Origin of the sequence: Paraburkholderia tropica (genome assembly GCF_914484835.1) — a bacterium.
GTDB classification, from domain to species: domain Bacteria; phylum Pseudomonadota; class Gammaproteobacteria; order Burkholderiales; family Burkholderiaceae; genus Paraburkholderia; species Paraburkholderia tropica_A.
In genome coordinates, this window is record NZ_CAJZAR010000037.1 from 1 (window position 1) to 115343 (window position 115343).

98 protein-coding genes, 1 pseudogene and 1 riboswitch (1 of these 100 running past the window's edge) are annotated in these 115343 nt (G+C 64.9%); of the genes and pseudogenes, 48 read left to right on the forward strand and 51 right to left on the reverse strand.

The window, feature by feature from the left end; all coding sequences use genetic code 11:
• The first annotated feature begins 95 nt into the window (after positions 1-95).
• A complete protein-coding gene (locus LDO54_RS08260) occupies positions 96-1079 on the forward strand; it encodes a DUF2950 domain-containing protein (RefSeq protein ID WP_224009076.1) in 984 nt (327 codons plus the stop codon).
• A gap of 91 nt (positions 1080-1170) precedes the next feature.
• On the opposite strand, the gene LDO54_RS08265 is transcribed toward LDO54_RS08260, so the two are convergent.
• The gene (locus LDO54_RS08265; RefSeq protein WP_224009079.1) at positions 1171-2940 is read right to left on the reverse strand and encodes a SulP family inorganic anion transporter; all 1770 of its coding nucleotides are present in this window, start codon (positions 2938-2940) and stop codon (positions 1171-1173) included.
• A 249-nt stretch (positions 2941-3189) separates the two neighbouring features.
• Between LDO54_RS08265 and LDO54_RS08270 the strand changes: the two genes are divergently transcribed.
• A complete protein-coding gene (locus tag LDO54_RS08270) occupies positions 3190-4110 on the forward strand; it encodes a transporter (RefSeq protein WP_224009081.1) in 921 nt (306 codons plus the stop codon).
• Positions 4111-4144: 34 nt separating this feature from the next.
• Here the strand turns inward: LDO54_RS08270 and LDO54_RS08275 are convergent, their stop codons facing one another.
• The 7 genes from LDO54_RS08275 to LDO54_RS08305 form a co-directional block, all read right to left on the reverse strand.
• Complete coding sequence (locus LDO54_RS08275; protein WP_224009083.1) at positions 4145-4741, reverse strand: PqiC family protein; 597 nt, start codon at positions 4739-4741, stop codon at positions 4145-4147.
• Positions 4738-6360 carry an intermembrane transport protein PqiB gene (locus LDO54_RS08280; protein WP_224009085.1) on the reverse strand — a complete coding sequence of 541 codons (1623 nt, stop codon included), beginning with the start codon at positions 6358-6360 and terminating at the stop codon, positions 4738-4740. The genes LDO54_RS08275 and LDO54_RS08280 overlap by 4 nt, the downstream gene beginning before the upstream one ends.
• Positions 6353-7660, reverse strand: coding sequence for a paraquat-inducible protein A (locus LDO54_RS08285; RefSeq protein ID WP_224009087.1), 1308 nt, complete (start codon positions 7658-7660; stop codon positions 6353-6355). The genes LDO54_RS08280 and LDO54_RS08285 overlap by 8 nt, the downstream gene beginning before the upstream one ends.
• A 108-nt stretch (positions 7661-7768) precedes the next feature.
• A complete protein-coding gene (locus tag LDO54_RS08290) occupies positions 7769-8155 on the reverse strand; it encodes a response regulator transcription factor (protein WP_224009089.1) in 387 nt (128 codons plus the stop codon).
• A 130-nt stretch (positions 8156-8285) separates the two neighbouring features.
• Complete coding sequence (locus LDO54_RS08295) at positions 8286-8876, reverse strand: hypothetical protein (protein WP_224009090.1); 591 nt, start codon at positions 8874-8876, stop codon at positions 8286-8288.
• A gap of 114 nt (positions 8877-8990) precedes the next feature.
• Positions 8991-9578 carry a BPSL1445 family SYLF domain-containing lipoprotein gene (locus LDO54_RS08300; protein WP_224009091.1) on the reverse strand — a complete coding sequence of 196 codons (588 nt, stop codon included), beginning with the start codon at positions 9576-9578 and terminating at the stop codon, positions 8991-8993.
• A gap of 293 nt (positions 9579-9871) precedes the next feature.
• On the reverse strand, positions 9872-10330 hold the full coding sequence (locus LDO54_RS08305; protein ID WP_436975540.1) for a glycine zipper domain-containing protein: 459 nt from the start codon (positions 10328-10330) through the stop codon (positions 9872-9874).
• A gap of 622 nt (positions 10331-10952) precedes the next feature.
• On the opposite strand from LDO54_RS08305, the gene LDO54_RS08310 reads away from it, so the two are divergent.
• The 4 genes from LDO54_RS08310 to LDO54_RS08325 all read left to right on the forward strand — a co-directional run bounded on the left by LDO54_RS08310 (position 10953) and on the right by LDO54_RS08325 (position 14431).
• Positions 10953-11657: a cation transporter gene (locus tag LDO54_RS08310; RefSeq protein ID WP_224009093.1), complete on the forward strand. Its 705-nt coding sequence runs from the start codon at positions 10953-10955 to the stop codon at positions 11655-11657.
• A gap of 265 nt (positions 11658-11922) precedes the next feature.
• Positions 11923-12357 (forward strand): DUF2753 family protein, encoded by a 435-nt coding sequence (locus tag LDO54_RS08315; protein WP_224009095.1) that lies wholly within the window; start codon positions 11923-11925, stop codon positions 12355-12357.
• A 70-nt stretch (positions 12358-12427) separates the two neighbouring features.
• Positions 12428-13063: a superoxide dismutase gene (locus LDO54_RS08320; protein ID WP_224009097.1), complete on the forward strand. Its 636-nt coding sequence runs from the start codon at positions 12428-12430 to the stop codon at positions 13061-13063.
• 57 nt (positions 13064-13120) lie between these two features.
• Complete coding sequence (locus tag LDO54_RS08325) at positions 13121-14431, forward strand: Nramp family divalent metal transporter (protein WP_224009099.1); 1311 nt, start codon at positions 13121-13123, stop codon at positions 14429-14431.
• A gap of 114 nt (positions 14432-14545) precedes the next feature.
• On the opposite strand, the gene LDO54_RS08330 is transcribed toward LDO54_RS08325, so the two are convergent.
• The 8 genes and pseudogenes from LDO54_RS08330 to LDO54_RS08365 form a co-directional block, all read right to left on the reverse strand.
• Positions 14546-15604, reverse strand: coding sequence for a fatty acid desaturase (locus LDO54_RS08330; protein WP_224009101.1), 1059 nt, complete (start codon positions 15602-15604; stop codon positions 14546-14548).
• Between the two features lie 188 nt (positions 15605-15792).
• Entirely contained in the window at positions 15793-16518 is a 726-nt protein-coding gene (locus LDO54_RS08335) for a DUF2325 domain-containing protein (RefSeq protein ID WP_224009103.1), read from the reverse strand.
• 122 nt (positions 16519-16640) lie between these two features.
• Positions 16641-19103 carry a penicillin acylase family protein gene (locus LDO54_RS08340; RefSeq protein ID WP_436975541.1) on the reverse strand — a complete coding sequence of 821 codons (2463 nt, stop codon included), beginning with the start codon at positions 19101-19103 and terminating at the stop codon, positions 16641-16643.
• 92 nt (positions 19104-19195) lie between these two features.
• Entirely contained in the window at positions 19196-20017 is an 822-nt protein-coding gene (locus LDO54_RS08345) for an ATP-binding cassette domain-containing protein (RefSeq protein ID WP_224009106.1), read from the reverse strand.
• Positions 20018-20055: 38 nt separating this feature from the next.
• Positions 20056-21738, reverse strand: a pseudogene (locus tag LDO54_RS08350) (cyclic peptide export ABC transporter); the annotation flags it as partial.
• Between the two features lie 18 nt (positions 21739-21756).
• Positions 21757-23787, reverse strand: coding sequence for a Fe(3+)-hydroxamate ABC transporter permease FhuB (fhuB, locus tag LDO54_RS08355; protein ID WP_224009110.1), 2031 nt, complete (start codon positions 23785-23787; stop codon positions 21757-21759).
• Positions 23784-24704: an ABC transporter substrate-binding protein gene (locus LDO54_RS08360; protein WP_224009112.1), complete on the reverse strand. Its 921-nt coding sequence runs from the start codon at positions 24702-24704 to the stop codon at positions 23784-23786. Before LDO54_RS08360 ends, fhuB begins: the two co-directional genes overlap by 4 nt.
• A gap of 31 nt (positions 24705-24735) precedes the next feature.
• On the reverse strand, positions 24736-27006 hold the full coding sequence (locus LDO54_RS08365) for a TonB-dependent siderophore receptor (protein WP_224009114.1): 2271 nt from the start codon (positions 27004-27006) through the stop codon (positions 24736-24738).
• Positions 27007-27191: 185 nt separating this feature from the next.
• On the opposite strand from LDO54_RS08365, the gene LDO54_RS08370 reads away from it, so the two are divergent.
• The 6 genes from LDO54_RS08370 to LDO54_RS08395 all read left to right on the forward strand — a co-directional run bounded on the left by LDO54_RS08370 (position 27192) and on the right by LDO54_RS08395 (position 34909).
• Complete coding sequence (locus LDO54_RS08370; RefSeq protein WP_224009116.1) at positions 27192-28022, forward strand: AraC family transcriptional regulator; 831 nt, start codon at positions 27192-27194, stop codon at positions 28020-28022.
• Positions 28023-28368: 346 nt separating this feature from the next.
• The gene (locus LDO54_RS08375; protein ID WP_224009118.1) at positions 28369-29358 is read left to right on the forward strand and encodes a beta-propeller fold lactonase family protein; all 990 of its coding nucleotides are present in this window, start codon (positions 28369-28371) and stop codon (positions 29356-29358) included.
• Positions 29359-29378: 20 nt separating this feature from the next.
• On the forward strand, positions 29379-30407 hold the full coding sequence (locus LDO54_RS08380; protein ID WP_436975530.1) for a sterol desaturase family protein: 1029 nt from the start codon (positions 29379-29381) through the stop codon (positions 30405-30407).
• A gap of 96 nt (positions 30408-30503) precedes the next feature.
• Positions 30504-31721 (forward strand): D-alanyl-D-alanine carboxypeptidase family protein, encoded by a 1218-nt coding sequence (locus LDO54_RS08385; RefSeq protein WP_224009121.1) that lies wholly within the window; start codon positions 30504-30506, stop codon positions 31719-31721.
• A 92-nt stretch (positions 31722-31813) separates the two neighbouring features.
• A complete protein-coding gene (locus LDO54_RS08390; RefSeq protein ID WP_224009123.1) occupies positions 31814-33115 on the forward strand; it encodes an N-acetylmuramoyl-L-alanine amidase in 1302 nt (433 codons plus the stop codon).
• Between the two features lie 168 nt (positions 33116-33283).
• Entirely contained in the window at positions 33284-34909 is a 1626-nt protein-coding gene (locus LDO54_RS08395; RefSeq protein WP_224009125.1) for a peptidoglycan D,D-transpeptidase FtsI family protein, read from the forward strand.
• An 11-nt stretch (positions 34910-34920) separates the two neighbouring features.
• Here LDO54_RS08395 and LDO54_RS08400 read toward each other — a convergent pair whose 3' ends face one another.
• Positions 34921-35256 (reverse strand): hypothetical protein, encoded by a 336-nt coding sequence (locus tag LDO54_RS08400; RefSeq protein WP_224009127.1) that lies wholly within the window; start codon positions 35254-35256, stop codon positions 34921-34923.
• A 179-nt stretch (positions 35257-35435) separates the two neighbouring features.
• Between LDO54_RS08400 and LDO54_RS39210 the strand changes: the two genes are divergently transcribed.
• From LDO54_RS39210 to LDO54_RS08425, 6 genes are all read left to right on the forward strand, one after another.
• Entirely contained in the window at positions 35436-35558 is a 123-nt protein-coding gene (locus LDO54_RS39210; protein WP_310630652.1) for a hypothetical protein, read from the forward strand.
• A 103-nt stretch (positions 35559-35661) separates the two neighbouring features.
• The gene (locus LDO54_RS08405) at positions 35662-36351 is read left to right on the forward strand and encodes a response regulator transcription factor (RefSeq protein WP_224009129.1); all 690 of its coding nucleotides are present in this window, start codon (positions 35662-35664) and stop codon (positions 36349-36351) included.
• A complete protein-coding gene (locus LDO54_RS08410; RefSeq protein ID WP_224009131.1) occupies positions 36341-37687 on the forward strand; it encodes a sensor histidine kinase in 1347 nt (448 codons plus the stop codon). Before LDO54_RS08405 ends, LDO54_RS08410 begins: the two co-directional genes overlap by 11 nt.
• A gap of 233 nt (positions 37688-37920) precedes the next feature.
• Positions 37921-38508, forward strand: coding sequence for a c-type cytochrome (locus tag LDO54_RS08415; RefSeq protein ID WP_224009133.1), 588 nt, complete (start codon positions 37921-37923; stop codon positions 38506-38508).
• 94 nt (positions 38509-38602) lie between these two features.
• Positions 38603-38878: a DUF4148 domain-containing protein gene (locus LDO54_RS08420; RefSeq protein ID WP_224009135.1), complete on the forward strand. Its 276-nt coding sequence runs from the start codon at positions 38603-38605 to the stop codon at positions 38876-38878.
• Between the two features lie 244 nt (positions 38879-39122).
• Positions 39123-39884, forward strand: coding sequence for a YoaK family protein (locus LDO54_RS08425; protein WP_224009137.1), 762 nt, complete (start codon positions 39123-39125; stop codon positions 39882-39884).
• 34 nt (positions 39885-39918) lie between these two features.
• Here the strand turns inward: LDO54_RS08425 and LDO54_RS08430 are convergent, their stop codons facing one another.
• On the reverse strand, positions 39919-41064 hold the full coding sequence (locus LDO54_RS08430) for an FAD-dependent oxidoreductase (protein ID WP_224009139.1): 1146 nt from the start codon (positions 41062-41064) through the stop codon (positions 39919-39921).
• A gap of 84 nt (positions 41065-41148) precedes the next feature.
• Between LDO54_RS08430 and LDO54_RS08435 the strand changes: the two genes are divergently transcribed.
• A complete protein-coding gene (locus tag LDO54_RS08435) occupies positions 41149-41826 on the forward strand; it encodes a TetR/AcrR family transcriptional regulator (RefSeq protein ID WP_224009141.1) in 678 nt (225 codons plus the stop codon).
• A gap of 101 nt (positions 41827-41927) precedes the next feature.
• On the opposite strand, the gene LDO54_RS08440 is transcribed toward LDO54_RS08435, so the two are convergent.
• The 3 genes from LDO54_RS08440 to LDO54_RS08450 all read right to left on the reverse strand — a co-directional run bounded on the left by LDO54_RS08440 (position 41928) and on the right by LDO54_RS08450 (position 44659).
• Positions 41928-42818 (reverse strand): LysR substrate-binding domain-containing protein, encoded by an 891-nt coding sequence (locus LDO54_RS08440; protein ID WP_224009142.1) that lies wholly within the window; start codon positions 42816-42818, stop codon positions 41928-41930.
• A 122-nt stretch (positions 42819-42940) separates the two neighbouring features.
• Positions 42941-44050 carry an NAD(P)H-dependent flavin oxidoreductase gene (locus LDO54_RS08445; protein ID WP_224009143.1) on the reverse strand — a complete coding sequence of 370 codons (1110 nt, stop codon included), beginning with the start codon at positions 44048-44050 and terminating at the stop codon, positions 42941-42943.
• A 117-nt stretch (positions 44051-44167) separates the two neighbouring features.
• Positions 44168-44659 (reverse strand): Lrp/AsnC family transcriptional regulator, encoded by a 492-nt coding sequence (locus tag LDO54_RS08450; RefSeq protein WP_224009145.1) that lies wholly within the window; start codon positions 44657-44659, stop codon positions 44168-44170.
• A gap of 169 nt (positions 44660-44828) precedes the next feature.
• Here LDO54_RS08450 and LDO54_RS08455 point away from each other — a divergent pair, with 169 nt between their 5' ends.
• Both LDO54_RS08455 and LDO54_RS08460 read left to right on the forward strand, forming a co-directional pair.
• Positions 44829-46043, forward strand: a complete 1215-nt coding sequence (locus LDO54_RS08455) for a diaminopropionate ammonia-lyase (RefSeq protein WP_224009147.1) — start codon at positions 44829-44831, stop codon at positions 46041-46043.
• 37 nt (positions 46044-46080) lie between these two features.
• Complete coding sequence (locus LDO54_RS08460) at positions 46081-47244, forward strand: M20 aminoacylase family protein (protein ID WP_224009149.1); 1164 nt, start codon at positions 46081-46083, stop codon at positions 47242-47244.
• Positions 47245-47331: 87 nt separating this feature from the next.
• On the opposite strand, the gene LDO54_RS08465 is transcribed toward LDO54_RS08460, so the two are convergent.
• Entirely contained in the window at positions 47332-48210 is an 879-nt protein-coding gene (locus tag LDO54_RS08465; protein WP_224009151.1) for a LysR family transcriptional regulator, read from the reverse strand.
• A 120-nt stretch (positions 48211-48330) separates the two neighbouring features.
• On the opposite strand from LDO54_RS08465, the gene LDO54_RS08470 reads away from it, so the two are divergent.
• The gene (locus LDO54_RS08470; RefSeq protein WP_436975531.1) at positions 48331-49911 is read left to right on the forward strand and encodes an MFS transporter; all 1581 of its coding nucleotides are present in this window, start codon (positions 48331-48333) and stop codon (positions 49909-49911) included.
• Positions 49912-50034: 123 nt separating this feature from the next.
• On the opposite strand, the gene LDO54_RS08475 is transcribed toward LDO54_RS08470, so the two are convergent.
• A complete protein-coding gene (locus tag LDO54_RS08475) occupies positions 50035-51192 on the reverse strand; it encodes a porin (RefSeq protein WP_224009153.1) in 1158 nt (385 codons plus the stop codon).
• A gap of 654 nt (positions 51193-51846) precedes the next feature.
• Between LDO54_RS08475 and LDO54_RS08480 the strand changes: the two genes are divergently transcribed.
• Positions 51847-52896, forward strand: coding sequence for an asparaginase (locus LDO54_RS08480; protein WP_224009155.1), 1050 nt, complete (start codon positions 51847-51849; stop codon positions 52894-52896).
• A 68-nt stretch (positions 52897-52964) separates the two neighbouring features.
• Here LDO54_RS08480 and LDO54_RS08485 read toward each other — a convergent pair whose 3' ends face one another.
• Together LDO54_RS08485 and gltA are read right to left on the reverse strand one after the other, a co-directional pair.
• Positions 52965-55235 (reverse strand): amylo-alpha-1,6-glucosidase, encoded by a 2271-nt coding sequence (locus LDO54_RS08485; protein WP_224009157.1) that lies wholly within the window; start codon positions 55233-55235, stop codon positions 52965-52967.
• 270 nt (positions 55236-55505) lie between these two features.
• Positions 55506-56807, reverse strand: a complete 1302-nt coding sequence (gltA, locus tag LDO54_RS08490) for a citrate synthase (RefSeq protein ID WP_224009159.1) — start codon at positions 56805-56807, stop codon at positions 55506-55508.
• A 364-nt stretch (positions 56808-57171) separates the two neighbouring features.
• Here gltA and LDO54_RS08495 point away from each other — a divergent pair, with 364 nt between their 5' ends.
• Entirely contained in the window at positions 57172-57573 is a 402-nt protein-coding gene (locus LDO54_RS08495) for a hypothetical protein (protein ID WP_205997025.1), read from the forward strand.
• 224 nt (positions 57574-57797) lie between these two features.
• Here the strand turns inward: LDO54_RS08495 and LDO54_RS08500 are convergent, their stop codons facing one another.
• From LDO54_RS08500 to LDO54_RS08510, 3 genes are all read right to left on the reverse strand, one after another.
• Positions 57798-58583: an alpha/beta fold hydrolase gene (locus LDO54_RS08500; RefSeq protein WP_224009161.1), complete on the reverse strand. Its 786-nt coding sequence runs from the start codon at positions 58581-58583 to the stop codon at positions 57798-57800.
• A gap of 213 nt (positions 58584-58796) precedes the next feature.
• Entirely contained in the window at positions 58797-59870 is a 1074-nt protein-coding gene (locus LDO54_RS08505) for a rod shape-determining protein (protein WP_224009163.1), read from the reverse strand.
• A gap of 402 nt (positions 59871-60272) precedes the next feature.
• A complete protein-coding gene (locus LDO54_RS08510; RefSeq protein WP_224009165.1) occupies positions 60273-60929 on the reverse strand; it encodes an alpha/beta hydrolase in 657 nt (218 codons plus the stop codon).
• Positions 60930-61418: 489 nt separating this feature from the next.
• On the opposite strand from LDO54_RS08510, the gene LDO54_RS08515 reads away from it, so the two are divergent.
• The 8 genes from LDO54_RS08515 to LDO54_RS08550 all read left to right on the forward strand — a co-directional run bounded on the left by LDO54_RS08515 (position 61419) and on the right by LDO54_RS08550 (position 68275).
• Positions 61419-62126: a YdcF family protein gene (locus tag LDO54_RS08515; RefSeq protein ID WP_224009167.1), complete on the forward strand. Its 708-nt coding sequence runs from the start codon at positions 61419-61421 to the stop codon at positions 62124-62126.
• 19 nt (positions 62127-62145) lie between these two features.
• Positions 62146-63300, forward strand: a complete 1155-nt coding sequence (locus LDO54_RS08520; RefSeq protein WP_224009168.1) for an MGDG synthase family glycosyltransferase — start codon at positions 62146-62148, stop codon at positions 63298-63300.
• Entirely contained in the window at positions 63297-63812 is a 516-nt protein-coding gene (locus LDO54_RS08525; protein WP_224009170.1) for a hypothetical protein, read from the forward strand. The genes LDO54_RS08520 and LDO54_RS08525 overlap by 4 nt, the downstream gene beginning before the upstream one ends.
• Positions 63799-64272, forward strand: a complete 474-nt coding sequence (locus LDO54_RS08530) for a tyrosine-protein phosphatase (protein WP_224009171.1) — start codon at positions 63799-63801, stop codon at positions 64270-64272. The genes LDO54_RS08525 and LDO54_RS08530 overlap by 14 nt, the downstream gene beginning before the upstream one ends.
• Positions 64273-64401: 129 nt before the next feature.
• Complete coding sequence (locus LDO54_RS08535) at positions 64402-65979, forward strand: DHA2 family efflux MFS transporter permease subunit (RefSeq protein WP_224009173.1); 1578 nt, start codon at positions 64402-64404, stop codon at positions 65977-65979.
• Positions 65980-66571: 592 nt separating this feature from the next.
• Positions 66572-67159 carry a hypothetical protein gene (locus tag LDO54_RS08540; RefSeq protein WP_224009175.1) on the forward strand — a complete coding sequence of 196 codons (588 nt, stop codon included), beginning with the start codon at positions 66572-66574 and terminating at the stop codon, positions 67157-67159.
• Positions 67160-67536: 377 nt separating this feature from the next.
• On the forward strand, positions 67537-67857 hold the full coding sequence (locus tag LDO54_RS08545; protein WP_224009177.1) for a M35 family metallo-endopeptidase: 321 nt from the start codon (positions 67537-67539) through the stop codon (positions 67855-67857).
• 67 nt (positions 67858-67924) lie between these two features.
• On the forward strand, positions 67925-68275 hold the full coding sequence (locus tag LDO54_RS08550) for an OmpA family protein (protein ID WP_224009178.1): 351 nt from the start codon (positions 67925-67927) through the stop codon (positions 68273-68275).
• Positions 68276-68476: 201 nt separating this feature from the next.
• Here the strand turns inward: LDO54_RS08550 and LDO54_RS08555 are convergent, their stop codons facing one another.
• The gene (locus LDO54_RS08555; RefSeq protein ID WP_224009180.1) at positions 68477-69721 is read right to left on the reverse strand and encodes an NAD(P)/FAD-dependent oxidoreductase; all 1245 of its coding nucleotides are present in this window, start codon (positions 69719-69721) and stop codon (positions 68477-68479) included.
• A gap of 41 nt (positions 69722-69762) precedes the next feature.
• Entirely contained in the window at positions 69763-70581 is an 819-nt protein-coding gene (locus LDO54_RS08560) for an ABC transporter substrate-binding protein (protein WP_290371069.1), read from the reverse strand.
• A 183-nt stretch (positions 70582-70764) separates the two neighbouring features.
• Between LDO54_RS08560 and LDO54_RS08565 the strand changes: the two genes are divergently transcribed.
• From LDO54_RS08565 to LDO54_RS08580, 4 genes are all read left to right on the forward strand, one after another.
• On the forward strand, positions 70765-71772 hold the full coding sequence (locus LDO54_RS08565) for an ornithine cyclodeaminase family protein (RefSeq protein ID WP_224009182.1): 1008 nt from the start codon (positions 70765-70767) through the stop codon (positions 71770-71772).
• Between the two features lie 76 nt (positions 71773-71848).
• Entirely contained in the window at positions 71849-72535 is a 687-nt protein-coding gene (locus tag LDO54_RS08570; RefSeq protein WP_224009184.1) for a helix-turn-helix transcriptional regulator, read from the forward strand.
• Positions 72536-72697: 162 nt separating this feature from the next.
• A complete protein-coding gene (locus LDO54_RS08575; protein ID WP_224009186.1) occupies positions 72698-73612 on the forward strand; it encodes a glutaminase in 915 nt (304 codons plus the stop codon).
• Positions 73613-73706: 94 nt separating this feature from the next.
• Complete coding sequence (locus LDO54_RS08580; RefSeq protein ID WP_224009188.1) at positions 73707-74048, forward strand: zinc ribbon domain-containing protein YjdM; 342 nt, start codon at positions 73707-73709, stop codon at positions 74046-74048.
• On the opposite strand, the gene LDO54_RS08585 is transcribed toward LDO54_RS08580, so the two are convergent.
• Complete coding sequence (locus tag LDO54_RS08585) at positions 74035-75288, reverse strand: MFS transporter (RefSeq protein WP_224009190.1); 1254 nt, start codon at positions 75286-75288, stop codon at positions 74035-74037. The two genes, LDO54_RS08580 and LDO54_RS08585, sit on opposite strands and share 14 nt — an antisense overlap.
• Before the next feature lie 97 nt (positions 75289-75385).
• Here LDO54_RS08585 and LDO54_RS08590 point away from each other — a divergent pair, with 97 nt between their 5' ends.
• On the forward strand, positions 75386-75724 hold the full coding sequence (locus LDO54_RS08590; protein WP_224009192.1) for an ArsR/SmtB family transcription factor: 339 nt from the start codon (positions 75386-75388) through the stop codon (positions 75722-75724).
• Between the two features lie 6 nt (positions 75725-75730).
• On the opposite strand, the gene LDO54_RS08595 is transcribed toward LDO54_RS08590, so the two are convergent.
• The 4 genes from LDO54_RS08595 to LDO54_RS08610 form a co-directional block, all read right to left on the reverse strand.
• On the reverse strand, positions 75731-76912 hold the full coding sequence (locus LDO54_RS08595; protein ID WP_224009195.1) for a porin: 1182 nt from the start codon (positions 76910-76912) through the stop codon (positions 75731-75733).
• A 90-nt stretch (positions 76913-77002) separates the two neighbouring features.
• The gene (locus LDO54_RS08600; RefSeq protein ID WP_224009197.1) at positions 77003-78193 is read right to left on the reverse strand and encodes a M20 aminoacylase family protein; all 1191 of its coding nucleotides are present in this window, start codon (positions 78191-78193) and stop codon (positions 77003-77005) included.
• Positions 78194-78240: 47 nt separating this feature from the next.
• On the reverse strand, positions 78241-79566 hold the full coding sequence (locus tag LDO54_RS08605; RefSeq protein ID WP_224009199.1) for an MFS transporter: 1326 nt from the start codon (positions 79564-79566) through the stop codon (positions 78241-78243).
• A 120-nt stretch (positions 79567-79686) separates the two neighbouring features.
• Positions 79687-80610, reverse strand: a complete 924-nt coding sequence (locus LDO54_RS08610; RefSeq protein ID WP_224009200.1) for a LysR family transcriptional regulator — start codon at positions 80608-80610, stop codon at positions 79687-79689.
• Positions 80611-80786: 176 nt separating this feature from the next.
• Positions 80787-80877: riboswitch (glycine riboswitch) on the forward strand.
• 130 nt (positions 80878-81007) lie between these two features.
• Here LDO54_RS08610 and LDO54_RS08615 point away from each other — a divergent pair.
• Complete coding sequence (locus LDO54_RS08615) at positions 81008-82360, forward strand: D-amino acid dehydrogenase (protein WP_224009202.1); 1353 nt, start codon at positions 81008-81010, stop codon at positions 82358-82360.
• Positions 82361-82406: 46 nt separating this feature from the next.
• Here the strand turns inward: LDO54_RS08615 and LDO54_RS08620 are convergent, their stop codons facing one another.
• Genes LDO54_RS08620 through acnA form a run of 3 tightly spaced genes read right to left on the reverse strand, consistent with a single transcriptional unit; the run spans position 82407 to position 86738 of the window.
• On the reverse strand, positions 82407-83141 hold the full coding sequence (locus LDO54_RS08620) for an ABC transporter substrate-binding protein (RefSeq protein ID WP_224009204.1): 735 nt from the start codon (positions 83139-83141) through the stop codon (positions 82407-82409).
• 34 nt (positions 83142-83175) lie between these two features.
• Positions 83176-84069 (reverse strand): GntR family transcriptional regulator, encoded by an 894-nt coding sequence (locus LDO54_RS08625; protein WP_224009206.1) that lies wholly within the window; start codon positions 84067-84069, stop codon positions 83176-83178.
• A 35-nt stretch (positions 84070-84104) separates the two neighbouring features.
• Entirely contained in the window at positions 84105-86738 is a 2634-nt protein-coding gene (gene acnA / locus LDO54_RS08630; RefSeq protein WP_224009208.1) for an aconitate hydratase AcnA, read from the reverse strand.
• 247 nt (positions 86739-86985) lie between these two features.
• Here acnA and LDO54_RS08635 point away from each other — a divergent pair, with 247 nt between their 5' ends.
• From LDO54_RS08635 to LDO54_RS08655, 5 genes are all read left to right on the forward strand, one after another.
• Positions 86986-88047, forward strand: coding sequence for a lactonase family protein (locus tag LDO54_RS08635; RefSeq protein ID WP_224009210.1), 1062 nt, complete (start codon positions 86986-86988; stop codon positions 88045-88047).
• Positions 88048-88114: 67 nt separating this feature from the next.
• Complete coding sequence (locus LDO54_RS08640) at positions 88115-89443, forward strand: MFS transporter (protein ID WP_224009212.1); 1329 nt, start codon at positions 88115-88117, stop codon at positions 89441-89443.
• Positions 89444-89514: 71 nt separating this feature from the next.
• A complete protein-coding gene (locus LDO54_RS08645; RefSeq protein ID WP_224009213.1) occupies positions 89515-90750 on the forward strand; it encodes a porin in 1236 nt (411 codons plus the stop codon).
• Positions 90751-90905: 155 nt separating this feature from the next.
• On the forward strand, positions 90906-91274 hold the full coding sequence (locus tag LDO54_RS08650) for a COG4315 family predicted lipoprotein (protein WP_224009215.1): 369 nt from the start codon (positions 90906-90908) through the stop codon (positions 91272-91274).
• Between the two features lie 204 nt (positions 91275-91478).
• The gene (locus LDO54_RS08655) at positions 91479-92585 is read left to right on the forward strand and encodes a TIGR03118 family protein (RefSeq protein WP_224009217.1); all 1107 of its coding nucleotides are present in this window, start codon (positions 91479-91481) and stop codon (positions 92583-92585) included.
• A 166-nt stretch (positions 92586-92751) separates the two neighbouring features.
• On the opposite strand, the gene LDO54_RS08660 is transcribed toward LDO54_RS08655, so the two are convergent.
• The 3 genes from LDO54_RS08660 to LDO54_RS08670 all read right to left on the reverse strand — a co-directional run bounded on the left by LDO54_RS08660 (position 92752) and on the right by LDO54_RS08670 (position 98564).
• A complete protein-coding gene (locus LDO54_RS08660; protein WP_224009219.1) occupies positions 92752-94089 on the reverse strand; it encodes a glycoside hydrolase family 1 protein in 1338 nt (445 codons plus the stop codon).
• An 84-nt stretch (positions 94090-94173) separates the two neighbouring features.
• On the reverse strand, positions 94174-95265 hold the full coding sequence (locus LDO54_RS08665; RefSeq protein WP_224009221.1) for a porin: 1092 nt from the start codon (positions 95263-95265) through the stop codon (positions 94174-94176).
• A gap of 668 nt (positions 95266-95933) precedes the next feature.
• Complete coding sequence (locus LDO54_RS08670) at positions 95934-98564, reverse strand: alpha-L-rhamnosidase C-terminal domain-containing protein (RefSeq protein WP_224009223.1); 2631 nt, start codon at positions 98562-98564, stop codon at positions 95934-95936.
• 354 nt (positions 98565-98918) lie between these two features.
• On the opposite strand from LDO54_RS08670, the gene LDO54_RS08675 reads away from it, so the two are divergent.
• Genes LDO54_RS08675 through LDO54_RS08685 form a run of 3 tightly spaced genes read left to right on the forward strand, consistent with a single transcriptional unit; the run spans position 98919 to position 102305 of the window.
• Complete coding sequence (locus LDO54_RS08675; protein ID WP_224009225.1) at positions 98919-100091, forward strand: MFS transporter; 1173 nt, start codon at positions 98919-98921, stop codon at positions 100089-100091.
• Positions 100092-100127: 36 nt separating this feature from the next.
• Positions 100128-101384: an amidohydrolase family protein gene (locus LDO54_RS08680; protein WP_224009227.1), complete on the forward strand. Its 1257-nt coding sequence runs from the start codon at positions 100128-100130 to the stop codon at positions 101382-101384.
• An 18-nt stretch (positions 101385-101402) separates the two neighbouring features.
• Positions 101403-102305, forward strand: a complete 903-nt coding sequence (locus LDO54_RS08685) for an alpha/beta hydrolase (protein WP_224009229.1) — start codon at positions 101403-101405, stop codon at positions 102303-102305.
• A gap of 181 nt (positions 102306-102486) precedes the next feature.
• Here LDO54_RS08685 and LDO54_RS08690 read toward each other — a convergent pair whose 3' ends face one another.
• From LDO54_RS08690 to LDO54_RS08720, 7 genes are all read right to left on the reverse strand, one after another.
• Positions 102487-103401 (reverse strand): LysR family transcriptional regulator, encoded by a 915-nt coding sequence (locus LDO54_RS08690; RefSeq protein ID WP_224009231.1) that lies wholly within the window; start codon positions 103399-103401, stop codon positions 102487-102489.
• Between the two features lie 79 nt (positions 103402-103480).
• Positions 103481-104884: an MFS transporter gene (locus tag LDO54_RS08695; protein WP_224009233.1), complete on the reverse strand. Its 1404-nt coding sequence runs from the start codon at positions 104882-104884 to the stop codon at positions 103481-103483.
• A 104-nt stretch (positions 104885-104988) separates the two neighbouring features.
• Entirely contained in the window at positions 104989-106575 is a 1587-nt protein-coding gene (locus tag LDO54_RS08700) for a bifunctional 3-(3-hydroxy-phenyl)propionate/3-hydroxycinnamic acid hydroxylase (protein ID WP_224009235.1), read from the reverse strand.
• The gene (locus LDO54_RS08705) at positions 106572-107447 is read right to left on the reverse strand and encodes a fumarylacetoacetate hydrolase family protein (protein ID WP_224009236.1); all 876 of its coding nucleotides are present in this window, start codon (positions 107445-107447) and stop codon (positions 106572-106574) included. The genes LDO54_RS08700 and LDO54_RS08705 overlap by 4 nt, the downstream gene beginning before the upstream one ends.
• Before the next feature lie 53 nt (positions 107448-107500).
• Positions 107501-108421, reverse strand: a complete 921-nt coding sequence (locus LDO54_RS08710) for a VOC family protein (RefSeq protein ID WP_224009238.1) — start codon at positions 108419-108421, stop codon at positions 107501-107503.
• Between the two features lies 1 nt (position 108422).
• On the reverse strand, positions 108423-109451 hold the full coding sequence (locus tag LDO54_RS08715; protein ID WP_224009240.1) for an amidohydrolase family protein: 1029 nt from the start codon (positions 109449-109451) through the stop codon (positions 108423-108425).
• Between the two features lie 14 nt (positions 109452-109465).
• Positions 109466-109891: a GlcG/HbpS family heme-binding protein gene (locus LDO54_RS08720; protein ID WP_224009242.1), complete on the reverse strand. Its 426-nt coding sequence runs from the start codon at positions 109889-109891 to the stop codon at positions 109466-109468.
• Between the two features lie 159 nt (positions 109892-110050).
• On the opposite strand from LDO54_RS08720, the gene LDO54_RS08725 reads away from it, so the two are divergent.
• Both LDO54_RS08725 and LDO54_RS08730 read left to right on the forward strand, forming a co-directional pair.
• Positions 110051-110788: a GntR family transcriptional regulator gene (locus LDO54_RS08725; protein WP_110330029.1), complete on the forward strand. Its 738-nt coding sequence runs from the start codon at positions 110051-110053 to the stop codon at positions 110786-110788.
• Positions 110789-110975: 187 nt separating this feature from the next.
• A complete protein-coding gene (locus LDO54_RS08730; RefSeq protein WP_224009246.1) occupies positions 110976-112100 on the forward strand; it encodes a porin in 1125 nt (374 codons plus the stop codon).
• A gap of 478 nt (positions 112101-112578) precedes the next feature.
• Here LDO54_RS08730 and LDO54_RS08735 read toward each other — a convergent pair whose 3' ends face one another.
• The 3 genes from LDO54_RS08735 to dctA all read right to left on the reverse strand — a co-directional run.
• On the reverse strand, positions 112579-113229 hold the full coding sequence (locus LDO54_RS08735) for a hypothetical protein (RefSeq protein ID WP_224009248.1): 651 nt from the start codon (positions 113227-113229) through the stop codon (positions 112579-112581).
• A 485-nt stretch (positions 113230-113714) separates the two neighbouring features.
• The gene (locus LDO54_RS08740) at positions 113715-114746 is read right to left on the reverse strand and encodes a porin (protein ID WP_224009250.1); all 1032 of its coding nucleotides are present in this window, start codon (positions 114744-114746) and stop codon (positions 113715-113717) included.
• 170 nt (positions 114747-114916) lie between these two features.
• Positions 114917-115343, reverse strand: partial view of a C4-dicarboxylate transporter DctA gene (gene dctA / locus LDO54_RS08745; RefSeq protein WP_224009252.1) — the final stretch only. The gene runs 932 nt beyond the window's last position; 427 of the gene's 1359 nt are visible here — the last part of the coding sequence; its start codon lies off the right edge, out of view — the gene reads right to left on this strand; the stop codon is at positions 114917-114919.

Below are 115343 nucleotides of genomic sequence, written 5' to 3' on the forward strand. Positions count from 1 at the left end.
GCGGCGGCGGTGGCGGCGGCCGTGGTGGCGGCAGACGCTAGACGCCAGGGAGCGATGCGATGAAAGCAGCGATGAAAGCAGCGATGAAAGCACCCATGAAAGCAACTTTGCAGGCATCTGTGAAAGACCGGTCGCGGCCTCGCGTGCTGCCCGGCCTGATCGCGGCGGCGTCGTTGACGGCGGCACTCGCCCTCGCGCCGACGCAGCCGTTCGCCGCGGCGGCGCAGGCGTCGTTCGCCTCGCCCGAAGCCGCCATGAGTGCATTCGGCGAGGCCGTCTCCGGCAATAACGAAGCAGAACTGAAGAAGTTATTCGGCGCCGATTTCCGTCGCCTCGTGCCGCCCGAGGGCGCACAGATCCGCATGCGCTTCCTCGAGGAATGGCAGGTGAGCCATTCGGTCAAGACCGACGGCGAGCATCGCGCGCATATCGCGGTCGGAAACGACGGCTGGACTTTCCCCTGCCCGCTCGTCAAGAACGGCCAGAGCTGGCATTTCGACATGGCCGCGTGCGCCGAGGAAATGCGCATCCGGCGCATCGGCCGCAACGAACTCGCGGCGATCCAGACCATGCTCGCGATCTACGATGCGCAGCGCGAATACGCCTCGTCGTATCACGACGGCCACGACACCTACGTGTACGCGCGCCGTCTCGCGAGTTCGCCGGGCAAGCAGGACGGACTCTACTGGCCGACTGCCGCCGACGCGGAACCGAGCCCGCTCGGCGAGGACTTCGCCGCCGCGGGTTCGCGCAATTCGCGCAGCGCGGGCTACAACGGCTATCACTACATGCTGCTGACCTCGCAGGGACCGCACGCGCCGGGCGGCGCCTACGACTATCTCGTGCGCGGCCAGTTGTTCGGCGGCTTCGCGGTGGTCGCGTGGCCGGTCAAATACGGCGACACCGGCATCAAGACTTTCCTCGTGAGCCACGACGGCCAGGTCTACGGACGCGACCTCGGACCCAGTACCGCGACCAAGGCCGAAGCGATGACCTCGTTCGATCCGGGCCCCGGCTGGGCGAAAGAGAAAGACACGGAGCAGGATGCGGGCGACGCCGCGCAGACGCCCGAGCAGTAGCGTCGTCGCAGGCTTTGATAACAGCGTTGATAACCGCGTTGGCGATCACGCAATCGATCCGCTCATCGATCACGCCAGGCGCGCGCGCCGGTCACGGCGCGGGCTGCCCCAGACGATCGGCGGCCGGATCGCGGCCCGCATCGCCGAGATAAGCGTCGACTGCACTACCCACGGTCGGATGAAAGCGCGCATCGCCGAGCAGATCGAGCAGTTCGAAGCGACGGAGCTTGTCGCGCACCGGGTCCTTCATCTCGGCGAAATGCAGCGCAATGCCTCGATGATTCAACGACTGGATCAGCTCGCGCAGCATGTCGGCCGACGTCACATCGACGCTGGTCACCGGTTCGGCGGCCACCACGATCCGGCGCACCGGTGTCGGCGATGCGTCGACGGCCTCCAGCAGACGCTCCTGAAACAACTCCGCATTGGCAAAGAACAGCGGCGCGTCCCAGCGAAACAGCAGCAGTCCCGGAATGCGCACGGCATGCGGATAGCGCGTGACGTCGTGATATCCGCGCACATCCTCCACACGACCGAGCACGGCGAAATGCGGCCGCCAGCCATCCCACAGAAATTCGATGATCGCGATCACCACCGCGATGCCGATGCCCGGAATCGCGCCGAACACCGCGACGCCCGCGAAGCACACCATGGACAGCCAGAACTCCCATTGCTGGATCCGGTAAATGCGCTTGAGATCGGTGATTTCGAACAGGCCGATCGCCGCCGCCACGACCACCGCCGCGAGCGCGCTGGTCGGCAGATAGCGCATCAGGTTCGGCGCGACGAGCAGCAGCAGCGCGACGGCCAGCGCGCCCACCACGCCCGTCAATTGCGTCTTGGCGCCAGCGGCTTCGGCGACCGGCGTGCGCGACGAACTGCTGCTGATCGGAAAGCCATGAAAGAAGCCCGCCGCCAGATTCGCGATGCCGAGCCCCACCATCTCCTGACTCGGATCGACGCGGCTGTTGTAGCGCGCCGCGAAAGTGCGCGAGAGCACGCTGGTATCGGCGAAGGAAATCATCGCGACCGCGCAGCCGCCGAGCACGATCTTGACCAGATCGGCGCCGCTCGCCCAGGGCAGCGCGAAGGTCGGCAAGCCCTGCGGAATCTTGCCGAGCACCTTGACGCCGCGTTCGTCGAGATGCAGCACGCTCACGCAGAGCGTCGCGAGCACCACGGCGATCAGGATGCCGGGCACCTTGTCGAAGCGCTTGAGCGCGAGGATCACCACGAGGCTGCACGCGCCCACCGCGAAGCTGATCCAGTTCGCCTGCCCGTCGGCGATGGCCGTGCCGAGGCTCAGCAGGTCGCGCAACGGCCCCGCATCGTCGATGGAGATCGCAAACAGCTTGGGCAACTGGCTGATCAGCACGGCGATGGCGATGCCGTTCATATAGCCGTATCGAATCGGCTTCGAGAGCAGTTCGGTCACGAAGCCCAGACGCAAGAGGCCCATGAGGATGCAGAACGCGCCGGACACGACGGCCATCATGCTCGCGACTGCAATCGCGCGCGCGGGATCGCTGCCGGCGGCTGCCACCACGACGGCCAGAATCGGCGCGGCGAGCGCCGAGTCGGGGCCGAGCACGAGGATGCGGCTCGGACCGAACACCGCGTACGCGAGCAGCGGCACGATCGTCGCGTAGAGCCCGTAGACGCCGGGCACGCCGGACGCCTCGGCGTAGGCGATACCCACGGGCACCAGCATGGTGGTCAGCACGAGCCCGGCGGCCACGTCGCTCGGCAGCCAGCTCAAGCGGTAACTCTTGAGCGTGACGAGGCCGGGCAGCCACTTCGACCATCCGTGCGTCGCGCTCGCGGCATGCGCGTTGTCGAGACCAGAGGTAGGGGTTTGCATGTGTCGAATGGATCGTGCGGCGTGGCGTTCGATTGCGAGTCCGTCAACGCGCGTGGTTCATCGGATTCGTGGATGATTCATGCAGGGATCGCCCACATTCGGCGCTGATACGGCCAGGCAGAACGGATGATGTGTCATGTCAAGAATAGTTCACGTTAGCGCTTTAAGACAGCGGGCGAACCCGCCTCACGCGCGGCGTGGCGAGGCCGATTCGACTCGCCGCGCGCGGATCGCGCGCTGCCTGCGGCCATGAGCCGCCTGACCGTTCGCATCGCACGCGGCCTCTGCCTGGCCGCGCTGTTCGTGCTCTGCGGCGCGCCCCGCGCGCAGGAACTGGAGCCGCGCAGCTATTCGCCCTCGCCGGTCGGCACGAACTTCGTCATCGCGGGCTATGCGCATGTGAGCGGCGACGTGCTCACCGATCCATCGCTGCCGATCAGCGGCGTCAACGCGCGCATCGACACCTTTCTGCTCGGCTACGTGCGCACGTTCGCGCTCGCGGGACGCACGGCTTCGGCGGGCTTCGTGCTGCCGTACGTGGACGCCAATCTCAACGGTCTCGTGATCGGCGCGCCGCGGGAGATCAACCGCACCGGTTACGGCGACCTGCAGATGCGCTTCGCCATCAATCTGTTCGGCAATCCCGCCGCCTCGCCCGAGGTCTTCGCCGCGACGCCTCAAGGCACGTCGGCGGGCCTCAGCCTCACCGTTCAGGCGCCGACCGGGCAGTACGTGCCGACGCGGCTCGTCAACATCGGCAATCACCGTTGGGCCTTCAAACCCGAAGCGGGCATCTCGCAGCCGTGGGGCGACTGGTTTCTCGAAGCCGCGGCCGGCGCGTGGTTCTTCACGCCCAATCACGACTTCTACAACGGCCACGACCGCAGCCAGGCGCCGCTCGTCATCGTGCAGTTGCACGGCGGCTACAGCTTCCGGCCCGGCTTGTGGCTCGCGGTGGACATGGGCTACGCGCAGGGCGGCGAAACCAGCGTGAACGGCGTGGAAAACGGCATCGAGCAGGGCAACCTGCGCGGCGGCGTCACGCTCGCCGTGCCGCTCGGGCGCGGCTGGTCCACGAAATTCGCGTACTCGCGCGGCTTCGTCACGCGCGCTGCGGGCAACTATCAGATCGTCTCGGTGGCGCTTCAGTATCGCTGGTTCGATCGTTGAATCGCGTGAGGTGTCGTGACACCGCGCGCGCCGCTCACTGCGGCACGCCCGCGCGGATCGCCGCCGCGATCTCCTCGCTGATCGCGCCGAGCGCGCGCTCGTGCGCGGCCACCAGCGCGCCATCATCGCGCCCGCCGACCGGCTCGCGGGCCACGCTGCGCCCGAGCAGCGCCGCGCCTTTCGCGGGCGGACGCACGGTCCATTGCGCGGCGATCGTCACCGCGTCGCCCGGCACGCTGTCGATGCTGACGATATCGACGCGCACATACCACTGCGGCAGCCCGCCCGCGCCCGTATCCAGCACGGACACGCGCGCCGTCGCGAGACGCTGCGAGAGATCGGCGGCGATCACGCGGGCGATATCGGTTTTCAGCGGCTCGGCCCAACGCGCGAACTCGTTCAGCTCGATGCGGTTGTCGGCGGTGCGCGTGACCATCTGCGGACGGTCGACGAGATCGGGCACCGTCACGGGACTCACGACGATGCTCATCGTCGCGGGCACGGACGCTTCGCTCATGCGCGCATCGCCGTGCATCGAGTAAAAGACCGGCGTCGGTGAACTGCAGCCCGCGCTGGCGAGCAGCGCGAGGGACGCGATCAGACCGCCAGCACGGGCACGCGCGCGCATCATGGCTTGTCTCCAGGCTTGCCCCTCACGACCGCCTCGGGATGCCGCTCCAGATAGTCCGTGAGGTTGCGCATCGAGGCCGCCGTGCGGGCCAGTTCACGCATGGCGTCGCTCGCGTTCTGCTGGAGCTGCGTGTCGGGCTGCAAGGCGGAATTCGCCGAATCGAGCGCCGAGCGCGCCGACGACAGCGTGCCCTGCGCCTGCGGCACCACGTCGTTGCCGAGCTTCGCGATCACGTCGTTGGTGTTCTCCAGCGTCTGCTTCGCCTGCGAGCCGATCTGCTCGAACGGAATGCCGTTGAGCTTGGCGAGCAGCCGCGTCAGCGAATCCTGCAACGATTGCAGCGTGCGCGGCACCGTGGGCAGTTCGGGCGGCGTGCGGCTCCAGTCGATCGTCGCCTTCGGCGAATCGGGGAACATGTCGAACGCCACATACAGTTGCCCCGTGAGCGGATTGCCCGAGCGCAACTGGAAGCGGAAGCCGTTGGCGATCAGGAAATCGGCGAGTTCGCGCGGCGACGACGTGAGGCGTCCGCCCTGCTGCGCATTGGTCCGGTAGCGCGACGTGAAGCGCTCGGGGTACAAGCTGATCTCGACCGGAATGCTGAACTGCTTCTTCACCGGATCGAAGCGCGTGTAGATATGCGTGACCTCGCCCACCTCGACGCCGCGGAAATCGACGGGCGCGCCCACGGTCAGCCCGCGCACCGAATCGAAGAACGTGACGATATAGGTATCGACGATGCGGTCGTGCTGCTTCATCGCTTCCCCGCGCGTCGCGTAGAGATCGAACGAGGTGTTGTCGGCGACCTCGGGCAGATCGCGGTCGGTGTCCGGCGTCTCGAACGCGATCCCGCCGATCAGCAGCGAGACAAACGACTGCGTGTTGATCTGCACGCCGTCGGGGCTCAGCGACACATCGAGCCCGCTCGCATGCCAGAAGCGCGTTTCGCTGCGCACGAAGCGGTCGTAGGGCGCGTTCACGAACACACGCATCGTCACGCCCTTGCCGTTCGGATCGAGTTCGTACGACGCGATCTGGCCGACTTCGAGGCGGCGGAAGAACACCGGCGAGCCGACGTCGAGCGAGCCCATGTCGGCGCTCTTGAGCACGAACTCGCGGCCCGGCATGTCGCTCGGAAACACCGGCGGCACTTCGAGACCGACGAAGTCGCGCCGCGTCGATTTCGAATTGCCCTCGTCCATGCCCACATACGAGCCCGACAGCAGCGTGCCGAGACCCGAGACCGTGCCGCCGGAAATGCGCGGGCGCACGACCCAGAAGCGCGTGTTCGCCACGAGCATGCTGGTCGCGTCCTTGACGAGTTCGCCGGTGGCGATCACGCGCTTGTGATCGCGCGAGAGCGTCACCGACTTCACGATGCCGATGTCGACGTCCTTGTACTTGATCTTGGTCTTGCCGGCCTCCAGGCCGTCGCCGTTGCGAAAGCTGATGGTGATCGTCGGGCCTTCTTCGAGGATCGCCTTCACGGCGAGCCAGCCGCCGATCAGCAGCGCGACGACGGGCACCAGCCAGACAATCTGCATGCGCCAGCGCGAGCCCGCGACCGGTTTCGCTTCGGGCAGATCGGGCAGGTTATCGCCAGGGCCGGAGTCAGGCATGATCGCGCTCCAAGGGGTCCCAGATCAGGCGCGGATCGAACGCGCTCGCCGCGAACATCGTCATGACCACGACCGAGCCGAAGGCAATCGCCGCCGGTCCGGCCTTGATGGTCGCGAGCGCCTTGAACTGCACCAGCGCGACCAGCATCGTGACGACGTAGATATCGAGCATCGACCAGCGCCCCACCAGCTCGATCATCCGGTAGATGCGCGTGCGTTCCTCGGGCAGCCAGTGCGAGGCGCGCTGCGCCGAGGCCGCGAGATAGCCGAGGCCGAGAATCTTCATCATCGGCACGGCGATGCTCGCGATGAACACCACGATCGCGAGCGGCCACGACCCCGACACCCACAGATAGACGACGCCGCTCATGATGGTGTCCTTTTGCGAGCCGAACAGCGAACTCGTGTCCATCACCGGCAAGACGTTCGCGGGCACGTAGAGCACGACCGAGGCGGTCAGGAACGCCCACGTGCGCGAGAGACTGCCGGCCTTGCGCAGATGCAGCGGCGTCGCGCAGCGCGGGCACGCGACCGCGTGGCCGTTCGCGGGCATCCGCACGATCAGCTCGCAGCACGGGCACAGCGCGAGGCCGCAGGCCGCGCCCGTGAGGCCGCAGGCCGCGCCCGTGAGGCCGCGAACCGGCCGGGTCGGCGCCGTGGCAGCCGATCCGGGCAAAGGCTTCGGCCCCGCACCGGGCGTCGGCGAAATGCGATGCCAGAGCGCGGGCACGTCGAGCGCCGCGCCCGTGCCCGCCAGCACGATCATCAGCGCGCCGAACGACCAGAGCGCGACGCCCGTCACCACCGTCGCGATATGCGAGAGCTTGACCAGCGCGATCAGCAGCCCGAGGATCAGCACCTCGGTCATGCCCCAGGTGCGCGCGACGCCCATCACGCGAAACACCAGATTCGCCGCGCGCGGCTTGCGGCCGAATTCGAGCGGCACGAGCAGCCACAGCAAGGTGACGATCTGCGTGGCCGGCATCAGGATCGTCGTGACGAACACGAGACCCGCGATCGGCCACATGCCGTCGAAATAGAGCACCTCGACCGCGCCCCACAAGGTCGCGCGGATGACGTTGCCGTTGACGGCGAGGCCCACGATCGGAAACAGGTTCGAGATGACATACAGCACGAGCGCCCCCGAGGCGAGCGCGAGCGAGCGGCGGCTGCTGTCGGTGTGATCGCGTTCGAGTTCCGCGCCGCAACGGCGGCAGCGCAGCACGCCGTGATGCGGACACGGCGCGCGCCGCTGCAGCAGGTCGCATTCGTGGCACAGGAGCAGGCCTTCGTGCTTCATGGCGGCGGCTCCCATGCGGGCATGCGCGGCGCGATCCGGCGGCGCGGCGCATGACGGCGGACTAGACGGTGGAGAACATCGGCCTCGAATCTCATGGCGGCTACTCGCTCACGCGTCGCGATCCTTGTCGAGCACGGAACGCACGGCGTCGATCAAATCGAGTTCGTCGAACGGCTTGCACAGATACGCCAGCGCGCCGCCCGCATGCGCCTGCTCGCGCACGCGCGGCTCGTCGTGCGCCGTGATGATGATGACCGGCAGACCCGAGCCCGCGAGACGCTGCTGCACGTCGATGCCGCTCAGCCCAGGCATCTGGAAGTCGAGAATCACGCAGGCGGGCCGATAGGGATCCGCCGCGTGCAGCGCGTCGAGAAAGGCCTCACCGCTCGCGAACGCCACCGCGTCGATGTTCGCGGACTTCAACAGACGCCGGATCGCACGCCCGACGGATGCTTCGTCGTCGACGATCGCCACGGAATGACTGGAAGCGCTCATTTGGTCCACCCGACAGCAAAACCGGTGCTGGCATTGGTCGCTCCCGAGCCATCAACGCCCGACAAACAGCGGCTGCGGACAGGTCGGTGCCGCGCATGCGCGTGCCAGGCATGCGGGCACGGCGCACTCACTACTTGGTGTGCGCGGGCTGAACAGAGATGGCCAGCGCCTCCGTGTAGACCGCCTCGACCTGATCGCCCTTCTTGATGTTCGCTAATTGTTCGGGATCCTCAACTTTGAGGTCGACCGTATCGCCCTCGGGTCCCTTGAGCGTCACCATCTTCGTTTTGTGGTTCACGCCGACGACGTCGGCGACCACACGCACCTGCCTGCCGATGGTCCCGCCAGGCTTCGCGCCCTGGGGCGCGCGTTCGAGCGAAGGCGTCTCCTCGACCGAGGTCGCCTCGCCGCCGCCCTTCTTCAGGCTCAGCGAGAGGCCTTCGCGATACGTCATCGTGACCTTGTCGCCGATCCTCAACTGATCGAAGTTGCGCGCTTCCTCGCCGACCTGCACTTCGAAGGTCTTGCCGTCTTCGCGCTTGAGCCGCACGGTGCGCGTCGCGGGATCGACGCTCAGCACCTCGGCCGTGACCGTGCGCTTCGCAGCGACCGCGGCCTTGCCGGGCGATTTCACCACGGCAGCGTCCGTTTGCGCCTGAACACTGCCAAGCTGGACGAAGCCGATGACCAACGCGGCTGCCAGCAGTTTGAGCTTCGGCATGAATGCCTCCGTCTGGGGATATGACGTCGCGGGCCGCAGCGCCCGCGCTACACGGCGGCGCACTTCCCGCATCGATCGAGATGCGCCGCCGCGTCGAATGCGCCGTCCCGGCCGCTATAGATTGAGCTTCGTGACCTTGGTGCCCGACAGCGAGGCGTCCGCCATCAGCCCGGTATTGGTCATCACGATCGCCGACACCGGCGCGGTCGCGGTGCGCGTGTCGAGCGTGCCGTTCGCGCCCACTTTCAGCAGCGAAACCTGCACGTCGCCGCCGACCGACCAGCCCGCCGAATTGCGGAACTTGTCGAGCGCCTCCTGCGTCATGAACAGGAAGATGATCGCCGTCGATTGCGCGCCCGCCTGGAATCCGAACGACGCCGCCGCGGAGCTGTAATAGCCGACGGTCGACCCGCTCACGCGCAACGAACCCTCGCCATACGCAGCGCCCGCGATGAACGCGGCCTTGACGACGGACGGGAACACGAGCACGCCGCGCGCCTTGGAGACCAGCTCCTGCGAGCCGCCCACCATCGCATAGAGCCGCGACATCGTGCCGTCCACCTCGGCGTCGATCTTCTGGCGCTTCGAGGCGTCGGTTTCCTCGCTCTTGCCGCCGCCGCTCGTCGTGCTGCAACCCGATACGGCCGCGCCCACGGCGGCGGCCATCACAGCGACCCTAAGCACAAAACTTCTTCGCTTCATTATCGTCCTCCGGCAACCCTCAAAGGCCATCCGCAACGCGTGCGCCCGTGTCGGCATGCAACGCCGCGTGACGCGTCATTGCATTATGTCGAAGGCAATCGCGAGCACCTATCGGGCCTTGGTCCTATATCGCCCCAATCGCCACCATCGCCACCCTCACCGCCAGCGAATTCGACACAGCACGGCGCGGCACACCCCATCACGCCTCCGCAACGACCGCGTCGGCGACGACTTCTCTCGACTCACATCGCGCGCGTCAATCCACGCACACGCCCATCCGCACCGGCACGCGCCTATTTGATCGTGTAGCCGCGGCCTTCCATGCACGCGGCGTAAGCGCGATTGAACGCATCCATCGCGCCCTGCGACTGCGCCTGCGAATTGGCTTGCGCGTCGCGCCGGTTCTGGCGCGCCCGCGCGCCGCCCACCATCGTGCCGCCGACCGCGCCGATCGCCGCGCCCTTGCCCGCATCGCCCGCGATGGCGCCGATCACCGCGCCGCCCGCCGCGCCGCGCGCGGCACCGCCCACGCGCTCACCGCCGCCGACCGCCGGACCCGATGGCGGAGGCGCCGACGTCACCTTGGTGGGGTCGACACCGGTATTGCTTTTTGCCCAGCCGTAGCACGCGCCTTCGTCGTTTTGCTGCTGCTGCGCGCTCTGCCCCTTCGCGGGATAGACGATCGGGCTCGCGCTCGCGAGGCTCGCCGGCAGCAAACCCGCGGCGATCACGGCACGAAGGCAGCGCTTGATTGACAGGCTCACGGCTCCTCCTTGGCGCTACGCCAGGTAGAACGAATCGTTTCCGTACAGGACCGGCCGACGCGCGTGGCATCGTCTTTCGGCGCCCGACCACGTCGGCCGCCGCGATGCACGGTCTGTGCCGTACGCTTCGTGATGCGCGCCGGACGGCATGCATGCCCGCTCCGCGCTTGATGCTCACTTGATGTTCAGAATGTGTCGGCGGCCTGCCTGGAGCAATCGGACCAAAGTCCTACTTGCCTTCGCGCGCTTGCGTCACGGCGCGAACGCGGCACGTTCAGCAGGAACAAGGGCAGGAAGGCGCGCGCCTCGCGGTGTGTCTGGGACGATCGCTGCGCGGGGGTTTGCGGATCGTTCGCGGACCGGTTCGTGGGCACTTTAGCTGCTGCGTTCGCGGGTTTTGTGGCGATGCACGCGCGGCGGATTGGCGTAATCGGTGCATCGTCGCGAGCGGTGCGAGTGGAGTCCGTCAAGCGCCGATTGGTTGCACACACATCCTTGTCACCGATAAAGCGCGCGCAACGGCACGGCCTTCCGACACGCCCACCGTCATCAATGTGCCATCTGCGCCTTGTACGCTAGGGGCCACAAAAACTCCCATCCTCCGCTTCGCATGCAACCCGTCACCCCGGTGTGCGACCGGGCATCCCTGCGCGCCGCCCGGTTCAGCGTCTTCGCGAGCGCATCGCTGGTGGCCCTGCAACTCACGATAGGCTGGTGCGCGGATTCGCGTGCGATCATCGCCGACGGCACGCACACGCTCGTCGATCTGCTCGTCGACGCAGTCCTGTTCGCTTCCCTGTTTCTGCGCGCCCGGCAATGGCGCGGTCTGTCGGCGGGCGCGATGTCGTGGACGCCCGCGACGCTTTGCACGGCGTTGTCGGCGCTCGCGGGCGCGACGCTGCTCGCGCAAGGCCTCGGGATCATCTCGACCGATCCGGCCGCGGCGGGCGACAGCGCCGAAAGCTGGGTGCTGCTCGCCGCGCTGCCCGTGATCGCGATCCGCGAATACATGGCGCGGCGGCTCAGCGCGACCGCCGAACAAGTCTCCGATACCGATTCGCAAGCCGCGAGCGTGCTGAGCGCGAGCGCCTGGCACGCCAGAATCGACGCGTTGTCGGCCTGCGCGGCGGCAGTGGGCGCCGGCGGCATCCTCGCGGGCTTCGGCGGACTCGACCAGATCGCCACCGGTTTGATCGGCGTGATCATGCTCGCCACCGCGCTTTTTTCCGCGAACAGCCCGGTGCGCAAAGGCCTCGGACACGTCCGGGCTTTCGCGTTCGGCACGCGCCGCCCAGGCGGCGCCGCGGAAAGCTGAGCGCTGGGCCGCTGCCGGGCCGACTGGCCCGGTGCACGCTCGCCCTCCCGGCTTTCAGCCTTCCCCACCCGTTCCGCCCCCCATCACCCGACACATAACCCAACTGCCACTCCGGTTATTTCCTCACCATTAAATGATAATGGTTATCATTTACAGATCCTGACGACGCGGACATCCGGTCTGCGTCTAGGCACCCACAGGAGCCTCGATCATGCACCGGCATGCCATGTTTGCTCCCGGCCATCCGCCAGCACGGGACTTGAGCTTGTCCCGCTGGGAAGCCGTCACGCGCGAGGCGCTGGCCGCCGCGCGCGAAACCGGCGCGATGGCCTCGCTCGCCAGCCACGAGGAAGCGCTCTCGATCGCGCACCAGCTGCTCGCCGACCCGCCGCCCGCGCGCGCCGAGGCGTGCGTCGCGGCCCTCGTCGTCTCCTGCCATAACCTCGCCGATCTGCACGCCGAACAAGGCGACGCCGACGCCGCCGTCCGCTATCGCTGCGAGGCGCACGAGGCGCTCATCGCGCTGATCGCCGATCCCGCGTGCGCGGCCCCGCTGCGCCAGGCCGCGTTGCGCCAGAGCCGCGCCACGCACCTCGCGCTGATCGCCCATGTGGCGAGCCACGGCCCGCATCCGCTCGTCACCGCTGTGCTGCGCCGCGCCTGCCTCGCGTTGAACGTCGACGGCCCCACGCGGCACTGAATCCCGCCACTAAATCCCGCCACTGAACTTTTTGCTGCGCCGCTTCGGCCAGCCCGCAAGGAGTGTTTCGATGTCCTATGTTTTTCCGGATTTGCCGTATGCGGTCGACGCGCTCGAACCGCACATCGATACCCGCACGATGGAGATTCACCACTCGAAGCACCATCAGACCTACGTCAACAATCTCAACGCCGCGCTCGAAGGCACCGAGTTTCAGGATCTGCCCGTCGACACGCTGATTGCGCGTATCGAGTCGCTGCCCGAGGCGCTGCGCCCCGCCGTGCGCAACAACGGCGGCGGCCACGCCAATCACAGCCTGTTCTGGACCGTGATGTCGCCGCGCGGCGGCGGCACGCCCGATGGCGCGCTCGCCGCCGCGATCGACGCCGATCTGGGCGGCTTCGAAGCGTTCAAGGACGCCTTCACGAAAGCCGCGCTCACGCGCTTCGGCAGCGGCTGGGCGTGGCTCAGCGTGAACGGCGCGGGCAAGCTCGTCGTGGAAAGCACGGGCAATCAGGACAGTCCGCTGATGGCCGGGCTGATGTCGGGCAACACGCCGATTCTCGGCCTCGACGTCTGGGAGCACGCCTATTACCTCAAGTACCAGAACCGGCGTCCCGAATACATCGGCGCGTTCTACAACGTCATCGACTGGCCGGAAGTGGCCCGCCGATACGACGCCGCACGTCAAACCGCACGCGGCTAACGCCCCGCATCAGGCAACGAACATGCGCGTGACGCGCGGCGTCATGCGGGAGGCGCGATGAACACGGCGACAGACAGCGGCACGCTCACCGGACGGGCCACGACAGCAATCCGCGAAGTGCTCGCAGGCGGACCGCGCGGACCGCGTTCGCTGCTGCTGTTCGCGGGCCCGGCGGTGATCGCCTCGATCGCCTACATGGACCCGGGCAACTTCGCGACCAACATCCAGGCCGGCGCGGGCTACGGCTACGCGCTGCTCTGGGTCGTGCTCGCGGCCAATCTCGTGGCGATGCTGTTTCAGGCCTTGTCGGCCAAGCTCGGCATCGTCACGGGCCGCAATCTCGCCGAACTGTGCCGCGAGCAGTTCCCGCGCCCCGCCGTCCACGCGATGTGGGTCGCGAGCGAAATCGCGGCCATGGCCACCGACCTCGCCGAATTCCTCGGCGGCGCGATCGCGCTCGCGCTGCTCTGCAATCTGCCGCTGATCGCGGGCATGACGATCACGGCCATCGTCACCTACGCCATCCTGCTGGTCGAGAAAAACGGCTTCCGGCCGATGGAAATCGCCATCGGCGCGCTCGTCGCCGTGATCGGCCTCTGCTATCTCGCGGAGATGTTCATCGCGCCCGTCGCGTGGGGCGAAGTCGCGCGCCATGCACTGCTGCCGTCGATGCCGGGCGGCGGCGCGCTCGTCCTTGCAGCGGGCATCGTCGGCGCCACGGTGATGCCGCACGCGATCTATCTGCACTCGGGACTCACGCAGGACCGCATCGTCGTCGGCGATGCGCGCGAGCGCCGTCTGCTCGTGCGTTTTTCGAATCTCGAAGTGATCGTGGCGCTGTCGATCGCCGGGCTCGTCAACATGGCGATGGTGATCATGGCGAGCGCCGCGTTTCACTCGGGCCACAGCGACGTGGCCGAAATCGGCACCACGTATCGCACGCTGACGCCTCTGCTCGGCGCGGGCGCGGCCACGTTGTTCCTCGTTTCGCTGCTCTGCTCGGGGGTGTCCAGTTCGGTCGTCGGCACAATGGCGGGCCAGATGATCATGCAGGGCTTCGTCGGCTTTCGCATTCCGGTCTGGCTGCGCCGGCTCGTGACGATGGCGCCCGCGTTCGTCGTCGTGGCGCTCGGCGTGAACGCGACGCAGGCGCTGATCGTCAGCCAGGTCGTGCTGTCGTTCGCACTGCCGGTGCCGATGGTGGCGCTCGTGTGCTTCACGCGACGCCGCGACATCATGGGTGAATTCGTCAACAGCCGCCTGACCGATATCGCGGCCATCGCCGCCACGGGCGTCATTCTGGTGTTGAACGGGGTGTTGCTGCTGCAGACGTTCGGCGTTGCGCTGCCGGGTCTGAGTGGAGTTTGAACGCGGACTCAGCGAGGATTGAACGCGCTTTGAATATGGCCTGAATATGGCCTGAAAGTGCAAAAAGCGGGCGCGCGCCGTCATGGCCCGCGCCCGCTTTTCATCCGGTCACGACTACGCGCGGCCGTTGTAGTCGGTCCAGTGTCCCGCGCTGAAATCGTAGAGCTTGCAGTGCTGCGCGGTCGAGAAATACCAGCGCCACGAGAACGGCTGGATCACGATGCGCTCGGGCAGCAGCGTTTCGAGCGTCGCCTGCGCTTCTTCGAGCCGGTACAGCGGAATGCTCATGTCCAGATGGTGCGCGGTGTGCTCCATGATGTGATGCATCAGCGCGCCGAAATGCCAGCGGAAAGTCAGATGCACGGTGGTCGAGATGAACGGCTGCGCATTCGCCCACGCCGTGCGGTCGTCGTACCAGCGCACGCGCTCGTGCGTATGGTGAACATAGACGACGAAGCCGATCATCGAGCACCAGAACAGGAACGGCACCACGAAGCCGAACAGCAGCAGCACCAGCACCGATTGCCCGGTCGCGAGCGCGGCCGCGACCAGCCCGCCGATCCAGAGCACGGCGAACACGCTGACGAGCCAGCAGTCGCGGAAGAACACGGGGCGGCGCGTCGGCATGGCGGTCTTCGTCGGGAAGAACATCTTGCGCCACCAGATCTCGACCATGTAGTACAGGCCCGGCCCCCAGCCGCTGCGATAGATGCGCTCCAGCATGCGGCGCGGACGCGACAGCGCGCGGAATTCGTCGAGGCTCAGCGGCGCCCAGATGAAGTCGAAACCCTTGAGGTTCGTGTAGCCGTGATGCACGACGTTGTGGCCCACTTCCCAGAGGCTGTACGGCGTCAGCGACGGCAGGAACGCGATGCGGCCCAGCCATTTGTTGAGCCCGCGGCGCGGCGTGAGACTCTGGTGACAGGCATCGTGCCCGATGATGAACAGACGCCCGATGACGAAGCCCATGAGCAGCGCGCCGGCGAACTTGAGCAGGAGGCTGTGCGCGAACACCACGAGCGCGATCAGCGCGGCGAAGATGGCGTAGTCGATCAGCAGCAGGACGATGGGATACGCCGTCGTGCGTCCTGAGAGCGAAACCAGCCACGAACGCAGGATCTTGCGATGCGGCAACGGGTCACCTGGCGGAATAGGCTGGACAGGTGCAGTCATAGGTCGAATTACCTCGATTAATAATAATAAGCGGGCCGCCAGCACGGAGCGCACAGGCGCGCGCGCGTACGCGCGGGCGGCAATCATACGATCGCGGCGGGGCAAAATCCGGCCGCGCGCCGCGCACCCGGAACCTTTAATCAGGATTCCGAGGTCTGTATTGATTGAGATCAAATTTCTGGATCGGGCTAGTCGGCGCTATCGGCCGATGCCGGGTTTCTGGACATCGTGACGCGGTCGAGCGCGTCGGGTTGCGCGACCAGCACGCATTGCTTGCCGGTGCGCGCGCAGTAGTCCTGCACGCGCCACCAGTCGCCGTGACTCACGCATCCCGCCTGGCAGATCACCAGATCGGCGTCCGCGAGTCCGGCCTTCAGCTGCTCCGCGCTCGCGGCGTGCGTGCGGAACAGGCGCACGCCGCTTTGCGCGAGCGCGCGTTCGGTGTGCGTGGAAGGGGCGCTATCAGTGGTATCCGCGAGATCGGCAGTGTCCGCAGTGTCGGCGGCGACTTGCCGATCCTGACTGATCCACACGACGACGCGTCTTCGCCCGGCGGACATCGCGCCGGACCCGGTTGCGGACGCCGCGGACGCTGCGCCCGACGCCCCGCGCGTCAGCGCCTGCACCCGGGCTTCGAGCACGCGCACCTGCTGCGCCAGCGCGAGCCGCTTCGGCAGCCCGGTGACGGCCGCTTTCACGTCCTCGAGTTCATCGCGCGTCCACGCGAGCGCGGTTTCGCGGATCACCACGGCGGCCCGCAACTGCATCGCCTGGGCCTCCAGCGCCGCGATGCGCTTCGCCTGCTCGACGATGATGGCCGACGCGCGCCGCTGTGCGCGCCCCAACTCCCGAACCACCCTGCCGTGCTCGTCGCACAGGCTTACCCAGTTCAGATCCGTCGCCACCATGTCCATTCACCCTCGCAGGCATCCGCGTCCGAATTGCTCGTCTTGATCCCCTCCATAATAGCAATGATTCTCATTTACTTGAAGTCACCCGGTGAGTCACCCTGCGGCGGCCAGGGCGATTTCGCCGCTCAGCGCGCGGGTGCGGGCGGCGCTTCCAGCGTCGTCGTCGACAAGGCCGGATCGGCCTCGATCTCGCGCCCGGTGAAGCGAAAACGCTGCCAGGTGCCGCTCGCGAACGCGCGCGTCGCGTCGCTATAGTGCGGCGAAGCGGGATCGTCGGAGAGCGAGTGCGCGAGCATCGTGTCGGCGTTCACGCCTTGCGGGCCGAAGCTCACGACCTGCACATAGCTGTCGCCGTGGCCGCCGCCATCCATCGCGTAGCCGCCCGCATCGAGCGGATGCTGCGCGCAGACCACGGTGAGATAGCCAGTGTCGCTGCAACCGCCGTAGAGCGGCACGCGCGCCGCGCCGCGCTGCGTGTAGAGCAACTGGCCGCGCGTCGAATCGGCCGCGAAGCCGAAGCCGCGCAGCGCGCGCACGGATTCGGCGAGCGCGTGGCGCAGCGCGGCGGCGGTCTCGGCGTCGCCGCTGTTCAGGCCGCTCGGCGTGGTGAGCGGCGCGGCCGGATCGAAGGGCACGCGATAGAGCTTGTCGGCGGGCAATTGGCTCGCGCGGGTCCAGAACTCGTCCCAGAGATTCGCGCCGCGCGCGTCGCGTCGCGCGGTGCCGTCCCAGTTCGCGAGCACCTTGCAGGCCTGCGCGACATCGGCATCGTCGGCCTGATTCGGCGTGCCCGGCGCAGCGCCCTTGCAGAGCGCGTCGAGCACCGGACGCCGCAGCAGTTCTTCCGACATCGAACGGCTCGCCAGCGCGCCCTGCTCCAGCGCCGCGCGCGTGACGCCGCCCGGCGCAGCCAGCCATTGCGCGGCAAGTGCGTGGCCGAGCCGCGTGCGCAGCGTCTGCGGCGTGCCGGTCAGCCCCGCCACGCGCGCGAAGCCCGTGAGCGGCGCGGCCGGATTCGTGAGCCAATAGCTGCCGTTGAAATTGCCGACGTAGTCGTCGTGTGCGAGCGATGGCATCTGCGTCACGCCCAATGTGTGCGCTTGCGGCGCGCCCGCCGCGCTCTGCCATTCGCAGGCGCTTGTCGAGCCGTCGAGGAACGGCACGCCCGGCGCCTTCGCGTCGAACGCGCGGCCCAGCGGCGGCGTGCAGGCTTGCGCGAGCGCGTCGTCGACGCCCGGCATCGCGCCGATATCGGCGAACCAGACGCGCGGATCGCCGCGCCCGATCGCGAAGGTGTTGACCCACGGCATCGCCGCGTAGCGCTTCTGGATCGCGATGAAGTCGTCGAGCGAGGCGGCGCCGCCCCACGCGAGGAAGTTCTCGAACACGCGTGGGTTGTCGGCGTTGACGTCGCGCAGCGCGAAGGCGTGCTGCGCATTCCACGCGAGCGCGGGCGACATCGTCGAGAGATTGATCAGGGGTCCGAATCGCGAGCGGTAGAGCGTGCGCGTCACGTTCGTGAGCGTACCGTCCGCGCCGCGCACCGGCACCGTGATCGGCACGGCCTGCATGGCTTCGTCATGGCCGTCGACGAGATAGTGCGTCGGCGCGCCCGGCACCAGCGCGAGCTGGAAGATGCCGAAGCGGCGCGCCTGCGAAACGGTGTGCGTCCATGCGATGTGGTCGTTGAAACCGATCATCACCACCGGCACGCCGAGAAACGCTGCGCCCGCCACGTCGAGCTGGCCAGGAATCGTCAGCTGCACTTCGTAGAAGCGGTCGGGGCCCTGCCAGAACCAGTGCGGATTGCCGAACAGCAGGCTCGCGCCCTCGCGCGTGCGCGCCGCGCCGAACGCCATCGCATTGCTGCCGATGCCCGCACGCTGGTCGATTTCGAAGCGCGTCGGTGCGATGTCGATTGAGGCTGATGTGTCTGTGGCCGTGCCCGTGTCCGCGCCGCGCGCAGCTTGCGGCGGCCTCGCGTGCACGATGGACTCGACGAAGCGCGCCTCGCCGCCCGCCAGCGTCGCCGCAATCAGACGACGATAGACATCGTCGGCGTCGATCGGGCGCAGCCACGCGGCGTTCGAACAGGCGGCATGCGCCCCGGCGAAGCGCCCCGCGCGCCAATCGTCGAGATAGCGGTCGTAGCCCGCCGCGTAGCCTTCGACGAGCGCACGCGTGCGCGGCGTCTGCGCGTTGCGAAAGCGCGCCACGGCGTCGTCGCCCGCGACGAAGCGGAAGAAGAAGTCGGCGTCGAGATTGTGCGGCTGGCCGAACGACGCCGCCGCGGGCGGACGCGCCTCGGCGCCGAACTGCGCGGAGCGCTCGCCGCGAAACGTCACGAAGGCGTCGGCGAGCGTGCAGAGATTGTCCTGCGCCTGCACGTAGCCCGCGCCGTAGCCCAGGCTGCCCCAGTCGTCGGCGCGCAGATGCGGGATGCCGTCGGCGGTGCGGCGGATGTCCACGCGATAGGGTTCGTGCGGCGCGAGCGCGTTGCGTTCGCCGCCGGACTGCGCGCACGCGGCGAGCAAAACGGCGCAGAGCGCGCCCGTGAGGAAACGGCCTGCTGCGGAGTCGCGTGTCATCGTGGTGGCGTCGGGCATGGTGGCGTCAAGCGGACCGAGGACGAACTTCGGGCGAACTTCAAGCGTAGTGCAAACGCACGGCGAGCACCGCGTCAATGCGCGAAACTGATCGGCATGCCGCCGTGCGGATGCGCGACCGTGCCCATCGGAATGCCGTAGATCGCGCTGAGCGTCTCGGCGCGCATCAGCTCGGCGGACGGGCCGTGCGCGAGCAGGCTGCCGCCCTTGAGCGCGATGAGTTCGTCGCAGAAGCGCCCCGCCATGTTGATGTCGTGCAGCACCACCACCACGCCGATGCCGCGCTCCTCGCTCAAGCGCCGCACCAGCGCGAGCACCTCGATCTGATGCGCGATATCGAGCGCGGAAATCGGCTCGTCGAGCAGCAGGCAGTCGCTGTCCTGCGCGACCAGCATCGCGAGCCAGACGCGCTGGCGCTCGCCGCCCGAGAGGCTGTCGACGGCGCGATCGGCGAAGCGCAGCACGTCGGTCTGCTCCATCGCGTCGAGCACTTTCTGCGTGTCGGTGCGCGAGAAGCGGCCGAGCGCGCCGTGCCACGGATAGCGGCCGAGCGCCACCAGTTCGCGCACGGTCATGCCGTCGGCGGCGGGCAGTTGCTGCGGCAGATACGCGACCTTGCGCGCGAACGCGCGGCTCTCCCACTGCGCGAGCGGCCGGCCCGCGAACGTGATCGCGCCCGCGGCGGGCGGCTGCTGACGCGCGAGCAGCTTGACGAGCGTCGATTTGCCCGAGCCGTTGTGGCCGATCAGGCCGACCATGCTGCGCCGCGCGAGCGTCAGCGACAAGGGCTTGAGCAGCGTGCGGCCGCCCGCCTCGAACGAGACGCCGTCTAGCGTGAACAGCGCGGGCGCGTGTTCGGTCGCTTCGGTCGCCGTCTCGTCGTGAGAAAAATTCATCGTTGTTAAACTCATTGGCAATCCTTATCTATTCGCATTCAGCGCGACGCCACCTTCGCATACGCGTCGCCGCTCCCCAACCCGCGCGCGCCCAGATCGGCGCCCGCACCGCTTTCCACCAGCTGCCCGTAATCGAGCTTGATATAGCGGTCGGCGAGATGGAAATAGCGGTCGTCGTGCGTGATGACCAGCACAGTCTTGCCCTTCGCCTTCAACTCGGGCAGCAGCGTGCGATAGAACACATCCTTGAACAGCGGGTCCTGATCGGCGGCCCATTCGTCGAACAGATAGAACGGCCGATCCTCCAGATACGCGACCAGCAGCGCAAGCCGCTTGCGCTGTCCCTGCGAGAGTTCGAGCGTGGAAAACGCGCCGTCTTCGATGCGGACCTTGTGGTCGAGTTGCAGTTGCACGAGCAGTTCGCGCGCGGTCTCGTAGAGCCCGTCGAGCCCGTCGATACGCAGGCCGAGCAGACTGTCGAACAGAAAAAAGTCGCTGAACACCACCGAAAACAGCTGCCGGTAGCTGTCGCGATCCGCTTCGCTCACGGGCACGCCGTCCACGACGATGCGTCCGCTTTCGGGCGCATAGAGCCCGACGATCATCTTCGCGAGCGTGGTCTTGCCGCTGCCGTTGCCGCCGATCAGATAGACCAGTTCGCCGGGCGTGAAGCTCAGGTCGATCGGCCCGAGCGTGAAGACGTCGTTCTCTTTCTCGCGGAAATAGCGATGCGTGACGCCTTCGAGCACGAGGCGCTCGAAACCGCGTTTGACCGGCGCGTCGAGCCCGCTTTCGAGCGGCAGTTCGGCGTTCACGGCCTCGATACGTTCGAGCGCCACGCGCGCGGTGCTGATGTTCGGGATCGCCGTGAGCAGCGACTCGATCGGCATGATCATGTAGAGAAATACCATCGCGTAACCCGACATCACGTGCGTGCTCACGGGAACAATCCGCGCGACCACGAACAGCGTAATGCCGATGAACGCGAACAGGATGAAGCTGCCCCAGCTCGCCGCCGCCGCGTAGAGCACGTAGCCGCGCGTGCGCTGCACGCGCACGGCTTCGACGTTCGGCGAGAGCGTGTCGTCGATGAAGGCGGCGCGGCGCAGGCGATGCAGCTTCAGTTCCTTGGCGCCGTCGAACAGCGCGCGGAAGTGGCGCACCAGATCGTCCTCGCGTTTGCGCGACGCGCGCAGATGAAACAGCGCGCGGCCATTGGCGACGCGAAAGCCCGCCGCGCCGATGCCGATCGTCACGATCGCCACCAGCAGGATCGGCCACGACAGCACGCTCAGATACGCGAGGCAGCCGACGATCACCGCGCTCTGCATCGCCAGCGCGGGCATGCGCACGAACAGCATCACGATGGCGTCGAGATCCTGCGTGAGCACGGCGAGCGAGCGCGCCGCGCCCTGCTGCTCCAGATGACGAAACGAGGCGTCGCCGAGACGCCGGATCGTCTGCATGCGCAGGTCCGCCTTGGCGCGCTGGCCGAGGTCCATGAACAGCGTTTGCGACAGCGTGCGCGTGACCAGCACGATCACGCCGAGCACGACGAACTGCCAGCCCAGTTGCGCGAGCTGCGCCGTGGAGGCCGTGAGCGCCTGATTGATGAGCGCGACCAGTCCGGCGTTGCCGAAGCCGCTGATCAGGCTCGTTGTTAGCGCAACGAACAAGGTCCATCGCGCATGACGCGCGAGCTTAAAAAGCAAAGACATGAGACTCCTTGGGAGAGTGCGTCATGCACCGGGCCGATCTTGCGCCGGTCGCCGGAACATTGTGAGGATCAGATAAAGTCCGCCGAGCAGCGTCGCCATCACGCCGGCCGGCATTTCCTGCGGAAACAGCACCCAGCGGCCGAGCCAGTCCGAGCCGATCATCAGCGTCGCGCCGAACGCGGCGGACACGAACAGCAAGGGCATGGCGCGGCGGATGCCGAGCATGCGCGCCATGTGCGGCGCCATCAGGCCGATGAACGAGAGCGGCCCGATCACGAGCGTCGCCACCGCGCTCAGCAGCGCGCTCAGCATCAGCAGGCCGAGGCGCGCCCCGCCGATGCGCACGCCGAGACCGACCGAGACCGCGTCGCCGAGCGGCAGGATCTCCAGCCAGCGGCGGCACAACGGCACGGCCGCCAGCGCGACCAGCGCGCAGACCGCCACGAGCGCCGCCATCGCCGGGCCGACGTTGTAAGTCGAGCCCGCCAGCAGGTTGTAGAGCACGATGACGCGCGGATCGCCGCTCGACACCGCGATCACGGAGACGGCCTGGAACGCGGCGCTCAGCGTCATGCCTGCGAGGATCAGCGTGTCGGGCGCGAACGACGAGGCGCGCGCGATCAGCACGAGCGCGCCCAGCGTCAGCATCGACCCGGCCGCGCACCAGACGAGCAGCGTCGGCAGGTCGGGATGCGCGGTCAGGAACAGCGCGCCGGTCAGGCCGAGCGCGCCGCCCGCCGACATGCCGAGCAGATCGGGGCTCGCCATCGGATTGCCGGTCATGCGCTGCACGACGCCGCCCGAGAGCGCGAGCAGCACGCCCACGCCCGCCGCCGCCACGACATGCGGCAGGCGCAGGAACAGCAGCGCGCCCGCCTCGCGCGCATCGCTCAGATGCCAGCCCGCGAGGCCGCGCCCAAGTGTGAGCGAGACGATCACCACCAGCGCCAGCGCGAGCACGCTCGCGAGCGCGACGACGCGCAGCCCGCGCGGCGAGAGCGGCGTGCTGCGCGGCGTGGACGTCTGCGTGAGATCGGGACGGCCGCGCAGACGGCGCAGCATCGCCAGCAGCAGCGGCGCGCCGATCAGCGTGGTGATCGCGCCCGTGGGCATCGCCATGCCGAAGCGCGCCGTGCAGAGTTGCGCGAATTGATCGGCGAGCCAGAGCAGCGCCGCGCCGAGCAGCGGCGACCAGATCACGCGCTCGCGCAGACGGCGCGCGCCCGCAAGCCGCGCCAGCGCGGGCGCCGACAAACCGACGAAGCCGATCACGCCCACCGCGCTCACCACGAACGCGGCGATGAGCAGCGTGAGCGCGAGCGTGAGGCCGCGCGTGAGGCGCATCGACACGCCGAGGCTCGACGCGACCGTTTCGCCGAGATCGAACACGGCCATCGGACGCAGCAACAGCAGCAAGGGCAACGCGCAGGCCGCGAAGCGCAGCGCGAGCGCGAGCGCCACGCGCCAGTCGTGCTGCGCGAACGAGCCGCCGCCCCAGACGAGCAGGCCGCTCAGCAGGTCGTAGTGCGAGATCGCCAGCGCGAGGCAGAACGCGCCGCCGCACAGATTGACGATCATGCCCGCGAGGATCAGCGCGAGCGGCGACATCCCGCGCCGCGCCGCCAGCGCGAACACGGCCGCCAGCGCCGCCGCGCCGCCCGCGAGCGCGACGAGGTCGCGGCCGCCCGTCAGCAGGAACGGCGCGTAGACGGTGGCGAGCGCGAGCGCCAGCCACGCGCCCGAGAAGACGCCGAGCGTCATCGGTTCGGCGAGCGGATTGCGCAGCACCTGCTGGGTTGCGACGCCCGCGAGCCCGAGCGCCGCGCCGCATAACAGCGTGACGGCCACGCGCGGGAAATCGCCGTAGTGAACCAGCAGTTGCGCGACGTCGTTATCGGACGGCGCGACGAGCGCATGCCACCAGAACGCGGGCGCGAGCCGCGCATCCAGACGCAGCGCGAACAGCAGCGCGGCGAGCGCGAACAGCACGCAGACCGGCCAGAGCGGCGTGCGGCGCATCGGCGCGAAGGGCGTGGTGATGGCCGGCTTCATGCGGCCTCCTGGGCCTGCGCCGTGGACGTCGCGGGCAGCGTCGATAGCGCGTCCACCAACGCATCCGCGAAATACGCCGCGCTCAGGATGCCGCCCTCGGGGGGCACCTCGGCCATGCCGGTCATGCGCCCCGCGCGCGCGAACGGCAACGCCTGCCAGACGCGGCTCGTCCGCATCATCGACGCGGTCATGGCGGGCAGCGGCTTCACGTAGACGAGCGTCGCGCGCGGATCGGCGTCGAGCGCATCGAAGCCGATCATCGCCGTGGACGCGCGATCCGCGTGCTCCCACGCATTGCGCAAGCCAAGCTGCACCATCAGTTCTCCGAACAGACTCGCCGTGCCGAACACGCGCAGACGCGATTCGTCGATAAAGCGCGTCATGTAGATAGGCGCGCCGCCCGCGCTATTTGCATACGCAGGCAGCGCATCGAGCCGCGCGCGCGCCGCCGCGATGGCGCGCCGCGACTGCGCCACGGCGGCCTCGCCCTGCGCCGCGCAGCCGAGAAGATGCGCGAGCCGCAGCGTCTCCTCGCAGGCGCCCGTGTACGGCGTCGGGCTCGCGCGAAACTGGCCGAGCGTGACGGTCGACGCGAGACGTTCGAGCGAGCCGCGCATCGACGCATGCGCGGGCGTGATGACGATCAGATCCGGCCTGAGCGCGAGCATCAGCTCCATGTTCGGCTGAAACATCAGGCCCAGATCGACCACCGAATCGGGCACCGGACAGGCCGCGAAATTGCGCCGGAAGCCCGGCGTGTTCGCCATGCCCACCGGCACCACGCCGAGCGCGAGCGTCAGCTCCGCGAGTCCCCAGTCGAGCACGATCACGCGGCGCGGCACGCCGGCACGCGCGACGGGGCTCGCGAGCGGAAGACAGCCGCCCAGCAGCGCGGCGAGCAAGGTCCGGCGCTTCATCGGATCAGACCTGCGAGAAGGTCAAGCGCAATCACCACTGATACTTCGCTCCTGCCGTCAACAGCCGGCCCGGGCCCCAGTAGCAGTAGTTCGCGCCGATACACGAGGCGAAGTACTTGCGGTCGAGCAGGTTCGACACGTTGAGCCATGTGGTCCAGCCTTGCAGGCTCGAGAAGCGGCGGCCGAGGTCGTAGCGCAGCGAGAGATCGACGAGCGTCGCCGACGAGGTCATGAACGTATTCGCCGTATCGCCATACGAGCCGCCGATGTAACGCACGCCGCCGCCGAACAGCAGCCCCGCGAGCGGTCCCGCCGAGATTGTGTAATCGGCCCACAGCGAAGCCGTGTTGCGCGGAATGCCGACCGGCACCTTGTCGAGCGCGGTATTGCTTTTCGTGTTGAGCAGGTTTGTGTAGGTGTAGCTCGCGATCAGTTGCAGGTTGTTGGAGAGGCTCGCGTGGCCCTCCACCTCGAAGCCCTGCGAGCGCACCTGGCCCGTCAGCACGCTGGAGCCGCTGTGGAGCGGATCGCTGGTCGCGACGTTGTTCTCGGTGATATGAAACGCCGACACCGTGACGAAGCTGTTATAGCCCTTCGGCTGCAGCTTCACGCCGAGTTCGTACTGTTCGGCCGTGAGCGGCGCGAACGCCTCGCCCGTGTACGTGGTGCCCATCTGCGGCTGGAACGAGCGCGAATAGCTGAAGTACGGCGCGATGCCGCTATCGAACTGATACACGCCGCCCGCGCGCCACGTGAAGGCGCGATTGAACTGCTCGGTCGTCGCGCCGGTCTTGTACGAGGTCTGCTCCTCGTCGGCCCAGTCTTCGCGCACGCCGAACAGGAACGACCACTTGCCGATGTCGATCTGATCCTGCGCGTAGACGCCCAACTGCTTGATCGTCGTGGCGTTCGAGGTCGCGAACATCGTCGTCGGATACGGAATCGTCTGGCCGTAGAGCGGATTGCTTTCGTCGAGCCCAGGCGCCGAACCCCCATAGAAATAGTGGTCGAATTGCATGTTCTGATAATCGAGGCCGAACGTGACGTTGTGCTTGAGCGGCCCCGTGTTGAACTTCGCGTTGACCTGGTTATCGACGGTATGCGAATTCACGCTGCCGAAGTTCAGATACGCGGTGCGCGCGAGCGTGTCCGTGCCCGCCTTGAAGCCGTCGTTGCCCACGTACTGGATCGTCTGCGTGTTGCGCATGAAGCGATAGCTCTGCTTGAACGACCACACGTCGTTGAAGCGATGCTCCAGTTGATAGCCGATCGATTCCTGGGTCTTGCGGAAGCTGTCCCACGTCGGCTCGCCCGGATATTCGCTGCGGCTCGTCCAGGTGTACGGCACCGAGTTGTAGATGCCCGCTTCCGGGTCCGACTGATAGTTCGCGAAGATCGTGAACGTGGTGTCTTTGGTCGGGCGGAACTGGATGGTCGGCGCGATCGAGAAGCGCTGCTGGTTCACGTAATCGGTCTGCGTGCCGGTGTTGAAGCCGTCGGCGGTCAGGCGATAGAGCACCTTGCCGTCCTGGTCGATCGGGCCGCTCATGTCGAAGAAGCCCTGAATGCGGCCATAGCTGCCGGTCTGCACGCCCACTTCGTGATACGGCGTCTCGGTCGGCATCTTGCTGACGAGGTTGACCGTGCCGCCCGGCGAGCCCTGGCCGTACAGCACCGAAGCCGGGCCGTGCAGCAGTTCGATGCGCTCGAACATGTACGGATCGAAGCTCGTCACGTTGTAGCCGAAGCCACCGCTCGGGCCGGGCGTGCGCAGCCCGTTCCAGAATTCGTCGACGAGAAAACCGCGCGCGTAGAGATATTCGAGCGAATCGGTGTTGGTGCCGCGCTGCTCGGGATTGATGCCCGAGGTGTAGCGCAGCGCCTGCGCCACGCTCTGCGCGCCCTGCACGTCCATCTGGTCGCGCGTGACAACCGAGATCGCCTGCGGCACCTTGATGATCGGCGTGTCGCTTTTGGTCGCCGTCTCGCTGCGCTTCGCCACGTAGCCGACTACCGGTCCGGTGGCCGTTTCCGTGCTGCCCGCGCCCTTCACGATCACGGCCGGAAGCTGCTGACCTTGCTCGCCCGCTTGCGTGGCTTGCTCGGCTTGCGCGGCTTGCGTCGCCGACGCATCCGACGCCGTCACGGGCGCGGCCGTCTGCGCACTGGCGATCTTCGCAATCGCCAGCGCCACGACCGCCGTCATGGTGCGCAGCCTGATCCGCCTGTTGCCGCCCGCTCCCGCTCCGCCCGCTTCGTTATTCATGTCGTTCGACAACGCCCCGCCCCATCCCCGATTCATGCCCATGCGCCCTGTTCAAAATTTAAGATTCGCCTCAATACAAATACGACTCATTACTATTGTCATTCGTAAGCGGCACGCGACGGATAGAATACGGGCTGAACTTCGCCGACGTCCTGTCAAATAGCTGCGCGAAACCTTCGAAATTTGACGGTTTCGCCGCATTTTTCTCCCCGACTCACAAAATGACCGAGATCTGGCAACGCTTTAACGGCATGCAGCGGCGCTATCTCAAGCGCCCAGTCATTGCCAAACGCTATGACTTTGAGACCGGAGATAGTGAAAGCTGGCACTCGCATACGCAGCCGCAATTCGTCTACACGACGCGCGGCGTGCTGCGCGTCATCACGCCCGACGGCGCGTGGACGCTCGGCCCGTACCGGGGTTTGTGGATCGCGCCGCTGGTCGCGCACGAGTTGCAGGCGGTCAGCCCGACGGTGATGTACACGGTCTATTTCGAAGTCGATGTCGCGCCGCGCGACGAGCCGCGCTGCCACGTGCTGATGATTTCGGCGCTGCTGCACGAACTGGTGGCGGCACTCGTGCTCGATCAGCAGAACGGCCAGCCCGAGCGCCGATCGACGCTGATCGACCCGCTGCTGCTCCAGGAGATGCGCGAGGCACAACTCGCCACCGAGGGTCTGCTGCCGCTGCCGAAGGACCGACGCCTGCAACAGATCTGCGGTCAGTTGATGGACGCGCCCGCCGACAACACGCCGCTCAACGATTGGGGCATGCGCGTGGGCGCGAGCGAAAGCACGCTGGAGCGCGCCTTCAAGGACGAGACCGGGCTGACCTTCGGCCAGTGGCGTCAGCGGCTGCGCCTTGTTGAATCGATTTCGCGGCTCGCCAAAGGCATGGCGGTCTCGACCATCGCGACCGAACTCGGCTACCGCAATTCCAGCGCCTTCATCACGATGTTCCGGCGCGCGATGGGAGAAACGCCGCAACGTTTTCTTCGCAATCGAAGCGGAATGGAAGCGGGCGCGGCGCAAACGGTTTCGGCCGAACCATAAACATTCTCGCGCACGCACATTACCGATTATTTAGATTGATTTCGTCGGCGACGATAAATATAAGAAAAGCCGGCTGAAATCATCGAACACCGGCTCTCCGAGCGGGCGATGCTACACGCCCGCGTCTCAAGAAAACGTTAACACTTCGCGTTTTTTCAACAAAACGGCCCTTTCCGTCAATCGAGATGGAAAGGCGTACTATTTATTCGCGTCGTTCATTCATTCATGAAAACGAGTAATTGGAATACACGGCTTTTTCCCGATACATTCGCGCTCAACTTCGCGGCACGCCGCTTGATTCTCCACGCTTCGTCTGCGCCTTTCAACCGTCATCCAGTTTATTTCGATGCGCTTTCGCTGTTTATACAATTTCACCCTGTTGATTGCGCTCGCGGGAGTTCTTCCCGGCGCGATGGCCGAGAACGTCGTCGTGCTGGATTCCGGCGAGGCGAAGATCAATCTGATCGACGAAGCGACACGCAAAGTCGTCGCGGTCATGCCCGCGGGTAAAGAACCGCATCATCTGATGATCACGCCCGATGGCAAAACGCTGATCGTCGCGAATTCCATTTCCGACAATTTCATGTTCCTCGATCCGCACACCGGCGCCGTGCGCGGCTGGCTTCAGGACATGGAAGATCCTTATCAGCTCGGTTTTTCTCCAGATGGCAAATGGTTCGTCACGAACGGGCTTCGACTCGATCGCGTTGATATCTATCGCTACGACGGCGAGCATTTCTCGCTCGCGAAACACGTGCCGATTCGCAAAATGCCCAGCCACATGACGTTCTCGCTCGACAACAAGACGGTGTTCGTCTCGTTGCAGGAATCCGGCGAGATCGCGGCTATCGACCTGCCGACGCAGACGATACTCTGGCGCGTGCATGTGGGCGACGATCCGGCGGGTCTGTGGATGGTGCCCGGCAACCGCTTTCTGCTGGTCGGCATGACGGGCGAAGACGACGTGACGGTAGTCGATACGCAGACGCACACCGTCGTCAAGAAGATTCATACGGGACGTGGCGCGCACAATTTCCGCTCGCTCGACGACGGCACGCATGTGGCCGTCACGAATCGCGTCGACAGCACCATCAGCATTCTCGATTACAAGACGCTCACCAATACCGGCGATATCACCGGCCTCATGCCCGGCCCCGACGACATGGAATTGCAAGCCGATCGCCGCCATCTCTGGGTGACGTTCCGCTTCTCGCGCCACGTGGGCGTGATCGACCTCGCGACGCGCAAGCTCGTGTCCACGATCGAAGTGGGCCGCTCGCCGCACGGCATTTTCATGGGCGACCGCGCGCCCGTCTACGCGCCCAATCCTGACTGATCGACTGGCAGGAAAGAACGATGTTGCATGCAATGGGAACAGGAATGGGCCTTGACTTTGAGCGCTTCGTTGGTTTGCTTCAAACCGACGCCTATATCTATATCGTCCAGCCCTTGCTGTTCCATCTTCATTTGATGGACTACGACGAAGACGCCTACGACGCGCTCTATTGGGCGGTGGTCGGCGTGCTTGAAATTGCGGTGACGTTCGCGATTCTGCGTCCGCTCGAGGCATGGCGTCCGATTGAACAATGGGAACAGCGTCGCGCTTTGTGGCCCGACGTCTGGTACACGTGGATCGCGAAACTGGGCATCGTCAATGCGCTCTTTTTCGTCTGGCTCCAACCCACGATCAATCATCTGGAAACGTGGATGACGGTCAAAAACATCTGGACCGTGAATCTCGATGAGATCGCGCCCGGCCTGACCGATCAGCCGCTCGTTTCATTTGCGATTTATCTCGTGGTGCTCGATTTTCTCGGCTACTGGTATCACCGCTGGCAACACCGGTTCGGCATCTGGTGGGAACTGCATGCGGTTCATCACAGCCAGCGCCAGATGTCGCTCTGGAACGACGACCGCAATCATTTCGTCGACGACATCGTGCAAACGGCTTTCTTTACCGTGGTCGGTTTGTTTATCGGCGTTCAGCCGGGGCAATTCGTCGTGCTGGTCGCGGTCAGCAATACCTTGCAGGCGATCCAGCACGTGAATGCGCGCCTGCCTTATGGATGGTGGCTCGAACGCGTCATCGTGAGCCCGTCGTTTCATCGGCGCCATCACGCCATGGAATACGGCCATACCGGCACGGCCTATGGCTGCAATTTCGGCGTGCTGTTTCCATGGTGGGACATGATTTTCCGCACGGCTTCCTGGGAAACCGCAGTGGAACCCACCGGCATTACGGATCAACTGGATCGGCCGGAACAGCGCGGACGCAATTACGGCAAGGGTGTCTGGGCTCAACAATGGCTTGCGCTCTGCCGTATCAAGGCACGCATGACGGCTGCATCGGCGGCCGCAGTCGACTCGCGTTATGAGCGTAGCTAACGCAAGTCCATCGATCGATCGTTCGTTCGTTCGTTTGTTCGTTTGTTCGTTCGATAGCCGCCGCTTTTCATTATTCAAATCAATCCAAACCCGATCATGCGCCGCACGCCCTGCCGCCTCTCGCTGTTTTCTTTTCCACGCCGTACCGTGTGCGCCGCGTTCATTACCGCATTGACTGCATTGACCGCATTAACGAGTGCCGAGGCCTCCGCGCAAGTGGCGCCGCCCGCGCTTCAGGCGCGCGCGTGGGTATTGATGGACGCCGGTTCGGATCAGATTCTCGCGTCGTCGAATGCCGATGCGCGCGCGGAACCCGCGTCGTTGACCAAACTGATGAGCGCCTATCTCGTGTTTCAGGCGCTGCACGCGAAGCGCATCACGATGGATCAGACCGTGCTGCCGGGCGAAGCGGTGCGCAGCGTCGGCACCGACGAGTCGCGCATGTTCATCGAGCCGAACAAGCCCGTGAGCGTGCATGACCTGCTCTATGGCTTGATCGTGCAATCCGGCAACGACGCCGCGATTGCCCTGGCCGAACTCGTGGGCGGCAGTCAGGCGCAATTCGTGCAGATGATGAATGCCGAAGCCGCCAGCCTGGGCATGGCGCATACGCATTTCTCCGACGTCAACGGCATGCCCAGTCCGCAGCACTATACGAGCGCGGGCGACCTTGCCACGCTGACCGCGCATATCATCAGCGACTTTCCCGAGTATTACCCGATCTTCTCGACGAAGACATTCACCTACGACCGGATTCGCCAGCCGAATCGCAACCGCCTGCTCTGGCTCGACCCGAGCGTGGACGGTCTGAAAACCGGGCACACGCAGGCGGCTGGCTATTGCCTGATCGCCAGCGCGAATCGCGATGTCGAAGGCGCACCCGGCACGTCGCGACGCGTGATCAGCGTCGTCATGGGCGAGCCCACGGAGCCCGCTCGCGTCGCAGACAGTCTCAAGCTGCTCAATTTCGCGTATCACGCATTCGATGCGGTACCGTTCTTCCGCGCGGGCCAGGCGATATCGCTTGCGCGCGTTTATAAGGGCACGCGTCTGAATGTCGACGTTGCGCCGACGCAGAATGTCGTGGCCACGATTCCCGCCGGAACGCGCGCCCAGATTACGTCGAGCATCAAGGTGAACACGCCGCTCATCGCGCCGCTGAGCGCCGGCGAACAGGTGGGCACGGTGACCATTCTCGATCAGGGCAAGGTGCTGACCCAGGTGCCGCTCGCAACGCTTTGGGCCGTGCCTCAAGCCGGTTTGCTCGACCGCGCCTGGGATTCGCTTCAGCTCATGCTCGGCAGCAAAGTTTAAACGCCCGCATTAGCTGGTCCCTCATTACCAGCCCTTCCCGCGCGCATCGTTCTGGCATTCGCGCTATTCAATCTCCAATACAGGACGCCGCCATGAAATCGAATAATAAGCCCGCTGCGATGCCGCAACCGCACCCGCGCAATCGCCATCCTTATGCACGGCGACGTCTGCTGAAACTCGGCGCCTCGCTGGTGCTCGTCGGCATCGATCCCGGACTCGCGCTCGCCAATACACGGCCGACGATACGCGGCGTGCGCGTGTGGCCCGCCACCGATTACACGCGCGTCACGATCGAGTCCACGCAACCGTTGCAGGTGCAGGAACACCAGCTCGGCTCGCCGAATCGCCTCGTGGTCGACCTGCAAGGACTCACGCTCGATCAGGCTTTGCGCGCGCTGATTTCGAACGTGCATCCCAACGATCCGTATATTCGCGCCGTGCGCGTCGGGCAATTCACGCCCGACGTCGTGCGCATCGTGCTCGATCTCAAGGGCGCGGTCACGCCGAAAGTGTTTTCGACCACGCCTGCGGGGCAATACGCGTATCGGCTCATGCTCGATCTTTATCCGGCGGACGGCAAACCGCAGGACGCACTCGACACGCTCGCCGCACAAGCCACTGAATCCACGCAACCCACACAAGCCACGCACAACGCGCCCGCTTCGGCGCCCGAGCGCGGCACGCAACGCAAGCTGATCGTCGCCATCGATCCGGGCCACGGCGGCGAAGATCCCGGCGCAATCGGCGGAGGCGGCACCTATGAAAAGCACGTGGTGCTCGATATCGCCCGGCGCCTGCGCGCGAAGATCGCCGCGTCGCCCGACATGGACGCGATGATGACGCGCGACGACGACTTCTTCGTGCCGCTCGGCACGCGCGTGACCAAAGCGCGCCACGCGCGCGCCGATCTGTTCGTCTCCATTCACGCCGACGCTTTCACCACGCCTGCCGCATCGGGCTCGTCGGTGTTCGCGCTTTCGGAACACGGCGCGTCGAGCGCGGCCGCGCGCTGGCTCGCGCAAAGCGAAAACGCGTCCGACGCCATCGGCGGACTCGATATCAAAAGCGCCGATCATGCGCTCGCGCCGGTGCTATTCGATATGTCGACGACGCAGCAGATCAACGACTCGCTCAAATATGGTGCGCTCGTTCGCGAATCGCTCGGCAAGATCAATCATCTTCACGGCAACGGTCTGGAGCAAGCGGGCTTTGCGGTATTGAAAGCGCCCGATATTCCGTCGATTCTCGTGGAGACGGCATTCATCAGCAATCCGAATGAAGAAATCAAACTCCAGAATCCCGCTTACCGTCAGCAAATGGCCGATGCAATCTATGACGGTATTCGCAAATATTTCGCAAGTCACCCGCCGCTCGAACGCCGCGTAACCGTCTGATCGACGACAGTCACGCGCGCGCCATTTCAGTCCGTCAACCCCGGAAGTTCGCTCCTCGGAGAAGCACCGAACACGCTGATGCCGCCTCCCAGCAAGTTTCTCAGTTTTTCCCGTCATGCGGCCTTGACGCTCAAACCGCGCCATGGCCGTTCAAGTACGCTTGGTTTTGTGTTCGCTGTCGCGTTTTTTTCGCTGGCGCTGCGCGCCGCGTGGGTGCAATGTTACGACGCGAGTTTTTATCAGCATCAAGGCGAGATTCGCCAGGTCAGCGATCGTGGACTGCCCGCCGCGCGCGGCCGGATTCTCGACCGCAATGGCAGCGTGCTCGCGATGAGCATTCCGACCGATACGGTTTGGGTCGATGCCGCATCGACTTCGCAACCGGCGTCGGCATCGCAGGTCCAGGCGCTCGCGCATCTTCTCCAGATCGAGCCCTCCGCGATCGATGCCGCGTTCGCCTCGCATCGCCAATTCGTCTATCTCGCGCGCCAGATTCCCACCGATGTCGCCGCGCTGACGCAGCAATTGAATGTGCCCGGCGTGTTTTATCGTCCCGATTCGCGACGCTTTTATCCCGAGGCCGGCATCACCGCCAATATCGTCGGCTACTCGGGCATCGACGGTAAAGGTCAGGAAGGCATCGAGCGCACCGCAGAGCCGCTATTGCGCGGCGCCAACGGCCGCGTCGACGTGCTGCACGACGCACGCGGCAATGCCATTGAAAATCTCACGCGGCTCGCGCCGCAAAACGGCAACGATATTCATCTCTCGATCGATCTGCCGATTCAATATGCCGCTTATCAGGCGCTGCAGGATACCGTCACGCGCTTCGCCGCGAAATCCGGTTCGGCCATCGTCATCGACCCGCACACGGGTGAAATTCTCGCGATGGCGAACTGGCCGAGTTACGACCCGAATAGCCGCACCCGCTCCGATCCGCAAGCCATTCGCAATCGCGCCGCAACCGATGCGTTCGAACCCGGCTCGGTGATGAAGCCGCTCACCATCGCGCTCGCGATTCAGCAGCAGCGCGTGACGCCCGATTCGATCGTGACCACGGACGGCGGCAAATTGAATCTCGACGGCCAGACCATTCACGACGACGCGGATTTCGGCACGCTCACGGTCGCGGGCGTGATTCAAAAGTCGAGCAATGTCGGCACCTCGAAAATATCGATGCTGCTTTCGGCTCGCGATATGTGGCACAACTTCCGCAATCTCGGTCTGGGTCTCGCACCGCACGCGGGTTTGCCGGGCGAAGCGGCGGGCACGGTGCGCGACTGGCATCACTGGCGGCGCATCGAGCAGGCGACGATGGCCTACGGCTACGGTCTTTCGGCGTCCTTGCTGCAACTCGCGCAGGCCTACACGACCTTCGCCAATGACGGCGTATTCGTGCCCGCGACGATCTTTCAGCAACACGCGCCGGTCACCGGCAAACGGATCTTCTCGGTCAAGACCGCGCAGTCGGTGCGCGCGATGATGGAGAACGTCGTGAGCAAAGGCGGAACCGCATCGCAAGTGGTGGTGCCCGGTTACACGGTGGCCGCGAAAACGGGCACCGCGTATCGCTGGACCCAGCACGGCTACGATTATCACCAGTATCGGGCCTCGTTCGTCGGCCTGATTCCGGCGCAGCATCCGCGCGTGATTATTGCCGTGTCGATCGAGTCGCCCACCAAGGGCTCGCATTTCGGCGGCGCGGTCGCCGGTTCGGCATTCGAGGCCATCGCCTCGCCCACGATGACGCGGCTACGCGTCGAACCCGACGCGGACGTTACCGCGCATCGTTGAAACATCGTGATTCAGGGATCGAGGCTGACGCCTCCGTCGCATTTCACCGTCGCCACCAGATTTTGGCCGTCGAGTTCGAACGGCACCTTCCAGCCGTGTCGAGCGGCCTGGCGCGAAGGAGCCGATTCGAAACTGGCGTGACCCGATGCGTCGATTCTGGCGCGTTCGAGAAAGGCATTCACGGACGTTTGCGCGGCGAATCGGCTTCTGATTGCGCATTGATCGTTCGCGTTCGCGCTTCTGGCGAATATCAGCACGAAGCCGATTGCGGCGACCGTGAGCGAGACGCCCACTATCCCAGCCGATAACTGCCGGGGTTCATGCGAGAACTTGCGATAGTGCGCCATGCTCGGGCTATCCGTGACGGAAACACACCGAAGTATGCGGCAGCCCTTATCAAATTTTCGTTAAGCGCGGAGGATTTTCCTGTGTCGCGCGGGGGCGACATTGGGCCCGCGCGCCGCCGTATCAACGACACCTTGACGACCGGCACGTACCGGGCCTCACCAACACGCTGCCGCTCTACGTGCAGGTGATGTACGACGGCTACAACTTCGCGGGCGCATTCGCGGCGGCGAGCCTGCTCGCGTTCATCGCCATGGCGACGCTCGCCGTCAAGCATGGACTCGAACGTCGTATCCGGCACTGAATTCACCGAGTGAATCGCCCGCGCGCATCGCTCAGGACAGCTTGTTTCGCTGCGCGCTGGTAAAATGCCGCCTGATTTCAGCTACGTATTCTGCGCGCCGACCATGCGAATTCTCGCCATTGAAGATGACCCCGACATTCTTGGCAATATCGCCAGCTATTTCGGTGCCCGAAACACCATGGTCGATTGCGCACTCGACGGCGTGCAAGGTTACGCGCTCGCCACGCGCAACGAATACGACGTCATCATTCTCGATCTCGCGCTGCCGCGCCTCGACGGCTACGAGTTGTGCCGCCGCCTGCGCGAAGACGCGCAATGCGAAACGCCGCTCATCATGGTCACGGCGCGCGACACGCTCGACGAACGGCTCGCCGGTTTTCAGGCGGGCACCGACGACTATCTCGTGAAGCCCTTCGCGCTCGCCGAACTCGGCGCGCGCGTGAAGGCGCTGTCGCAACGTCCGCGCAAACGCTCGGTCGTGCGCACGCTGCAGGTCGCCGACCTCGTGCTCGATCTCGACACGCGTGAACTTGCGCGCGCGGGCCAGACGCTGCGCCTGCCGCCCGCGCCCATGACCTTGCTGAAAATTCTCATGCAGGAAAGCCCGTCGGTGGTGGCGCGCGCGCGTCTCGAAGAAGCGCTGTGGCTCGATTCGCCGCCCGACAGCGACAGCCTGCGCACGCATATTCATCAGTTGCGCCAGGTGATCGACAAGCCGTTCGAGCGCGCCCTGCTGCACACCGTGCACGGCGTGGGCTACCAGTTACGCGCCGCGCAAGACGATGCGCGCTGACACGCCGCCCACCGCGAACGAAGCGCGCCAGGAAGTGCGCCCGGAAACGCGCCCACGCCGCACGCTCGCGCGCGACTTCGTGCTCGCCTATCTGGTGCTCGCGCTGCTCGTCGGCGGCCTGCTTTCGCTCGTGTCGATGTGGACCGTCAACCGGCTCGAAACGCATTTACAGCAGATCGACATGGGCATGGCGCTCGACCGCGTGCGCGACGAATATCTCGCGGGCAAGAGCGTGGGCCGCGTGAACCGCTTCTTTCACGGCGAGCCCGGCAGCGATACGTTTCCCACGTGGCTGCGCGACGTCGAGCCCGGCTTCTCGCGCCTCGAACACGGCGACCGCGACTGGCACGTGATGGCCGACGACCACGACGGCGTGCGCTACATGCTGCTGCGCGACTACACGGCCTTCGAGGAACGGCGCGTGCATTCGCACTGGCTGACCGTGCTCAGCGTGGGCGCGAGTCTGCTCGTGGCGTTTCTGCTCGGCGGCGCCGTCACGCGCCGCTTCGTGCGCCCGCTGATCCGGCTCGCGGAACAGGTCGTCAAACGCCCGGCGCTGCCGCCGCAAACGCGTCTCGCGCACGCGTATCCCGAGAACGAAATCGGCCGCCTCGCCGCCGCATTCGACGCGACCTACAACGAACTCGAAGCCGCGCTGCAACGCGAAAAGCTCTTTACCGCCGATGTGAGCCACGAATTGCGCACGCCGCTGACGGTTATTTCGAGTTCCTGCGAACTGCTGCTCGACGACCCTGCGCTCACGCCCACGCAGCGCACGAAGCTCGAACGCGCGCACGCGGCGTCGCGCGACATCCATCAGCAACTCGCGGCCTATCTGATGCTCTCGCGCGGTTCGGCCACCGCCACGGGTTTCGCGCAAAGCGACGTCGCCAGCGTGGCGCGCGAGGAAATCGCGCACTGGTCGCCGCGCGCGACGCAACTCGGCTTGCGCATGGAAGGCGAATTCGCCCCGGCTCAAGCATTGCCTGGGATGCCGAATCTTTTTCCGGCGGCACTGCTGCGCATCGTGCTGTCGAACCTGATCCGCAACGCGCTTCAACACGCGGCTAACGGCACGCGCATTCTCGTACACGCCGACACCGCCAGCTTCGAAGTCGCCGACGACGGCCCCGGCATCGCGGCCAGCGTCAAGCCGCACCTGTTCACGCCGTTCGTACGCGGCGGCGAAGCGGGCGCGGACAATCTCGGCCTCGGGCTCTCGCTCGTGCAGCGCATCTGCGAACATCAAGGCTGGCGCATCACGCTCGATTCGTCGCCCGGCGCGGGTACACGCTTTCGCATCGAACTCACGGCGAGCAAAGCCGCGATCGATTGAGAAAATGCCTTAAAAATAGGGCCAATCGATGTCTTGATGTATCGGCCTGCATCGCCCTCGCTCGAATCATAACGATCGACACCTCAAGAAAACGTTAAGACGCAGACGCGCGCGGAGATGAAAACCACACCATGCGCGCGACTCATGAAGTCAGCGAAATTATTCAACGTTGACACACGCATGCAACGGTAGGATGCGGAGTTTTCCGTCAATGCCCTTGCGCACGCCTGTTCATGAGCCCACGTTCCGCCGTCGCCACGCGCGCGATTTTCGCCGCCCTCCTCATGCTCGTGCTGCTCGGCGCGGGTGCATCCGTCTGGGCGTTTTCCGGTTACGTCGATGTGGCGGCGACCGACAAGGACAATCCGCTCGTCGCGTGGTTCCTGCACACGACCTACCAGCGCTCGCTCGACCGGCAGTCGGCTGCGGTCGTGGTGCCCGACAATCTCGTGAACGACGGCAACGTGCGCGCGGGCGCGCATCTCTATGCGCAGCACTGCGTCTATTGCCACGGCGCGCCGGGCGCGCCTCTCGATCCGATCGGCGCGGGCATTGCGCCGCGCGCGCCCGATCTGCTCGCCGCGAAGCGCCATAACGGTCCGCAATCGACGTTCTGGGTCATGCGCCACGGCGTCAAGATGACCGCGATGCCCGCCTTCGGCAAATCGCTCGACGACACGCAGCTCTGGCAGCTCGCGGCGTTCCTGCGCGCGAAGCGCGGCATCGACGCCGAGGGTTATCGCGGGCTCACCGGCCCCGTGGCGAGCACGACCGCCACCGGCGATCCTTCCGCCAGCCAGAACAGTGCCTTGGCGAATTAGTGGTTAACCCTGGGGAGCAAGATCTCTAGACTTTGGGTCATGGATTGCGGCGAGTTGCCGCAGCCAATCACGAAACAGATCGGAGGTCGTCATCATGAAATCGCTTTTCCCCGTTGCCGCTGTTGCCCTGGCTCTCACTCTCCCGGTTGCCGCGTTCGCCCAGTCGAACGGCGGCCTGACCCGCGCGCAGGTTCGCGCCGAACTCGTGCAGCTCGAACAGACCGGCTATCGTCCGGGCGACGGCGACAACGCCCACTACCCGGAAGCGATCCAGGCCGCCGAAGCCAAGGTCGCCGCGCAGAACAGCGCGGTGGGCGGCGCTGCGGTGGGTTCGTCGGCGGCGGGCGGTCCGGCGCTCGACGCGAAGTAAGTGACACGAAGTAAGCGACGCGAAGTCAGTGGGCGAAGTCAGCAGATCGGTCATCGCAGTGCGCGAATGTCTGCGAATCCCCGCGATGACCGCTAGGCCGCGATGAGCGTGCGCCGCACCTGAAGCGCACGCTCGATCGGCGCCATCGCGGCAATCCGCCGCACCTCTATCGCGCTGCGGACCTCGATTCCATCAAGCCGGCAGGTCTTACACTTTTGTACCGTCGCCCGCCGAGGAACCGCCCGTGCCTATCCAGTATCTGCGCAGCTTCACGTCCGTGGAACGCACCGAGAAAGCCAATCTGCGGCTCGGCCGCGCGCTCGCCTGCATCGCGGGCGCGGCCAACGCCGGCGGTTTCCTCGCGGTCGGGCAGTACACCTCGCATATGTCGGGCATCGTGTCGTCGGTGGCCGATAACCTCGCGCTCGGCGACATCGGCCTCGCGCTCGCGGCGATCAGCGCGATGTTCGCCTTCGCGGGCGGCGCGGCCACTTCGGCGGTATTGATCAACTGGGGCCGCCGCCGCGCGGTGCGCAGCGTCTTTGCCTTGCCGATGGTGCTCGAAGCCGCGCTGCTGATGGGTTTCGCGCTGCTCGGCGCGAACATGGAGCACCATCGCGTGCTGTTCGTGCCCGCTACCGTCGCGCTGCTCTGCTACGTCATGGGCCTGCAAAACGCGATGATCACGAAGATTTCGCGCGCCGAAATCCGCACGACGCACATGACCGGCATCGTGACCGATCTCGGCATCGAACTCGGCAAGGGTCTGTACTGGAACTGGGGCGTGCCGGCGAGCGCCGCGCAACACGTGCGCGCGGACATGCCGCGCGTGCGCGTGCTCTCGTCGCTGCTCGGCATGTTCCTGCTCGGCGGGCTGGGCGGCGCGCTCGCGTTCCGGCATCTGGGTTTTTCGTCCGCGGCCTTGCTCGCGGCCGCGCTGCTCACGCTCGCCTGCGTGCCCGTCGCCGACGATCTGCGCCGCTGGTCGCCGCGCGATCCGGCTTGAATTCGACGGACGACGCCGGGCGCGGCGGCTCGCGTCAGGCCGTGACGAGTTTCGCGGCGGCCGCGCCGCTGAGAAACTCGACGAGGCCGGCCGGCGCGCGCTCGTCCAGACACAGCGCGAGAATCGCGCAGGCATCCGCGGCGGCCGCCTGGCTGCGTTCGAACATCGTTGATTCGTAGGCCGCCAACGCGGCCTCGACATCGCCGGGATGCGCCGCGAGCGCCGCGCCGAGTTCCGCGCCGTCGAGCATGGCGAGATTCGCGCCCTCGCCCGCGGGCGGCGCGAGATGCGCGGCGTCGCCGAGCAGCGTCACGCCGGGCACGCGCTCCCAGCGATGATCGACCGGCAGCATATGGAGCGGACGTGGCACCGGCGCGGCCTCGCCATCGGTGATCAGGGCCGTGAGCGCAGGCGCCCAGCCGGCGAATTCCGCCGCGATCGTGGCGCTCGCGCGGGCCGCATCGTCGAAGTCGATCGACTCGAACCACGCCAGCGGCCGGTTCAGCGCGATATACGCGTGCAGCACGCCGCCGGGTTCCCGGTGCGCGAAGATCCCCTTGCCGGGCGCGGGCGCGAACATCCCGCCGCCGCCGACAGCCTCGGCCGATGCGGGGTGCCGCGTATCGGCGTCGTGCAGATACGTTTCGATGAACGTGGTGCCGATGTACTCGGGCACCGCGGCCGAGAGCAGAGGCCGCACCTTCGACCACGCGCCATCGGCGCCGACCAGCAACTGGCTGGTCACGGTCGTGCCGTCGGCGAACGTCAGCCGGTGCTCGCCGTGGCCGAGCGGCGCCACGTCGCCGAGTTTCTTGCCCCAGCGCACCGTGTCCGGCGGCAGCGACGCCAGCAGAATCCGCCGCAACTCGCCGCGCAGCACTTCGGGCCGCCCGCCCGTGCCGTCGTCGGACTCGTCGAACAGCAGCGCGCCGAGCGCGTCCAGCACGCGCGTCGCCTCGCCGCCCGCGTGAACGATGGCGCGGAACGCGTCGCTCAGACCGGCCGCCGCGAGCGCGGCCTGACCGTCTTTCTCGTGAATGTCGAGCATGCCGCCCTGCGTGCGGGCTTGGGCCGACGGCTCCGCCTCGTAAATCGTCGCGGCAATGCCATGCAAATGCAGCACCCTCGCGAGCACCAGCCCGCCGAGTCCCGCGCCGATTATGGTGACCGGAGCCGTCATCGAATATCCTTTCATTGAGATTGGAACGTCGTTCCAAAGAAAAAACATATTGGAACGAAGTTCCATCAGTGTCAAGCTATGGATATGACAACGGAAATTCGGACACGGCGACGCGCGGATGCGCTCACCCGGCAGCGGATCGTCGAGGCGGCGATCGAGATCCTCGACCGGGACGGCGAGGACGCGCTGACCTTTCGCGCGCTCGCGGCGCATCTGGCGACCGGCAGCGGCGCGATCTACTGGCACGTCGCCGACAAGCAGGCGCTGCTCGCGGCCGCCACCGATCCGATCATCGCCGCCGCACTGAGCGAGGCGGCGGCAAAACCGCAACCGCAGGACGCGATCCGCGCGCTGGCGCTCGGCATTTTCGATGCGATCGACGCCCATCCGTGGGTCGGCGCGCAGTTGTCGCGCGATCCGTGGCAGTACGCGGTGCTGCGGATCCTCGAAGGCATCGGCGCGCAGGTGCAGGCGATGGGCGTGCCCGAGCCCGCGCAGTTCAACGCGGCCACAGCGCTATTGAGCTTCATTCTCGGGCTTGCGGGACAGTACGCGACGCGTCCGCAGATAGCGCCGGAAGGCATGGACCGGGTCGAGGTGCTGGAGAGCGTCGCCGCGAAATGGGCGCAACTCGATCCCGCCGAGCATCCGTTCGTGCGCCAGGTGGCCGCGATGCTAGCGGGTCACGACGATCGCGAGCAGTTTCTCGCCGGGATCGATTTCATTCTGGCGGGTATTCAGCAGAATGCGGTGGCGAAGTGATTTTTGGCCTGATTTTCAGGCCGATTAGCGATTGATCAGTCATCCGAATCATTCATCGCGCGCGAATGAACGGAACATGTCCGCGCATTCGCCGCGCCCGCTTATCGCGCGGGCAGCAGTCGGCTCAATTCGTTTAACGCGAGACTTTGATACGCGGGACGCGACACCATCCACGTCGTGATTTCCGTGAGCGGAATGGATTGCACCGTCGACGCCACCGCCAGCGTCGCGAGCACCGACTTCGGAAATACCGCCACCGCCGTCCCGGCGGACACGGCCGCGAAAATCGCGTGATACGAGTGGTATTCCACGATCTCGCCGACGCTCTCGGGACCCGATCCCTGGTCCGCGCACTTCGACTCCAGCCATTGCTCGCCGATTCGCCGATACGTGCAGCCCTTCGCGAACGCGGCGAGCGGATAGTGCGTCACGCTTTCGGAAGCGGAACCGAGACGACTCGGGACCAGCAGCAGCAATTCCTCGCGAAACGCCGGGATCGCCGCAAGATCGGCATCGGCACCGGTATTGAATTCGATGGCGGCGCGCTCATCCGTTTCGGCGATAAAGGCGCAATCGAGCCGGCTGGCCTTCACGTCGTCGATGAGCGCGCGCGTGGTGCCCGTCGAAATATCCAGTTGCACGGCGGGCCAGAGACTTTGATACGCGCCCAGCAAGCCCGGCAGCCGCGCCGCCGCCGTGCTTTCCATCGAGCCGATTCTCAACCGGCCCACGGGGACGTTCGATTGCATCGCCTGGCGCGCCTCTTCAGCGAGCGTCAGCATGCGATGCGCGTAACCGAGCAGGCGCTGCCCGTCCCCGGTCAAGGTCATGCGCTTGCCTTCGCGCGAAAAGAGCTGCACGCCGAGTTCCTCTTCGAGCTGCTTGACGCGCGTCGTCACGTTCGATTGCACGCGTTGCAGCAACTGCGCCGCGCGCGTGACGCTCTGTTCCTTCGCGACCAGGCTGAAAATCTCTAGATCGAGCAGCTCCATCCGGCAAATTCCTGATTAACGAACACGATGCATAAATTAATCTCTCTACGAGATTTTACTGCAAGCCCTGGCGCGATCGGGAGCCACGCAGGAAACAAGGCAACGAACAAAGCATCGCGCGGCTAAGCGAGGTTCGAAACGGTCGAATGGAGTTGCGCAACCGCAGCCCGCATTTCCGCTTCAAGCGTGCGCATGAGTTCGGCGGCAGGCATCGCACGCGACAACGCGGCGGCCTGACCGGCCCATTGCGCGCCATAGCCGAATTCGCCCTTCGCCTTCGCGGCCGCATTCAACGCCTTGCCCGCATCGTAGGTGATGGGATACGCGGGCACGGTTTTCGGGCTGCCTTCCTCGTGTTCGAGCCGCGTGAATTTATTCACGATCGAACGCGCCGCGCGGCCTGAAATGGCGCGCGTGAAGGTCGTATGTTCAGCAGCCGCGCCGAGCAAGGCTTGTCGATAGCCGTCGTCGATCGACGTTTCCGGGCACGAAACGAAGGCGGTTCCGAGTTGCGCCGCCGATGCGCCCAGCGCCAGCGCCGCCACGATGCCCGCGCCGTCCATGATGCCGCCCGAGGCGATCACCGGCAGACTGCATTGGCGCGCAACGAGCCGCGTGAGCGCGAACGTGCCGAGATAATCGTCCTCCGTCGAAGCATCGAACAGGCCGCGATGGCCGCCCGCTTCGATGCCTTGCACGACGATCGCATCGACGCCCGCTGCTTCGACCTGGCGCGCTTCTGCCAGATTGGTTGCGCTCGCGAGCAGGCGAATGCCCGCTTGTTGATACGCAGCGATCAGCTTCGCGTCGGGCAAACCGAAGTGAAAACTCACGACTGCGGGACGCGCATCCAGAAGCATCGTCTGCATCGCTTCATCGGCGAGAAAGCTCGTATAGATTTCGCGCAGTTGCGCGGGCGGCTCGGCGCCGTATTGCGCGAAGTGGCGTTGCAGCCAGTTGAGCCAGGTCTGCTCGACCTCGCGATTCGCCACCGCAGGCGCGTGGCAAAAGAGATTCACATTGAACGGACGGGCGGTCAGCGCACGCGTGGCGTCGATGGCCTTGCGCGCGTCGGCGGCGTTCATCGCACCGAGGCCGAGCGACCCAAGTCCACCGGCATTCGACACCGCCGCGGCGAGCGCGGGCGTTGCCACGCCGGCCATGGGCGCCTGCACGATGGGCTTCTCGATGCCCAGGATTTCCAGAAGAGTGCCTGAAGATTTCACGCTCATAGTGACCTCATTTCGTTCGCTGACTCGATACTCGATCATCTTACATGGAAATCATGCATGCTATATCAATCTTTTTTTGAGATTGATAAACGGGACTGAATCGCGCTTCCAAGTGCCCTATCCGCGCCCGCCGACCGGCACATTCAGCGTCGTCTTGACCCGCTCCATCGCCACGAAGGTTCGGAAACTTTTCACATTGCCTTCCGCGAAAAACAGCGAGCGCGTGAGCGCGGTGTATTCGGCCATGTCCCGCGTGCAGAAAATCAGAATGAAATCGACATCGCCGGTCACGTAATAACACTGCTGGACCTGCTCGCACGCTTCGAAACGCGCTTTCATCGCGTCGAGCAATTCGACCGCTTCATTCTCCGCCGAAACATGCGTAATGACGGTCACATGCGCACCGAGTGCGCCCGGATTCAGCACGCTGCAATCGCTTTCGATCACGCCGCTCTTGCGCAGGCGCTGCAAACGCCGCGCGACGGACGGCACCGAGAGATTGATTTGCTGCCCGATTTCGCGGTGGGGAACCTGATTGTCCCGCTGGACGATGGCGAGAATCTTGAGGTCGAAGTCGTCGAGTTCTATACCGCGGTCGGTCGTGGCCATAAGAAAAATTCTCGTAGAGAAGTGCCGGAATGATCGCGATTCCAAGGGAGTTCGCCGCAATGCGCGAGAATTTATTGCATTTCAATGCCGAAATACGATTACAAATAACGCACGCATCGCAATATTATTTCACACATCGAATCGACGCCTGTCTTACGGAGTGAGTTAAATGCTAATTGCAAACCCGCGTGCCCTGTACACCCCCTATCCCTCTGCACTCCAAAGCATTTTGAACGTGCGCGCAGCGGATGAAAGCGGCGCGTGGCTCGCAAGCTGGGGCCAGATTTCCCGCTCCGCCACGCCACTGTGGGATCTGCCCGATGCCGCCGCGGCGCTGGGCATCGCGCGCCTCAGCGTGAAAGACGAAGGCCTGCGCTCGCCCCTCGGCAGTTTCAAGGCGCTGGGCGCACCGATCGCGTTGACGCGTCTGATCCTGCGTCTCTGGCACACGCACGATCTGAATCCGCAAGGCCTGCTGCGCGGCGACTACGCGGAGCTGCTGGCGCCCCTCACGGTCATCAGCGCAACGGACGGCAATCACGGCAAGGCGCTGGCCGCCGCTGCGCGCGATATCGGCTGCCAGTGCGTGATCGTGCTGCATGCGAACGTCAGCCGCGAACGCGAGGACGCGATTGCGCACTACGGCGCACGCATCGTCCGCATCGAGGGCGACTACGACGCCTCCGTCGAACACGCCGCGCAACTCGCGGCGGACAACCACTGGCACGTGGTCTCGGACACCTCGTATGAAGGCTACGAAACGATTCCCCGCGACGTCATGCAAGGCTACGGCGTGATTGCCGCCGAAACGCTGGCGCAACTCGACAGTCCCGTTACGCATGTGTTTCTCCAGGGCGGCGTGGGCGGCCTCGCGGCGGGCGTGGCCAGCTATCTCTGGGAGCACTTCGGCGCGCAGCGCCCGCAATTCATCGTGGTCGAGCCGCAGCAGGCCGATTGCCTTTATCAGAGCGCGATGGCGGGTCACGCGACCCGCGCGACGGGCAGCGTCGATTCGGTGATGGCCGGGCTGGCCTGCGGCGAAGCCTCGCCGCTCGCATGGAAAATTCTCGAGGGCTGCGTCGACCACTTCATGACCATCGCCGACGACGACGCCGTGACCGCCATGCGCACGCTCGCCGCCGGTTCGGAACGCGATGCGCCGCTGGTCGCGGGCGAATCGGGCGCTGCGGGATTCGCGGGCCTGGCCGCCTTGATTCGGAATCCTGAGTTGTCGGTGAAGGTCGGACTGGGATCGGCGTCTCATGTGCTCGTCATCAACACGGAGGCTGCGACCGCGCCCGGCGTCTACGAGGCGCTGATCGGCGAAACGGCGGCCAGCGTCAGCGCGCGCCAGGCCGAGTGGATGAGCGCGATCGAACACTGACATCGACAAACCGGAAGATCACGAGACAGGTCACACGATGGAAACGTCGCTGCAAGAAAAACTGCAAGGCTGGCGCCGCCAGTTGCATCGCAATCCCGAAACCGGTTTCGAGGAAGTGCAAACCTCCGACTACGTCGCCCGGATTCTCACGACGCTCGGCATGGAGGTGCACCGGAACATCGGCGGAACCGGGCTCGTCGCCAATCTGAAAGTCGGCGGGGGCACGCGCACGGTCGGGCTGCGCGCGGAAATGGATGCGCTCAAAATCGCCGAGAATGCGCCTGGCCGCGCCTATGCGTCGTGCAATGCCGGAAAGATGCACGCGTGCGGTCACGACGGCCATATGGCGATGATTCTCGGCGCGGCGCAACTGCTCGCCGAACGCCGCGATTTCGACGGCACCGTGCGCTTTATTTTTCAGCCCGCCGAAGAACATGGCCGCGGCGCAAAAGCCATGATCGCCGATGGCCTGTTTGAGCGCTTTCCGGTCGACGCGATTTTCGGCGCGCACAATATGCCGGGATTGCCCGCCGGCAGTTTCTCGACGCGGCCCGGCGGCATCATGGCGAGCGAGGATAATTTCGTTATCCATATCAAGGCGAAAGGCACGCACGCCGCGCGGCCGCATATGGGCATCGATCCGATTGTGATTGCCTCGCAGATCGTGCTCGCGCTGCAGACCATCGTGTCGCGCAACCTGGACCCGAGCCAATGCGCGGTCATCTCGTGCACCGAGATCATCACCGACGGCCTGCGTAACGTGATCCCCTCGAACGTCATCATCAAAGGCGATACGCGCAGCTATTCGCCCGAAGTGCAAAACCTGCTCGCCACGCGCATGCGCGAAGTGAGCGAAGGGATTTGCCGCACGCATGGCGCCGAATGCGCCTTCGAGTACACGCATGAATTCGTGCCGACGGTGAATACGCCGGAATTCGTCGACGTGGCCGTTGCGGCGGCGAGCACGGTCGCGGGCGCGGACCAGGTCGACGCGAATGTTCAGCCGATGATGATTTCGGAAGACTTCGGCGCGTTCCTGCAAGTCGTGCCGGGCAATTTCGTGTTTATCGGCAACGGCATCGAGGCGGACGATGGCGGCACGCCGCTCCACAACGCGAGCTACGATTTCAACGACCGCATTTTGACGGTTGGGGCGCGGTATTTTGCGGAGATCGTGCGGATGCAGCTTGCGGCGGCGTGAGGATTGCGGTCGGCGTGGCGTTGTAGATTGAACAACAGGCGTTGTAGATTGAACAACAGGCGTTGTCGATTAAACAACGGCGCCCCCTCACTTCGCCTTCGGCACCAACCTCAAAAACGCCCGCACCGCCGGCGCGCGCTCGTGCTTACGGCAGACGAGCGCCAGTTCAGAAGTAATCGGCTTACCCTCAATGCGCCGATAGACGATGCCCGGCAAGCTCACGCAGCCCGCCAGCGCGTCGGGAATCACCGCCACCCAGCCGTTCACCGACACGCACGCAAGCACCGCCAGCAAGCCGCCCGGCCGCGCCGCGATGCGCGGCACGAAACGCCCGCGGCGCGCGAGTTCGAGCGTGCCGAACTCCTGCTCCGGCACCGCGAAACTGGCCTCCGCGAGATCGGCGGGACGCAGTGTCTCCTGCGCCGCATAAGGCGAGTCCGCGGGCACGGCCGCCACGAACGCATCGCGCTGCAACGTGAACACGCGCACCGTGTCCGGCAGCGTGAGCGGCGGCCGCACATACGCGACATCGAGCAGGCCCGTCTCCAGGCGCCGCGCCACGTCCTCCATCGGGATTTCGGTGACGCTCACTTCCACGCGCGGCCACGCGGCGCGAAACTCGCCGATCGAGCGTTGCAGCGCGCCCGAATACACCGCCGACGACACATAGCCCGCCACGATGCGCCCCACTTCGCCGCGCGCCGCCAGCGCGGCGAGTTCCTGTCCGCGCTGCAAATGTTCGAGCGCCGCCGCCGCTTCGGGCAAATACGCCTCGCCCGCCGCGGTCAGCGACACCGCGCTGCGCGAGCGATGAAACAGCCGCGCGCCCAGATGACGCTCGGCCTCCTGAACGTGGCGCGTGAGCGCGGGCGGCGCCATGTCGAGCTCCTCGGCCGCGCGCGCGAAATGCAGATGCCGCGCCACACACAGAAAGGCCCGCACGTGGCGCAGTTCGAGACGACTCATGATTACCGGTTTCGTGAAGCAAATTGCTATTTTATGGCAATGACCGATAACCGTCGATGATGCGACGATGCGGGCTGCTTCTTGCGAACCCGCCTCGCGCTCACCGCCACTGCCATCGCCATGTCCGACTCATCCGTGTCCCGCGCAGCGCTCGACCCCGCCGCGCTGAGCGATCCGCACCCCGATCCCGATTCGTTTTCCCACCGCCATCCGAACATCACGCTGGCCGTCGCGTCCGCGACCTGCGCGCTGATCGTGCTCGATACCAACGTGGTCGCCGTCTCGCTGCCCTCGATCGCGCACGCTTTTCACGCGAGTTTCGCCGACATCGAATGGGTCGTGAGCGCCTACATGACCGCGTTCGCCGCCTGCCTGCTGCCCGCCGGCGCGATCGCCGACCGCTTCGGCCGCCGCCGCGTGCTGTTCTGCGGTCTCGCGCTGTTCGCGCTCGCGTCGTTCGGCTGCGGCGCGGCGCCGACGGCCGCGCTGCTGATCGCCGCGCGCGCCGTGAAGGGCCTGGGCGCGGCGCTGCTGCTCACGTCCGCGCTCGCCGTGATCGCGCATCGCTTCGCACAAGGCCCGGCGCGCGAACGGGCGTGGGCGGTCTGGGGCATGTGCATGGGGATCGCGACCGCCGTCGCGCCGTGGGTCGGCGGCGCCATCACGCAATGGGCGGGCTGGCGCTGGATCTTTCTGATGAATCTGCCCGTGTGCGCGCTGCTCGCGCTCGGCGCGCGCCGCGCCATCGACGAATCGCGCGACCCGCACGCGAAGCGCCTCGATCTGCCCGGCGGCGTGCTGTTCGCGGCGGCGCTCGCTTGCGCCGTGTGGATGCTGATCGGCATTCCCGCACACGGCTGGCAGTCCGCCTCGACGCTCGGCCGGGGCGCGGCGAGCATCGCGCTGTTCGTCGCCTTCGTGTGCAGCCAGCGCTGGCAAACGCGGCCGATGATCGATCTGAACCTGTTCCGGCGCGCGCGTTTCGTCGGCGCCCTGCTCGGCATGTTCGGCTATGCGGCCTGCGCTCAGGTGATGATGACGTTCCTGCCACTCTATTTGCAGATCGCGTTCGGTTTCTCCGCGTTGCAAGCGGGTCTCGGCATGCTGCCGTTCGCGGCGGCGATGATCGCCGGGCCATCGCTGGGCGCCGCGCTCGCTCGTCGAGCGACGACCGGCGGCGTGCTGAGCGCGGGCCTCGCGCTGATCGGCGCGGGCAATCTCGCGATGGCCGCGTGCGCGGCGGGCGGCCACTATCTCGCGGTGGCGTTCGCGATGCTCGTGACCGGCACGGGCGCGGGCGTCATGAACGGCGACACGCAGAAAGCCATCATGGCCTGCGTGCCGCGCGAACGCACCGGCATGGCCTCGGGCATCAGCACGACCACGCGCTTCACCGCCATCGTGACGGCCGTGGGCGTGCTCGGCGCCGTGCTCGCGGCGCACACGCAGAGCGCGCTCGCCCAGTTGATCGCCAACGTGCCCGCCGCGCGCCATGCCGTCGATGCGCGCTTCATGGCGAGCCTGCTGGCCGGCGATCTCGGCGAAGCATTGCGCACGCTCGATGCGCCCACGGCGCATCTGCTGTCCCGCGCCGCGCCGCTCGCTTTCGCGCACGGTTTCTCGCGCGCCCTGCTCGTGAGCGGCCTCGTCGCATTGGCGAGCGCCGTGGCAGTCAAGCTGATGGCCGATGCGCGCGACTGATTATTTCGTCATCCGAATCATCTGGCACAAAAGAAAATGCGGGCTCGCCGCAAAGGACGAACCCGCATCGCTCGATCGACGCGCGCGACATCCGCCGCGCGCGCGAGTCATGAGACCCGTCGATCAGAACGCGTGACGCATGCCCACCGTGACGGCAACCTGCGTATCCGTCGACGACGGCGACAGCGTGTTGATCATCGCGTGCGAGAGCACCGAGCCTTCCGGCGCGCCGTGGACGTTCTGGTAGACGCCTTCGAGGTAGAAGTCCGTGCGCTTGCTGATCGCGTAGTCCGTCTGCAGCATCGCCGTGTTCCAGCCCGGAGCCGAACCGTTGTACGCGCCGTGCGTGTACGTGTACGCGCCCGAGACCGACCATGCCGGCGTGATCGCGTACTTCAGGTTCGCTTCGTAGTTGTCCAGACGCAGCGAGCCCGAGAGCGAGCCTGCCGACGTGTCGTCGCTGCCGAGGTACGTGCCCGTGCCGAACGAGAACACGCCCGACGCGTTGTCGATCTGCGAGTGGCTCCACACGAGGCCGGCCGTGATCGGGCCGTACGTGTAGTTGCCGCCCAGCGACCAGACGCGCTGGCGTTGCGCGACGAAGTTCGCGCTCGCGTCGCTGGTTTGCACCGCGCCGCTGCCGTTGCCCGCGCCGTTCAGCTGCAGGTAGCCGGCCGCGAGGTTCAGCGGGCCTTGTGCGTACGACACGGCGAAGCCATACGAACGGTTGCTTGCGAAGGTGGTCTGGTTACTGAACGAGTACATCGTCTCGAACGTGACGCCGTACCACGTCGGGCTTGCGTACTTGACCGAGTTGTTGATGACGACCGAGTTCGCCGCGAGGTTGTCGTTCTCGAACGGATGCGCCGCGAGGCTGCCGCCCCACGTGTTGAACTCAGCCGTCAGCGGGCCGACGAGGTCGTTCATCACGTCGAACTGGCGGCCGAACGTGACCGTGCCGTATTGATCCGCCTGCAGACCGACCCACGCCTGCGAGCCGAACATGTCGCCCGAGAATGCCTGCGCGCCGTTGTTGAGGATGAAGCCTTGCTCGAGCTTGAAGATCGCCTTCAGGCCGCCGCCGAGGTCTTCCGTACCCTTCAGGCCGAACACCGTGTTCTGCGTCGAGCTGCTGTTGAGCTGCCAGTTGCTATGGCCCATCTGGTTGTTCGTGTAGACGAGACCCGTGTCGATGAGACCGTAGAGCGTGACGCTGCTTTGCGCATGCGCGGAGACGGCGAACGCGCCGGTGAGTGCGAGGGCGATTAGCGATTTTTTCATGTTTTATGGCTCCGAGTTTTGGCGTTAATTCATTGAATCGAATGCGCTTTCCACACAACACATGGTGAGGCGGCCCGCGCGTTTCGCAGATCCATGCGAATCGCGCCTGAATTGCGAAATACCTCAATAACGACAAGCGATTATTGCGAACAACGCAATGCCGGCCTTCACTTGCGAAATAAGGCAGGCATGCCGGGCAGCGCGCTCGTGGCGCCGTGCCCTGCGGCGGAAATAACGATCAGGCGCATCATAAGGCTTCGAAAATAAAAATTGCGTTGAAATTGAGGCAGGCGTTGCGCCGAAAGAACACCTGCAAATAATGCGTGCATCAGCGGTGCAATTCGCGCCCCAAAAATGCGCACGCAATGCATTAAATCGGCGATTCAGACTCGATCGTAAAGAAAATGAAATCTGAACCAGCGATATATCGATTTATTCGGACGTGAACATTACGCGCGGCCAATGCATGTTTCATATGTCGATTCACGCCCCGCTTCACGTTCGCTTCACGTCTGCTTCACGTTCGCTTCAGACCGGATTCAAATCGGTATTCAGATGACGAATCCGCGCGCCATGCGGCGTTAGAATCCGCATCACGCGTGCGCCGTGTCCTGTGCGCCGCGCGACCCGAACCGCATGACACGGAGACACCCCATGACGACCGCATCGCCGCCCGCCGCCGTGCTGTATCGCGGCGGCCTTGTCGAGACCACGCACCTCGCCCATATCGCCGTCGTCGATGCGCACGGCACGCTGCTCCATACGTTCGGCGATCCGCACCGGCTCACGCTCGTGCGTTCGGCGGCCAAGCCCGCGCAGGCGCTGGCCGTCATCGAAACGGGCGCGCTCGACCGTTTCCATTTCGACGACGCCGATCTCGCGCTCATGTGCGGCTCGAACAACAGCGAGGCGCGCCATATCGAGCGCACGCTCGCGATGCTCGGCAAAGTGGGCGCGCAAGAAGCCGATATGCGCTGCGGCGGTCATCCGCCCTTGTCGGACGCGGTGTGGCGCGACTGGGTCCAGCGCGGCTTCGAACCCGGTCCCGCATGCAGCAACTGTTCAGGCAAGCACGCAGGGATGCTCGCGGGCGCGCGCGCGATCGGCGCGCCGCTGGAGGATTACCACCTCGACGGGCATCCGCTGCAACTGCGCGTGAAGCATACGGTCGCCGATGTCTGCGATCTGCCCGACGACTGCGTGCAATGGGCCATCGACGGCTGCAATCTGCCCACGCCGGCCTTTCCGCTCGATCGTCTCGCGCGGCTGTACGCGAAGCTCGCCGATGCCGCGGATCACGCCGAGGCAAGCGGCGCACGCGACGCGTCGCCACGAACGCAAGCACTCGCCCGCATCTACCGCGCGATGACCGCGCACCCGGAAATGGTCGCGGGCGAGCAGCGCTTTTGCACGACGCTCATGCGGGCGTTCGGCGGCGAGGTGGTCGGCAAGGTGGGCGCGGCGGGCAGCTATGCGATCGGCGTGAAGCGCGCGAACGCGGGCGCGCTCGGCATCGCCGTGAAAGTGGAGGACGGGAATCAGACGGCGCTGTACGCGATCGTCGTCGAGGTGTTGCGGCAACTCGGTATCGGCACGCCGGAGCAACTGGCCGCCTTGCGCGCCTACGACACGCCGCACGTGCTCAACACGCGGGGCGTCGATACGGGCGCGCTCGAAGCGCGTTGCACGCTCGTCAAAACATGAAGCGTTGAAACGATAAACCCTGCCTGCGCCGCGCGATTTTCACCGCACGGCGCAGGCAGCGCGACGCGTTACAGCACCGCAACGACCTTCACGTCGCTGCGATCCGCCGAGGCCACGACCTTGCCGTCCACGCGACGGAATGTCAGCGTGACCGCCGCGTTACCCACACGCAGATGCCCCACTTCGAGCCAGTCGATGCCTTCGGGCAGCATCGGCTGCTCGACGCGCACTTCGCGGCGCGTGGCGTCGATGCTCACGCCCAGACACGCTTCCAGCATCATGAACGGCGAGCCCGCCGCCCACGCCTGCGGCAGACACGCGACCGGATACGCCGTGGGCGGCTCGCCGCGTCGGCGCGGGAATCCGCAGAACAGCTCGGGCAGACGCATATCGAAGGTCACCGCCGCCTCGAACAAGGCCTGCAGCAGACGCACCGCCGCTTCCTTGCGTCCATAACGCGCGAGCCCGCGCGCGCACAGCGCGTTGTCGTGCGGCCAGACCGAGCCGTTGTGATAGGCCATCGGATTGAAGCGCGCCTGACCGGCCGCGAGCGTGCGCACGCCCCAGCCCGTATGGAACAGCGCCGATTCGAGAATCTCCGCGACCGCACGGCCGCGCTCGTATTCGGGCAGCCCGAACGCGAGCAGATGCCCCGCATTCGACGCGAGCACACGGCACAGATCGCCGTGACCGTCGAGCGCGATGCCGTAGAACTCCGACTCCGGCATCCAGTACTTCTCTTCCACGCAGCGGCGGATCTTCGCGGCGCGGCCCGCATAGCGCGCGGCGTCTTCGATCAGTCCACGTTGAGTGGCGAAACGCGACATCGTCTCGAACGCCGCGCTCGCATAGGCCTGCACCTCAACGAGCGCGATCGGCCCATCGGGGAAGCGTCCGTCGGCATGAAAGACCGAATCGTGGCTGTCTTTCCAGCCTTGATTCGCGAGCCCGCCTTCCGACTCGCGCCGGTAATCGAGCAGACCATGCGGATTGCGGTCGCACACGCCCGCGACCCACGCAGCCGCGCGTTCGAGCGCGGGCCAGAGTTCGTCGATCAGCGCGAGGTCGCCGGTGCGTTCGACATACGCGCCCGCCAGCACGACGAACAGCGGCGTCGAATCCACGCCGCCGTAGTAGAGCGCGAACGGCACTTCGCCCGTGGCCGCCATTTCGCTCTTGCGCATCTCGTGCATGATCTTGCCGACCGCCGCGTCGCGAAACGCCGAGTCCTCGCGCGCCTGATGCGCCGCGAGAAAACGCAGCACGCCGCGCGCGAGCGCCGGTTGCAGCCACAGCGTTTGCAGCGAGGTGATGATCGCGTCGCGGCCGAACGGCGTGGAGAACCACGGAATGCCCGCGTACGGATACGGGCCGGTCGGCAGATCGGTCGTGAGCAGGCCGAGATCCGCGATCGAACGGTTGATCCACGAATTGAAAAGCGGATTGCTCGAACGCACGCGCGCGGTCTGTCGGCGGCGCTCGCGCATCACGATATGCGCGTCGACCAGCGCGGCGCGAATGGCCGCGCGGCCCACGCTCTGGCCGTTCGACTCGGCGAGACAATGGCTGGGCTTGATGATGCCCGCGCTCGGCGTGTCGGAGGCCGCGCCTTCGAGCGGCTCGACTTCGATCGCGACCGTGAGATAGAGCGAAACGCAGGCCTGCGCCGGCAGCGCGACGGTGAAGTCGGCGCGGTCGGCGAGCAGCTTGTCGGGCTTCGGCGAGAACTCGATGCGCACGCGCCGCGCGACCTTGTCGAGCCCGATATATTCGAGCCGCACCTCGCTGCCTTCCACGCGCGGCGGCTTGAGTTCGCCGCGCACTTCGCGCTTGAGGCCGCGCACTTCGAACATGTCGCGGAAGTCGCTCGCGAACGAAATCGACAGCGGCACGACCGCTTCCTGCGTGCCGTAGTTCGTGAGCTCGATGGCCTCGGTCATCATCGTGCCCGAGAGCACGCGCTCGCGTTCGACGTGAATCACGCCTTCGGGCGTGCTCGTGCCGCCGAGCGGCGGCAGCGGGCGATTGGTGAAATGCGCGGTGAACGCGGTGTTGTCGCTGCTCACGCTGCCCGAAAGCAGCGACGGCACGCGGCCGCCGAAGGTGAGACGCAGCGAGGACAGCACGCGCGTGTCGTTGACGAACAGACCGTCGTCGATGCCGGTGATATCGCCCAGCGGATCGTTGACGATGAAGGTGTCGCCCGACTTCAGCACATGCTGGTCGGCGCTTGCGACTTCGGGGGTTTCGGGCGCGATGAATGCGCCATCGGCGGGTTGATCGGGATGATCCACGCCGCTGGAGCGCGAGACGCCACCGAGTGTTTCAGGATCCTGCATTACGTTGTCTCCTTTAGAGCCGTTCCGTACACATCGCCTTCCGCTCGATTGTAGTGGCTCAACACGGGTTCGCGTCAAATCGTGCGCGCCCGACCGGCATGAAAAAACGCCCCGGAAAAAATTACGGGCGCCGGCACGGTAAAACGTGCGGGCGCCCGTCGATCGCGACGCGGCAGCTCGTGGCCGCCGCGTGCTCAAACGTTATGCAGCGTTAATGCAAGGTGTTGGCGATCGTCGCTGTGGTTGAGCGTGATGGCTCAGCGTGGCGGATTAGCGTTGCGAAATCGGCTTCGCTTCGCGCGGCGTGTTGCCGATGAACAGCTGACGCGGACGGCCGATCTTCTGCTCGGGGTCGCCGATCATTTCGTTCCATTGCGCGATCCAGCCCACCGTGCGCGCCATCGCGAAGATGCAGGTGAACATCGCGGTCGGGATGCCCAGTGCGCGCTGCACGATGCCCGAGTAGAAGTCGACGTTCGGGTAGAGCTTGCGCGACACGAAGTATTCGTCTTCGAGCGCGATCTTTTCGAGCGCCATCGCGAGCTTGAACAGCGGGTCGTCGTGCAGGCCGAGTTCGTTGAGCACTTCGTGGCAGGTTTCGCGCATCAGCTTCGCGCGCGGATCGTAGTTCTTGTAGACGCGGTGACCGAAGCCCATGAGCTTCACGCCCGAGTTCTTGTCCTTCACCTGCTTGATGAATTCGGGGATGTTGTCGACCGAGCCGATCTCTTCGAGCATGTTCAGCGCGGCTTCGTTCGCGCCGCCGTGCGCCGGGCCCCACAGACACGCGATACCAGCCGCGATACACGCGAACGGATTCGCGCCCGACGAACCGGCCAGACGCACCGTCGAGGTCGAGGCGTTCTGCTCGTGGTCGGCGTGCAGGATCAGGATGCGGTCGAGCGCGCGCACCAGCACGTCGTTGACCTTGTACTCCTCAGCCGGGTTCGAGAACATCATCTGCATGAAGTTCGCGCTGTACGAGAGGTCGTTGCGCGGATACACGAACGGCTGGCCGACCGTGTACTTGTACGCCATCGCCACCAGCGTCGGCAGCTTCGCGATCATGCGGATCGCCGAGACTTCACGGTGCTTCGGATCGGTGATGTCGAGCGAGTCGTGATAGAACGCCGACAGCGCGCCGACGGCTGCCACCAGAATCGCCATCGGATGCGCGTCGCGGCGGAAGCCACGGAAGAAGAAGTGCATCTGCTCGTGAACCATCGTGTGGTTCGTGACGGTCGCAACGAATTCGTCCTTCTGCGCCTGCGTCGGCAGTTCGCCCTTCAGCAGCAGGTAGCAGCTTTCGAGGAAGTCGGCGTTCTGCGCGAGGTTGTCGATCGGATAGCCGCGATAGAGCAGTTCGCCCTTGTCGCCGTCGATATAGGTGATCGCGGAGTTGCACGACGCCGTGGACATGAAGCCCGGGTCGTACGTGAACATGCCGGTCTGGCCGTACAGCTTGCGGATGTCGATCACGTCCGGGCCTTGCGTGCCCTTGTAGACCGGCAGCTGGACGCCTTCAGCCTGGCCGGGGATGGTGAGAGTGGCGTGAGTCTTCGAATCGATCATGTCTTTTCCTTGCATTGAATTGCAGTCATCTCGCAAGACGCAGCGCCGCCCGTCGCCCGGAAATCCGGGCCGGCCTCACTGCGACCACTTGACGCATTTTACGGCGCAATGCAACATCGATTGATAGCCCAGGCTGCAACAATGCCTATTGAACCCCGCAACACTGAATACTTGCAGCTTCCTTAACATCGATTCCTGCAACAATATTTTGCTCTGCAGCACAACATGAGCGGGTTTAGCTCTGACATACTGCTTGACATGCAACGACTTCCCCTGTCAGAGCATGCATCATTGGCCCGCCCTCGAAGGCGGGCCTTTTTTCTAAGGCCACACGCGCTGTACGCAAAACGTAAGGAATGAACAGATGAACATCTCGATCGACACCCTGTTCGCGGAAGACGAACTTGCCGAGGGCGCCGTCGTCACGGCCCTCAATCACCAGGACATCGTGGTCGCCCTGTCGGCGGCCCTCGCGAACGAACGGGTGGCGGTGCTCCACATGCTGTATCCGCGCACCGACGCGCGCACGCACCGCAGCCTCGACGCGCTCGTCGACGCGCTGAACGGCCACGGCCTGCATCAGGTCGCACGCCTCGTCGCGCAGGAAGCGCACTACCTCGTGTTCAAGGATCCGGTGAAGGCATGGAAGGCCTTCCACGAAATCCGCAACGACTCGCTCGCCATCGGCGTGCACCTCTACTACGCGGGCCTCGTCGGCGAAGCGGCCGAGCACAAGCTCGACGCGCACGCGCACGGCCGCGACTAAGCGCGACCAGGCATTCCCCGCGCGTCAGGCATTCCACGCGCGTCAGGCCTCGGGCGGCCCGATCTCGACTCATCGACATTTCGGACCGCCCCGCCTTCATTACTTTCTGCTTACGCCATACATTCGCGGATTTTCGTCCGCGCTAATTAATCAGGATTCCGATACGTATCGGCGGATGCGAAAAAGGCCGCAAAATGCGGCCTTTTTTATGTCATGAGCGACGCTCAGCGTCCGTGACCGCTCGCGAAGTGATCGACGAGATCGTTGAACGCGCCGGGACGCGCGAGATTCATGCCGTGCGACGCGCCTTCCACGGTCGCGCGGCGCGCATCGGGCATCCACTCTTCGAGCGCCGCCGCCGCGCGCTGGAACATCTGCGGGCTCAGTTCGCCGTCGATCAGCAGCACGGGGCACGTCACCTCGGCGGCCTCTTCGCGCGTGTACGCGCCGAGCGGATCGAGGAACTGCGGGCCGAGCGTGTGCGCATTGTCGGTCGCCATCTGGCGGAACGACTGCGTGCTTTTCGCCCAGAAACCAGGACGGCTCACCGAATCGACGAACAGTTCGAGGCCGCCGTTCACTTCGCCGGATTCGATCAGCTGCACCGCGCGGGCGCGCAGCGCGTTGACCGTTTCCGGCAGCTTCGCGAGGCTCTGGCCCGGCATCTGCACCGGGCCGCCCGGATCGGCGAGCATCAGGCTTTGCAGATGATCGGGATAGCGGCGCGCGAAGTGATACGCGACCGAGCCGCCGCGCGAATGGCCGATCACGTGCGCAGGACCGGCGCCGAAGGCGTCGATGAACTGCGCGACTTCGTCGGCGTGACGGCTCCAGCTAAACGGTTCGGCGGGCGTCGGCGCGGCTGCGGGCCAATAGTGCGTGAGGCTCACGGAGACGCAGCGGTAATGCTCCGAGAGTCCCGAGATTTGCGGCTGCCAGTAACGGTAGTCGCACAGCGACCCGTGGATGAAGAGGAGCAGCTCGCCCTCGCCGCGTTCGATATACGGCATGGGTTGCCCGCCGGGGAGTTCGACAAACGACCCGGGAGCGGGAAAAACGGCTTGATTCACGGCTGGATGATATGGAGACGACAAACCGGCTGCGCGTGCGCGAACGCGTACACAAAACGCGCGGCGCGCCGGGAAAGGCGCGTATTGTCGCACGTCGGCCCGACGTGCGTGAGAGGTGACCTGGGGAACGCCCTGGGCGGCGTGCGCAAACGCTCAGTCGTGGCCGTGGAAGTCCGGCTGGCCGGCCTCGACGGCGCCCGCCGCCGCCGCGCCCGCGCCGCGCACGGCGCAGGTGAGCGGCTCGTCGGCGATCCGCACGCGCACGCCGAGTTCGGCCTGGAAGCACTGGTCGAGACGGCGCAGCAGCGCGCCGCCGCCCGTGAGCACGATGCCGGTATCGGCGATATCGGTCACCAGTTCGGGCGGCGCGGTTTCGAACACCTGGCGCACCACGCCGATCACCTGGCGCAGCGGCATGGCCAGCGCGTCGGCGATGTCCTCGCTGCTGATCTCGACGGTGCGCGGCAGGCCGTCGTCGAGGCTGCGGCCCGTCGCGCGCAGGCGCTCGATGGGCTCGCCGCGCAACGCGCTGCCGATGGTCTTTTTCAGATGCTCGGCGGTCTGCTCGCCGATGATCACGCCGTACAGGCTGCGCACGTAGTCGATGATGGCGCGGTCGAACTGGTCGCCGCCCACGCGGATCGAGCCGCTGCACGCCACCGCGCCGAGCGCGATCACGCCCACTTCGGTGGTGCCGCCGCCGATATCGACGACCATCGAGCCGGTCGACGAGCCAACCGGCAGCCCCGCGCCCAGCGCCGCCGCCAGCGATTCGCCGATCAGGTTCACGCTCGCCGCGCCCGCCGAGAACGCGGCCTCGCGGATCGCGCGGCGCTCCACGCGGGTGGCCGCGCCCGGCACGCAGACGGTGAACGCCGAACGGCGGCCGAACAGGCGGCGCGGCTGCGCCATGGCGACGAAGCGGCGCATCATGTGCTCGGCGGCCGAGAAGTCGGCGATCACGCCGTGCACGAGCGGCTTCACGGTTTCGAGGTTCTGCGGCGCGCGGCCGACGAGCGCTTTCGCGTCGCGGCCCACGGCGGCGACCGTCGTTTCGCCGGCCTTGCCCAAGGCGCCGCCGCGCTCGAAGCAGACGACCGAAGGCTGATCGAGCACGATGCCCTCGTCCGCCGTATAGATCAGCGTGTTGGCGGTGCCCAGATCGAGCGCCACGTCGTGGCGGGACAGCTTGTGCAAAAAGGATGAGTGCCGCGCGGCTTGAGCCATGTCGTCTTGTGTGTGTGGAACGGACCTGCCGGCGGTCCGTCCCGGATCTCTGACCCGGTTGCCGTCGTCGAGAAAAATGGGCGAGACCTCGTGGGTCGCCATCGTCTGAACGCATGCGCGCGCTGTAAAGCGCAAACCGGGCGCGTGGGGCCCCGTGGCCCACTGGCTCCTGTTAACGGCCAAGCCGGGCGAGACTTTAATCGCGCCAAAAATAACCCGGCAGTTTAATTAAGGAATGTAAAGAATTAAAGTCGGACCGCGCGGATTCGGCACGGTTTCGGCCCGTTTTACAGTCGATTCTTCAGCGGATTACTCGGCGAATTTGTCTGCGGATTCGAGGCGATTTTCCGCCTCGGCCGCGCGATTTTAGCGCCCGCGCATTGCACGCGGGCGCGTGTGCACTTACGCCTGCGGCGTCTGCAACGCACGCACCAGCGCGTCGCGGCCGAGCATCGCGCCCTGCGCCGTGATCGTGTGACCCACGCCAGGCAAGGCGTAGGCGGCCACGGCATAGCCCGCGTCGCTGAACGCGACGGCCGCGCGTTCGAGTTCCTGCACGGGAATCACTTCGTCGTCCTCGCCATGCACGAGCGTGAGCGTCGTGCGGCTATGTGCGACCACGGGCGTCGACAGACGGCCCGCGTAAGCGACCACGGCGGCCGCGCCCTGCTCCTGCGTCGCCGCGTAATAAAGCGACATAATCGAGCCCTGCGAAAAACCCACCAGCGCGAGCGCGTCGAAGCCGAGGCCCCAATGCGCGAGTTCGTCGGCGAGACGTTTTTGCAGCACGGGCAACGCCGCCGCGACGCGTGCGCCGCGATTCGCTTCGTTCACGTCGCGCAGACTGAACCACTGGCGGCCGCCGAAGCCGCCGTCGAACGGCTCGCTGCCGTCGAGCGACGCGAACGCCACGCCCGGCAGCGCGTCGCGCCAGGCGTCGGCGAGCGGCACCAGATCGCGCGCGTTGCTGCCCACGCCGTGCAGCAGCACGACGAGCGCGCGCGGCGCGCCTTCGGCCGGCGCGAGACGCCAGCCGCCATCGAATTGTTCCCAGCTCATTGTTGCGATTCCTCTGTGAGCTTGATCGTCGGATGCATGCGCGGATCGCGGACCGGGCATCGCCCTTGCGCCCCGCGCGCCAGCCGCAAGCATACGACGCCCGCGCGCGGGGCGTCGGCGAGGCGGGCGAGCGAAAGGCGGCGGTAAGGTTGAGGCCGGATTTCGGCGTACGCGAATCGAATTCCCGCATTCGACGAAGCGTTTTCGTGCTGCCAGCTTCGTCTTCACGCGCGCGGACGCCACCCGACACACTTCGCCAGAATCGCGCCACGGCTCGACGCAGGCGCGCGCGGCGTCCGTCCTCGAAGGGCACGCGTGCACTGAGCGCGTCGTCGCCTGCTCGCGGCCTGCAACTGATCGGCGCCGATATCGCGTGGTATCGTTGCCGCCGCGGTCCACGACGGCCGCCCAGCCAATGAACGCCAGCAATCGAGCAAGGTTGTCATGACGCACACATCCCGAAGCCGGTCCCGCCTGCTTCGCCTCTGCATGCTGATCGGTATCGTCTGGGCGCTCGCGGCGCTGGCGATCGACGCCTCGGGCCTCGCGACGCCCGCCGCGCCATCGGAACTCGGCGCGATATTCGGCAACGGTCTCGAAGCCGACGGCACGCCCGCGACGCTGCTCGCCGAACGCCTCGACGCGGGTCTCGACTGCTATCGCGCGGGCCGTTGCAAGCGTCTCTTTATCAGCGGCAGCCTCGACGGCCCCGGACTCGACGAGACGCTCGCCATGCAGAACTATCTGATCCAGCACGGCGTCGAGCCGCACGACATCGTCCCCGACCACGCCGGCGACAACACGCTCGCGAGCGCCCAGCATCTGATCGCCTACATGCGCGAGCGCCATCTCGGCTCGGTCACGCTCGTCAGCCAGTACTACCACTTGCCGCGCGCGCGTCTCGCGGTCACGCGCGCCGGTGGCGACGCGTTCGCGGTCTACGGCGTCTATCCGCGCACGTTCCATCTGCGCGACCTCTATGCGAGCTGGCGCGAAGTGCCCGCGTGGCTCGTCTATCGCGTGCGCCTGGGCGCGAATCCCGATGCGCAGCCGGTGACGATCCGCCCGTTTCTGTCGCTGTTCAATCTGATCCGCAGTCTGTTCACGGGCGAGGCCGCCGATGTGCCGAACTACGCGCCGAACCGTGCACCGAACTACGCGCCCAGCCCGCCGTCCGCCCCTGCCTGGAAAACCTGACATGCACGACCCGCGTGAAATGAAGTCACCCGTCAAGAAACTGCTGGTCCTGAGCGTCAGCGCCGGTGCGGGCCACACGCGTGCGGCCGAGGCCATCAGCGCTTACGCCGCGACGCATCCGGCCGGTATCGAAGCGCTGCATCTCGATGTCATGGACTTCGTGCCGTCCACGTTCCGCAAGATTTACACGGACCTCTATCTCGCGCTGGTGCGCTCGCAGCCCGCGATCTGGAGCTACCTCTATCAGAAGACGGATCGCACCGATCCCGCCGCGCTCTCGCAGAAACTGCGCCGCGCCGTCGAGCGCCTGAACTGCCGTTCGCTGTTCGCCGAAATCGAGCAATGGCAGCCGGACGCCATCGTCTGCACGCATTTTCTGCCCGCCGAACTGCTCTCGCGCGAGATCCGCAAGACGCGTCTCGACGTGCCGGTCTGGGTGCAAGTCACCGATTTCGATCTGCACACGCTCTGGGTCGTCCCGCACCTGAGCGGCTATTTCGCGGCCAACGACGAAGTGGCGTGGCGCATGCGCACGCGCGGCCTGCCGCCGGACGCGATCCACGTGACCGGCATTCCGGTGATGCCCGCGTTCAGCCAGCCGCTCGACCGCGCCGAATGCGCGGCCTCGCTTGGCCTCGATCCGACGCGCCGCACCTTGCTGATGATGTCGGGCGGCGCGGGGCTCGGGCCGATGGATCAGCTCGCGGCGCGTCTGCTCGACATGGACGGCGATTTTCAGCTGATCGCGCTCGCGGGCCGCAATCGCGAGTTGCTGGGCGCGCTCGAAGCGCAGGCGAAGGCGCATCCGGGCCGCTTGTTTCCGCACGGCTTCACGCGTGAAGTCGAACGCCTGATGGCCTGTTCCGATCTCGTCATCACGAAGCCCGGCGGCCTGACGACTTCCGAATGTCTCGCGATGAACCTGCCTATGCTGCTGAATTCGCCGATTCCCGGCCAGGAAGAACGCAACGCGGACTTTCTGCTCGAACAAGGCGTGGCGCTCAAGGCCATCGACGACGACGCCCTCGCCTACCGCGTGCACACCTTGCTGCACGATCCCGCGAAACTCGACGCCATGCGTCAGCGCAGCGTGCCGCTCGGCCGCCCGCTCGCCGCGCGCGCGGTGCTCGATCTCGTGACCGGCGCCGGAGCGGCCGCTGGAGCGTCCACATGACGCTCGCGCATTTCGTGCCCGCGCGGCGCACCGTCGTGCTGGTCGCGTGGGTCATGCTGCTCGCCTTCTTTTTCGCCAACGTCGAAATCCAGATCGAAGGCAGCGCCGGCTGGGCCGCGAATCTGCCGACCTGGCGCATCGAAAAGAGCTGGCTCCAAGACATCTTCTGGGGCGGCCGCCCGATGACCGGCTATCACGCGTGGGTCTTTCCGTTCGTGGCGCTGTTCTTCCATCTGCCGGCGATCTTCAGCGCGCGATGGACGTGGCGCATCGAAGCGCGTCTGATCGCCTGCATCATGGTGTTCTGGATTACTGAGGATTTTTTGTGGTTCGTGCTGAACCCGGCGTTCGGGCTCGCGCACTTCCAGCCCGCCTACGTGCCGTGGCACATCCACTGGTTCGGCCCCGCGCCCACCGATTACTGGACCATGAGCGCCGCCGCGCTGGTGCTGTTCCAGCTGTCGCGCGGCTGGTGGCGCACTTCGAAAGACGCGTTTTATGGCCGTTCATAACCTGTTTCGCCTCACGCCTTCGCTGTTTCGCAGCGCGCGGCTTTCGCGCAAGGACGTCGCGCATCTGCAGGAACTCGGCGTGCGCAAGGTCATCAGCTTTCGCGCGTTTCATTCGGATCGCCGCATTCTCGCGGGCACCGGCATCGCCACGCTGCGCATTCCGATCAACACCTGGAACATTCGCGACCGCGACATGCTCGCCGCGCTGCGGGCGCTGCGCCACGCGGAGCGCGACGGCCCGATCCTCGTGCATTGCCAGCATGGCGCGGACCGCACCGGACTCGTCTGCGCGCTCTATCGCATCATCTATCAGGACTGGACGCGCGAGGCCGCGCTCGACGAATTGCTGAACGGCGGCTTCGGCTTTCATGCGATCTGGCAGAACATCCGCCGCTATCTGAGCGAAGTCGATATCGAGAAGTTGCGGCGGGAGCTTGGCATGCCGGTGCCGTCCAACTAAGGGCCCGAACTCCCCCAAAGCCCCTGCGCGGCATGGGTTTTGCGATTGCGGTTATCCTTGCGCGACATCCGGCCTGTCAGACGCCGGCACGCCGAAAGCCAGTCGTAGCCGAATCCGCGGAGAAGACGCTTGAACCAGCCTGCCGCCACCAACACGCCGGGCGCGCCGCCCGCGCCCCCGCCGCCGCTGGAAGGCGGCAAGCTGATCCTCGCGACCATTGCGGTCGCGCTCGCCACGTTCATGAACGTGCTCGACACCTCGATCGCCAACGTCGCCATTCCGACGATTTCCGGCGACCTCGGCGTGTCCGTCGACGAAGGCACGTGGGTCATCACCGTGTTCGCGGCGGCCAACGCCGTCTCGATTCCGCTCACCGGCTGGCTCACGCAGCGCTTCGGCCAGATCCGCCTGTTCGTCGCGTCGATTCTGTCCTTCGTGCTCGCCTCGTGGCTCTGCGGCGTCGCGCCGACGCTGCCCTTCCTGCTCGTCGCGCGCGTGCTGCAAGGCGCGGTGGCCGGCCCGCTGATTCCGCTCTCGCAGGCCATCCTGCTCGGCTCCTGGCCGCGCGACAAATCCGCCAGCGCGCTCGCCTTCTGGGCGATGACGACCACGGTCGGCCCGATCGCCGGACCGGCGCTCGGCGGCTGGATCACCGACAGCTACAACTGGTCGTGGATTTTCTACATCAACATTCCGGTCGGGCTGTTCGCGGCCTCGGTCACGTGGTCGATCTACCGGCAGCGCGAGTCGGCCACGCGCAAGCCGCCCATCGACGTCGTGGGTCTCGGTCTGTTGATCGCGTGGGTCGCCTCGCTACAGATCCTGCTCGACAAGGGCAAGGACCTCGACTGGTTCGCCTCGCCCGTGATCGTGGGGCTCGGTGTCGTCGCGCTGATCAGTTTTGCGTTCTTTCTCGTCTGGGAGTTGACGGAGGAACATCCGATCGTCGATTTACGATTATTCGGACAACGTAACTTCCTCGGCGGCACCGTGGCGATTTCGGTGGCGTATGGCGTGTTCTTCGGCAATCTCGTGCTGTTGCCGCAATGGATGCAGGAATATCTGAATTACCGTTCCGTCGATGCGGGCCTCGTGACCGCGCCGCTCGGCGTGTTCGCGCTGCTGCTTTCGCCGGTCGTGGGCCGCATTCTGCCGCGCTCGGATGCGCGCGTGATCGCCACGTCGGCGTTCGTGTTGTTCGCGGTAGTGTTCTTCATGCGCTCGCGCTATGTGATCGAAATCGACACGTTCCACCTCGTGCTGCCGACGCTGCTGCAAGGCGTGCCGATGGCACTCTTTTTCGTGCCGCTCACGGCGATCATTCTCGCAGGCCAGCCGCCGCAACGCATTCCGGCGGCGGCGGGTCTGTCGAATTTCGTGCGGGTGTTTTGCGGCGCGGTGGGCACGTCGATTTCGACGAACGCCTGGAATAACCGCACGATCCTGCATCACGAGCGGCTCACCGAGCAGGCGAGCATCAACAATCCGATCTTCCGGCAATCGATCGAGCAGACGCAGCAGGTGCTGCATCTGAGCGAGCCGGCGGCGCGCGCGCTATTCGATTTCCAGTTGACGACCCAGGCCGCGATGATGGGCCTGAACGATATTTTCTATATCTCGGCGATTATTTTTCTCGCGATCATTCCGCTTATCTGGATCACGAAATCGACCAAGGGTGGTGGTGGTGGCGCGGCGGGAGCGCATTGATTACGTAAATCATCTATGCGGGAGTCGCCGCCTCGGACGTCGCTCGCAGGGGAAATTAACCTCCCTGCCGCTGCAACAAACATTACAGATCCGCGCGGCCGACGCGCCTCAAGACACTCCGTCATGATCGCGCGACCAGATTGAGACATCGCACACAACTCTTTGTGCGACACAACGTGAACCGAAGCAGCATGCCGCGCAATTCAATAACACTCAATTGCGCGGTATGGCATTTCTCTCTCTTGATCGATCAGATTGGCTCTTGAATCGGCCGGACCGAATTCGATCGCAACATCCTTCGTTGCCATATATCAATCTGTGTTTTTTCAATATTGCATAGTTAATCGCGGCCATCTCAATTCAGAAAAATCTGATTCCTCCCTCGGACAACTGGCGTAACGCTAGCTCGTTCGGGCACATCACCTCCCGAATAGTTCCGCAGTTGAAATGCCGCGCAGGTCCTTTTCGGCCTTCTCGCATTGGATCGAACGTCGTAACCAGCGGAGCAACTGTGTAGGCGTAAGCGCACAACATACGCGGGAAACAGGACAGATCACTCATACCTCAAGCCCGCAAGCTAAAAAGGGAAATCATGGCAATTCACTATGCGGCTGTCGCAGGCGATCCACTCGACAGTGGGCCGGGAAGTTATGTGCTGGACTATGGCCGCCACGACTCAGTGATCGAAGGTCCGGATGGCTTACTACGCAATATGGCGTTGCTCGGTGACGGCGCATATTGCAGCCGTTGCGATAGCGTCGGACACATCATTGGCGGCGCGGCGGTCAAGGACGATAACCGAATGCTATTTGAGCAATACGGACGACGGCAGGCCGTGGGCGAAGACTATGTGGCCTGCAGGTGTTCCGTACATCCACGAATTGTGGCGACATTCGGCCGGAATTGGGAGCTGGTCGACTGGATCGCGGAGACTACCGCCGCCCGGTATGGTTCATCCGACCGCAATTTTGATAACGGAGCTTCACGTGGCTACAACGAACGATACCGCATCAAAGGCGGAGATGGCCAAGCACTAGCCGGCATACGCTATCGAATCGTCACCGATTGGGGACGTGTTTTCACTGGGATAACGAATACAGCCGGAGAAACGGATCGTATCGCCACCAATGGATCTGAAAAATTGAGACTCTACGCAGCGGGAGATGCCGCATATGAATGATTTCTCAAAGGGAAACCCTTATAACTTCAGAAGAAGCGAAGACGAAGAATGGTTTCTCATTCACGATTCGGCAGTGACAAATACGAATCCGAATTCTATCGTTGAGGTGACGATAGACACTACGCCGATTTGCAAGAACATGACCGACAGAGAATTTCGCAATATCGTTCTATCTCTGCGAGATGATGCTGTCTCTGTGATTCGCCAGCGCTTACAGGAACTTTCGTCGTGGTCACCCTCCGCGCGGTCCCGCGTGCGGACGTGGTTCGGTTCAGACGATGACGCAACACGACAAACACTCATCAACGGCTTAAATGCTCTCGCACCAATAATGAGCGAACTCAAAGCCACCAATTTTTGTTCGACCGGATTCCTACATGGATCGAGCGACCGGTTGTGTTCCAAACCGAAAGAACATCACCGGAGAAGTAGCTCACGTTTGTCGTCCTGACACCGCAACGCACACCATCGCGATACAGGAAAGATTTTGCACCTTGGATAACAAAAGTGCGGCAACGATGGATTCAAAGCAACTTACCATCGTTCACGAATGCACCCATTTCATCGATACGTTTGGATCAGTCGACTACAACAACACTTATGGACAATTTCTCAGCAAGCGCCTCGCACAGAGCGAACCCAAAATGGCAATCCAGAATGCGGACAATATTTCTTGGTATATCCTTTGCGTCGATTAATCTTGGCGCCATAACAGTCCCGATCACCGCTAGTGCCTGCAGCTTTGCCCTGCAATACGGAGGAAAGATGGAACGCAATGTGATCAGTCTTTCAAATTACGATCGTTTGAAGCTTGCGGACTTGCTCGTCACAGCTCGCGATAGTCCCGCGAAGGACGGCCCAGTAGTTATCTACGGTTTGGCGGACGACCGTGAACGAGGTGCTGAAACAATCGCGCGTAGCCGTGCACAATCGGTAAGCGACTATCTCCAGAGTCTGGGAGTCACCTCAAACCGAATCAATATCGACACAAAGATCTGGCGTACAAGTTCACCGGTGCCGACTCACGAGCGCAATCAGATCGAGGTCGAATTTGTGCCGTCGTGCGGTCCCGACGGATGCGAGAATCCGTGCGGCATCACTGAACCGAAAAAATAAGACGACAAACCGGCCCCGAACCAGCGGGGCCTTTTTATTAGAAAACAACCAAGCACCTCGACACGCTCCGAATCCGGTTTTCTCGGATGGTCTTCGCGTAGTGGCTGGAACACAAGGGGCGCAGGCTTTTTTCAGTCGGTTGACGAGTTCACTCGAAGCCAAGGAGAACGGCACGCGGTGCAACTGTCCCCCTTCATGCCATCACCCAAACCGCCCCGGAAAATACGGCGCGGGATCGGTAAACGGCGTCTCGCCCACAATCTGCTCCGCGAGCAGCCGCCCCGACACCGGCCCAAGCGTGAGCCCATGATGGTTATGTCCGAACGCGAACCATAAACCCGCGTGACGCGGCGCGGGCCCGAGCAGCGGGCGCATGTCGGGCGTGCACGGACGCATGCCCATCCACGGCGTGTCGTCCAGACGCTTACCCAGTCCAAACACGGGCCGCGCGTTGTGCTCCGCGCCGTCGAGTTGCGCATAGTTCGGCGGACGATCGCGCGTGGCGAGTTCGACGCCAGTGGTCAGACGCAGACCGCGCCGCATCGGCGCGACCACATAACCGCCTTCGATATCGACCACAGGCCGCGTCAGCGGCGCCGGCGCCTCGCTCGCGTAGTGCATGTGATAGCCGCGCTTGGCCATCAGCGGCACGCGATAACCGAGCGGCGCCGTGACCGTATCGGACCACGGTCCCATCGCGACCACGGCCAGTTGCGCGTCGAGCGGACCTTCGTCGGTCTGCACCGACCAGCCGCCGCCCTGCGCACGCAGCGTGCGCGCGTCGCCTTTCACGATCGTGCCGCCCTCGCGCTCGAACAGCGCCGCGTAGCCCTTCACGAGCGCGCCCGGATCGGCGACGCTGGCCGGATCGATCCAGTGAATCGCGCCCGCGTAACCCGCCGCGAGCGACGGTTCCGCCGCGCGCAAACCGGCGGCGTCGAAGGTCTCGATGTGCAGACCATGCTCGACAGCCACGCGCTGCGCCGCCGCGCGTTCGCGCTCGAACGCCTGCGCCGAGCGATACGCCTCCAGCCAGCCGATCGGCCGCACGAGCGCGCGCAAGTCGGTGCGCGCGACGAAGGCCTCGTGCTCCGCGACGCTGCGCTCGATCAGCGGCAGCATATCGCGCGCCGCGCCCGCCAGCCGCGCTGGCGATGACTCGCGCCAGAACGACGCGAGCCAGCGCGCGTAAGCGGGCATCGAACGCACGTCGTAGCGCAGCACCGTCGAGTCGTTGCGCACGAGCCGCAGCAGCGTGCGCCAGTCGCGCGGAAAGCCATACGGCACCACCGACGACGCCTCGATCAGCCCCGCGTTGCCGTGGCTGGTTTCTTCGCCGGGCGCGCGCCGGTCGACCAGCGCCACGCGCACGCCGCGCTGCTGCAAATGCAGCGCCACGCTCACGCCGACGATGCCCGCGCCGAGCACGATCGCGCTCTTGCTCATGCGATTCCTCTGGAGTCCATATCGTTGCGCTTCGATTAGCGTTACTTCGCGACGATGTCGCGGCCGAAATACTTCATCGACAGCTTCGTGAGCGTGCCGTCCTTGCGCAGCGAATCGAGCGCCGCGACCACCTTGGCCTTGAGCGCCGCGTCGTTCTTGCGCAGACCGAAGCCCGTGCCCTCGCCCAGCGTGGCCGGGTCCTTGAGCGGCGCGCCCGCGAAGTCGTAATCCTTGCCTTGCGGCTTCGCGAGGAAACCGTCGGTGGCAGTCTGCACTTCCTGGACCGCGCCGTCCAGACGGCCCGCCGCGAGGTCCGCGAAAATCTGGTCCTGATTCTCATACGTGACGATCGACACGCCCTGCGGCGCCCAATGCTTGCGCACGTAGTCTTCCTGCGTCGAACCTTGCAGCACGCCGATCTGCTTGCCCTTGAGGCTCGCGGGCGTGGGCTGCAAACCGGAGCCGCGCTTCGCGACCATCTGGATCGGCATGACGTAGACGGCCGGCGTGAAATCGATCTGCTGACGGCGCTTGTCCGTGATGTTCATCGCCGAATTGATGACATCGAACTTGCGCGCCTCCAGCGCTGCGATCAGGCCGTCGAAGCTGTTCTCGACCCACACGCATTTCACCTGCATGCGCTGGCAGACGGCATTGCCGATGTCGATGTCGAAGCCCTGCAACTGGCCCGAGGGCGCCTTGCTCTCGAACGGCGGATACGACGCCTCCACGCCGAAACGCAGCGTCTGCGGATCCTGCGCGTGCGCCACGCCCGAGGTCAGCGCGCTCATGCCGAGCGCCGTCGCGAGCAGGCCGGCCAGTCCCGCCACGCGCGCGCAGCGAATCGTCTTCGTGTTCATCGTCGTCATCCTTGGTCTCATGGGTCGGGCGGCGCGCCCCTGCGCAGTGTGCCTCGCAAACGTCGCGGCCGCAGAACGAATATAGACCAAAAATGAAAATAAAGTCTAGAATGGACAAAAATGTCTACACCCCAACCCCGTCCGGCGCGCCCCGCCCGCCGCGAGACTTCGAAGGAATTCAGCATGTCCGCCACGACCGCTTCGCCGACGCTTTCCCACGCCGCTCCGGCTGCCGCCCCCTTTATCGCCGATGCCGCGACAGTGCGCGCCGCGCTGCCTCATCTCGACGTGCGCGGCGTGCTCGCGCGCCTGTTCGCCTCGCTCGGACGCGGCGAAGCCGTGCAGCCGCCGCAGACGCTCGCGCTGTTTCCGCAGCAGGCGGGCGACTTCATCACCTATCTGGGCGTGCTCGCCGAAGCGGGCGTGTTCGGCGCGAAGCTCTCGCCTTACATCGCGGGGACGAATGGGGGCGCAAGCGCGCCCATCATCACGGCCTGGACCGCGCTGATGTCGATGCAGACCGGCCAGCCGCTCATGTGGTGCGACGCCGGTTTGCTGACGACCGAGCGCACCGCGGGCACCACGGCGCTCGCCGTCGACCAGCTCGCGCCGCGCGAGGCGCGCCGTCTCGCCGTGATCGGCGCGGGCGCGGTGGCGCTCGCGCACATCCGCCACACCGCGCCGCTGCGCGCGTGGGAGAGCATCCGCGTGTTTTCGCCGTCGCTCGCGGACGATGCCGCACGCGCGGCGCAAGTGCGCGCGACGGATGCACGCGTGAGCGTCGAAGCTTCCGCCGAAGCCTGCGTCGCCGATGCCGACGTGGTCATGCTCTGCACCTCGTCGGGCAAACCGGTGCTCGCGCTCGACGCGCTCACGAAACCCGCGCTCATCACCTCGATCAGCACGAACGTCGCGCAGGCGCACGAGATCGATCCGGCCGCGTTGGCCGCGCTCGATGTCTATTGCGACTATCGACTCACCACGCCGCAAAGCGCCGGCGAAATGACGATCGCCGCGCGCGAGCACGGCTGGTCGCCGGACGCGATCGTGGGCGATCTCGCCGACCTCGCCAACGACGCCTGCCCGCGCCCGGCCTACGCGCGCCACGCGTTCTTCCGCTCGATCGGCCTGGGCCTGGAGGACATCGCCATCGCTTACGCGCTCTACACGCATCTGCGCGCGGCGCGATAAGCAGTATCATCGACGTCCTTCACGTCACCTTCACTGCCGCTTCATTGCCGCTTCACGCCGCCACAGGTCCGCACCGATGCCGAAGAAAGATTCCGCGAAGTCCGCCGCGTCCCGCCCGTCCCGTGCCGCCAGCACGCCGGACACGCGCGCGCGTCTGCTCGAACGCTACGCGCACGTCGCGGACAGCATCACGACGCTGTTCTTCCCGTTCGCGGAAGTCGTGATCCACGATCTCGCGGATCAGACCGTGGCGTATCTCTCGAACAATCTCTCGAAGCGCGAAATCGGCGACGACTCCGCGCTCGAGGACATCGAGGAAACCACGCGCAACAAGCTGCTCGGCCCCTACGAGAAAGTGAACTGGGACGGCCGCCGCATGCGCTGCGTGAGCACCGCGCTATTCGACGACGAGGGCCGCGCCGCGGGCGTCATGTGCATCAACCTGAACATCGCGGCCTTCGAGGACATGCAGGCGACGCTCGATCTGTTCCTGCGCGGCGCGGGCGTGATCGCGCAGCCCGAGGAACTGTTCAAGGACGACTGGCAGGAGCGCATCAACACCTTTCTGCACGGCTGGCTGCGCGAGCGTCAGGTGGCGCTCAATTCGCTCACGCGCGAGCATCGGCGCGAACTGGTCGAGGCGCTGCATGCCGAAGGCGCGTTCAAGGGCAAGAGTTCGGCGAATTACGTGGCGAAGGTGCTGGGCATGGGCCGCGCGACCGTCTACAAGCATCTGCGCGAGATGAAGGGCGACGCGGCATAACAAACGCAGCCGCATCGTCTCGCGAGCGTCGATAATCGCGCGCACGCGCACACGAACGCAGCGGCCAAAAATGCCGGAGCCGCTACAATCGGCGGGACTGCGGCGCGCACTCCCGAACGTCTGCGCGCCGCCCTTCGCTCCTCGCCCTTGCCCGCGACGTCCATGAACTACACGCCCATCCTCGACGCGATCCGCCGCGACCTGCAACCGCATCTCGGCTCGGGCCGCGTCGCCGATTACATCCCCGAACTCGCCAAGGTCCGCGCCGATCATTTCGGCATGGCGATCGTCACCGTCGACGGCCAGGTCCACCGCACCGGCGACGCCGACGTGCGCTTCTCCATCCAGAGCATCTCGAAGCTGTTCGCCTGCACGCTGGCGTTCCAGCTGCTCGGCGACGCGCTCTGGGAACGCGTGGGCCGCGAACCGTCGGGCACGGCGTTCAACTCGCTCATGCAGCTGGAATTCGAAGCGGGCAAGCCGCGCAATCCGTTCATCAACGCGGGCGCGCTCGTGGTCACCGACGTGCTGTGCCGCCGCTTCGTGCAGGCCGAAACCGCGCTCGTCGATTTCGTGCGGCGGCTCTCGGGCGAGGCGGGCATCGGCTACGATCTGCGCGTCGCGCAATCGGAACTCGCGCACGCCGAGCGCAATCGCGCGATGGCGCATTTCATCGCCAGCTTCGGCAATCTGGAAATGCCCGCCGATACGGTGATCGACGCCTATTGCCGTCAATGCGCGATCGAGATGAGCTGCGTGGAACTCGCGCGCGCCGCGCTCTTTCTCGCCAACGGCGGCGTGTCGCCCGCGAGCGGCGACAGCGTGCTCGACGCGAGTTCGGCCAAGCGGCTTTCGGCGCTGATGCTGACCTGCGGGACGTACGATGCGGCCGGCGATTTCGTCTATCGCGTGGGGCTGCCCGCGAAAAGCGGCGTGGGCGGCGGCATCGTCGCGGTGCTGCCGGGCGAGTTCGCCGTGTGCGTGTGGTCGCCGGGACTCGATGCGACGGGCAACTCGGCAGTCGGCTCACTGGCGCTCGAATGGTTGACGACGCGCATCGGCCGCTCGATTTTTTGAGGCTTGTGGCAAGGGCAAACACAGGCAGGCACGCGGCGGGGCGCGGTATACTTGCGCGCTTTCGTTGCCCTGCTTCACGCACCAAGGAATCCCCATGAGCACTTTGCCGCCCTGCCCGAAATGCAATTCCGCGTTCACCTACGAAGACGCGGGCATGTTCATCTGCCCCGAATGCGCGCATGAATGGTCGGGCGAATCCAGCGCCCCCGCCGAAGCGGCGGCGAAGGTGTATCGCGATTCGGCGGGCAATATTCTCCAGGACGGCGATACCGTCACCGTCATCAAGGACCTCAAGCTCAAGGGCTCGGGCGGCGTGGTCAAGATGGGCACCAAGGTGAAAAATATCCGCCTCGTGGACAGCGATCACGATATCGATTGCAAGATCGACGGCTTCGGCGCGATGAGCTTGAAGTCGGAGTTTGTCAGGAAGGCTTGACGTTGTTTTGGGCGGCGGCCGTTCGTTCGTCGCGAAGCGTCGCCGTCAGCAACATCGCCATGCAGGCCAGCGCCGACGCGGTGATAAAGACCGCGTTGAGCGATCCCAGCCAGCCCGGAAAATGGCCGCCCAGCACGTTGCCCACTGTCGTGCCCAGGCCCAGCAGCACATTGGCCACGGCAAACACGGCGGTCGCGGCCATCGCATCGACCGTCTTGCTGATATAGGCGGGAATGAGGCCGTAAATCGCGTAGAACGACAGGCCGAAGCACACGGCGGCGGCACGCAGTTGCCAGACTTCGGCATGGAACGCGATCAGCAGACCGGAGCCGGCCAGCGCCGCGAACGAAAACGCGAGCGCGATCCGCACACCGGCCTTGTCCGCCGCCATGCCCGCCGCGAATCCGCTGAACAGCCCGACCACGCCGATCGTCGACCAGACCTGGCCGATGATGTCGAGCGAATGGTGCCGCTCATCGGCCAGAAAACTCGACAGATAGTTTTGCCACGGCCCGCAGGCCATGCCGCTCAATGCCAGCAGCATCCAGACTGTGACGTTGGGACGTGTCACGAGTCGCCACACGCCGCCGGATGCAGAGCGATGCTCCGCGCGCGGCGGCGCCTCGCGGACGAAAACCTGCGGTGCGAAAACGCGCAGCGCAAGCAGCCCGACAAGCGCGATGACGAGCGACGCCGAACCCGCCACGATCCAGATCGAGCGCCAGCCATGCTCCGGCAGGAGCCGCGCCACCAGCGCGCCATTCGCGAACTGCCCGTAGGCCGTCCCGCTGGATACGAGGCCGTTCACACGCGACCGGTAATCGAATGGAACCGTCTCCGAAATGGCGCCGACGGTCGGGATCATCATGAACGCCGCCGTCGCGCCCAAGCCCGCGAGAGCGAGCCCAACCGACAGAACGTTCTGGACCTGCGCGACCAGCAGCAACAGCAGCGCCGCCGCAACGACCGCACCCACGATGACCTGCCCCGCCCCGTAACGTTTGACGAGGCGCGGACAAACCAGCGCCGCGACGAGATACGCGGTCTGCGCCCCGCCTGTGACGAGGCCGATCGCCGTATAGTCGAAGCCGAGACGTTGGCGCATCACCGGCACCACGAGCGCAAACAGATAGAGCCCAAAGCCGAACACCACCGCCACGAACAGCGTAAAGACGACGGCCACGCTGATCGTGCGCGCGATCGACTGAGTGCTTGCAGACGTCATGGCGTTCGTCGTCATCGTGGCCTCGTCCTTTCTATATCGTTAAATATCTATATAGATAGACTACAATATAGATCGGACGAGTCAAGGAAAACGTGGAGGAAAAATTCAAGCCATGCCGAAAAAGGACACCTTCGATGAGGTCCAGTTGCAAGAAGCGCTGAACGCGCTTTCGAATCGCCACCGGCTGACGATACTGATCTGGCTCACCGAGCCGGAAAAGCACTTCCCGCCGCAGCGGGACGCCGATCTGGTGAAGGATGGGGTCTGCGTCAGTTTCATCACCGAGAAGACGGGCTTGAGTCAGCCCACGGTGACCACGCATATGCAGGCGCTGGCGGCGGCGGATCTGGTGACGTCGAAGAAGATCAAAAACTGGGTCTACTACAAGCCGAATCGCTCGGCGATCGACCGCTTGCTCGGCGATCTGGACCGCGCGCTGCGGCCCGCCTGATCGTGTTCAAAACCGGTGACGAATACCCGCCGTCACCAGCGTTTGATTGTCGCTGCGCGAAGCGCTCACGCCGCCGAGCGCCGCCACCGCCGGTAATCCGCGCGAATCCGTCCCGGACGCGTGCTGGTAAAACGCCATCGTGTAGAGATCGGTGCGCTTGGACAACGCATAGTCGAGCGCCAGATCCACCTGGTGATAATGCGCGCGCGTCACGCCGCTGCTCTGCGTATATGAATACGCCGCGCCCAGCATCAACGCGGGGCTCAGTTGAAACTTCAGATTCGCCTCGCCGATATTGAACGTGGCCGTGCCGCGAAACGCTTTTTCGGCCGCCGTGAGGCCCGTCACGGCCACCGTGCCCAAATCCGTGAAGCGCGTGTTGCTATACGCGAGGCCCAGCGTCGTCCGGTCGATCGTATAAGCCGCCGCGGCGGAGAAGATCTTCTGCGTGCCCGCCGATGCGAAGCCCGCATAAACCGGGCTGTAGATATTGTTCGCAGTGGCGCTGTCGTTTGCCTTGTTGCCGAAGAAGGAATAATTCGGCCGGTCGGCGTCCTGGTAACCGACGCCCAGTTTCAGCGGCCCGCGCACGAAACCGGCGCCCACCGCGACGATACGGTTGGTGGCCATCGATCCGGCCTGATTGCCGAACGCGTACATGCCCGAAAGCGCGAAGCCGTGGAAAGGCGGCGTCGTGTATTTGACGGCATTGTTGACGCGCGCGAACGTGTCCTGGTTGTCGACGTCGCCGGGATGCGCGCCGTAGCCTGCGCCCGACGCCGCCCAACTGCCACCCGCCGTGAGATAGCCGGTGTACCAGTAAGCGCTCGAATACTGGCGGCCCAACGTAAGCGTGCCTGCATTGCCCGACAGCCCGACGAACGCCTGCCGCCCGAAGAACGTGCCGTTCTGTGAAATCGTCCCCGAGGTCGCGCTATAGCCGTTTTCCAGCGTGAATATCGCCGATAGTCCCCCGCCCAGATCCGCGGCTCCCTTGATCCCCCAGACGCTCGAACTCGCGTTGCCGCTCGCGAGCGCATATTGATGCTTGCCGCCCGAGTTCGAATTGAACACCATGCCGACGTCGGCGACGCCGTAAAGCGTGACGCTCGATTGCGCGTGCGCCACGCTCGCAAGCGTGCCCGTCATCATCATTCCCATCGTCACTGCGACTGCGCGATTCCGCATGAAAAGAACTCCAGTTTCCACGATTTAGTTTTATTTCGATATCCGAATCAATCGCCGCGCGCGAATTCGAAAGAATTCGCGCGAGTGCTGCTATTGATCGTTACGCAGATACGCTTCAGTGAGCGCCACCCAACAGGCCGCGCCAATTGGAATCACTGCGTCGTTGAAGTCATAACCGTCGTTGTGCAGCGAGCAGCCGACCCATTCGCCCGTGCCGTTGCCCAGCGAGAAATAGCAGCCCGGCATGCGCTCCAGCATCCAGGCGAAGTCCTCGCTGCCCATCTGCGTGGAAGGCGGCACCTGAATCACCTTGTCCGCGCCCAGCACGCTCGCGATCGCCGCGCGCGCGATCTGCGCTTCGGCGGGCGTATTCATGATCGCCGGGACCATGCGTTCGTAGACGATCTCCGCCTGCACGCCCGCCGACATCGCCTGATGCTCGACCACCGCGCGAATGCGCGCTTCGAGCAGATCGCGCACGGCGGGCACGGTCGCGCGCACGGTGAGTTTCAGCGTGGCCGTTTCGGGAATCACGTTATACGTGCTGCCCGCCGCGATCTGCCCCACGCTGATGACGCCCGCATCCACGGGCGCGACGTTGCGCGAGACGATGCCCTGCAACGCCACCACCGTCATGCAGAGCGCGAGCGTGGGATCGACGGCGCGATGCGGGATCGCGCCGTGTCCGCCCTTGCCGCGAAACGTCACCGTCACGCGATCGGACGAGCCGCCGAGCGGCCCGGCCTGCACGACCGCCTTGCCGACCGGCAGGCCCGGCGCGTTGTGAAAGGCATAGACGGCATCGCACGGAAAGCGCTCGAACAAGCCATCGTTCATCATCGCGAGCGCGCCGCTCAGGCCTTCTTCGTCGGGCTGGAAAATGAGGTTCAAGGTGCCGTCGAAGGCGCGCGTGGCGGCGAGGTAGTCGGCGGCGGCGAGCAGCGTCACCGTGTGGCCGTCGTGACCGCACGCGTGCATGCGGCCATCGACGGTGCTCGCGTAAGGCAGGCCGGTGCGTTCCTGCATCGGCAGCGCATCCATGTCCGCGCGCAGGCCGATCCGGCGCGTGCCCTCGCCCACTTTCAACTGGGCGACCACGCCGTGACCGCCGATGCCGGTATGCACGTCGTAGCCCCATTCGGTCAGCAGTTGCGCGACGAGCGCGGCGGTATCCGGCACGTCGGCGCCGAGTTCGGGATGGGCGTGGATGCGATGGCGGATCGCGGCAAAACGCTCCGCCGAAGCCGCAAGAGCGGCGGGAACAGGATCGCGCTGATTCATGGCAGTGGGTCGAGTCGTGGGAATGTCGATACGGCGGGCAAGCGGATTCAATCGCGGCCCGGATGGCTCGGATAAAGCAGCAGCGCGACGAAGCTGATCAGCGACGCGCAGAGCAGATAGCCCGCGGGCGCCATCCGGCTGCCGGTCGCGCTGATGAGCCAGGTGACGGCGAGCGGCGCGAAGCCGCCGAAGATCGTCACGCCGAAGCTGTACATGATCGACATGCCCGTCGCGCGATGATGACGCGGCAGCGCTTCCATCATCATCGCCGTGCCCGCGCCCGTGCCGATCGACATCAGCGTGCCGGAGATCGCTACGCAGAGCATCACGAGCGGCAGCCCGGGCCCCGACGAAAGCAGCGTGAAGTTAGGAATCACAATCAACATCGAGAGCAGGCTGTTGGCGATCAGCAGCGGCTTGCGGCGCGGCAGTTTATCGGCGAAACGGCCGAAGATCGGCGCGAGCACCAGCATCGTGAGACCCGACACGCAGGTCGCCGCGAACGCGGTCACCGGCGGCATATGCAGCGTGCGCACCAGATAGGTCGGCATATAAAACACGATCACGTACATCGACGACGTCGTGCTCGTCATCAGAAACGTGCCGATCACGAGCGTGCGAGCGTGTTCGCGCATCACCGCGCCCACGCCGTTGCGCGCCGAAGGCTTTGCGCTCGCGTGCGTTTCTTCCAGATGTCTGCGGATATACAGGCCGACCGGCGCGATCAACAGACCGAGCAGGAACGGCAGACGCCAGCCCCACGCTTGCAGCGCGTCGGGCGACAGCGATGCGGACACCGCGACGCCCGCGAGCGCGCCCGCGAGTGCCGCGCCGCCTTGCGTCGCCGCCTGCCAGCTCACGAAAAAGCAGCGGCGCGCCTTGCTGCCCGACTCCATCAGCAACGCGGAAGCCGCGCCGATTTCGCCGCCCGCCGAGAGCCCTTGCAACAGGCGTCCGAGCACCACCATGATCGTTGCGCTCACACCGATGCTCTCGTAGCCGGGCGTCAGCGCGATCAATGCGGTGCCGGCCGTCATCAGCGCGATGGTCAGCGTGAGCGCCGCCTTGCGTCCGCGCTGATCCGCGAGATTGCCGATGATGACCGCGCCGAGCGGGCGCATCAGAAACCCGGCGCCGAAGGTCGCGAACGACAGCAGCAAGGATGTGAGCGCGTTGCCGCCCGGAAAGAACAGCTTGCCGATGGTCACGGCGAAAAAGCTGTACAGCGTGAAGTCGTACATTTCCAGCCCGTTGCCGATCGCGGCGGCAACGATGGCGCGGCGCGTGGGCGCGCGTCGGACGGGTTCGGCCGAATTCAACGTGTGGCTCATGGCGGACACGCCGTCGTTCAGCGCGTGGGGCATTTCGTTCATTGACGTCCTCTTGTCGGAGCGATCGGATAGCGGCGTGCGTCACCGGAAACCAGTGTTTGTTGCCAAAATCCACGCGACAAGTGACGGATTTTCAATCCATTGACGTCTGGTTATAGCGGCTCACGGTTTGAGCGTGTGCGGGCGCGTCGGGTCGTAATCGCGCAACGCGGCGGCGATGGCGTCGTGCAGCCGTTCCGCCGAGCCCGGCAGCGTATGACGGTCGCGCGTCACGAGCGAAATCACACGTGCCGGCAAGGGCTCGTCGAGTTCGAAAAAGTCCATCGTTTCGCGCATGAAACGGCTGCTCGTGGATTCGGCCGAGAGCAGGATGAGCGTGTCCATCTGCGAACACATCGCCAGCGCGAGCGACATCGACGAGCATTCGATCACGCGCGCGGGCACGGCCAGGCCGTGATCGGCGAACAGATGCACGAAGGGCGTACTCGCGTCCGCGAGCGGATCGAGCACGATCCATTCGGCCTCGCGCAAGGCGGCCAGCGAGCGCTCGCCGCTCAGCGGATGCCCCTTGCGCGCCGCCACCAGCGTGGCCATGTTCAGCACGGGCGTGCAGTCGAGCAGGCTGTCGGGCGCCATGCGCTGCGAGGTCAAGGCGAAATCGAGCGTGCCTTCGCGAACCTGTTCGAGCAACTGGTTCGGCCGCATTTCCAGCAGACGCAAACGCGCCTGCGGATAATCGCGCCGGAACGCCGAAAGACAATCGGCGAGCGGACGCAGCAGCGCGGTCACCGGCGTCACGCCGATGCTGATTTCGCCGACTGCGTTACCCTTCATCTCCTCCATGTCGTCGCGCGCGCGGCGCACATTTTCGCTGATGAGCCGCGCATGGCCGACGAGACGCTGCCCCGAAGCGGTCAGCTGAACACCCTTGCTGGAGCGCACGAACAGCGTCGCGCCCACCTGCCCTTCGAGTTCCTTGAGCGCTTTGCTCAATGCCGATTGCGTGACGTGCAGCACGCGCGACGCTTCGAGAATGCTGCCGGTTTCCGCCACGGCGGCAAGCGCTCTCAGTTGATGCAGTTTCATATTTGGACAATGGAACGAAAACGGGAAGGCAGATCGCAGTTTAACCGCAACGCCACGCGGCTTTTTTGGGTTCCCCGCATTCAATCCGGCAAAACCCTCATGCAAAACATCGCAGAGCGAATTTTGAAAAAGCGGTTGCCGTGCGCGCGGTGCGCGGCTAATCTTGACGCGTTCGCACACGCTGCATGGGAGAGATCGTTCGACCGGAACGACGCCGACGGAGCAACCGCCCCGGAAACTCTCAGGCAAAAGGACCACGCAGCCGGAACATCTGGAGAGCGGCGCATCATCGCGATGGCGCCCACCGAAGGGGAGCCACGCGCCCATTCAACGCGCGGGCGAAACTCTCAGGTACATGGACAGATGGGGCATCGGCGCCGGTTGCAATCGGCCGGCGATGCCTAACGCAATCACTGCGCAAACACAGCGCAATCACTGCGCGCAGCGATGCACACTGGACCATGTCATGTCACGAATCGCCGTTATCGGCGCCGGCATTACCGGCGTCACCACCGCCTATGCGCTCGCACGGCGCGGCCATCACGTCACCGTCATCGATCGTCACCGCTACGCCGCGATGGAAACCTCGTTCGCGAACGGCGGCCAGCTTTCCGCGAGCAATGCGGAAGTCTGGAACAGCCGCGCCACCGTGTTCAAAGGCCTGCGCTGGATGCTCAGGCGCGACGCGCCGCTGCTCATGAACCCGCGCCCGAGCTGGCACAAGTACAGCTGGATCGGCGAGTTTCTGCGCCAGATTCCGAATTACCGCAGCAATACGATTGAAACCGTGCGTCTCGCGATTGCCGCGCGCGAACATTTGTTTTCGATTGCGCAACGCGAGTCGATCGAATTCGATCACGAGCAGCGCGGTATTTTGCACTTCTATGCAACGCGAAAGGAATTCGAGTCGGCCACGAAAGTGAATGCGCTGTTGCGCGAAGGCGGACTCGATCGGCGCGCGGTCACGCCGGAGGAAATACGCGCCATCGAGCCAACGCTGCATGGCGATTTTCACAGCGGCTTTTTTACCGAATCCGATTCGACTGGCGACATTCATAAGTTCACACGCGGCCTTGCACTCGCGTGCGAACGGCTTGGTGTCGAGTTTCACTACGACACCACGGTGCAGTCGATTGACGATGCGGACAACGCCGGGGTCTCGATCGCCACGGTGCGCGATGCGCTGCCTGCCGTTTCAACGTTCGATCGCGTGGTGATCTGCGCGGGCGTGGGCAGCCGCGCGCTCGCCGCGCAGATCGGCGACCACGTCAACGTGTATCCGGTTAAGGGCTATTCGATTACCGTGTGCCTCGACGATCCCGAGAGCCGCGAGGCCGCGCCGTGGGTCAGCCTGCTCGACGACGCCGCGAAGATCGTCACGAGCCGCCTGGGCGCCGATCGCTTTCGGATTGCGGGCACTGCCGAACTCAACGGCGCGAATCGCGACATCCGCTCGGACCGTATCGAGCCGCTGGTGCGCTGGGCGCGCACGCATTTCCCGTCGATCTCGACGTCGCGCGTGATTCCGTGGGCGGGCTTGCGGCCCATGCTGCCGAGCATGTTGCCCCGAGTCGGCCGAGGCAGGCAGCGCAACGTGTTCTACAACACGGGCCACGGCCACCTGGGCTGGACGCTGTCGGCGGCGACGGCGGACGCGGTCGCCACGCTGATCAGCGATGAGATCGTGGAGTCTCGCCCGCTTGTCGTTGCGTCGACAACGACATTGGCGCGAGCCGTTCAGGCCGATTGATCGATTGATCGATCGACAGATTGAAGGACGAAAGGCGCTCGCGCGTTCAGGCCGCGGGCGCCACCGACGCCCCTTCGATCCCATGCCGCGCCAGCGCCTCGGCGACAAATCCCGACGCCTTCTTGTGCTCGACGAAATCCGCGAGCACGGCGGCGGCCTGCTCGCCACGGCTTTTGGCCACGCCCATCGCCTGGCGGATCACCATGAAGCGTTCGTCGAGCAAACGCAGGCCGCCAATCTGGCGCGCATCGGCCTGCAATTGCTGCTTCACGCCCGCGGCCACTTCGAGCCCTTGTTCGATGAAGGTTTGCACGACAGTCGGCGAGGTCGGCGCGCGCACGATCTGCGCGGCCTTCAGTTCGCGCGTGAGGAACAGATCGTAGGCGCTGCCCTTGCCCACGGCGACGCGATTGTGCGGCGCGTCCACCTCGGCGTTGCTGCGAACCGGCGAATCGTCGCGCACGAGATAAAACCCTTCGATCAGCACATAGGGCGCGGTGAACGCAATCGTCTCGCCGCGTTTGGGATCGACCGCGAAAAAGCCGAAATCCGCGCGCTCGTCGCTCACCGCTTCGACCGATTTGCCGGCCGCATCGAACACCACGAGTTCGAGCGGCACGCCCAGATACGCGGCGAAATCGCGCGCGAGATCGACGGACACGCCGAACGGTTCGCCCGTAGCCGGATCGCGATTCGCGAGAATCGGATTGCCGAGATTGATGGACGCGCGCAACACGCCCGTGGGTGCAAAAGCTTGAACGACAGCGGGATCGATAGTCATGGTGTGGGTGCAACGCCGCGTGCCGGGCGTCGATTCAGGGTTCAAAAATTTCGCGTATGTTCGACAGCGCGTCGAGCGTATGCAGCAAGTGCTGACGCAATTCCTCGGAGGCTTCTTCGTTGCGCTCCTGTTCGAGCAGTTCGAGCACATAAAGATGCTGCTTCGCGTGCTCTACATAGCGCTCGCGATGCTGCATCGAGCGATACGAAAGCAGACGGCGCACGCGATTCACGCGCCGGATCGTGTCGATGAAAAAACTGTTGCCCGACGCTTCGACCAGCGACTCGTGGAATCGCACGCCGCGTTCGTGCAGCTGATCGGCGGTATCCGTTTCGATGCCGCCCGCCAGCAGATGCTTTTCGACTTCACGGCAGCGTTCGAGCACCTTGCGATCGAGCTTGTAGCCCGGTTCGAGCAGCGCGGCCGGCTCCAGCGCGAGACGCAGACGATAGGACTTGAGCAGGCTGTCCGGCGTCGTCAGCATGGGCGAAAACTCCCAGCCGTAACCCGGCTTGCGCTCGGCCCAGCCCTCTTGCGCGATGCGGCCGAGCACGGCGTTCAGTTGTCCGCTCGTGAGGCCGTAGCGCGTGCGGATCAATTGCTCGGAAAACGTATCGGGCAGCTCGCCCTTGAGACGGTCGTCGGCGATCTGGAAATACACGCGCGTCACAAGGTCGGTTTCGGCAAGACCGAGTTCGTCCACCACGTCGGACAGCGAATCGAGCACCGGCCGCGCCACGAAAAAGCCGCGATTCTTCTCGCGCGTGAGCACGCCCTTCTCGTGCAGCAGCGCGAGCGCTTCGTTCACGGGCGAGCGCGAAACGCGCAGGCGGTCGGCCAGCATCTGCGCGGGCAGATGCGCGCCGGCCTCCATGCCTTCGGTACGAATCAGGTCGATAATTTGCGTCGCAATGGATCGGTCGATCATCTCATTCAGCCAGCCGCGCAACGTCTGGGCTTCGTTCAGCGGCCCCCTGTTGCGAGTGTGTTTTGCAGGATCAGCGGAATCACGCCGCCCGAGCGCAGCAAGCTGCATTCGAGTTGCGTTTCCACGGCGGCGCGCACGTCGATCGATTCGATGCGACCATCGGCGCGCACGATGCGGACCGGCACCGCGCAGCGCGGCGCGAGCGTCGCGGCATCCGCCTGAACGTCGAGCATATCACCCGGCTGGAGCGCGAGCGTATCGGGATGGGTGCCAGGCGCGAAACGCAGCGGCAGAATCCCCATGCCGATGAGGTTCGAGCGATGGATGCGCTCGAAGCTCGCGGCCAGCACCGCGCGGATGCCGAGCAGCCGCTGGCCCTTCGCGGCCCAGTCGCGCGACGAGCCCGTGCCGTAGCGTTCGCCCGCGATCAGCACGACCGGATCGCCGGCCTCGGCGTAGCGCTGCGCGGCCTCGAAGACCGGCAGCACGTCGCCGCTCGGCACGTGCAGCGTGTGCGCGACCCGCATGCCCGGCTTCAGGCGGTTCACGAGCGTCTTGTTGTAGAACGCCGCGCGCATCATCACTTCCCAGTTGCCGCGCCGCGACGCGAACACGTTCAGATCGTCGCGATCGTCGCCGCGCGAGACGAGGAAGTCCGCCACGAAACTGTCTTTCGGAATCGCGCTCGCGGGCGAAATGTGATCGGTGGTGATGTCGTCGCCAAGCACGAGCAGCGGATACGCGCGATAGCTGCCGAGCTGGCTGCCCTGATCGGCGGCGGCGAACGGCGGGCGGCGCAAGGCCGTCGATTTCGGGTCCCACGGAAAGCGCGCCGAAGACGGCGCTTCCAGGTCGTGCCACGCGGGATTGCGGCTCGCCACGGCGAACGCACGCGGATAATCCTCGGGATCGGCCGATTGCGCCACGAGCGCGGCCACTTCCTCGCGCGTGGGCCAGAGATCGCGCAGATAGACGGGCGTGCCGTCGGCGGCGGTCTGCACCGGCTCGCGGCTCAGATCGATTTCGGCGTTGCCCGCCAGCGCGAACGCGATCACGAGCGGCGGCGACATGATGAAGCCGAGATCGAGATCGGGATGAATGCGGCCCGCGAAATTGCGGTTGCCCGAGAGCACCGCGACGGGATAAATGCGGCCCTCGGCCTGCGCCGCGCGCACGCTCTCCGTGAGCGGCCCCGAATTGCCGATGCAGGTCGTGCAGCCATAACCGACGATATCGAAACCCACGGCCGCGAGGTCGTCGATCAAACCGGCGCGCGCGAGATACGTGGCGGCCGCGGGCGAGCCCGGCGCGAGCGATGTCTTGATCCACGCGGGCACGTTCAGCCCTTTCGCGCGCGCCTTGCGCGCCACCAGCCCGGCGGCGATCAGCAAGGCGGGATCGGATGTGTTCGTGCAGCTCGTGATGGCGGCGATCGCCACGGGATGACGCGGCATGCGTGGGTGCTGCGCGTGCGGTGTTGCCGGCACGAAGTCGAACTTCGCGAGCGCCTCGGGCAGCATCGTGTAATCGAGCAGATCCTGCGGACGGCGCGGCCCGGCCACGTGCATGCCGATCGACGCCAGATCGATTTCGATCGTGCGCGTGTAGCGCGGCGTAGCCTCGGGATCGAACCACAGACCCGCCGCGCGCGTGTACGCCTCGACGAGCCGGATCGCGTCTTCGCTGCGATGCGTGGCGCGCAGGTAATCGAGCGTGTGGGCGTCCACCGCGAAGAAGCCCGTCGACGCGCCGTACTCCGGCGCCATGTTCGCCACCACTGCGCGCTCGCCCGCCGTCAGCGTCGCCACGCCCGGCCCGAAATACTCGACGAATTCGCCGGACACGCCAATCGCACGCAGCCGCTGCGTGACCGTGAGCGCGAGGTCGGTCGCGAGCACGCCGGGCTTGAGCGCGCCCGTGAGTCGCACGCCGATCACGTCGGGAATGCGCTGCATCACCGGCATGCCGAACATCACCGTCTGCGCTTCGAGACCGCCCACGCCCCAACCGAGCACGCCGATGCCGTTGATCATCGGCGTGTGGCTGTCCGTGCCGATCATCGTGTCGGGCACCGCCCACGTTTCCCCTTCGCGCTCGACGCGCGTGACCACCGTCGCCAGTTGCTCCAGGTTGATCGTATGCATGATGCCCGTGCCCGGCGGATGGATGCGCACGCCCGTGAGCGCCTGCGAGGCCCAGCGCAGGAAGCGATAACGCTCGGCATTGCGGCGCAGTTCCAGCGCGAGATTCTTCGGCGCGGCGTTTAGCTCCCCGAAATATTCCACGGCGAGCGAGTGATCCACCGACGAATCGACCGGCAGCACCGGATTGAGTGCGGACGGATCGGCACCGGCTTCGGCGAGCGCGTCGCGCATTGCGGCGATATCGACGAGCGCGGGCGTGCTGGTCGTGTCGTGCATCAGCACGCGATTGGGCTGATACGCGATCTCGTGCTCGCTCGTGCCGCGCTCGCGCCACGCGAGGATCGCGTCGACGGCCGCGCGGCGCTCGTCGCCGTCCATGTTGCGGATGACGTTTTCGAGCAGCAGGCGCAGCACGACCGGCAGTTCGCCGAGCTTCGCGCCGAACATCGCCGGCAGATCGACGAAGCGCAAGCGGGCCCCGGCGACGTCGAGGTGGCCGGTCAGTGGGGTGTCAGTGTTTTCCATGACTGTATTTTTGCACTTTTCCAGGACAAAATGCAATCATAGTGAAAACCCCAAACATAACAATCTGGAGACAAGCATGGAAAAATCCGGCCGCGACGCCTCTGCTGCGCGCTTGAATACGAAGCGCCGCCGGCTCGTCCAGGCGGGCGCGGCGCTCGGTGCGATGGCGCTGGCGGGCAGCGCGCCGCGACCGGCTTTCTCCGCTGAAACGGCCTCTGGCCCACGCGTTTTAAAAGGAATGAACCCCATGTTTGCTTATGTCGGCTCGCGCACCACGCGCGAACGCAACGCCCGCGGCGATGGCATCAGCGTGTATCAGGTCGATGCCCAGACCGGCGCGCTCACGCTCGTGCAACTCGTCAAGGATCTCGTCAACCCGTCGTTTCTGGCGCTCTCGCACGATGGCGAGCGGCTCTATACCGTGCACGGCGATCTCAGCGACATCAGCGCGTTCAAGGTGGACAAGGCCACCGGCAAGCTCACGTTTCTGAACCGCCAGAGCACCGAAGGCAAGAACCCCGTGCATCTCGCGATCGATCCGGGCGGCCGTTACGTGGTGGTGTCGAATCACATCGGCGCGAGCCTGGCCGTGCTGCCCATCGCCGCCGATGGTTCGCTCGAACCGCTCACGCAACTCGTGCATCTGGACGGCCCGATCGGCCCGCACCGCATCGAGCAGAAGCAGGCCAAGCCGCACTTCAACCCGTTCGGTCCGGGCGGCCGCTTCGTGATCGTCCCGGACAAGGGCCTCGACCGCACGTTCGCGTTCCGCTTCGACAACGGCACGCTCACGCCCGCCGCGCAGCCCTTCGTGGAATCGCGCGAAGGCGCGGGACCGCGCCACATCGCGTTCCATCCGGGCGGCGAATATGCCTGGGTCGTCAACGAACTCGATTCGACGGTCACCGCTTACCGCTACGACGCCGCCACCGGCGCGCTCACGCCGCTGCAGGTGCTGTCGACCCTACCCGACACCTTTACGGGCAACAGCCGCGCGTCGGAAATCGAAGTGGATCGCAACGGTCGCTTTGTCTACGCCTCGAATCGCGGCGACGACAGCATCGCCGTGTTCAGCATCGACGCGTCGACCGGCCATCTGCGTTTCGTGAGCGCGGAGCCGACGCTCGGCAAGACGCCGCGCTTCATGACGAGCACGCCCGACGGACGCTTCATGTACGCGCTCAACGAGGACAGCGACACCATCGTCGCGCTCGCGATCGACGCGCAAACGGGCCGCCTCGCACCCACCGGCTTCGTCGAAAAATCGGGCAGCCCCGTCTGCATGGTGTTCTCGAACGCGCGGACCTGATCCGCCCGCTCATCGTCATTCCGCATTTCAGAGGCATGCGGCGGGCTCGCCCCGCCGCTGGAGACCTATGCACTTCCCCACTACGACCCTCGACGAACGCGCAGTCGTGCGCAAGATCGCCTGGCGCATCATTCCGTTCGTGTTCGTGCTGTACATCATTTCCTATCTCGACCGCGCCAATATCGGCTACGCGGCGTTGCAGATGAACCGCGAACTGGCGCTCAGCAGCGAAGCATTCGGCTTCGTTTCGGGCATTTTCTTCATTGGCTATTTTTTGTTCGAAGTGCCAAGCAATGTGATGCTCTCGAAGTTCGGCGCGCGCGTATGGATCGCCCGGATTCTCGTGACATGGGGCGCGATCTCGGTCGCCTCCGCCTTCGTGCAAACCGCGACGCAGCTTTATGTCGTGCGCTTTCTGCTCGGCGTGGCCGAAGCAGGCTTTTTCCCCGGCATCATCGTCTATCTCACGTACTGGTTCCGCGCGAAGGAACTCGCCACCACGGTCGCGCTCTTTACGGCGGCGATTCCGGTGTCGTACATCGTGGGCGCGCCGTTGAGCACGTGGATCATGGATCACGTTCAATGGTTCGACTGGAGCGGCTGGCGCTGGATGCTGGTGCTCGAAGGCGCGCCCGCCGTGGCGGGCGGCATCGTCTGCTTCCTGTTCCTGAGCGACCGCCCCGCCGATGCGAAATGGCTCTCGCCCGCCGAACGCGAATGGCTGCAAGGCCAGCTCGCCGCCGACGCCCGCGCGCGGCCGAATGCACGTCACTTCGGCTCGCTCAAGGCGATGGGCAATCCCAAGGTGCTGTATCTCGCGTTTATTTACTTCGTGTATCAGTGCGGCAGTCTTGGCGTGGGCTACTGGATGCCGCAGATCATCAAGGGATTTTCGACGGCGCTCACGCATACGCAGATCGGCCTGATCGCGATGGTGCCTTACCTCTTCGCCACGATCGTCATGGTGCTCTGGTCGCGGCATTCCGACCGCCGCAACGAACGGCGCCTGCATTCCGCGATTCCGCTGGGCGTGGCCGCGCTGGCGCTGCTCGGCGCGGGACTGTCGGTCAACCCGTATGTTTCGATCGCGATGATCAGCCTGAGCCTCGCGGGACTCTACGCGTTCAAGTCGCCGTTCTGGGCGCTTCCCACCTTGTTTCTGTCGCGCTCGACGGCGGCGATTTCCATCGCGGTCATCAATTCGATCGGCAATCTCGGCGGATTCGTGGGGCCGTTTGCGATCGGCTATATCAAGGGCAGCGGCTCCAGCGCGACGCCCGGCCTGCTGTTCCTCGCCGGTTTGCTGGTTCTCGCGTTCCTGATGACGCTGTTCCTGCGCCTCACCGAACAGGCCGAATGCGACGAGGCAGGTTCGATGGCCAATTCTCACCACTAATCGGAACCTGCGGCGCTTCGGGATGAAGCGCCGAAAAACAAAGGCACAAACGCGTACTGGAGACATCGCGAATGAAGAAGTCTGCAATTTATTTTGGCATCCTGATTACAGGCTCAGCCTATTCGTCGGCTGGCAGCGCGCAAAGCAGCGTCACGCTTTACGGCGTGATCGACAGCGGCATCAACTATACGAATAACATCCAGAAGGGAAAGACCGCGAACGGCTTTAGCGGCGGCCATCAGATCGCGATGATCGAAGGCGGCTCGGCAGGCTTGCAAGGCAGCCGCTGGGGCATCACGGGAAGCGAGGAACTCGGCAACGGCATGAAGGCGGTCTTCCTGCTCGAAAGCGGCTTCTACAGCAATAACGGCGCACTCAATCAAGGCGGCGCGATGTTCGGACGACAGGCCTACGTCGGCATCAAAAGCGATCTGGGCACCGTCACGCTCGGGCGGCAATACGATCCCGTCGTCGATTTCTTCCGGCCTTATCTGGCCTCGCCGCAATGGGGCGGTTACATGACCGCGCACCCCAGCGATCTCGACAATGCGCAGAACACCCGGCGCATCAATCACTCCATCAAGTTCCGCAGCGGCACATGGAACGGATTGACCGTCGAAGCGATTCTGGGACTCGGCGGCGTCGCTGGTTCATTCGTACAGAACTCGATCTGGGGCGCAGGCGCATCGTATGCGGCCGGACCGTTCTCAGCGGGTGCCGCTTACCTCAATGTGAGCAACCCCAATCTCTCGTTCTTTGGCGCGAATCCGAATGCGGGACCCGCGACGTCGAATAATCTCGGCAGTTTCGGCAGCGCGACGAGCCCCGAATCGAATCCCGTATTCGCGGGCTATGCGTCGGCGGGCCGAATGGAAATTGCCGCGGCTGGCATGGGATTGACGCTCGGCGCATTCAATACGAACGTCGCGTATTCGAATACACGGTTCGGCAATCTCGGCTCGGCGGCAGGACCTGATCCGCTGCACTATGCGGGCACCGCGGCATTCAATAACGTCGAAGTGAATCTGCAATACCAGATAACGCCTTCCCTGCTCACCGGCATTGCATACGATTACACGCGCAATGGCGGCGCGGGCGGCAAGGAAGGCGCCGACTATCATTTGTTTAGCGCCGGGATCGACTGGTTTCTGTCGAAGCGAACCGATGTGTATTCCATCGCGGTCTATGAGAAGGCTGACGGCATGGATTCCACCGGCCGCGCGGCGGTCGCGCAGATCACCGGGCTCACGCCTTCGTCAACCGATAAGCAGGTGGCGTTGCGGGTGGGGATCCGGCACAGGTTCTGAGCGCCAATCACGGAATAACTCCCCCACCCCGTCCGTTTAAGCGCTAGGACAGTGCGGATCGCCACTGTTCCAATACGTCACCGCGATTGCGCCGGGTCTGCACCTCGCCCCGCCGTGCGAATGCGTTGCGCCCTTTCCTTAAACGGACTGAAACCATGAAAAGAGCCCTGTTATGCCTCGCGGCCATCGCGACCCTCGCACTGCCCGTCGCGTCATTCGCGGAGACACCGAAAATCACCAATGGCATGGTGGTCGACGATGACGGGATGACGCTTTATGCATTCGACAAGGACACCGTACCGGGAAAGAGTGCCTGTGCCGGCGCCTGCGCCACGATGTGGCCGGCCGCAATCGCCGATTCGTACGACAAGGCAAATGGCGATTGGGGATTCATTGCGACCAGTGATGGCAAACATCAATGGACCTATAAGGGCCGGCCACTGTATCGCTTCGCGCAGGACAAACAGCCGGGACAAATGAACGGCGACGGATTCAAGGGGATATGGCATACCGTGAAGCCATAAATCCGATCGGTGCGTATTCGAGTTGCCGTCGAACGAGGGAAGCCGGTGAATCGACGTGTTGACGTCACGATCCTGATGATCGTGCGTCAGCGCGCTCGCGGCTTTCCCTTATTTCCAGAGATATTTCATTCACCGTGGAATACAGACACATCGGTGCCCGTTTAGACCACGTGAGTTTGCTGTGACGATGCCGGAGGTACCATCATGAGCCCGGGTCTTGTCATTCGTCTTATTCTTTCCGAAAGCGCCGCGCTGCTATTGCTGGCTGCGTGCGGTGGCTCTGGAAATTCCATGCCATCTTCCTCGATGCCCGCTGCCGCGACGCTGTTCACGGAAACAGCGCTGGTCTCGGACGGCGCGGTGGCGGCCTCGCACACCGATCCCAATCTGCAGAATTCGTGGGGCATCGCGTTCAATCCTTCGGGCTTCGTCTGGGTCGCTGACAACGGCAGCTCCGTTGCCACGCTCTACGACGGAAATGGCGTGCCCCAGTCGCTCGTCGTCACGCTCCCGACGGGCGCGAGCGGCTCCGCAGATCCGACCGGCATCGTCTTCAATGGCACGACCAGCTTCAGCATCAGCGCAGGCGGGAAATCCGGCGTCGCCGCGTTTATCTTCGATGGCGAAGGCGGCACGTTGACCGCGTGGTCGCCCGCGGTGAACGCCACCAACGCGATCGTTGCGTACGACGATCAAAGCGGCGGCGCCGTGTACAAGGGACTCGCGCTTGCGAGCAATGCGGGCGCGAACTTTCTCTACGCGACGGACTTCCATAACAACAAGATCGACGTGTTCGACACGCACTTCGCGAAAGTGACAATGCCCGGCGGTTTTCAGGACCCGACGCTGCCAGCCGGCTTCGCGCCATTCGGCATTCAGGCCATCGGCACGAAACTGTTCGTGACCTACGCCATGCAGGACGCGGCGAAACACGACGATGTCGCCGGCGCAGGCATGGGCTTCGTCGATATCTACGACACCGCGGGCAACCTGTTGCAGCGTTTCGCCTCGCGCGGGCAACTGAATGCACCGTGGGGTATCGCCCAGGCGCCCGCCAATTTAGGCAGCCTGAGCGGGACCATTCTCGTGGGCAACTTCGGCGACGGCACGATCAACGCATTTGATCCGGCAACCGGCGCATTCATGGCGACCGTCACGCTCTCGAACAACACGCCGTTCAAACAGGATGGACTGTGGGGCATCGCGTTTGGCAACGGCCTCAACAATCAGCCCTCCAATACGCTGTTCTTTGCGGCAGGCCCGAACAAGGAGGCCGATGGTCTTTACGGACGTCTTGATATGAAGATGTAAAAGCGAGAGTTTGCTGGTGCGAGGCACAGGAATGCCTGGTTCACTGAATCCGGCAAGCGGCATACTTATTAGCCCCCGGTATTACCGCGAGGTCATACCGGGGGCTAATGCTCGCCCTGCCATCATTCACGCCAACTTTGCTGATGACACGGGCTACCAGACGAAATCAGGCAGCCGAAAAACGCTTGCTCTTAACGATGGAAGCCAGCACTGAAGCGCTCGGTTTTGCGGTGCGAACGAAAGTCGTACGATCGACCGAATACAACCCGAACTTTGGCCCATAGCCAAACAGCCATTCGAAATTATCAAGCAGGCTCCAGTGAATATACCCATGTACCGGCACGCCATCTTTCATGGCGCGCTGCATGGCCTCGATGGCGAGTGGGATATAGCGTACGCGCTGAGCGTCATCGATCCCGTCGATGCCGTTTTCAGTCACGATCACCGGCAAACCGGTCGCGCTATGGGCGTAGCGCACTGCACCCTCCAGGGAGTCCGGGTAAAACTCTTCCCCATTAGCCGTCATTTCCGCCCCCGCGGGTGGCGGCATCGCGCCGTTCCGGTCCAGACGCTGGCGCCCATAGTTTTGAACGCCGATAAAATCCCCTGTACGCGCGGCTTCCATCCAGACACCATAGACATCCTGCCGCTTTTGGTCGCGCTTGCTGTCGGGGCCCACGGCCTGATCGTCCGTGATCGACAGGCTAACACCCACCTTGACTCGCGGATTAACGCTCTTTATCGCTTCAACGCCCTTTTTATGGGCCAGAATCATCTGTGCCGTTTTGGGCTCGGCATCGCCGACATTCGCTGACGAGAATCTCGTCGATCCGCTGGCCCTTGCTGCTGCGGCCAGCATCGCCTTTTGACCTTCCGCGAATCCGGGTGGAAATACCAGCGGCAACCACGAAATGATTTTCAGGATGTTTGGCTCGTTCAGCGTGGTCGCATAACTCAACCTGTCGCCCATGTGTCTCGCAACCCGCTCACAATACCTGGCGAAATGGTCGGCTGAGCCCTCCACTTCCCAACCACCCGCAGCGGCGAACCATATCGGCGTCGTGAAGTGATTGAACGTCACCATGGGCGTCAGGCCCCGCTCACGGCATCCATCCATCACCCTTCTATAGTGGTCGAGCATCGCAATGGAGTATTCGCCCTTTGCTGGCTCGATCCGCGACCATTCGATCGAGAAGCGGAATGTATTCAGCCCGAGATCGCGGACGATATCCAGGTCTTCCCGCCATCGGCTGAAACTGTCGACTGCATCGCCGGACGGCGTTTGAAAAATAGTCGGGGAAACGTGCTCGAGCATCCATGTATCGGCATTCGTGTTGTTGCCTTCGTACTGGTGACCGGCCGTCGCGACGCCCCAAAGAAACGAATTCGACCGGCTTTTGTAGCCTTCGGCGAAAGCTGCTTTGGATAATGGCATCGCTGCTGCGCTCGTTGCCATCAATTTCAGCATGGCACGTCTATCAAGATTGGCGTTCAATTTGTCCATATTCCTGTCGATATTAATCCGGTGACTTCGCTAGCCCGGTTGCGTCCTTCGCCAGACGAATCGCCCGCAAAAAATAATTACGCGTTAGAACTTGTGCGATATCCCCACCCGCAGGGCGAGTTGATCGGAATTGGAAGAAGGGCTGGCGTAAAGCAGTTGCGCCACCTGTCCCGCGCCGGTGACATGCTCGAAATCGGCGTCGAGATAAACGGTGGTCCGCTTCGAAAGGAAATAATTGATCATGGCGTTATAGACATGCCAACGCCCGCCGAGTCCGACCGAGTAGCCATAATCCGCTGCCACGTTCAAGTCCGGCCGGATGTCGTACATCACGCCCACGTCGCCGGTTTGAAGTCGATCTTTAGCGCCGTCGAGCGCGATAAAGTGGACATAGGAATAAGAGGCGACAAACCTGGCGGGACCCATCTGGTAGGCCGCACCGATGGCCGAAGTCGTGAGGTTGCGAAGCTCGATACCGCTGGACGCGGTTGACGCGGTTGATGTTCCGAACGCGTAAGCGAGACCGATTCCGGCAGGATTGATCGTCGTGCCATTAATATCGGTCATGGCCGCGCCAATGGCGAATGGCCCATTGTGATACTTCAGCTTCAGGCCGAAAGCCCGGCCGGTATTCGTCGCGTTACCGGAAGTCGAACCAAAACTGTAGATGGCTCCGCCCTGTATTCCGGCGATTTCCGGGCTATCGTACTTGACCGAGTTGTTGAGCTGCTCACCCGTAATGCGATCGTAATCGCCGGGGTGATAACCATAAATGGGCCCGACAATCCCTGTGTACTGCAACATCTCGACCATGAAATCGTTTTGACGACCAAGCGTGAGCGTCCCATACCGGTCGCTCTCCAGGCCGACAAACGATTCCATGCCAAAAGCGGAACCCGAAGCCATCGCCTTGCCGTTGGTCGACTGGAAAGACTGGGTAAGCCGGAATATCGCCCGGTTCCCGCCGCCGAGATCTTCTCGCCCCGTGAATCCAATCATGCTTGGCGCATTCACGTAACCGTCCTCGATCACGTTCGAATGTCCGCTTTGATTGCTGAAATACGTGATACCGGTGTCGATCATGCCGAACAAGGTAACGCTCGACTGCGCGTGTGCGGTACTTGCGGCGATCAGCGAAGCCAATGCAGCGATCTTTAGTTGTGTTGAGTATGCCATCCTGTCTCCGTGTCTATTTTGTTCATCGGCTGTACTTCGTGGTTGCTGCCTACGCCTCTTCGTCAGCCGAAGTGTTATGTGTTCAGAGGCTTCATACGGTCGTTACCTGATCTGGATGGGTCGATGCAGGCATGGCGTGCGTTCGTTGCCGATCGCGTTGTGCGTGAAGCGGAATAGGTCGTGCCGTTTTGACAGCCCCACTTCGCATGGAAGCAATGGCAAGGCAGCGGCTCAGTCAATCAGCGCAACGACGCACGACCGGGAACATCGGCCGACCGTTTGGTACGTGGGAACCTGTTTGTCTCCTGGTAGCCGGGCCGTTTGCGGGGACGCAGATCGGGTCGGCTGTTCTTGGGCGCGCGTAAGCACGAATCTCGGCTCGGCTATACGCGTCACATCAACATTTGATCGAATTTTATAGGGTTGCCTCTTCAGCAATCCGCCTCATTCTCGATACCCGCTATCGTGAATCGCGATGCGTAATCGGGAACGCGTTTCGCCTCGCCGTGTGCCTGGCGCCTCGTCTGTTTCGTTGTTCACGATGCCTGTCCGCAGGCAACCGTCCAAAAGCATGAAGCCCGCTGCGAGGCGGGCTTCATGACGCGGTCGGATGAGTCGGCCTGCTTCGAGATCGCGGCTGGTGCATCTTCGACAGCCGCGTCGCTCGATTAATTGAGGGCTTCGATGTCGTAAGCGCCGGGCCCCACGTCGTTGATATAGGCATAGGCGCGTCCGTCGCTATGCACACCGTGCGGGTCGAGCGCGGACACAGCGGACGTCGCCACGGTCTTGCCGTTCATGTGCACGCCACCGCGCGTTGCCGGGACCGCGATGGTGCCGCTCGTGCCCTTCGGCACGACGACATGCATGGCGATGGCGCCCTGCGCATCGATGCTCCACTTCACCGCGATGGCCCCGTGGGGCGTCGGCGCGCGGCCCTGCGCCCAGCGCAGATCGCCCATTTGCGGCTTGACGAGCCACTGCCCATAGCCCGGGCTCGCAGGACGAATGCCCAGCACGTATTGCGACAGCGCCGAGGTCGGTCCCGACGACCAGCCGTGCGCAAGACTCGTTTGCGGGCTGACGGGTTCGCCCGCCGCGCTCATGGCTTCCCATGTCGTGCCCGTGTAGTTGTCGCCCGGCGCGATCATCGTTCCCCACAGCGAGCGGATCAGGTCGAGCGCGCCCGTCGTATCACCCGTGGCGAGTCGCGCCCGCAACTCGGCGTCGCTCGCGAAGGGGCTGATCATCGATGCACGCCCGCTGTCGCCCGAAAACGCCAGGCGGCCATGTTCGCTGGCCAGGCCGCTCGCCACGCTCGTCAGCACCTGGCGCGCACGCTCGGGCGACGCCACGCCGGTCAGCACGGCCAGCGCGTTGGCGTCCTGGGCCAGCGCTCCCGGCCGGTTCGCGCTCATCGCGTAGAACCCGGCCTGTTCGTTGTAGAGCTGCTGGTTGATCGCATGACGAACGCGCGCGGCCTGCTGCTGCCATGCGCTCTGTTCGTCGGCCCTGGCGAGCGCGCCGGCCAGATAGGCCGCGTCGCCCAGTACCCCGTAATAGAGCGCGTTGGTCGCGGTCACCTCGCCGGTCACCGGATGCGCGAAATCGGGCAGCCAGTCTTGTGCCTCGTGCGCGTCCACCGAGATCAGTCCATTGGCGTCGACGTGATCGCCCAGATAGCGCAGTTCGCCTTCGAGCGCTGGCCACTGCGCACGCACGAGCGAGAGATCGCCCGTGTACTGGTAGTAGTCGCGCAGCAGCTTCACGAAGTACATCGAGTACTGCGTCGAATAGAAGCCGGTCATGCCGTAGGCGTCGGCAGGCGTGTCGATCAGCGGATCCTGCGAGCTATGGGTGGTCGAGACTTCGCCATTGGCGAGGCGATAACTGCCGAGCAGGCGAATCGAGCCTTCGATGGCGTCGACGCGATTCGACGTGTAGAACAGCGTGGGCGCGGCGACCGCGAGATCCGCGGACCAGATGGTGCGATCGCGCTTGGCGCCATCGACGAGCAAGGCCATGTCGTTCGTGTGAGCGGAGAAGTCGTTCAGGGCCTCCGGGTTCGTGAGCGCGTTCGCGTAGAGGACCTTGTCCGTCACGTCGGTAATCGACAGGTTGCGGTAGGTCGCCAGCGCGCCGGGCTCGTTGAAGAAACCCGCGCTGCCCACCGGCGCGAGCAGCATGCTGGTGGCGCCCAGCGCGTCGGCGTCGAGCGAGCCGACCGGCTTGCCGTCCAGGAATACCTCCAGCCGCGGGCCGCGCATGTCGGTGCGCACGCTGTGCCACGTGCCCGGCGACACGGTCGCGGGCAGCTTCAGCACGGCGACGCGCTTGTTGCCCCCGGCAAAGGTGCTGAACGCGCTGAATTCGAGCGTGTTCGCGATCTCCTTGTTCGCCGTATCGGCATGCAGCACGAAGCGCAGCGTGCTCAGGTTCGACAGATCGCGCATGACCCATCCCGCGCTGTCGCGATCCACGCGCACGTCGAACGACATCGCATAGTCCGCGGGCCACTGCCCGCTCTTTTGCACGATGCCGGTGCCGGTCGCGCCCAGCGTCAGGCCCGCGTCGCTGATCCGCCACGCCAGCGGCAGCGCCCTTGCATCGAGACGCGTGAGTTCGACCGTATACGCGCCTGCATTCCAGATTTGATTGAGCGCGTCCGAACTCGACATGAAAGCGCCTTCGTTCAGGGCGGCGTGCGTGTCTGCGCTCGCCGCGTTCAGCGCGCGGATGCCTGCGCCGGACAGCACGACCGTCCCCGGCGTCGACAGCGAGATCACCTGATAGCGCTCGCCGCCCTGCACGACCGGATGCGAGATCGTGCCGTTGCGCAGCACCGGAAATTGACTCGTGCGCGCCGGATCCACGGCGACCGTCAGTCCCGCCGTCACGTCGCCGCTCGCCAGGTGCGCGCGGCTCTCGCTGAAGGTCGCCGCGAGCGTGGGCTGGCCCGTGTGCGCCGTCACGTCGAAATACGGCACGCCGCCGACTTCGCGTCCGTAGTCGAGCACGACGACCGGCGCCGGTCCACCCGCGCGATAGCGCAAGACCGTGACGCCGCCAGTGACCAGCGCCTGCGCATTCGACACATCGCCCGACACGCTGACGATGCGCGCGGCGCGCAACGATCCCACGCCCGCGCGCCACGTTGCGACGCCAGCCTGTGCGGGCCACGGCGACGTCGCGACGGCGGCGGTCTGGGCACCCAGCGCAACAGGCGGAAGCAGTGACAGGGAAAGCACCAGCGCCGTGGCGCCGAGCGCGCCCACCGACGATTTGAACCGCGTGGTCATGTTGTCTCCATATTTCCAGACCGTCCGCCAGCGCGGAAGCAGCAGGTTGATTTTTTTAGCCGTGCCACAGCACGAATGGCTGACCGGCGCTTTGCGCCATGTCAAATGTGCCGGCAGGATTCTAGAGGCCGCCTCCAGGTCTGTAACGCCTTGTTTGGCGATACCTGCTATCTCGATTCGCGATACGTGACGCGGCGTTGGCACGTGCAAGGCACGCGCGCGCTCGGGGGCGGCGAGCCCTCGCGAAACGTGATAGCCCGTATCGCGAAACGCGTCTGCTCGTTGTGCGCCGAGCCCCTACACTCACCGCACACGCAATGCCTTGCGTCACATCAAAAAACATTGGAGACAGACATGTCAGCCCGACGCGGCTCACCTTTTGCGCTTGTCGCCGCACACGTCGCGGGAATGATCGATCTGGTCGCCCTGCCTGTGTGGGTCAACACCTTGATCGAGCGATTTCATTTCGACGCCCAACGCGCCGGTGCGCTCGCCACGGCCTACCTCGCCTGCGCGGTCGTCTGCTCGGTCTGCATCGCGCCGCTGATCGCCCGGCTGCCGGGGCGGCTCGCGGCCGCGAGCGGTTTCGCCCTGGCCGCCTGCGGCTTCGCGCTGGCGGCGCACGCCACGACCTTCGGCGGCATGCTGGCCGCCCACGCCACGGCGGGCATCGGCGTGGGCGGCGGGCTGTCGGTCGCGCATGGCGCCATCGGCAGGACGGCCAATCCTCATCGGCTGTTTGCGCTCGGTCATCTCGCGCTGGCCCTGTTCGGCGTCGTCTACTTTGCGGCCACACCGACGCTGATCGCCTTGCATGGCGGCGCGGCCTTGTTCGTGGTGTTCGCTGCGGTCTCGATCGCCGCCGCGCTGGCGCTCGCGCTCGCATGGCCCGCCCCGGCGGCAGCCGATGCGGGCGCGCCGCGCCGCGAAGCCACGCGTCTCATGGACACACGATTCGAACGCGGTTGCTGGAGCGCGATCATCGGTATCGTGTTCATGGCGATCAACCAGGCGATGGTGTTCAGCTTCGCGCAGCGCATCGGGCTCGCACACGGATTCGGCAACGCCCGCGTGAACGCCGTGCTCGTAGCGGTCGGCCTCGTCAATCTGCTGCCGTCCGCACTCGCCGCGCTGCTCCAGGGCAAGCTCGACGCGCGCAATGTCGCGCTCGCCGGCCCCATCGCGCAAGGCGTGCTCGCGCTCGTGCTCTGCAACACGACGTCGTTCGCTCCGTATGCGCTCGCGGCGAGCCTGTGGGTCTTCGCGATGATCTTCACCCACACGTTCCTGTTCGGCCTGCTCGCACGACTCGACAAGACGGGCCGCGCGGTCGCCTACACGCCCGCGATGCTGATGGCGGGCTCGGCCGTCGGCCCCTTGCTCGGCGGCATGCTGATCGTGCGCTTCGGCTTCGGCGCGCTCGGGTTCGCGGCCGTCCTGATCGGCCTGTTCAGCTTCCTCTTCTTCAGCCGCCTGCGCTCGGTGGCGCGCACGCAAACGCACTTCGAGCTTCCCCCGGCGCGCTGACGATCACTCTCCGACAATTCACTTGAGACCCCAATCATGGCAGGCATAGTTTTTCAGAACGTTCGTGTATTCGATGGCAGCGGTTCCGCGCCCTTTCCTTCGCAGGTGCGCGTGGAGGGCAACCGGATCGTCGCGCTCGCGGCGCCGCAGTCGCCCTCGCTCGCCCAGGACGGCGACGACCTCTACGACTGCGGCGGCGCCACGCTGATGCCCGGCCTCGTCGAGGCGCACGCGCATCTGTCCTGGCCCAGTTCGGTCGAGAAGTTCGTGCCCGGCATGGCATTGCCGCCCGAAGAACTCGTGCTCACCACCGCGCGCAACGCGCGCATCCTGCTCGATCACGGCTTCACGAGCGCCTATTCGGCGGGCTCGCTGAGCAAGCGCGTGGAAGTCGCGCTGCGCGAGCAGATCGAGAGCGGCGGCATGCCCGGCCCGCGGCTCGTGGCGTCGTCCATCGAGCGCACGCCGCCTGTCGCCGCCGACGAGCAGGAACTGAACCCCGGCGAGGTCGACCCGCACGGCGTGGGACCGGACGCCGTGCGCGCGTTCGTGCGCACGTGCGCGGAGATGGGCGCGCGCTCGGTGAAGTTTCTGCTCTCGGGCGAAGACGCCTTGCAGCCGGGCGCGTCGCAGCAACTGCTGTACAGCGAAGCCGAAGCGCAGGCGGCAGGCGATGAAGCCGCCGCGGCAGGCGTCTGGCTCGCCGCGCACGCGCAGGCCGCCGAAGCGGTGAAGATGGCGCTGCGCAACGGCTTTCGCGTGCTCTATCACTGCACCTACGCCGACGAAGAAGCGCTCGACATGCTGGAGGCCGCCCGCGACCAGATCTTCGTGGCGCCCGCCATCGGCATCATTCAGGCGACGCTCGACGCCTCGCCGCCGCCCCACTTCGACATGACGCACATGAAGCGCAGCGCGGCCGAAGTGCGCGAGCTGCAACAGCGCCTCGTGCCGGAACTGCGCCGCCGCGGCGTGCGCGTGCTGCCCGGCGGCGACTATGGTTTCCCGTTCAATCCGAATGGCCGCAACGCGCGAGACCTTCAGCTTTTCGTCGAACTGTTCGGCTACACGCCCGCCGAAGCCCTGCATGCGGCCACGGCGCTGGGTGGCGCGCTGATGGGCCTGCCCGATGAGCTTGGCCGTATCGCCCCCGGTTATCTCGCCGACCTGCTGATCGTGAACGGCGACCCGACCGAAGACGTCGCCATCCTCCAGGACAAGCAGCGCCTGACCGGCATCATGAAGGACGGCCGTTTCCACAAGACGCCGCACGCGCTGCGCGCCGCGCGCTGAACGAAGGAGCACACGACGATGAGCCAGAACGCCCCTCCGTGCGCCGATGAACTCGACCGGCTGATCCGTACGACGGGCGCCGTGATCGATCCGCCGCTAGTGAAAAGCTGGTACGCGCCGCTGCGCGAGACGCAGCGCAAAGACGGCGCCGACGTGCGCCACGACATCGCCTATGGCGACGACGAGCGGCACAAGCTCGACGTTTATCTGCCGACGACCGGCGACACGAAAGGCCGTCCGCTGCTGCTATTCGTGCACGGCGGCGGTTTCGTACGCGGCGATCGCCGCGACCGCGCCAACGTGGGCTGGTGGTTTGCGCGGCAAGGCTTTGTCACGGTCGTCCCCAGCTACCGGCTCGGCCCGGCGCACCGCTGGCCGGCCGGCGCGCAGGATGTCGCCGCAGCATGGGCGTGGGCGCACGCGAACGCTGCGGCATTCGGCGCCGATCCGCAGCGCATCTACGTGGCGGGCGAATCCGCAGGCGCGGCGCATGTCGCGGCGGCCACGCTCATGCGGCGCTTCCGGCCTGCGGGCGTCAGCGCGCCGCGCGCTGCGTTGCTCGTCTCCGGCGTCTATAACGTGCAACTGGAAAAGCTCGCGCGCCGGCAGTTCGGCATTCCGAGTCCCGATCCGCGCAACGAAGCGTATTTCGGCAGCGACTTCGCGGGCTACCCTGCCATGTCGACGGTCGAGAACGTGGACAGCGAACCGTTCCCGCTGCTCATCACGTGGGCCGAACTCGATCCGCCGCAAATGCAGATCCAGGCGGGCGAACTGTTTGCGCGGCTGACCACGCAACATGACTTCGGCCCCGACGTCGCCGTGATTCGCGGCCACAACCATTTGTCGCAGCTAGAAGCGATCAATACCGCCGACGACAGCCTCGCTTCGACGCTGCTCGACTTCATGCAGCGGCACTGAAACACCGGTAACCCAAGTACGACGCAAGGACACGGGATTGAACAGAGGATTCAATTCCGCAGTCCGCGCGTTGTCCGTTTCGGCATGTTTCGCCTGATGGCATCGGGTCTATGCGCGCCATGCCGCCAAAGGCGACCTTCTCTGGCTCAATGCCTTCCTCGAGTTCCGATCGGCGCGACGCTCATGCCGCCAGCCCGGCGGCCGCTTCGATCAGACGCTCCCGCAGCCACCGGTGGCACGGGTCCTTCTCCCTGTACTCGTGCCACTGCAAAAACTCCCTCACCGTGGGAATCTCGATGGGCGTGTCCACGAGGCGCAGCGGCAGTCTGCGTGACAACTCGTTCGCGAGACGCCGGTGCATGATGGCGATCATCTGCGTGCCGATCAGCGCGGTCGCGATCGAACAGAAGTCCGAGGTCGTCACGCGAACGCGCCGCTCGATGCCTTGCGCTTCCAGATAGCGGCTGTCGTAGGTCGGCGCGCGCGGCCACCCCAGCAACGCGGCAACATGATCGAGGCGCTCGAACTGCTCGACACTCTCCAGCCGCGCACAGACCTTCGTGTTCCCCTCCCACACCACGCAGGTGTAACGGTCGTCGAATAGCGGCCGATGCGGATGATCCGGTGCGATGAACGGCTCGGGAATGATCAGGAAGTCGTATTCGCCGCGGCGCAGCTTCTCCGCCGAATCCTCCACTTGCGGCATGAATTCGATCGTGATGTGCGGCGCCAGCGGCTCGATCACCGGAATCAGGCGATGCATGAGCACGTTGATCACATAGTCCGAAGTCGCGATCTTGAAGTGCCGCCGCGCATTCGCGGGCTCGAACTCGGGATCGATCGCGACGATCGTCTGCACCTGGAGCAGCAGATCGCGCACCGGTTGAACCAGCTCGCACGCGAGCGGCGTCAATTCCAGATTGCGGCCCACGGGGACCAGCAACTCGTCGTCGAAGTATTCCCTGAGCTTCGCGAGCATGCCGCTGATCGCCGACTGGCTGAGGTTCAGCCGCTCCGCCGCGCGCGTGATGCGGCGCTCGTCCAGCAGCGCATCGAGCGTGACGAGCAGGTTCAGGTCCAGCCTGTTAAAGCGCATTTTTCGCGTCTCCATGCGAAAGGCCGCCTCATCGGGCGGCCCTGTTATTCAAAACGATCGGCCTTTCGGTCGCGGGCGCTCAGCCTGCCACGCCGGGATCGTGCTGCGCATTCGCAGGCAGCGCAGCGTCGTCGTGCAAGATCGCGGCGTTCTGCGCCGATGCCGGCAATGCAGCGATCTCCGTCTTGCCGAGCGCGATCACGCCCGCCGCGAGCACCAGGGCGCCCGTGAACAACGCGAACGTCCAAACCGGATCGGAGTTGATCGAAGCGATGACGCCCACGATAACAGGCCCGAGTATGCCACCTATCCGGTTCAATCCGACCGCGACCCCCATGCCGGTGCCGCGAATTTCCGTGCGATAGCACATCGCCTGGTAATTGTTCATGATCGCCTGCGCGCCGAAGATGAAGAAGCCCACACATGCGATCAGCACCATCGAGCCCGCGTTGCCGAGCGTCACAGCGAGCACTGCCATGAACATGCCCGCCACGACATAGCCCACCACCATCGCCCGAATGCGGCTATGCAGGCGGTCGGCGAGCCAGCCCATGGAAATGCCGCCGAACACCGAGGCGATCATGACCACCGTGCCATAGCCGAACGCCGACGATACGCCGCCGCCCTTGTTGACGACCATGGTGGGCAGCCAGCCGGTCAGGCCGTGGATGCAGAACAGGCTCAATGCGCCCGCGACCCAGTGGACGAGCGTGTTGCGGCGATACTCGGCGGACAGCAGGTCGCGCACGGAACCGGGCCGCGAGGTCGCGCGCATCGGCAGGATATGGCCTTCACGATAGACGGGCTCGCGCTCGGGGCGAGCGGCCTTGAGGAGCGCGAGCACTTCGTCGGTGCGCCCGCGCAGGGCGAGATACTGGGCCGATTCCGGCAGCCATTTCATGGCCGCCGCCGCGACGAGCGCGGACAACACGCCCACGAAATAGAGCGACTGCCAGCCCAGATGCGGCGTGAGCGTGAGCCCGGCGACGCCCGCGAAAATGCCGCCCGCCGAGAAGCCGAACTGAAACACCCACGTCGCGAAGGTGTTCGCGTTGCGGCGCGGCGCCCACTCGTTGATGCAGGTGAGCGCGAGCGGCGTGACCATGCCGAGCGCGGTGCCCATCAGGAGACGCGCGAGCGCGAAGCTCGCGGCGGAGTGAACGACAGTGGCAAGCAGGCCGCTGGAAAGCGTCAGGGTCCACAGCGCGCCGAGCATCACCTTGCGCCGGCCGATGCGGTCGGCAAGCAGGCCTTGCAGCACCGAGCCGATCGAAAGGCCGACGATGCCGCTGGAGAGCATGATGCCGATCATCGCAGGCGATGGCTGCCATGCGTGCCGCACGAGCGGAATCACGTAGGCGGCGTTGAAGAGATCGTAGCCGTCGAAGAACATGATGCAGGCGACGAGGACCGCGAAGCGCAGATGGAAGCCGCCGATGCACGCGTGCGCCAGCTCCTCCCTGACATTGATGGGTGTTGCCAAGGTTTGTCTCCGTATTGTCGGGTGCGAGACCCGTGCCGCCTTTTTTATGGCGGTCTGAAACGAGGCTGCTGGACAGGCCGCGTTCTGCGGCCTGTCCGCGTGCGTTAGCCGTGCAACGCCGCGTCGAGCGTCGCGAGCGATTGCGCGAGATCTGCCGCGTCGCCCGCCACGCCGTACACGTAGTGATCGGGACGCACGATCGCCGCGCGGCAGCGATTGCGCTCGAACCACGCCGCGAGCACGCCGTCGACTTCGACGATGCGATGCGTGTCGGGCAGCACCGCCGCATGGTGGGCGTCGCCATCCGGCGCGAGTTCGACGATCTGCGCGCCGACACGCGCCGCGGCTTGCTGTGCGTCGCTCGACAGCGGCTCGCCGCCCAGCGTCACGACGCGCCAGTTGCCACCCGCCACGATATCGAGCAGCGCGGCATCGTCGGCGTGCTGCACGCGCGGTTGCGGGAACAGCGTGCCGTTCGCTGCGTGGGCGGCGTGCGACAGCAACCCTGCGTCGAGCTTCGGCACGATGTCCTGGCGCGCGATCGTCTTCACGACGCCGCCCGCCTCGCGCAGCAGCCGCGCATCGCGCTCGCGCGCGGCGTCGACGTCGCGTTCGCAGATCAGCTTGCCGATCTCCTTGATGCGCGTGGTGAGCTGGCGCACATGGAGGCTGCGTTCGGCCTGATAGCTGTCGAGCAGGTCGGACTGCGCCGTGCCCGCCATCACGGCGTCGAGCTTCCACACGAGGTTCACCACGTCGCGAATGCCCTGGCACATGCCCTGACCGATGAACGGCGGCTGCTGGTGCGCCGCGTCGCCGCCGATGAACACGCGCCCACGTCGCCATTGCTTCGCGACGAGCGCATGGAAGCGATAGCTCGCCGCGCGCCACAGTTCGCCGTCCTCGCGCGTGAGCCAGCGCGAGAGCAGCTTCCACACCTGCTCCTCCTGCTGCATGTCGCGCGGATCTTCGCCCGGCATCAGCATGATTTCCCAGCGCCGATGGCCGCCCGGACCGACGATGTACGTGCAGGGCCGCGACGGCTCGCAATACTGGATCGCGACCTTCGGCAGCTTCTCGATGCCGCGCTCGTTCACGCGCAGGTCCACGACGAGCCACGGTTCGTCGAACACGAGGTCCTCGTATTCGATGCCCAGCTGCGTGCGCACCGTGCTCGACGCGCCGTCGCAACCGAGCAGGTAATCGCACGTCACGGTACGCGTCGCGCCCGTGTCGTCCTTGAGATGAACCGTCACTCCCCCGGCCGTTTCCTCGAAGCTCACGAGTTCCGTGCCCAGCGCGATCTCGACCGTCTCATACGCGCTCGCATGCTCGCGCAGCGCGGCTTCGACGGGCGGTTGCGTGAACACCATCGTCGGCATGTAACCGAGCGGCCAGGGCTTGGGCACCGTGTCGATGCGCTTGATCAGCTGACCGTCCACGCCGTAATACTCGGAAGGCGGGAACACGGCCACATGCTCCGCAATGCGCTCGACCACGCCGAGCCCCTGGAACACGCGCATGATCTCGTGGTCGACGGCGATCGCGCGCGGCTTGTCGTACACCTCGCGCGCGCGGTCCACGCACAGCACCTTGCGGCCGCGCTGCCCAAGCAGCCCCGCCGCCACCGCGCCGGACGGCCCGAAGCCGACCACGACCACTTCGTAATGGTTGTTGCGTTCCATCGTCATGCGCCCACTGCGTTCTGCTCGTCCTGCACCGTGTTTTGCAGGCGGCCCACGCGTTCGATGTCCACTTCCACACGGTCACCGTGCTTGAGCCACACCGAAGGATCGCGCGCCCAGCCCACGCCTGCGGGCGTGCCCATCGCGACCACGTCGCCCGGTTCGAGCGTCAGGCATTCGCTCAGGAGTTCGATGGTTTCCGCCACGCCCCAGATCATGTCGCTCGTGCTCGCCTGCTGCATGACCTGACCGTTGAGGATGAGGCGCAGCTTTAGGCCTTCGGCGCCCGGCGGCAGGTCGTCGGCGGTCACGAGCCACGGGCCGAATGCGCCCGTGCCGTCGAAGTTCTTGCCGATCGTCCACTGCGACGTGCGCTTCTGGTAGTCGCGGACAGAAACGTCGTTGAAGCAGGCGTAGCCGTACACGTAGTCGAGCGCATTCTCGCGCTTCACGTGGCGCGCACGCTTGCCGATCACGATCATGAGTTCGGCTTCGTAGTCGAGCTTTTCCGAAATGCGCGGACGGATCACCGGATCTTCGTGTGCGATCAGCGACGATGCGCCACGGAAGAAGATGAGCGGATAAACCGGCTTGAGATTGCCGCCTTCCTTGGCGTGATCGTAGAAGTTATGGCCGAGGCACACGATCTTGCCCGGCTCCGGCACGACAGGCGCGAGCGTGAGCGACGCATACGGCGCGCGATGCTCGCCGCTCTCGATGGCACGCTGTGCAGCCGCGTTCAGGTCCACGCCGGCCTTGAGCGCCGCGCGCAGATCCGCGGGCACCGAAGCGTCGGCCTTATTGAGGTCGACGACATCGTCGCCGTCGATCACACCAAGGCGCGTCGTGTCGCCCGATCGGAAGGTAACCAGTTTCATGATGTTTTATCTTTCAAGAAAAATTGATTCGTTATGCGATATTAATTCGTGCTTCAGCGCGACCCGGTTGCAGAAGCTTGCGGCGCGCGAAAGAAAATCGTCTTTTGCGCGGCCTTCATCCGGTCCGAAGGATTGCGCCCCACGCCCCACTGGTCGATGCGACCTGGCGGCCATTTCCAGTCGTCCGGGCCGCCGGTGCGATAGCTCTCGTCCACCTGCTGCACTTCGGCGGTGTATTCGATGACGAAATCGAACGGCCCGAGGAAGTACGCGAACACGTTGTTGCCCGGACCGTGTCGGCCCACGCCCCACTCGATCGGATGGCCCGCGTCGTTCATGCGGCCGCCGCCGCGCATCACCGAGTCGAGGTCGGGCATGACGAAGGCGATGTGGTTCAGGCTGTTCTCCTGCGCGTCCGCCAGCGCAATGCTGTGATGGTCGCTGCCGCAACGCATGAAGGCCATGACGCGCGTGCGGTCCGAGAGCCGGAAGCCGAGCGCCTTTTCGAAAAAGGCCTGCGCCACCGCGACGTTCTCGCTGTTGAGCACCACGTGCGTGATCTTGATCGGGCGGTCCTTGACTGGCTCGATGTCCGCGTGGCTGCGCCCGCCTGCAATGAAACGCAGCGTGCGCCCTTGCGGATCGAGCACGTCGAGCGCGACGCCTGCGCCCGGCATCGTCGTGGGGGCCGGGCCGCTCAGCACCGTGCCGCCCTGTTCTTCGACCGCGCGCGCGATCGTGTCGAGATGCCCGATTTCGGCCACATCGAACTCGATGGCGCGCACGTCCGCGTGCTCGCTCTGCGTGAGCGTGAGAATGTGATGCGCCGCGCCCGTGCCACGGAAATAGACTTTCTCCGGGCGGCGCGTGAGTTCGGTGAGATGCCAGGTATCCGCGTAAAAACGCGCGGCGAGTTCGAGATCCGGCACGCCGATCTCGATGCCTCTGAGGCCAGTGACGAGGCACTGCGTCATGTCATGCTCCATTCCTGATGCCCAGGAATTCCCGGGCGTTGCGATAGATGAGCCGTTCCGCTGCGGCCGCGTCGAGGCCGAGCGCTTCGACGCCGCCCACAGGATCGCGCTCGCGGAACGCGAACGGGTAATCCGTGCCCAGCATGATGCGCGTATCGCCGAACGACTCGACGAGATGGCGCAACGTGGCCGGGTCGAACACCAGCGAGTCGTACCAGAGGCCGCGCGCCTGCTCGCGCGCGCTTTGCTGCAGCGTCTCGCGCAGCGGCGCGAACACACGGCTGGCTTGTTCGAGGCGCGGCAGCAGCGAGGCGAGCGTGCCGCCGCCGTGGCTGAAGGCGATACGAAGATTCGGATACCTGACGATCAGGTTCGAGGTGATCGCCGAGGCGGCGGCCAGCCCCACGTCAGTGGGAAACGCCAGCGCCTGCACGAGTTGCGCCGGCCCCACGAGGCGCTCCTTGCCAGCCGGACGCAGCGCGTGCACGAATACGGCTGCGCCAAGCGCGGCGGCGGCCTCGAAGAAGGCATCGAACTGCGCCGCGCCGATGGGCGCGCCATTGATGTTGCTGCCGATCTCGACGCCCGCGAAGCCCGGCGTGACCATCAGGCGTTCGAGTTCGCGAATCGCCATGTCCACATCCTGCAGCGGCACCGCGCCGAGCCCGACCATGCGGCCCGCGCTCGCGTCGGTCATTTGCGCGATCGTGTCGTTGAGATATTGCAGCAGCGGCAGCGCGTCGGGCGCTTCCATCCAGTAGGAGAGCAGTTCGGGCATCGGCGAAATCGCCTGGATCGCCACGTTCTGCGTGTCCATGTCGGCGAGCCGCTTTGGCGTGTCCCAGCACAGGTCGGAGACCGTGCGATAGATCTTCTCGTCGATCACGACATGTCGATGGCACGCATGCGCTTCGCGCATCGACGGCCACTCGCGTGGCACGCGTGCGCCCAGATAGCGCGGGAATTCGGCGGGCACGATATGCGCGTGGACATCGATGCCCTGGCACGCGCAGCGGTAGGTCGGATGCATGGCGAGCGGCTGCCTTATCGGTACGCAAGGCCTGCGTGGCGCAGACCTTCGATACAGATGGCCTCGTCCTCGTCGCCGGTGCCGCCGCTCGCGCCAATCGCGCCGATCACCCGACCGTTCGTGGAAACGATCACGACCGCGCCCGTCTGCGGGATGAACTTGCCGCCCGCGGCGGGCGCGATGGCGCCAAAGAACACCGGATTGGCGCTGGCACGCTCATGCAGCGTGCGCGACGCGACGCCCATGCCGAACGCCGCCGCGGCCTTGCCGTGCGCAATGTCCACGCGCAGCGGCGTCGCACCGTCCTCGCGCACCATGGTTTTCAATTGCCCGGCTTCGTCGAGCACGACGACTGCCATCGGTTTGAAGCCTTCGCGGCGCGCCGCGGCAAGTGCCGTATCGACGACACGCTTTGCCTGATCCAGCGTTAGTGAGTCCACCTTGCTCCCCAGTCACGATTCGATCTGCTGAGGATCATAATATATACAAAATCAGACTGTCTAACGTTTTGTGTATTTGACAAGGGAAAACACTGAAGCCCTACCGTGGATCGGTGTTGCCGCCCAAATCAGATATACTTCATCCCAGATCGATTCCTCATGAGGTGTGACTTGTCCCGCATCGTAGCTAACCCCGCTGCGCCCGCAGGCACGGGGGGCGCGAGCGTCGCAACCCTCGCAACGAACCTGTATGACCGCATTCGCGCGGACCTGCTCGACGGCAAGCTCGAACCGGGGCGCAAGCTCCAGATCGAGTTTCTGTGCGACCACTACCAGGCAGGCCAGACGCCCGTGCGCGAGGCGCTCAACCGGCTCACCTCCGACGGTCTCGTCGAACGCCGCGACCAGCGCGGATTCGCCGTGGCGGGCATCAGCGCAACCGACCTGCACGAGATCACCAAAACGCGCTGCTGGCTCGAAGAAATTGCCCTGCGCGAAGCCTTCGCCACCCGTTCGACCGAATGGGAAGAAGACGTCGTGCTCGCGTATCACCGGCTTTCCAAGGTCCCGCGCTCGCTTTCGGAGAGCGAGTACAAGGAAAACCCCGAATGGGAGCGCCGCCACCGCGAGTTTCACCGCGCGCTGATCGGCGGCTGCCAGTCGCGCTGGCTCATCAACTTCTGCGAGCAGTTGGCCGATCAGCTCTACCGCTACCGCCAGCTCTCCGTGCGGCGCGTGTTTCCCAAACGCCATGAAGGCGCCGAGCACAAGGAAATTCTCGACGCGGTCGTGGCCGGCGATGCCGCCCGCGCCATCCAGCTCCTCACCACGCATTACCAGCAGACGGCGGACATCATCCTCACCGACGCCGATCTGTTCCCGCCCGCCTCCCGCTAAGCCGCTCCCCCGTCAACGCAGCCTCTCGCCCCTTCGGGGCGCGGTTGCGCTCGTCCGCGCACTCAACATACACAACCTGGTGTTTTCGATAGTTTTGTATATTTTTTGTTGACGGAATATTACTCCGTACACAAAACTCCTGATTTCATAGAGTGCTGCGTCCCGACGGCACCGTTCAGGAGACTTCATGAAGCTATCGTTCGCGCCGTCCTTTCCGCTTGCGCCCGTCGTTGCGCCCATCGCTGCGCTCGCCGCTGCCGCGCTTTTCGCGCCCGCTGCCCACGCACAATCGTCCGTCACGCTCTACGGCATCATCGACACCGCCATCCAGGTCGCCCGCACGGGCGGCAACACCGTGGTGCGCGAGGCGTCGAGTTCCGTCGCGCCGAACCGTTGGGGCCTCTTCGGCAAGGAAGATCTCGGCGGCGGCTATAGCGCGGTCTTCAAGCTCGAAAACGGCTTCAACCTGAACTCGGGCGCGATGGCGAGCAGCACCGCACTCTTCAACCGCGAGGCGTGGATCGGCATTCGCGGGCCGTTCGGCCAGATCCAGGCGGGCAACAACTACACGCCGCTGTTTCTCTCCTACGTGACCTACTCGATCGGCGAACTCAACGCGCTCGCCTGGGGCAACGCCACCAACAACTACGTGTTCGTGCCGGCGGCGCGCACGGCGAACTCGATCCGCTACACGTCGAACGAACTCGCGGGCTTCACGTTGCGCGCGCTGTATGCACGCGGCGCAAACGGAACGAGTGGGGTGCCCGCCTCGCTCGGCGACACACTTTCCGCAGGCGTGAACTTCAAGGCCGGCCAGTTCTCTGCCGACGTCGACTATCTGCAGCAGCGCTTCGCCAATACGGCGACGCTAACCACCACCACGTCGGTCGGCACGGGACGGTATTACCTGATCGGCGCCTCGTACGACTTCGGTTTCGTCAAGACGGCCGCGCTCTACCAGATGCACCGCAACGCGACCGGCGTGAGCACGTCGATTTCGAGCGCCTATGCCACGCCGAACCACGACTTTTATGAGGTGAACGCACTCATTCGCCATCTGGGGGGCGGCTCACTCCTCGCGAGCTTCGGGCAGTACTTCCTGAAGTCGGGTGGCGACGGTCACGCCACGTCCTGGGCCTTGCGCTACGACTACCCGCTATCCAAACGCACGGGCCTCTATGCCGGTGTAGCGGGCGTACATAATCACGGCACGACGGCGTTCACCGTGACGGACGCAGCGGGTCCAGGCATTGCCGTTTCGCCGGGCAAGGACATCACGACCGGGATTTTCGGCATCGTTCACGCTTTTTAGGCGGGATGATGATGAGGGGGAGAGTTGGCACGGAGCGCTTTCGCTTCCCCCTGCGCGGTAGAGGTCAAACTATGCGGCGTTCAACCTGACAGCGCGCCAAACCCACCCGGGCTTGCGCTGATATTCAATGTCTTCAGGCAATACCCGGGCAAAGCCGCGTTGCTCGTGATCACCGGACAACCGACTTCGTCTTCGATCGTCTGATCACACCGCTCACGTGGATGCCCGCGCAACGGATCAGGATCGCATCGAATTGGCGCGGCAAACGCAGAGCGATGTCCGCCCACGTTTGCTTCGGCATTCAGGTCTGAAACTGTCAATTTCCAGCGATTCCCACGCGCGTATGCGTGGGGCTGAATTGGTGTGCCGGATATGGTTGAATCGCCGGCCTTTCATCGTCAACGCGACTCATCAAAGCTTCGCCATCAGGCACGGTGTCGGGATGGCGCTGAATACAAAGCGCGTTCGTGCGTAACGGCTAACGGCGCCTGATCCGGCCTGCACCGGTTCCCCGGTTATTTGCCGGTCGTGGCTGCGTGTCGCTCGTATCCCCTTTGCCCAGGAGGTAACCGACGATGGTGCCCAAAAGGCCCATCATTGGAGCGATCTGCGTATTGTCGTAGCCAGCCGTGATAAGCAGCAGGCCCACCGTGATCACCAAGGTCAAGCCGAACACGCGCGTTGTGACGATGCTCCAGGACTGCTTTCGAAGGATCATCACGACGAATTCGAGCAATATCACGAAGGAGCCGAACGACAGAACAAGGATCGCTAGACCCGTTATTTTTAGGCTACGCCCGAGGAGTTCCAGGTCGTTGCTGCCCGAACTCTGCGAGGCGCATGCAGGCGGTTCGGCCCGCGGCTCGGTTTGAGTTCCGGTGGGAGGCCAGTTCGATGAGTATTTTCCGATCGATGGTTGTCCAGTCCCGCCACTCGGTTCGAAACCTTGAGCGTAGGTTGGCAAATACGCCTGGGTGTTATTCGGTATGTAATTCGGTACTTGCCAAAACGGCACGGTAGCGACGCCCGCTGGGGTGCTCGCGGGGCGTAGATCCGAGATTTTCTGAGCCCAGGCCGAAGGCAACACGAGCGCGGCGAGGATGAGCAAAACCGTCAATGCACCCTTCATATGGCCTCCCACACGAGCGTGATTGCGGATCAGCCTGCGCCGCGCCCAATCATCATCGTCTGAAGTTTGACCACAGATGGCGCTTTCGCACCGTGCGGTCGACCACATTGCGACCGCATTTTTTTTGTCGCGCCGCGTCAGTTTGAGAGCGGGCCTTCGACGCGAGCGTAAATGGTCCCATCAGGAATTCATCACGCGTGTGGAGGTTGTGCACAAGACGCTCGTCGCGGTTTGTGCTTCCGCGTGACACGGCTGGAAACACAGAGCGATCCGAATCTCCACCGTTAGCGAGCGAACCGGAAAGCCCGCCCGCCAATCGTAATCAGGCATAGCCCGTGCGCGACCACGACCTCTCCACGTAGCGCCGGTCTTCGAAACCCGATACATTGCAGCGCCCTCCTGAACCAGGCGAGGATGCTGTGGACAGCTAGCCAGACTCCGAGGACAACTAAGCACGAAGCCGCTAGCTTGCCGTGGATGCGCAGTTAGAACAGCACATCCAGACCCACGGTTACGGCAGTCTGGCTCGACGCACCGGCTGGGTTCAACGTGCTCACCACCGCATGCTTGTACGACGTGTAATCGAATTCGCCGTAAAGCGTCGTGCGTTTCGAAAGCAAATAAGCGAGCGAGACGATCGCGAGGCCACGGCGGCTCGCCTTGTCGGTTGACACCGTGGTCTGATAGTAGCCACCGCCAAGAATCAGGTACGGCTGGATTGACCAGGAAAGGCCTCCGAACGCGTTATTGGTCACCTGATGCGGCGCTGCCGGGTTCTGGAGATCCTCCGACATGAAGCCGCCCGAGACCCGCACTGTGCCGATCGCGTAGGCGGCACCCGCCATGTAGTAGCTGTCGCCGACGTAGTTCGTGCCGGTCAGGATGTTTCGATGTCCATAGACGCCGCCTACGCTGGCCGGCCCCATGTCATAGCTCACGCCGACCGAGCGCGTCGCGCCGCTGCTGAAATTTCCCGCCACGCCGCCAAACGAATTGTCGACCTCGAATAGCAAGGGCCCGAAGTCGTTCTTGTATTTGATCGAGTTGTTGTTGCGCGTGCCGTCCGACGCCTGCGTCAAAGGCAGAATCGGCGTGTAGTGAAAGCCGAATGGGTCGTAAATACTGATGATGTCGTGCGCGATGGTGTACTGGCGCCCGAGATCGATCGAGCCGTATTTCCTGTTGCCGATGCCCACGAACGACTGACGATTGAACAAGGTGCCGGTGGTGTTGTCCAGTTGCCCATTGCCCAGATTGAAGCCGCTTTCCAGCCTGAAGTGCGCGTTCCAGCCATCGCCCAGATCCTCTTTGCCGAGAAAGCCCAGTTTGTTCGAACTGTAGTAGCCGTTCGAATTCATGGTCACTACCGTACCGCCGCCTTTTACCGCGTTGGTCGGATAACGGATGCCGCCGTCTGCCGTGCCGTAGATCTGAATGCTGCTCTGCGACCAGGCAGGCACCGCACCGGCAGCCAGCGACAATCCGACGCCAATGCCTCTCCATGCGACTCTTTTCATCTAATGTCTCCATCTATATGTTTTTTATTTTTTGCATGTGACGAATAAACTCGCCCATACGATTTGGATGCCTAACTACACAGCGAAGACCGTATGCACGATCGCCACGGTTTTCTGCCCTGACTCCTCGTCAGCGGACCCGGTCTCCCGGTTCCGCCGGCCTCGCGCCGCTAGTTGCCCGCGTGTCCGCTGGGGGTCTGATTGAGCCTGCCCGGCGAAGCGGCAATGGGCTTGAAACCCGACTTCAGCTCGCGACGCAGCGCAACGCGGTCCAGCGCCTTTTCCCAGTTCGCGACGACAATGGTCGCCACGGTGTTGCCGACGATGTTGGTGAACACAAAGCCGCTCGACAGCGCCTTGTGAATGCCCAATATCAACGCGATGGATTCCACGGGAATCGTGTTCGACGCGGCAAGCGTCGCGGCGAGCACGGCAATGGCCGCGCCGGACACGCCCGCCGCGCCTTTCGACGTCAGCAGCAAGACAGCGAGCAGGACCAGTTGATCGTGCCAGCTCATCGTCGTGTTGGTGGCCTGCGCGAGAAACACCGCCGCCGCGGCGAAGTAAAGACACGTGCCATCGTGATTGAACGTATAG

Excerpts from the sequence above, each read along its gene's own strand:
- LDO54_RS08465 (WP_224009151.1), bottom strand. The coding sequence starts at position 48,210 with ATGAGTCGTCTCGAACTGCGCCACGTGCGGGCCTTTCTGTGTGTGGCG.
- LDO54_RS08650 (WP_224009215.1), top strand. The coding sequence starts at position 90,906 with ATGAAAAGAGCCCTGTTATGCCTCGCGGCCATCGCGACCCTCGCACTG.
- LDO54_RS08740 (WP_224009250.1), bottom strand. The coding sequence starts at position 114,746 with ATGAAAAGAGTCGCATGGAGAGGCATTGGCGTCGGATTGTCGCTGGCT.
- LDO54_RS08500 (WP_224009161.1), bottom strand. The coding sequence starts at position 58,583 with ATGCCGTATATCGAACGCGGCGAGGGCGAGCTGCTCCTCTTCATCCAC.
- LDO54_RS08580 (WP_224009188.1), top strand. The coding sequence starts at position 73,707 with ATGAGCACTTTGCCGCCCTGCCCGAAATGCAATTCCGCGTTCACCTAC.
- LDO54_RS08615 (WP_224009202.1), top strand. The coding sequence starts at position 81,008 with ATGCCTAACGCAATCACTGCGCAAACACAGCGCAATCACTGCGCGCAG.
- LDO54_RS08430 (WP_224009139.1), bottom strand. The coding sequence starts at position 41,064 with ATGACGGCTCCGGTCACCATAATCGGCGCGGGACTCGGCGGGCTGGTG.
- LDO54_RS08485 (WP_224009157.1), bottom strand. The coding sequence starts at position 55,235 with ATGCAGGATCCTGAAACACTCGGTGGCGTCTCGCGCTCCAGCGGCGTG.
- LDO54_RS08735 (WP_224009248.1), bottom strand. The coding sequence starts at position 113,229 with ATGAAGGGTGCATTGACGGTTTTGCTCATCCTCGCCGCGCTCGTGTTG.
- LDO54_RS08685 (WP_224009229.1), top strand. The coding sequence starts at position 101,403 with ATGAGCCAGAACGCCCCTCCGTGCGCCGATGAACTCGACCGGCTGATC.
- LDO54_RS08525 (WP_224009170.1), top strand. The coding sequence starts at position 63,297 with ATGACGCTCGCGCATTTCGTGCCCGCGCGGCGCACCGTCGTGCTGGTC.
- LDO54_RS08295 (WP_224009090.1), bottom strand. The coding sequence starts at position 8,876 with ATGCCGAAGCTCAAACTGCTGGCAGCCGCGTTGGTCATCGGCTTCGTC.
- LDO54_RS08715 (WP_224009240.1), bottom strand. The coding sequence starts at position 109,451 with ATGCATCCGACCTACCGCTGCGCGTGCCAGGGCATCGATGTCCACGCG.
- LDO54_RS08345 (WP_224009106.1), bottom strand. The coding sequence starts at position 20,017 with ATGAATTTTTCTCACGACGAGACGGCGACCGAAGCGACCGAACACGCG.
- LDO54_RS08600 (WP_224009197.1), bottom strand. The coding sequence starts at position 78,193 with ATGAATCAGCGCGATCCTGTTCCCGCCGCTCTTGCGGCTTCGGCGGAG.
- LDO54_RS08320 (WP_224009097.1), top strand. The coding sequence starts at position 12,428 with ATGTCCTATGTTTTTCCGGATTTGCCGTATGCGGTCGACGCGCTCGAA.
- LDO54_RS08565 (WP_224009182.1), top strand. The coding sequence starts at position 70,765 with ATGTCCGCCACGACCGCTTCGCCGACGCTTTCCCACGCCGCTCCGGCT.
- LDO54_RS08335 (WP_224009103.1), bottom strand. The coding sequence starts at position 16,518 with ATGGACATGGTGGCGACGGATCTGAACTGGGTAAGCCTGTGCGACGAG.
- LDO54_RS08275 (WP_224009083.1), bottom strand. The coding sequence starts at position 4,741 with ATGATGCGCGCGCGTGCCCGTGCTGGCGGTCTGATCGCGTCCCTCGCG.
- LDO54_RS08300 (WP_224009091.1), bottom strand. The coding sequence starts at position 9,578 with ATGAAGCGAAGAAGTTTTGTGCTTAGGGTCGCTGTGATGGCCGCCGCC.
- LDO54_RS08270 (WP_224009081.1), top strand. The coding sequence starts at position 3,190 with ATGAGCCGCCTGACCGTTCGCATCGCACGCGGCCTCTGCCTGGCCGCG.
- LDO54_RS08290 (WP_224009089.1), bottom strand. The coding sequence starts at position 8,155 with ATGAGCGCTTCCAGTCATTCCGTGGCGATCGTCGACGACGAAGCATCC.
- LDO54_RS08440 (WP_224009142.1), bottom strand. The coding sequence starts at position 42,818 with ATGGAGCTGCTCGATCTAGAGATTTTCAGCCTGGTCGCGAAGGAACAG.
- LDO54_RS08325 (WP_224009099.1), top strand. The coding sequence starts at position 13,121 with ATGAACACGGCGACAGACAGCGGCACGCTCACCGGACGGGCCACGACA.
- LDO54_RS08625 (WP_224009206.1), bottom strand. The coding sequence starts at position 84,069 with ATGATCGACCGATCCATTGCGACGCAAATTATCGACCTGATTCGTACC.
- LDO54_RS08680 (WP_224009227.1), top strand. The coding sequence starts at position 100,128 with ATGGCAGGCATAGTTTTTCAGAACGTTCGTGTATTCGATGGCAGCGGT.
- LDO54_RS08660 (WP_224009219.1), bottom strand. The coding sequence starts at position 94,089 with ATGGACAAATTGAACGCCAATCTTGATAGACGTGCCATGCTGAAATTG.
- LDO54_RS08340 (WP_436975541.1), bottom strand. The coding sequence starts at position 19,103 with ATGACACGCGACTCCGCAGCAGGCCGTTTCCTCACGGGCGCGCTCTGC.
- LDO54_RS08360 (WP_224009112.1), bottom strand. The coding sequence starts at position 24,704 with ATGAAGCGCCGGACCTTGCTCGCCGCGCTGCTGGGCGGCTGTCTTCCG.
- LDO54_RS08480 (WP_224009155.1), top strand. The coding sequence starts at position 51,847 with ATGACGACCGCATCGCCGCCCGCCGCCGTGCTGTATCGCGGCGGCCTT.
- acnA (WP_224009208.1), bottom strand. The coding sequence starts at position 86,738 with ATGGAAAACACTGACACCCCACTGACCGGCCACCTCGACGTCGCCGGG.
- LDO54_RS08550 (WP_224009178.1), top strand. The coding sequence starts at position 67,925 with ATGGAACGCAATGTGATCAGTCTTTCAAATTACGATCGTTTGAAGCTT.
- LDO54_RS08665 (WP_224009221.1), bottom strand. The coding sequence starts at position 95,265 with ATGGCATACTCAACACAACTAAAGATCGCTGCATTGGCTTCGCTGATC.
- LDO54_RS08590 (WP_224009192.1), top strand. The coding sequence starts at position 75,386 with ATGCCGAAAAAGGACACCTTCGATGAGGTCCAGTTGCAAGAAGCGCTG.
- LDO54_RS08635 (WP_224009210.1), top strand. The coding sequence starts at position 86,986 with ATGTTTGCTTATGTCGGCTCGCGCACCACGCGCGAACGCAACGCCCGC.
- LDO54_RS08445 (WP_224009143.1), bottom strand. The coding sequence starts at position 44,050 with ATGAGCGTGAAATCTTCAGGCACTCTTCTGGAAATCCTGGGCATCGAG.
- LDO54_RS08560 (WP_290371069.1), bottom strand. The coding sequence starts at position 70,581 with ATGAACACGAAGACGATTCGCTGCGCGCGCGTGGCGGGACTGGCCGGC.
- LDO54_RS08610 (WP_224009200.1), bottom strand. The coding sequence starts at position 80,610 with ATGAAACTGCATCAACTGAGAGCGCTTGCCGCCGTGGCGGAAACCGGC.
- LDO54_RS08260 (WP_224009076.1), top strand. The coding sequence starts at position 96 with ATGAAAGCAACTTTGCAGGCATCTGTGAAAGACCGGTCGCGGCCTCGC.
- LDO54_RS08435 (WP_224009141.1), top strand. The coding sequence starts at position 41,149 with ATGACAACGGAAATTCGGACACGGCGACGCGCGGATGCGCTCACCCGG.
- LDO54_RS08475 (WP_224009153.1), bottom strand. The coding sequence starts at position 51,192 with ATGAAAAAATCGCTAATCGCCCTCGCACTCACCGGCGCGTTCGCCGTC.
- LDO54_RS08385 (WP_224009121.1), top strand. The coding sequence starts at position 30,504 with ATGCGCCGCACGCCCTGCCGCCTCTCGCTGTTTTCTTTTCCACGCCGT.
- LDO54_RS08280 (WP_224009085.1), bottom strand. The coding sequence starts at position 6,360 with ATGCCTGACTCCGGCCCTGGCGATAACCTGCCCGATCTGCCCGAAGCG.
- LDO54_RS08640 (WP_224009212.1), top strand. The coding sequence starts at position 88,115 with ATGCACTTCCCCACTACGACCCTCGACGAACGCGCAGTCGTGCGCAAG.
- LDO54_RS08675 (WP_224009225.1), top strand. The coding sequence starts at position 98,919 with ATGTCAGCCCGACGCGGCTCACCTTTTGCGCTTGTCGCCGCACACGTC.
- LDO54_RS08575 (WP_224009186.1), top strand. The coding sequence starts at position 72,698 with ATGAACTACACGCCCATCCTCGACGCGATCCGCCGCGACCTGCAACCG.
- LDO54_RS08725 (WP_110330029.1), top strand. The coding sequence starts at position 110,051 with ATGAGGTGTGACTTGTCCCGCATCGTAGCTAACCCCGCTGCGCCCGCA.
- LDO54_RS08530 (WP_224009171.1), top strand. The coding sequence starts at position 63,799 with ATGGCCGTTCATAACCTGTTTCGCCTCACGCCTTCGCTGTTTCGCAGC.
- LDO54_RS08730 (WP_224009246.1), top strand. The coding sequence starts at position 110,976 with ATGAAGCTATCGTTCGCGCCGTCCTTTCCGCTTGCGCCCGTCGTTGCG.
- LDO54_RS08405 (WP_224009129.1), top strand. The coding sequence starts at position 35,662 with ATGCGAATTCTCGCCATTGAAGATGACCCCGACATTCTTGGCAATATC.
- LDO54_RS08495 (WP_205997025.1), top strand. The coding sequence starts at position 57,172 with ATGAACATCTCGATCGACACCCTGTTCGCGGAAGACGAACTTGCCGAG.
- LDO54_RS08595 (WP_224009195.1), bottom strand. The coding sequence starts at position 76,912 with ATGCGGAATCGCGCAGTCGCAGTGACGATGGGAATGATGATGACGGGC.
- LDO54_RS08515 (WP_224009167.1), top strand. The coding sequence starts at position 61,419 with ATGCTGATCGGTATCGTCTGGGCGCTCGCGGCGCTGGCGATCGACGCC.
- LDO54_RS08265 (WP_224009079.1), bottom strand. The coding sequence starts at position 2,940 with ATGCAAACCCCTACCTCTGGTCTCGACAACGCGCATGCCGCGAGCGCG.
- LDO54_RS08645 (WP_224009213.1), top strand. The coding sequence starts at position 89,515 with ATGAAGAAGTCTGCAATTTATTTTGGCATCCTGATTACAGGCTCAGCC.
- LDO54_RS08380 (WP_436975530.1), top strand. The coding sequence starts at position 29,379 with ATGTTGCATGCAATGGGAACAGGAATGGGCCTTGACTTTGAGCGCTTC.
- LDO54_RS08710 (WP_224009238.1), bottom strand. The coding sequence starts at position 108,421 with ATGACGCAGTGCCTCGTCACTGGCCTCAGAGGCATCGAGATCGGCGTG.
- LDO54_RS08420 (WP_224009135.1), top strand. The coding sequence starts at position 38,603 with ATGAAATCGCTTTTCCCCGTTGCCGCTGTTGCCCTGGCTCTCACTCTC.
- fhuB (WP_224009110.1), bottom strand. The coding sequence starts at position 23,787 with ATGAAGCCGGCCATCACCACGCCCTTCGCGCCGATGCGCCGCACGCCG.
- LDO54_RS08570 (WP_224009184.1), top strand. The coding sequence starts at position 71,849 with ATGCCGAAGAAAGATTCCGCGAAGTCCGCCGCGTCCCGCCCGTCCCGT.
- LDO54_RS08510 (WP_224009165.1), bottom strand. The coding sequence starts at position 60,929 with ATGAGCTGGGAACAATTCGATGGCGGCTGGCGTCTCGCGCCGGCCGAA.
- LDO54_RS08285 (WP_224009087.1), bottom strand. The coding sequence starts at position 7,660 with ATGAAGCACGAAGGCCTGCTCCTGTGCCACGAATGCGACCTGCTGCAG.
- LDO54_RS08330 (WP_224009101.1), bottom strand. The coding sequence starts at position 15,604 with ATGACTGCACCTGTCCAGCCTATTCCGCCAGGTGACCCGTTGCCGCAT.
- LDO54_RS08520 (WP_224009168.1), top strand. The coding sequence starts at position 62,146 with ATGAAGTCACCCGTCAAGAAACTGCTGGTCCTGAGCGTCAGCGCCGGT.
- LDO54_RS08605 (WP_224009199.1), bottom strand. The coding sequence starts at position 79,566 with ATGAACGAAATGCCCCACGCGCTGAACGACGGCGTGTCCGCCATGAGC.
- LDO54_RS08705 (WP_224009236.1), bottom strand. The coding sequence starts at position 107,447 with ATGAAACTGGTTACCTTCCGATCGGGCGACACGACGCGCCTTGGTGTG.
- LDO54_RS08690 (WP_224009231.1), bottom strand. The coding sequence starts at position 103,401 with ATGCGCTTTAACAGGCTGGACCTGAACCTGCTCGTCACGCTCGATGCG.
- LDO54_RS08620 (WP_224009204.1), bottom strand. The coding sequence starts at position 83,141 with ATGACTATCGATCCCGCTGTCGTTCAAGCTTTTGCACCCACGGGCGTG.
- LDO54_RS08700 (WP_224009235.1), bottom strand. The coding sequence starts at position 106,575 with ATGACGATGGAACGCAACAACCATTACGAAGTGGTCGTGGTCGGCTTC.
- LDO54_RS08670 (WP_224009223.1), bottom strand. The coding sequence starts at position 98,564 with ATGACCACGCGGTTCAAATCGTCGGTGGGCGCGCTCGGCGCCACGGCG.
- LDO54_RS08540 (WP_224009175.1), top strand. The coding sequence starts at position 66,572 with ATGGCAATTCACTATGCGGCTGTCGCAGGCGATCCACTCGACAGTGGG.
- LDO54_RS08415 (WP_224009133.1), top strand. The coding sequence starts at position 37,921 with ATGAGCCCACGTTCCGCCGTCGCCACGCGCGCGATTTTCGCCGCCCTC.
- LDO54_RS08455 (WP_224009147.1), top strand. The coding sequence starts at position 44,829 with ATGCTAATTGCAAACCCGCGTGCCCTGTACACCCCCTATCCCTCTGCA.
- LDO54_RS08375 (WP_224009118.1), top strand. The coding sequence starts at position 28,369 with ATGCGCTTTCGCTGTTTATACAATTTCACCCTGTTGATTGCGCTCGCG.
- LDO54_RS08470 (WP_436975531.1), top strand. The coding sequence starts at position 48,331 with ATGTCCGACTCATCCGTGTCCCGCGCAGCGCTCGACCCCGCCGCGCTG.
- LDO54_RS08505 (WP_224009163.1), bottom strand. The coding sequence starts at position 59,870 with ATGGCTCAAGCCGCGCGGCACTCATCCTTTTTGCACAAGCTGTCCCGC.
- LDO54_RS08410 (WP_224009131.1), top strand. The coding sequence starts at position 36,341 with ATGCGCGCTGACACGCCGCCCACCGCGAACGAAGCGCGCCAGGAAGTG.
- LDO54_RS08370 (WP_224009116.1), top strand. The coding sequence starts at position 27,192 with ATGACCGAGATCTGGCAACGCTTTAACGGCATGCAGCGGCGCTATCTC.
- gltA (WP_224009159.1), bottom strand. The coding sequence starts at position 56,807 with ATGATCGATTCGAAGACTCACGCCACTCTCACCATCCCCGGCCAGGCT.
- LDO54_RS08555 (WP_224009180.1), bottom strand. The coding sequence starts at position 69,721 with ATGAGCAAGAGCGCGATCGTGCTCGGCGCGGGCATCGTCGGCGTGAGC.
- LDO54_RS08545 (WP_224009177.1), top strand. The coding sequence starts at position 67,537 with ATGGATCGAGCGACCGGTTGTGTTCCAAACCGAAAGAACATCACCGGA.
- LDO54_RS08390 (WP_224009123.1), top strand. The coding sequence starts at position 31,814 with ATGAAATCGAATAATAAGCCCGCTGCGATGCCGCAACCGCACCCGCGC.
- LDO54_RS08460 (WP_224009149.1), top strand. The coding sequence starts at position 46,081 with ATGGAAACGTCGCTGCAAGAAAAACTGCAAGGCTGGCGCCGCCAGTTG.
- LDO54_RS08400 (WP_224009127.1), bottom strand. The coding sequence starts at position 35,256 with ATGGCGCACTATCGCAAGTTCTCGCATGAACCCCGGCAGTTATCGGCT.
- LDO54_RS08450 (WP_224009145.1), bottom strand. The coding sequence starts at position 44,659 with ATGGCCACGACCGACCGCGGTATAGAACTCGACGACTTCGACCTCAAG.
- LDO54_RS08365 (WP_224009114.1), bottom strand. The coding sequence starts at position 27,006 with ATGAATCGGGGATGGGGCGGGGCGTTGTCGAACGACATGAATAACGAA.
- LDO54_RS08655 (WP_224009217.1), top strand. The coding sequence starts at position 91,479 with ATGAGCCCGGGTCTTGTCATTCGTCTTATTCTTTCCGAAAGCGCCGCG.
- LDO54_RS08585 (WP_224009190.1), bottom strand. The coding sequence starts at position 75,288 with ATGACGACGAACGCCATGACGTCTGCAAGCACTCAGTCGATCGCGCGC.
- LDO54_RS08310 (WP_224009093.1), top strand. The coding sequence starts at position 10,953 with ATGCAACCCGTCACCCCGGTGTGCGACCGGGCATCCCTGCGCGCCGCC.